Origin of the sequence: Pseudomonas sp. Marseille-P9899, assembly GCF_903166565.1 — a bacterium.
GTDB classification, from domain to species: Bacteria; Pseudomonadota; Gammaproteobacteria; order Pseudomonadales; family Pseudomonadaceae; genus Aquipseudomonas; species Aquipseudomonas huaxiensis.
This window is the reverse complement of the sequence record NZ_CAESCG010000003.1, coordinates 341621-456224: the sequence shown is the minus strand read 5'-3', so window position 1 is coordinate 456224 and position 114604 is coordinate 341621. Positions and strand designations below refer to the sequence as shown.

104 protein-coding genes and 1 other RNA gene (2 of these 105 cut by a window edge) are annotated in these 114604 nt (G+C 62.0%); 34 read left to right on the top strand and 71 right to left on the bottom strand.

What is annotated here, in order from left to right; translation table 11 throughout:
• Window positions 1–339 carry the 3' portion of a histone-like nucleoid-structuring protein MvaT gene (mvaT, locus tag HWV67_RS17900; RefSeq protein WP_095154753.1) on the top strand. It extends 42 nt beyond the left edge of the window, so the window shows 339 of its 381 coding nt (coding positions 43–381); its start codon lies beyond the left edge, outside the window; the stop codon is at window positions 337–339.
• A 78-nt stretch (window positions 340–417) separates the two neighbouring features.
• Here the strand turns inward: mvaT and sbcB are convergent, their stop codons facing one another.
• The 3 genes from sbcB to HWV67_RS17885 form a co-directional block, all read right to left on the bottom strand.
• Window positions 418–1845: an exodeoxyribonuclease I gene (gene sbcB, locus HWV67_RS17895; RefSeq protein ID WP_175652189.1), complete on the bottom strand. Its 1428-nt coding sequence runs from the start codon at window positions 1843–1845 to the stop codon at window positions 418–420.
• Window positions 1846–1886: 41 nt separating this feature from the next.
• Complete coding sequence (locus HWV67_RS17890) at window positions 1887–2246, bottom strand: PilZ domain-containing protein (protein WP_110971726.1); 360 nt, start codon at window positions 2244–2246, stop codon at window positions 1887–1889.
• 147 nt (window positions 2247–2393) lie between these two features.
• The gene (locus HWV67_RS17885) at window positions 2394–2780 is read right to left on the bottom strand and encodes a tetratricopeptide repeat protein (protein WP_175652188.1); all 387 of its coding nucleotides are present in this window, start codon (window positions 2778–2780) and stop codon (window positions 2394–2396) included.
• Window positions 2781–2983: 203 nt separating this feature from the next.
• On the opposite strand from HWV67_RS17885, the gene pyk reads away from it, so the two are divergent.
• Window positions 2984–4435 (top strand): pyruvate kinase, encoded by a 1452-nt coding sequence (gene pyk, locus HWV67_RS17880; RefSeq protein WP_095154749.1) that lies wholly within the window; start codon window positions 2984–2986, stop codon window positions 4433–4435.
• Between the two features lie 72 nt (window positions 4436–4507).
• Here the strand turns inward: pyk and HWV67_RS17875 are convergent, their stop codons facing one another.
• Entirely contained in the window at window positions 4508–5446 is a 939-nt protein-coding gene (locus HWV67_RS17875; protein ID WP_175652187.1) for an iron-sulfur-binding ferredoxin reductase, read from the bottom strand.
• Between the two features lie 278 nt (window positions 5447–5724).
• Between HWV67_RS17875 and HWV67_RS17870 the strand changes: the two genes are divergently transcribed.
• Complete coding sequence (locus tag HWV67_RS17870) at window positions 5725–7248, top strand: fumarate hydratase (RefSeq protein WP_095154747.1); 1524 nt, start codon at window positions 5725–5727, stop codon at window positions 7246–7248.
• 81 nt (window positions 7249–7329) lie between these two features.
• On the opposite strand, the gene HWV67_RS17865 is transcribed toward HWV67_RS17870, so the two are convergent.
• From HWV67_RS17865 to HWV67_RS17835, 7 genes are all read right to left on the bottom strand, one after another.
• On the bottom strand, window positions 7330–7629 hold the full coding sequence (locus HWV67_RS17865; protein ID WP_175652186.1) for a ribbon-helix-helix domain-containing protein: 300 nt from the start codon (window positions 7627–7629) through the stop codon (window positions 7330–7332).
• A gap of 10 nt (window positions 7630–7639) precedes the next feature.
• Complete coding sequence (locus HWV67_RS17860) at window positions 7640–8221, bottom strand: DJ-1/PfpI family protein (RefSeq protein ID WP_175652185.1); 582 nt, start codon at window positions 8219–8221, stop codon at window positions 7640–7642.
• Between the two features lie 91 nt (window positions 8222–8312).
• On the bottom strand, window positions 8313–9470 hold the full coding sequence (locus HWV67_RS17855; RefSeq protein WP_175652184.1) for a phospholipase D-like domain-containing protein: 1158 nt from the start codon (window positions 9468–9470) through the stop codon (window positions 8313–8315).
• A gap of 1 nt (window position 9471) precedes the next feature.
• Window positions 9472–10053, bottom strand: a complete 582-nt coding sequence (locus HWV67_RS17850) for a YceI family protein (protein ID WP_095154743.1) — start codon at window positions 10051–10053, stop codon at window positions 9472–9474.
• Between the two features lie 45 nt (window positions 10054–10098).
• A complete protein-coding gene (locus HWV67_RS17845; RefSeq protein ID WP_175652183.1) occupies window positions 10099–10395 on the bottom strand; it encodes an amidase in 297 nt (98 codons plus the stop codon).
• Window positions 10392–11444, bottom strand: coding sequence for a serine hydrolase domain-containing protein (locus tag HWV67_RS17840; RefSeq protein WP_175652182.1), 1053 nt, complete (start codon window positions 11442–11444; stop codon window positions 10392–10394). Before HWV67_RS17840 ends, HWV67_RS17845 begins: the two co-directional genes overlap by 4 nt.
• A gap of 335 nt (window positions 11445–11779) precedes the next feature.
• Window positions 11780–12673 carry an acyl-CoA dehydrogenase gene (locus HWV67_RS17835; protein ID WP_175652181.1) on the bottom strand — a complete coding sequence of 298 codons (894 nt, stop codon included), beginning with the start codon at window positions 12671–12673 and terminating at the stop codon, window positions 11780–11782.
• A 133-nt stretch (window positions 12674–12806) separates the two neighbouring features.
• Between HWV67_RS17835 and olsB the strand changes: the two genes are divergently transcribed.
• Together olsB and HWV67_RS17825 are read left to right on the top strand one after the other, a co-directional pair.
• Window positions 12807–13562 carry an L-ornithine N(alpha)-acyltransferase gene (gene olsB / locus HWV67_RS17830; RefSeq protein ID WP_095154739.1) on the top strand — a complete coding sequence of 252 codons (756 nt, stop codon included), beginning with the start codon at window positions 12807–12809 and terminating at the stop codon, window positions 13560–13562.
• Entirely contained in the window at window positions 13562–14347 is a 786-nt protein-coding gene (locus HWV67_RS17825; protein ID WP_175652180.1) for a lysophospholipid acyltransferase family protein, read from the top strand. The genes olsB and HWV67_RS17825 overlap by 1 nt, the downstream gene beginning before the upstream one ends.
• On the opposite strand, the gene HWV67_RS17820 is transcribed toward HWV67_RS17825, so the two are convergent.
• A complete protein-coding gene (locus tag HWV67_RS17820; protein ID WP_175652179.1) occupies window positions 14323–14925 on the bottom strand; it encodes an acyl carrier protein phosphodiesterase in 603 nt (200 codons plus the stop codon). The two genes, HWV67_RS17825 and HWV67_RS17820, sit on opposite strands and share 25 nt — an antisense overlap.
• Before the next feature lie 191 nt (window positions 14926–15116).
• Between HWV67_RS17820 and HWV67_RS17815 the strand changes: the two genes are divergently transcribed.
• From HWV67_RS17815 to HWV67_RS17805, 3 genes are read left to right on the top strand one after another with little or no spacing between them, the layout of a single operon-like run.
• Window positions 15117–15419, top strand: a complete 303-nt coding sequence (locus HWV67_RS17815; protein WP_095154736.1) for an ArsR/SmtB family transcription factor — start codon at window positions 15117–15119, stop codon at window positions 15417–15419.
• Window positions 15420–15433: 14 nt separating this feature from the next.
• On the top strand, window positions 15434–16603 hold the full coding sequence (locus HWV67_RS17810; RefSeq protein WP_110973112.1) for an MFS transporter: 1170 nt from the start codon (window positions 15434–15436) through the stop codon (window positions 16601–16603).
• A gap of 19 nt (window positions 16604–16622) precedes the next feature.
• Window positions 16623–17672, top strand: a complete 1050-nt coding sequence (locus HWV67_RS17805) for an alkene reductase (protein ID WP_175652178.1) — start codon at window positions 16623–16625, stop codon at window positions 17670–17672.
• A 62-nt stretch (window positions 17673–17734) separates the two neighbouring features.
• Here the strand turns inward: HWV67_RS17805 and HWV67_RS17800 are convergent, their stop codons facing one another.
• The 3 genes from HWV67_RS17800 to HWV67_RS17790 all read right to left on the bottom strand — a co-directional run bounded on the left by HWV67_RS17800 (window position 17735) and on the right by HWV67_RS17790 (window position 20635).
• Window positions 17735–18607 (bottom strand): ATPase, encoded by an 873-nt coding sequence (locus HWV67_RS17800; protein WP_175652177.1) that lies wholly within the window; start codon window positions 18605–18607, stop codon window positions 17735–17737.
• Between the two features lie 90 nt (window positions 18608–18697).
• Window positions 18698–19693 (bottom strand): NAD-dependent epimerase/dehydratase family protein, encoded by a 996-nt coding sequence (locus HWV67_RS17795; RefSeq protein WP_095154732.1) that lies wholly within the window; start codon window positions 19691–19693, stop codon window positions 18698–18700.
• 15 nt (window positions 19694–19708) lie between these two features.
• Entirely contained in the window at window positions 19709–20635 is a 927-nt protein-coding gene (locus tag HWV67_RS17790) for a LysR family transcriptional regulator ArgP (protein ID WP_175652176.1), read from the bottom strand.
• Between the two features lie 200 nt (window positions 20636–20835).
• Here HWV67_RS17790 and HWV67_RS17785 point away from each other — a divergent pair, with 200 nt between their 5' ends.
• The 9 genes from HWV67_RS17785 to HWV67_RS17745 all read left to right on the top strand — a co-directional run bounded on the left by HWV67_RS17785 (window position 20836) and on the right by HWV67_RS17745 (window position 34170).
• On the top strand, window positions 20836–21435 hold the full coding sequence (locus tag HWV67_RS17785) for a LysE/ArgO family amino acid transporter (RefSeq protein ID WP_110973117.1): 600 nt from the start codon (window positions 20836–20838) through the stop codon (window positions 21433–21435).
• A gap of 191 nt (window positions 21436–21626) precedes the next feature.
• Window positions 21627–22223 carry a superoxide dismutase gene (locus HWV67_RS17780; RefSeq protein ID WP_095154728.1) on the top strand — a complete coding sequence of 199 codons (597 nt, stop codon included), beginning with the start codon at window positions 21627–21629 and terminating at the stop codon, window positions 22221–22223.
• Between the two features lie 297 nt (window positions 22224–22520).
• Window positions 22521–24572: a putative bifunctional diguanylate cyclase/phosphodiesterase gene (locus HWV67_RS17775; protein WP_175652175.1), complete on the top strand. Its 2052-nt coding sequence runs from the start codon at window positions 22521–22523 to the stop codon at window positions 24570–24572.
• A 144-nt stretch (window positions 24573–24716) separates the two neighbouring features.
• Entirely contained in the window at window positions 24717–26057 is a 1341-nt protein-coding gene (locus HWV67_RS17770) for an imelysin family protein (protein WP_175652174.1), read from the top strand.
• Between the two features lie 227 nt (window positions 26058–26284).
• Window positions 26285–27712 carry a di-heme oxidoreductase family protein gene (locus tag HWV67_RS17765; protein WP_175652173.1) on the top strand — a complete coding sequence of 476 codons (1428 nt, stop codon included), beginning with the start codon at window positions 26285–26287 and terminating at the stop codon, window positions 27710–27712.
• A gap of 14 nt (window positions 27713–27726) precedes the next feature.
• Window positions 27727–28791, top strand: coding sequence for an imelysin family protein (locus HWV67_RS17760; protein ID WP_175652172.1), 1065 nt, complete (start codon window positions 27727–27729; stop codon window positions 28789–28791).
• 2 nt (window positions 28792–28793) lie between these two features.
• Window positions 28794–29891, top strand: a complete 1098-nt coding sequence (locus tag HWV67_RS17755) for a DUF1513 domain-containing protein (protein WP_175652171.1) — start codon at window positions 28794–28796, stop codon at window positions 29889–29891.
• Window positions 29892–29957: 66 nt separating this feature from the next.
• Window positions 29958–31109: an efflux RND transporter periplasmic adaptor subunit gene (locus HWV67_RS17750; RefSeq protein WP_175652170.1), complete on the top strand. Its 1152-nt coding sequence runs from the start codon at window positions 29958–29960 to the stop codon at window positions 31107–31109.
• A gap of 13 nt (window positions 31110–31122) precedes the next feature.
• Window positions 31123–34170, top strand: coding sequence for a multidrug efflux RND transporter permease subunit (locus HWV67_RS17745; protein WP_175652169.1), 3048 nt, complete (start codon window positions 31123–31125; stop codon window positions 34168–34170).
• A 53-nt stretch (window positions 34171–34223) separates the two neighbouring features.
• Here the strand turns inward: HWV67_RS17745 and HWV67_RS31775 are convergent, their stop codons facing one another.
• The 5 genes from HWV67_RS31775 to colR form a co-directional block, all read right to left on the bottom strand.
• Complete coding sequence (locus HWV67_RS31775; RefSeq protein ID WP_256680147.1) at window positions 34224–34451, bottom strand: hypothetical protein; 228 nt, start codon at window positions 34449–34451, stop codon at window positions 34224–34226.
• A complete protein-coding gene (locus HWV67_RS17740) occupies window positions 34451–35161 on the bottom strand; it encodes a lipopolysaccharide kinase InaA family protein (RefSeq protein WP_175652168.1) in 711 nt (236 codons plus the stop codon). Before HWV67_RS17740 ends, HWV67_RS31775 begins: the two co-directional genes overlap by 1 nt.
• 5 nt (window positions 35162–35166) lie before the next feature.
• The gene (locus HWV67_RS17735) at window positions 35167–35847 is read right to left on the bottom strand and encodes a class I SAM-dependent methyltransferase (protein ID WP_110973128.1); all 681 of its coding nucleotides are present in this window, start codon (window positions 35845–35847) and stop codon (window positions 35167–35169) included.
• Between the two features lie 129 nt (window positions 35848–35976).
• Window positions 35977–37269 (bottom strand): sensor histidine kinase, encoded by a 1293-nt coding sequence (locus HWV67_RS17730; protein WP_175652167.1) that lies wholly within the window; start codon window positions 37267–37269, stop codon window positions 35977–35979.
• Window positions 37259–37942 (bottom strand): two-component system response regulator ColR, encoded by a 684-nt coding sequence (gene colR / locus HWV67_RS17725; protein ID WP_175652166.1) that lies wholly within the window; start codon window positions 37940–37942, stop codon window positions 37259–37261. The genes HWV67_RS17730 and colR overlap by 11 nt, the downstream gene beginning before the upstream one ends.
• Window positions 37943–38125: 183 nt before the next feature.
• Here colR and HWV67_RS17720 point away from each other — a divergent pair, with 183 nt between their 5' ends.
• Window positions 38126–38866: a phosphatase PAP2 family protein gene (locus HWV67_RS17720; RefSeq protein WP_175652165.1), complete on the top strand. Its 741-nt coding sequence runs from the start codon at window positions 38126–38128 to the stop codon at window positions 38864–38866.
• A gap of 71 nt (window positions 38867–38937) precedes the next feature.
• Here the strand turns inward: HWV67_RS17720 and groL are convergent, their stop codons facing one another.
• From groL to HWV67_RS17695, 5 genes are all read right to left on the bottom strand, one after another.
• Window positions 38938–40590: a chaperonin GroEL gene (gene groL / locus HWV67_RS17715; RefSeq protein WP_110969753.1), complete on the bottom strand. Its 1653-nt coding sequence runs from the start codon at window positions 40588–40590 to the stop codon at window positions 38938–38940.
• A 47-nt stretch (window positions 40591–40637) separates the two neighbouring features.
• Window positions 40638–40931 (bottom strand): co-chaperone GroES, encoded by a 294-nt coding sequence (locus tag HWV67_RS17710; protein ID WP_095154713.1) that lies wholly within the window; start codon window positions 40929–40931, stop codon window positions 40638–40640.
• Window positions 40932–41189: 258 nt separating this feature from the next.
• Entirely contained in the window at window positions 41190–41663 is a 474-nt protein-coding gene (locus HWV67_RS17705; protein ID WP_095154712.1) for an FxsA family protein, read from the bottom strand.
• A gap of 65 nt (window positions 41664–41728) precedes the next feature.
• Window positions 41729–42460, bottom strand: a complete 732-nt coding sequence (locus HWV67_RS17700) for a HugZ family pyridoxamine 5'-phosphate oxidase (protein WP_175652164.1) — start codon at window positions 42458–42460, stop codon at window positions 41729–41731.
• Between the two features lie 100 nt (window positions 42461–42560).
• Window positions 42561–43568, bottom strand: coding sequence for a DUF481 domain-containing protein (locus tag HWV67_RS17695; protein WP_175652163.1), 1008 nt, complete (start codon window positions 43566–43568; stop codon window positions 42561–42563).
• Window positions 43569–43712: 144 nt separating this feature from the next.
• On the opposite strand from HWV67_RS17695, the gene HWV67_RS17690 reads away from it, so the two are divergent.
• Window positions 43713–44066: an MGMT family protein gene (locus HWV67_RS17690; protein WP_095154706.1), complete on the top strand. Its 354-nt coding sequence runs from the start codon at window positions 43713–43715 to the stop codon at window positions 44064–44066.
• A 43-nt stretch (window positions 44067–44109) separates the two neighbouring features.
• The gene (locus tag HWV67_RS17685) at window positions 44110–45672 is read left to right on the top strand and encodes an AmpG family muropeptide MFS transporter (RefSeq protein ID WP_110969748.1); all 1563 of its coding nucleotides are present in this window, start codon (window positions 44110–44112) and stop codon (window positions 45670–45672) included.
• A 1-nt stretch (window position 45673) separates the two neighbouring features.
• On the opposite strand, the gene HWV67_RS17680 is transcribed toward HWV67_RS17685, so the two are convergent.
• The 3 genes from HWV67_RS17680 to HWV67_RS17670 form a co-directional block, all read right to left on the bottom strand.
• Entirely contained in the window at window positions 45674–46918 is a 1245-nt protein-coding gene (locus HWV67_RS17680; RefSeq protein ID WP_095154701.1) for an MFS transporter, read from the bottom strand.
• Between the two features lie 158 nt (window positions 46919–47076).
• Window positions 47077–47922, bottom strand: a complete 846-nt coding sequence (locus tag HWV67_RS17675) for a mechanosensitive ion channel family protein (RefSeq protein WP_175652162.1) — start codon at window positions 47920–47922, stop codon at window positions 47077–47079.
• Between the two features lie 111 nt (window positions 47923–48033).
• The gene (locus tag HWV67_RS17670; protein WP_175652161.1) at window positions 48034–48519 is read right to left on the bottom strand and encodes a YajQ family cyclic di-GMP-binding protein; all 486 of its coding nucleotides are present in this window, start codon (window positions 48517–48519) and stop codon (window positions 48034–48036) included.
• Between the two features lie 113 nt (window positions 48520–48632).
• On the opposite strand from HWV67_RS17670, the gene HWV67_RS17665 reads away from it, so the two are divergent.
• Genes HWV67_RS17665 through HWV67_RS17655 form a run of 3 tightly spaced genes read left to right on the top strand, consistent with a single transcriptional unit; the run spans window position 48633 to window position 52197 of the window.
• Window positions 48633–49550, top strand: a complete 918-nt coding sequence (locus HWV67_RS17665; RefSeq protein WP_175652160.1) for a putative 2-dehydropantoate 2-reductase — start codon at window positions 48633–48635, stop codon at window positions 49548–49550.
• A 46-nt stretch (window positions 49551–49596) separates the two neighbouring features.
• Window positions 49597–51633, top strand: a complete 2037-nt coding sequence (locus HWV67_RS17660) for a sensor histidine kinase (protein WP_175652159.1) — start codon at window positions 49597–49599, stop codon at window positions 51631–51633.
• A 3-nt stretch (window positions 51634–51636) separates the two neighbouring features.
• On the top strand, window positions 51637–52197 hold the full coding sequence (locus HWV67_RS17655; RefSeq protein WP_095154689.1) for a cob(I)yrinic acid a,c-diamide adenosyltransferase: 561 nt from the start codon (window positions 51637–51639) through the stop codon (window positions 52195–52197).
• Between the two features lie 100 nt (window positions 52198–52297).
• On the opposite strand, the gene HWV67_RS17650 is transcribed toward HWV67_RS17655, so the two are convergent.
• The 3 genes from HWV67_RS17650 to secA all read right to left on the bottom strand — a co-directional run bounded on the left by HWV67_RS17650 (window position 52298) and on the right by secA (window position 57416).
• Window positions 52298–53242 carry a Nudix family hydrolase gene (locus tag HWV67_RS17650; protein ID WP_175652158.1) on the bottom strand — a complete coding sequence of 315 codons (945 nt, stop codon included), beginning with the start codon at window positions 53240–53242 and terminating at the stop codon, window positions 52298–52300.
• Between the two features lie 94 nt (window positions 53243–53336).
• On the bottom strand, window positions 53337–54554 hold the full coding sequence (argJ, locus tag HWV67_RS17645; protein WP_175652157.1) for a bifunctional glutamate N-acetyltransferase/amino-acid acetyltransferase ArgJ: 1218 nt from the start codon (window positions 54552–54554) through the stop codon (window positions 53337–53339).
• A 126-nt stretch (window positions 54555–54680) separates the two neighbouring features.
• On the bottom strand, window positions 54681–57416 hold the full coding sequence (gene secA, locus HWV67_RS17640) for a preprotein translocase subunit SecA (RefSeq protein WP_095154683.1): 2736 nt from the start codon (window positions 57414–57416) through the stop codon (window positions 54681–54683).
• Between the two features lie 281 nt (window positions 57417–57697).
• Between secA and HWV67_RS17635 the strand changes: the two genes are divergently transcribed.
• Window positions 57698–58168, top strand: coding sequence for a DUF721 domain-containing protein (locus tag HWV67_RS17635; RefSeq protein ID WP_095154681.1), 471 nt, complete (start codon window positions 57698–57700; stop codon window positions 58166–58168).
• A gap of 61 nt (window positions 58169–58229) precedes the next feature.
• Here the strand turns inward: HWV67_RS17635 and lpxC are convergent, their stop codons facing one another.
• The 18 genes from lpxC to rsmI form a co-directional block, all read right to left on the bottom strand.
• A complete protein-coding gene (gene lpxC / locus HWV67_RS17630) occupies window positions 58230–59141 on the bottom strand; it encodes a UDP-3-O-acyl-N-acetylglucosamine deacetylase (RefSeq protein WP_095154679.1) in 912 nt (303 codons plus the stop codon).
• Between the two features lie 112 nt (window positions 59142–59253).
• Window positions 59254–60450: a cell division protein FtsZ gene (gene ftsZ / locus HWV67_RS17625; protein WP_095154677.1), complete on the bottom strand. Its 1197-nt coding sequence runs from the start codon at window positions 60448–60450 to the stop codon at window positions 59254–59256.
• 57 nt (window positions 60451–60507) lie between these two features.
• Window positions 60508–61761, bottom strand: a complete 1254-nt coding sequence (ftsA, locus tag HWV67_RS17620; RefSeq protein ID WP_095154675.1) for a cell division protein FtsA — start codon at window positions 61759–61761, stop codon at window positions 60508–60510.
• A gap of 14 nt (window positions 61762–61775) precedes the next feature.
• Entirely contained in the window at window positions 61776–62642 is an 867-nt protein-coding gene (locus tag HWV67_RS17615) for a cell division protein FtsQ/DivIB (protein WP_095154673.1), read from the bottom strand.
• 4 nt (window positions 62643–62646) lie between these two features.
• Entirely contained in the window at window positions 62647–63603 is a 957-nt protein-coding gene (locus HWV67_RS17610) for a D-alanine--D-alanine ligase (RefSeq protein WP_095154672.1), read from the bottom strand.
• Window positions 63600–65054: a UDP-N-acetylmuramate--L-alanine ligase gene (gene murC / locus HWV67_RS17605; RefSeq protein WP_095154670.1), complete on the bottom strand. Its 1455-nt coding sequence runs from the start codon at window positions 65052–65054 to the stop codon at window positions 63600–63602. The genes HWV67_RS17610 and murC overlap by 4 nt, the downstream gene beginning before the upstream one ends.
• A complete protein-coding gene (murG, locus tag HWV67_RS17600; RefSeq protein ID WP_175652156.1) occupies window positions 65047–66126 on the bottom strand; it encodes an undecaprenyldiphospho-muramoylpentapeptide beta-N-acetylglucosaminyltransferase in 1080 nt (359 codons plus the stop codon). The genes murC and murG overlap by 8 nt, the downstream gene beginning before the upstream one ends.
• Complete coding sequence (ftsW, locus tag HWV67_RS17595; protein WP_095154666.1) at window positions 66116–67333, bottom strand: putative lipid II flippase FtsW; 1218 nt, start codon at window positions 67331–67333, stop codon at window positions 66116–66118. Before ftsW ends, murG begins: the two co-directional genes overlap by 11 nt.
• Window positions 67330–68676, bottom strand: a complete 1347-nt coding sequence (gene murD, locus HWV67_RS17590) for a UDP-N-acetylmuramoyl-L-alanine--D-glutamate ligase (RefSeq protein WP_175652155.1) — start codon at window positions 68674–68676, stop codon at window positions 67330–67332. The genes ftsW and murD overlap by 4 nt, the downstream gene beginning before the upstream one ends.
• Before the next feature lie 5 nt (window positions 68677–68681).
• Window positions 68682–69764 (bottom strand): phospho-N-acetylmuramoyl-pentapeptide-transferase, encoded by a 1083-nt coding sequence (gene mraY, locus HWV67_RS17585; RefSeq protein ID WP_095154662.1) that lies wholly within the window; start codon window positions 69762–69764, stop codon window positions 68682–68684.
• The gene (locus tag HWV67_RS17580) at window positions 69764–71131 is read right to left on the bottom strand and encodes a UDP-N-acetylmuramoyl-tripeptide--D-alanyl-D-alanine ligase (RefSeq protein WP_175652154.1); all 1368 of its coding nucleotides are present in this window, start codon (window positions 71129–71131) and stop codon (window positions 69764–69766) included. Before HWV67_RS17580 ends, mraY begins: the two co-directional genes overlap by 1 nt.
• Window positions 71124–72587 (bottom strand): UDP-N-acetylmuramoyl-L-alanyl-D-glutamate--2,6-diaminopimelate ligase, encoded by a 1464-nt coding sequence (locus HWV67_RS17575; RefSeq protein ID WP_175652153.1) that lies wholly within the window; start codon window positions 72585–72587, stop codon window positions 71124–71126. The genes HWV67_RS17580 and HWV67_RS17575 overlap by 8 nt, the downstream gene beginning before the upstream one ends.
• Entirely contained in the window at window positions 72587–74320 is a 1734-nt protein-coding gene (locus tag HWV67_RS17570) for a peptidoglycan D,D-transpeptidase FtsI family protein (protein ID WP_175652473.1), read from the bottom strand. The genes HWV67_RS17575 and HWV67_RS17570 overlap by 1 nt, the downstream gene beginning before the upstream one ends.
• On the bottom strand, window positions 74320–74613 hold the full coding sequence (gene ftsL / locus HWV67_RS17565; RefSeq protein WP_095154655.1) for a cell division protein FtsL: 294 nt from the start codon (window positions 74611–74613) through the stop codon (window positions 74320–74322). The genes HWV67_RS17570 and ftsL overlap by 1 nt, the downstream gene beginning before the upstream one ends.
• Window positions 74610–75557 (bottom strand): 16S rRNA (cytosine(1402)-N(4))-methyltransferase RsmH, encoded by a 948-nt coding sequence (rsmH, locus tag HWV67_RS17560; protein ID WP_371864270.1) that lies wholly within the window; start codon window positions 75555–75557, stop codon window positions 74610–74612. The genes ftsL and rsmH overlap by 4 nt, the downstream gene beginning before the upstream one ends.
• On the bottom strand, window positions 75554–76009 hold the full coding sequence (mraZ, locus tag HWV67_RS17555) for a division/cell wall cluster transcriptional repressor MraZ (protein ID WP_095154653.1): 456 nt from the start codon (window positions 76007–76009) through the stop codon (window positions 75554–75556). Before mraZ ends, rsmH begins: the two co-directional genes overlap by 4 nt.
• Before the next feature lie 309 nt (window positions 76010–76318).
• An RNA gene (gene rnpB, locus HWV67_RS17550) (RNase P RNA component class A) lies at window positions 76319–76678 on the bottom strand.
• A 68-nt stretch (window positions 76679–76746) separates the two neighbouring features.
• Window positions 76747–77622, bottom strand: coding sequence for a 16S rRNA (cytidine(1402)-2'-O)-methyltransferase (gene rsmI, locus HWV67_RS17545; protein ID WP_175652152.1), 876 nt, complete (start codon window positions 77620–77622; stop codon window positions 76747–76749).
• A 184-nt stretch (window positions 77623–77806) separates the two neighbouring features.
• Between rsmI and HWV67_RS17540 the strand changes: the two genes are divergently transcribed.
• From HWV67_RS17540 to HWV67_RS17525, 4 genes are all read left to right on the top strand, one after another.
• Window positions 77807–79621, top strand: coding sequence for a penicillin-binding protein activator (locus HWV67_RS17540; protein ID WP_175652151.1), 1815 nt, complete (start codon window positions 77807–77809; stop codon window positions 79619–79621).
• Entirely contained in the window at window positions 79621–79992 is a 372-nt protein-coding gene (locus HWV67_RS17535) for a YraN family protein (protein WP_175652150.1), read from the top strand. Before HWV67_RS17540 ends, HWV67_RS17535 begins: the two co-directional genes overlap by 1 nt.
• Before the next feature lie 122 nt (window positions 79993–80114).
• Complete coding sequence (locus HWV67_RS17530; RefSeq protein WP_095154645.1) at window positions 80115–80708, top strand: phosphoheptose isomerase; 594 nt, start codon at window positions 80115–80117, stop codon at window positions 80706–80708.
• On the top strand, window positions 80705–81283 hold the full coding sequence (locus HWV67_RS17525) for a BON domain-containing protein (protein WP_095154643.1): 579 nt from the start codon (window positions 80705–80707) through the stop codon (window positions 81281–81283). Before HWV67_RS17530 ends, HWV67_RS17525 begins: the two co-directional genes overlap by 4 nt.
• Before the next feature lie 47 nt (window positions 81284–81330).
• On the opposite strand, the gene HWV67_RS17520 is transcribed toward HWV67_RS17525, so the two are convergent.
• The 7 genes from HWV67_RS17520 to rplM all read right to left on the bottom strand — a co-directional run bounded on the left by HWV67_RS17520 (window position 81331) and on the right by rplM (window position 86185).
• Window positions 81331–81747 (bottom strand): ClpXP protease specificity-enhancing factor, encoded by a 417-nt coding sequence (locus HWV67_RS17520; protein ID WP_095154641.1) that lies wholly within the window; start codon window positions 81745–81747, stop codon window positions 81331–81333.
• Window positions 81748–81757: 10 nt separating this feature from the next.
• Entirely contained in the window at window positions 81758–82381 is a 624-nt protein-coding gene (locus tag HWV67_RS17515; protein WP_175652149.1) for a glutathione S-transferase N-terminal domain-containing protein, read from the bottom strand.
• A gap of 119 nt (window positions 82382–82500) precedes the next feature.
• The gene (locus tag HWV67_RS17510; RefSeq protein WP_175652148.1) at window positions 82501–83283 is read right to left on the bottom strand and encodes a cytochrome c1; all 783 of its coding nucleotides are present in this window, start codon (window positions 83281–83283) and stop codon (window positions 82501–82503) included.
• On the bottom strand, window positions 83283–84494 hold the full coding sequence (locus HWV67_RS17505; RefSeq protein WP_175652147.1) for a cytochrome b: 1212 nt from the start codon (window positions 84492–84494) through the stop codon (window positions 83283–83285). Before HWV67_RS17505 ends, HWV67_RS17510 begins: the two co-directional genes overlap by 1 nt.
• Window positions 84494–85087 (bottom strand): ubiquinol-cytochrome c reductase iron-sulfur subunit, encoded by a 594-nt coding sequence (gene petA, locus HWV67_RS17500; protein WP_175652146.1) that lies wholly within the window; start codon window positions 85085–85087, stop codon window positions 84494–84496. Before petA ends, HWV67_RS17505 begins: the two co-directional genes overlap by 1 nt.
• A gap of 262 nt (window positions 85088–85349) precedes the next feature.
• Window positions 85350–85742 carry a 30S ribosomal protein S9 gene (rpsI, locus tag HWV67_RS17495; RefSeq protein ID WP_095154631.1) on the bottom strand — a complete coding sequence of 131 codons (393 nt, stop codon included), beginning with the start codon at window positions 85740–85742 and terminating at the stop codon, window positions 85350–85352.
• 14 nt (window positions 85743–85756) lie between these two features.
• Window positions 85757–86185, bottom strand: coding sequence for a 50S ribosomal protein L13 (gene rplM, locus HWV67_RS17490; protein WP_095154629.1), 429 nt, complete (start codon window positions 86183–86185; stop codon window positions 85757–85759).
• Window positions 86186–86676: 491 nt separating this feature from the next.
• Between rplM and HWV67_RS17485 the strand changes: the two genes are divergently transcribed.
• The gene (locus HWV67_RS17485; protein WP_175652472.1) at window positions 86677–87573 is read left to right on the top strand and encodes a GlxA family transcriptional regulator; all 897 of its coding nucleotides are present in this window, start codon (window positions 86677–86679) and stop codon (window positions 87571–87573) included.
• Between the two features lie 77 nt (window positions 87574–87650).
• Here the strand turns inward: HWV67_RS17485 and zapE are convergent, their stop codons facing one another.
• From zapE to HWV67_RS17470, 3 genes are all read right to left on the bottom strand, one after another.
• Window positions 87651–88745 (bottom strand): cell division protein ZapE, encoded by a 1095-nt coding sequence (zapE, locus tag HWV67_RS17480; protein ID WP_095154627.1) that lies wholly within the window; start codon window positions 88743–88745, stop codon window positions 87651–87653.
• Between the two features lie 81 nt (window positions 88746–88826).
• Complete coding sequence (locus tag HWV67_RS17475) at window positions 88827–90176, bottom strand: tryptophan--tRNA ligase (RefSeq protein ID WP_175652145.1); 1350 nt, start codon at window positions 90174–90176, stop codon at window positions 88827–88829.
• Between the two features lie 25 nt (window positions 90177–90201).
• A complete protein-coding gene (locus HWV67_RS17470; protein ID WP_175652144.1) occupies window positions 90202–90837 on the bottom strand; it encodes an alpha/beta hydrolase in 636 nt (211 codons plus the stop codon).
• Window positions 90838–90978: 141 nt separating this feature from the next.
• Between HWV67_RS17470 and HWV67_RS17465 the strand changes: the two genes are divergently transcribed.
• The gene (locus HWV67_RS17465; protein ID WP_095154622.1) at window positions 90979–91416 is read left to right on the top strand and encodes a YhcB family protein; all 438 of its coding nucleotides are present in this window, start codon (window positions 90979–90981) and stop codon (window positions 91414–91416) included.
• 56 nt (window positions 91417–91472) lie between these two features.
• Here the strand turns inward: HWV67_RS17465 and HWV67_RS17460 are convergent, their stop codons facing one another.
• From HWV67_RS17460 to HWV67_RS17440, 5 genes are all read right to left on the bottom strand, one after another.
• Entirely contained in the window at window positions 91473–96824 is a 5352-nt protein-coding gene (locus tag HWV67_RS17460; protein ID WP_256680146.1) for a S8 family serine peptidase, read from the bottom strand.
• 26 nt (window positions 96825–96850) lie between these two features.
• A complete protein-coding gene (locus tag HWV67_RS17455) occupies window positions 96851–97300 on the bottom strand; it encodes a hypothetical protein (RefSeq protein ID WP_175652143.1) in 450 nt (149 codons plus the stop codon).
• A 170-nt stretch (window positions 97301–97470) separates the two neighbouring features.
• Entirely contained in the window at window positions 97471–98871 is a 1401-nt protein-coding gene (locus HWV67_RS17450) for an HlyD family type I secretion periplasmic adaptor subunit (RefSeq protein ID WP_175652470.1), read from the bottom strand.
• Between the two features lie 11 nt (window positions 98872–98882).
• Window positions 98883–100967 (bottom strand): type I secretion system permease/ATPase, encoded by a 2085-nt coding sequence (locus HWV67_RS17445; RefSeq protein ID WP_371929314.1) that lies wholly within the window; start codon window positions 100965–100967, stop codon window positions 98883–98885.
• Between the two features lie 229 nt (window positions 100968–101196).
• Window positions 101197–102393, bottom strand: coding sequence for a methionine gamma-lyase (locus tag HWV67_RS17440; protein WP_175652141.1), 1197 nt, complete (start codon window positions 102391–102393; stop codon window positions 101197–101199).
• A 127-nt stretch (window positions 102394–102520) separates the two neighbouring features.
• On the opposite strand from HWV67_RS17440, the gene HWV67_RS17435 reads away from it, so the two are divergent.
• Window positions 102521–103000, top strand: a complete 480-nt coding sequence (locus tag HWV67_RS17435) for an Lrp/AsnC family transcriptional regulator (RefSeq protein ID WP_175652469.1) — start codon at window positions 102521–102523, stop codon at window positions 102998–103000.
• A 78-nt stretch (window positions 103001–103078) separates the two neighbouring features.
• On the opposite strand, the gene cysN is transcribed toward HWV67_RS17435, so the two are convergent.
• From cysN to HWV67_RS17420, 3 genes are all read right to left on the bottom strand, one after another.
• On the bottom strand, window positions 103079–104980 hold the full coding sequence (gene cysN / locus HWV67_RS17430; protein WP_095154613.1) for a sulfate adenylyltransferase subunit CysN: 1902 nt from the start codon (window positions 104978–104980) through the stop codon (window positions 103079–103081).
• A gap of 15 nt (window positions 104981–104995) precedes the next feature.
• Complete coding sequence (cysD, locus tag HWV67_RS17425) at window positions 104996–105913, bottom strand: sulfate adenylyltransferase subunit CysD (protein WP_095154611.1); 918 nt, start codon at window positions 105911–105913, stop codon at window positions 104996–104998.
• 138 nt (window positions 105914–106051) lie between these two features.
• The gene (locus HWV67_RS17420; RefSeq protein WP_175652140.1) at window positions 106052–106810 is read right to left on the bottom strand and encodes a Nif3-like dinuclear metal center hexameric protein; all 759 of its coding nucleotides are present in this window, start codon (window positions 106808–106810) and stop codon (window positions 106052–106054) included.
• 239 nt (window positions 106811–107049) lie between these two features.
• Between HWV67_RS17420 and algW the strand changes: the two genes are divergently transcribed.
• Window positions 107050–108207 carry a Do family serine endopeptidase AlgW gene (gene algW / locus HWV67_RS17415; RefSeq protein ID WP_095154607.1) on the top strand — a complete coding sequence of 386 codons (1158 nt, stop codon included), beginning with the start codon at window positions 107050–107052 and terminating at the stop codon, window positions 108205–108207.
• Between the two features lie 205 nt (window positions 108208–108412).
• Here the strand turns inward: algW and HWV67_RS17410 are convergent, their stop codons facing one another.
• From HWV67_RS17410 to HWV67_RS17395, 4 genes are all read right to left on the bottom strand, one after another.
• Complete coding sequence (locus tag HWV67_RS17410; protein WP_095154605.1) at window positions 108413–109177, bottom strand: amino acid ABC transporter ATP-binding protein; 765 nt, start codon at window positions 109175–109177, stop codon at window positions 108413–108415.
• An 11-nt stretch (window positions 109178–109188) separates the two neighbouring features.
• Window positions 109189–110286: an amino acid ABC transporter permease gene (locus HWV67_RS17405; RefSeq protein ID WP_095154603.1), complete on the bottom strand. Its 1098-nt coding sequence runs from the start codon at window positions 110284–110286 to the stop codon at window positions 109189–109191.
• A 10-nt stretch (window positions 110287–110296) separates the two neighbouring features.
• Window positions 110297–111466: an amino acid ABC transporter permease gene (locus HWV67_RS17400; protein WP_175652139.1), complete on the bottom strand. Its 1170-nt coding sequence runs from the start codon at window positions 111464–111466 to the stop codon at window positions 110297–110299.
• A gap of 67 nt (window positions 111467–111533) precedes the next feature.
• Window positions 111534–112562, bottom strand: a complete 1029-nt coding sequence (locus tag HWV67_RS17395) for an amino acid ABC transporter substrate-binding protein (protein ID WP_110969719.1) — start codon at window positions 112560–112562, stop codon at window positions 111534–111536.
• 334 nt (window positions 112563–112896) lie between these two features.
• Between HWV67_RS17395 and HWV67_RS17390 the strand changes: the two genes are divergently transcribed.
• Both HWV67_RS17390 and rhlB read left to right on the top strand, forming a co-directional pair.
• Window positions 112897–113553 (top strand): alpha/beta hydrolase, encoded by a 657-nt coding sequence (locus HWV67_RS17390; RefSeq protein ID WP_175652138.1) that lies wholly within the window; start codon window positions 112897–112899, stop codon window positions 113551–113553.
• Between the two features lie 102 nt (window positions 113554–113655).
• Window positions 113656–114604, top strand: partial view of an ATP-dependent RNA helicase RhlB gene (rhlB, locus tag HWV67_RS17385; protein WP_175652137.1) — the 5' portion only. Its footprint extends 479 nt past the window's final position; the window shows 949 of its 1428 coding nt (coding positions 1–949); it begins with the start codon at window positions 113656–113658; its stop codon lies off the right edge, out of view.

Here is a 114604-nt window from a genome sequence, read left to right as displayed (position 1 = left end):
AAAGAACTGCAAGCCCGCCTGAAGAATCTGTCTGAAGACGACAAGCTGCAGAAAGAACTGGAATTCGAAAAGGACCTGCGCAACCTGATGGGGGCCCACGGCAAATCCCTGCGTGACATCATTGCCCTGCTGGATCCGGAAGCCAAACTGAACAAGGCACCTCGCGGCGCTGCGGCAAAACCAGCCGGCACCAAGCGCGCGCGCAAGGTCAAGCAATACAAGAACCCGCACAACGGCGAAGTCATCGAAACCAAAGGCGGCAACCACAAAACGCTGAAAGAGTGGAAAGCCAAATGGGGTGGTGATGTTGTTGAAGGCTGGGCAACCCTGCTGGGTTAATTCCCGCGTCCTGCCTTGCGGATTCATGAAAAACGCCAGCATTGCTGGCGTTTTTTATTTACCTATTCTTTACAAATCTTATAGCGCCAATCGTTGTTTCAACTCTAGCGCGTGGCTGCGCCACTCCTCCAGCAACACTCGTTTCGCCCCGTCAGCATCCCCTAACGCCTGCGCCAAAGCGGATTCGAACGCCGCCAGCGTGTGCGGTGCGCCCATCGCTTCATTCGTCAGGCGCTGCCGGCAGAATTCACGCCACTGCAACTGCTCTTGTTCACTAAGGGTCGACGGAAAGTTCCTAGCCCTATATCGGAACAACAACTCGGACAACCGCGAGTCATCGAACATCCAGCGCTCACCCGCCAATTGTTGTGGGTCGACACTGCGCACCTGCTCGCACAAACGTCGATCACGGTCACCAAAGAATCCGTCATATAGCTGTTGTTCCGGGTCTTCACTGGCGGCGAACTCAGTAGCGGAATAAATTGACGCCAATTTATTCTCCCACTGCGCCTTCGCGGCAATCAGCTGTTCACTCCGCTGTAGCAAGTCAGACATATCCAGCCCTAAACGCTGCTGATCTTCAGCGCGCAATACCTTCAATGGCGCCAGCACCGGGCAACGATTGACGTGCACCAACTTGAGGGGAACTGACAGTTGTCCGTCAGGCATTTCCTCACGCCGCGTGTATAAACGCTGACGCAATACTTCGGAATCCTCCGTCAGCAGCGGCTCAATGCTCTGATGAAGATCACAAACAATCAGCGCGTTGCGATTAGCCGGATGCCAGCCCAGCGGCAGCACCACCCCCAGATAATTACGCGCGGCCGAGAAGCGCCCGGAAATATGTACCAGGGGCTGCAACAGGCGAATCTGGTCGAGAACTTTCTGTTTACTGCGCAGGGCAAACAACCAGTCGTAGAGGCGCGGTTGTTTCTGTCGGATCAAACGGGCCAGGGCGATGGTGGCACGCACATCAGAGAGCGCTTCGTGCGCCTGGCCATGTTCGATGCCATTGGCCGCGCTGAGCAGCTCCAGGCGCAGGCTGACCTTGCCGTCCACCTCGGGCCATTGAAAACCTTCCGGGCGCAGGGCATAGGCGGTGCGCACGGTATCGATGAGATCCCAGCGGGTATTGCCGCCCTGCCACTCACGGGCGTAGGGGTCGAAGAAGTTGCGATAAAGGCTGTAGCGCGTCACTTCATCGTCAAAGCGGAGGGTGTTGTAGCCCGCGCCACAGGTACCTGGCCGGGACAGCTCGGCATGCACCCGGGTCATGAAATCAGCTTCGGCCAAACCGTCCCTGGCCAGTTGCGCCGGACTGATACCGGTGATCAGGCACGCGGCCGGGTGCGGCAGGATATCGTCGCTGGGCTGGCAGAAGAGATTGACCGGAGCCTCGATCTCGTTGAGGTCCAGATCGGTACGCACGCCTGCGACCTGCAAGGGCCGGTCGCAGCGTGGATTGATGCCGGTGGTTTCGTAGTCGTGCCAGAAAATGGAGCTCACGGCGGGCCTCGTCCTGAACGGGGAAATCGCCGAAGTCTAACTCAAGCCGACGCGCTCAACGGGCGGAAACTGAAGTAGCCGCGCAGGGCTTCCACCAACTGTTCGTACTCCCGCGGGGCCTGCAACAACATGAAACCGGAATCGTAGAAGCCAGGACTTTCGTCTTCGTGGCACCACAGACAACTGGCCGTGAGGTTGACCCGCTGGACCCCGTCGGTGCGGCTCGGGATCCTGAGTTGAAGTTCGAAGTCCGGGCCAACCAGCAGTGGCAGGTTGCTGATCAGCATCAGGCCGTCTTCCGAAGCATTGCCCAGGTAACCAATGGGCTGATCCGTGAAGCGGTTGAATACCTTGAGGAAACAGGGGAGCAGGTGACGCTCTATTCGGCGCTCTGTATGCATGGCGAGGATCGCAATGGATGACCCTTTGAGCAGGGTCGCGCTAGTGCCGCTCTTGTACAGGTGTGAACGCTTTGTACACAGTCTGTTTCAATCAGAGTAGCGCAGACTGGTACAAAGGTTCCACAGCAAAAATGCCCCGGCGCGTTATCAGCGAAGAGGCGTCACGCCCACCGGATGGGTCACCGCCGCTTCATCGGCGCGGTAGTGTCCCAACTGCTCCAGGGTCTCCAGACGCGCGCGGGCGCGGTAGGCGTATTCGTTCCGCGGGTACTGCTGAATGATGAACTGGTAGGTCTGCGCCGCGTCGACGAACAGCTTTTGTCGCTCCAGGCACTGGCCGCGCAGCATCGAGGCTTCGGGGTGAATGAACGGACGCGCGCGACTGGTCCGGTCGACCTGCGACAGCTCCAGCATGACGCGCTCGCAATCGCCCCGGTCGTAAGCCCGGTAGGCGTTGTTCAGATGATGGTCCATGGACCAGCGGGTGCAACCGACGACGCTGGTCGCCAGCGCCAGGATGATCAGGGCTCGCATGGGGGTTCTCCTTTGCTGAGCACTATATCGGCGTTTTCCTACAAATCTATAGCCGTTGTCAGGTTTGACTGCAGTGGCCCGACAACGCCCGCGATGGCCGTTCAAACGCCACCCACACCCCTCCCAAGGTAGTGCAAAGGAACAATGACTACAGCGTTTTTCAGGAGTAGCCTTTCGCTGCGCTTCACTACAGGAGTCTGTGCATGACCATCCGCCGTACCAAAATCGTCGCCACCCTTGGCCCCGCCAGCAATTCACCGGAAGTGATCGAACAGCTGATCCTTGCCGGCCTGGATGTCGCCCGCCTGAACTTCTCTCACGGCACCCCGGACGAGCACAAGGCTCGCGCCGTGCTGATCCGTGAAATCGCCGCTCGCCACGGCCGCCATGTGGCGCTGCTGGGCGACCTGCAAGGTCCGAAGATCCGTATCGCCAAGTTCGCCAACAAGCGTATCGAACTGAAGGTCGGTGACCGCTTCACCTTCTCCACCGCACACCCGCTGACTGCCGGTACCCAGGAAATCGTCGGCATCGACTATCCGGATCTGGTCAAGGACTGCGGCGTCGGCGACGAACTGCTGCTCGATGACGGCCGCGTGGTCATGCGCGTCGAGACCGCCACCGAAGATTCGCTGCACTGCGTGGTACTGATCGGCGGCCCGCTGTCGGACCACAAAGGCATCAACCGCAAGGGTGGCGGCCTGACCGCGCCGGCCCTGACCGAGAAAGACAAGGCCGACATCAAGCTGGCTGCGGAAATGGACGTGGACTACCTGGCCGTTTCCTTCCCGCGCGATGCGTCCGACATGGAATACGCCCGTCGCCTGCGTGACGAGTCCGGCGGTACCGCCTGGCTGGTGGCCAAGATCGAACGCGCCGAAGCCGTGGCCGACGACGAGACCCTCGACGGCCTGATCCGCGCCAGTGACGCGGTGATGGTTGCCCGTGGTGACCTGGGTGTGGAAATCGGCGACGCCGAGCTGGTGGGCATCCAGAAGAAAATCATTCTGCACTCGCGCCGCCACAACAAGGCTGTGATCGTAGCGACCCAGATGATGGAGTCGATGATCCAGAACCCGATGCCGACCCGCGCGGAAGTGTCCGACGTCTCCAACGCCGTGCTGGACTACACCGACGCCGTCATGCTGTCCGCGGAAAGTGCTGCCGGCCTCTACCCGCTGGAAGCGGTGCAGGCCATGGCGCGGATCTGCCTCGGCGCTGAAAAGCACCCGACCAGCAAGACCTCCAGCCACCGCATGGGTACCCAGTTCAGCCGCTGCGACGAAAGCATCGCGCTGGCCGCCATGTACACCGCCAACCACTTCCCGGGCGTGAAGGCGATCATCGCCTTGACCGAGAGTGGCTACACCCCGCTGATCATGTCGCGGATCCGTTCCTCGATCCCGATCTTCGCCTTCTCACCGCACCGCGAGACCCAGGCCCGCGTGGCGATGTTCCGTGGCGTCTACACCGTGCCGTTCGACCCGGCCGCACTGGCGCCGGAGCAGGTCAGCCAAGCGGCGGTGGACGAGCTGCTGAAGCGTGGCGTGGTCAAGCAGGGTGACTGGGTGATCCTGACCAAGGGCGACAGCTACCACACCATCGGTGGCACCAACGGCATGAAGATCCTGCACGTCGGTGACCCGCTGGTTTGATCTGGCTGCTGTAAATGAAAACGCCCGGCCTTGAGCCGGGCGTTTTTGTTTATGGCCAGCGGGGCTCGAAAATCACGCATGCCCCACAAACAGATCCGAATACACCTGATTCCTCGGCACCCCCGCCAGAAACAACCGCCGCGAAAACTGCTCCACACTCCCCGGCGACCCGCACACCAGCGCCACGGTCTGCCGCGACTGCACCTTCAATGAGGCCAGGGCCGCCGGCAGTTCATCCGGCGTCACCAGTTCCACCTGCACCTGCGGGTGCTGCTCCGCCCTCTCCTGCAATGCCGACGCCAAATAATGGCTGTCCCGGTCCCGCGCCAGGTGAAGCAGGCGAATCGGCCCACGGTGCTCCTGACGCAACGCCTCGCGCAAAATGCCCCACAACGGCGCCAGCCCGGTGCCCGCGGCCAACAGCCAGAGCGGCCGCTCCTGCCAGTCCGGGTCGTAATGCAGCGCGCCGGCACGCAGTTCACCCAGGCGCAGTTCCATGCCCACCGAAAACGCCCGCGCCGAGCTACAGAACGCTCCGGGATGACGACAATCGATATGAAACTCCAGGTACGGATCCTCGCCCGGAACGCTGGCCAGCGAATAAGGCCGGGCCACACCCTCGGCGTTCCACAGCAGCAAGTGCTGGCCCGCCTGATAACGCAGGCCGCTCAACGGTTGAAGACGCAAGCGCAGCACCTCGCCGCCCAGCCAGTCGGCGGCCAGCACCCGCGCTGGCTGACCGTCGCGGTGCGGATCGAACAGCGCCACGCGCAGGTCCGCCTCGACCCGGCACTGGCAGGACAACCGCCAGCCCGCGTCCCGCTGCGCCAGGCTCAGCGCCTCGGGGCTCGCGTCCGCCGGCTCACCGTCGAGACAGCGCACCAGACAAGCATGGCAACTGCCAGCGCGGCAGCTATAAGGCACGGCACAACCCGCCTCATTGAGGGCGTCGAGCAGGTTGCTGCCGGCCGCCACCGACCAGTGGCGCTCGCCTACACGCAGTTCGGGCATTGCTGTTCTTCTCCTGGGAATATTCTTCGGCCAATCTAGGCCTGTTACTCAAGACAGGCCAGCGCTCGCAGCAAAACCAGCAAGATCGATGCCGGGCGATAACCGACCATGGTTGGACCACTGGCGCGTGTACCAAAAGCCGAGCCGCGCTATACTGCCGCGCCTTTTTTGCGTCGGACACCCCGTTCTGGCGCGTCTGAAAGGTCGTTTCGACAACTCGGCCTGTCCGCGTCGGAATACCTTATTGAATGTTCCCGTGTTTAAGAGGAGCGCGCTGCATGACCGTGATCAAGCAAGACGACCTGATTCAGAGCGTCGCCGATGCCCTGCAATTCATTTCGTACTACCACCCCGTTGATTTCATCCAGGCGATGCACGAAGCCTATCTGCGTGAAGAGTCGCCCGCTGCGCGCGATTCCATTGCCCAGATCCTGATTAACTCGCGCATGTGCGCCACCGGCCACCGCCCGATCTGCCAGGACACCGGTATCGTCACCGTGTTCGTCCGCGTCGGCATGGATGTGAGCTGGAACGGCGCCACCATGAGCGTCGACGACATGATCAACGAAGGCGTGCGCCGCGCCTACAACCTGCCGGAAAACGTCCTGCGCGCCTCGATCCTGGCCGACCCGGCCGGTGCCCGCAAGAACACCAAGGACAACACCCCGGCAGTCATCCACTACTCCATCGTCCCGGGTAACACCGTGGAAGTGGACGTGGCGGCCAAAGGCGGCGGCTCCGAGAACAAGTCGAAAATGGCCATGCTCAACCCGTCCGACTCGATCGTCGACTGGGTGCTGAAGACCGTTCCGACCATGGGTGCCGGCTGGTGCCCACCTGGCATGCTCGGCATCGGCATCGGCGGCACCGCCGAGAAAGCTGCGGTCATGGCCAAGGAAGTGTTGATGGAATCCATCGACATCCACGAACTGAAAGCCCGTGGCCCGCAGAACCGCATCGAGGAAATCCGCCTCGAGCTGTTCGACAAGGTCAACCAGCTGGGTATCGGTGCCCAGGGCCTCGGCGGCCTGACCACCGTGCTCGACGTGAAGATCATGGACTACCCGACCCACGCAGCGTCCCTGCCGGTCTGCATGATCCCGAACTGCGCCGCCACCCGTCACGCCCACTTCGTCCTCGACGGTTCGGGCCCTGCCGAGCTGGAAGCGCCGTCGCTGGACGCCTACCCGGAAATCGTCTGGGAAGCGGGTCCGTCGGCCCGTCGCGTCAACCTCGACACCCTGACCCCGGAAGACGTGCAGAGCTGGAAGCCGGGCGAGACCGTCCTGCTCAACGGCAAGATGCTCACCGGCCGCGACGCTGCGCACAAGCGCATGGTCGAGATGCTCAACCGTGGCGAAGAGCTGCCGGTCGATCTGAAAGGTCGCTTCATCTATTACGTCGGCCCGGTCGATCCAGTGCGTGAAGAAGTCGTCGGCCCAGCCGGTCCGACCACCGCGACCCGTATGGACAAGTTCACTCGCCAGATCCTCGAGCAGACCGGTCTGCTGGGCATGATCGGCAAGTCCGAGCGTGGTCCGACCGCGATCGACGCGATCAAGGACAACAAGGCCGTTTACCTGATGGCCGTCGGCGGCGCTGCGTACCTCGTGGCTCAAGCGATCAAGAAATCCCAGGTGCTGGCGTTCGCCGAACTGGGCATGGAAGCGATCTACGAGTTCGAGGTCAAGGACATGCCGGTGACTGTCGCGGTCGACAGCAAAGGTGAGTCGGTGCACATCACCGGCCCTGCGATCTGGCAGAGCAAGATCGCCGAAAGCCTGGCGGTAGAAGTGAAGTAAAGCTGCGAGCTTGAAGCTGAAAGTTTCAAGTGAAAGGCAAAAGCGGTGGGGTCTTCCCCGCCGCTTTTTTTTGCCCGGATCTCAGCGACCCACAGCCTTGAGCGGTATCGGCTCGACGCTGCGCCGCTGACTCAGGTACCGGATGCAGCTCACCCGCAGAAACGAGGCAAAGTTGACCACCTCGCCGCGGTACTCCATTACTTCGTCATAGAGCTTGGTAATCAGTTGGTTGGTGGTCATCCCGTCGACCTCGGCGATTTCCCGCAATACATCCCAGAACTGGTTTTCCAGGCGCAGCGTGGTCACCACCCCGCGAATGCGCAGCGAGCGGCTGCGCGATTCATAGAGGATCGGATCGGCTTTGACGTAGAGCTCGCACATGGGCCCTCCTTCACAGGGTGATGCGGGTGCCGAGCAGGCCGAGGAACGCCGCCAGCCACGCTGGATGCGCAGGCCATGCCGGCGCGGTCGCGAGGTTGCCCTCGACGTGGGCCTGCGTCACTTCAATATCGATATAGCGCCCGCCCGCCAGCTTCACTTCCGGGGCGCACGCCGGGTAGGCGCTGCATTCGCGGCCCTCCAGCACGCCCGCCGCAGCCAGCAGTTGCGCGCCGTGACATACCGCCGCGATCGGCTTGCCGGACTGGTCGATGGTTTTCACCAGCGCCAGCACGTCTTCGTTCAGGCGCAGGTATTCCGGGGCACGGCCGCCGGGGATCACCAGCGCGTCGTAATCCTCGGCCTTCACCTTGGCGAAGTCGAAGTTGAGGCCGAAGTTGTGCCCCGGCTTTTCGCTGTAGGTCTGGTCGCCTTCAAAGTCATGGATCGCGGTACGCACCGACTGCCCCGCCTGCTTGCCCGGACACACCGCATGCACGGTGTGACCGATCATCTGCAGGGCCTGGAACGGCACCATGACCTCGTAGTCTTCGACGTAGTCGCCCACCAACATCAGAATCTTCTTGGCCGCCATTTCTCGATCTCCTTCGTGTGCAAGGGAAAAGGTACCCAGACACGTTAGACCCAGCCGGACACTCGCGGGTAATAGGTCGCTACTACGTCTGTCAGTCGCGGCGATCCAGCAGATTGACCACCACCCGATCCAGCCAGCCCCATACCCGCTGTTGCAGGCGACGCCACAGGGGCCGGGCGCGCCAGTCATCGAGGTCGATCTGCACACTCTGGCTGAAATCGCGGATAAAGCTTTCGGCCACCGCTGCGGTCAGCGCCGGGTCGATCGCTTCGACGTTGGCCTCAAGGTTGAAGCGCAGATTCCAGTGGTCGAAGTTGCATGAGCCGATGCTCACCCAGTCGTCCACCAGCACCATTTTCAGGTGCAGGAAACACGGCTGGAATTCGAAGATTTTCACCCCGGCGCGCAGCAGGCGCGGGTAATAGCGATGGCCGGCATAGCGCACCGACGGATGATCGGTGCGCGGCCCGGTGAGCAGCAGGCGCACGTCGACGCCCAGCGAGGCGGCGCGGCGCAGGGAACGGCGGACTTTCCAGGTTGGCAGGAAATACGGGGTAGCCAGCCAGATCCGGCGCTTGCCGCTGTTCAACGCACGCACCAGCGATTGCAGGATGTCGCGGTGTTGCCGGGCGTCGGCGTAGGCAACCCGGCCCATGCCCTCGCCGCTGACCGGTATTCGCGGCAAACGCGGCAGGCCGAAGTGGGTCGGCGGGCGCCAGGCGACGCGACGTGGGTTGGCTCGCCACTGGCGGTCGAAGAGCATCTGCCAGTCGGTCACCAGCGGTCCCCGTATTTCCACCATCACCTCATGCCATTCGCTGACATCGTTGCCGGGATGCCAGAATTCATCGGTGACGCCGGTGCCGCCGACCCAGGCGATGCTCTGGTCGACCAGCAGAATCTTGCGGTGATCGCGATAGAGGTTTCGCACGCCACGGCGCCAGCGCAGGCGGTTGTACCAGCGCAACTCGACGCCCGCCGCTTGCAAACGCTGGCGCAAACCCAGGGTGAAGGCCATGGAGCCATAGTCATCGAACAGGCAACGCACCTGCCCGCCGCGCTCGGCGGCGCTGACCAGGGCCTGAACCATGGCGTCCGCGCAAGCGCCCGCCTCCACCAGGTACAGCTCCAGATCTACCTGGAGTTCGGCCCGGGCGATGGCGGTGAGCATGTTCGGGAAAAAGGCCGGACCGTCGATCAGCAGTTCGAACTGGTTGTCCGAACGCCAGGGAAAGATCGGCCCGGCCATATCAGCGGGCCGTGAAGATCAGCACCGCACCCACCGGCACCGACAGGTTGATCGACTTGAGCCCGGCCGTCTTGCGCAAGGTTTCCAGCCCCGGGGCCAGGTCGAAATGCTCGGCGCGCAGCACCAGCGGTTCAAGCGTCACCACCTGAAAGCGCCGCTCGTCCAGCCGGGTCGCCAGCAACTGGGCGTTGTAGCTGTGGCTTTTGCCATGCAGGGTGACGGTCAGCGGCAGGCGCAGTTCGAGCTGCGCGCCGTTGGCCAGGTCGTTGATCGGGCGCAGGTTCAACTGGGCGTTGATGATCGCGTCGGGGAAGGTCTCGACATTGAACAGTTCCTTGCGCATGCGCTCGTCACGCAGCGGGATGCCGCTGCTGACGGACTCCATCTCGACCTCCAGCTCGGCCGCGCCCTTGCGGTCGACCTTGCCGTGCAGGACCAGGAACCGGTGCACTTCCGACACGTCGCCGTTTTTGCTGGTGATGAAGGAAAGGCGGGATGACTCGTTGTCCAGGTACCAATTGGCCTGGGCGGGAAGGCAGACGATCGCCAACAAGGCGAGAGCGAGACGAAGCGGGCTGGGCATGCGAAATCCTGAAACACTTTGGTCGTCAACCTTACCCGGCTGCCCTCATGGCAGCAAGCGACAGCCCTCGCGCGGGCCCAGCCACATCGCGCTGCTGCGACGGCCAAGGCCCGCGGCCTCGACCCGGCGACTCGACGGGTCGTCGCGCAGCTCGCTCAATGGCAGGTACTGCTTCACATAGCCCCGGCAGTAACCGGTATCGAAACCCATGACATAGCGGCACGAACAGTACTCCTTCGCCGAGTAGGCACTGAGAATGCCGGGGAACGCCGTCAGCGCGTCACGCTCGGACCAGCCCCAGACCAGCAAGCCGAGGACCACCACCAGCAACAGGCGCTTCATGGCCGCTCTCCGCCGAACGCCGCCAGCACATGACGCAGCAGCGTGTTGTGCTGGAAGCTGCCGTCGCGGTCATCGGCGTAGCGCACCACCACCAGCTTTTGCTCCGGCAGCACGTAGAGCGCCTGCCCCCAGTGGCCGAGGGCGGCGAAGGTCTGCGCCGGGGCATCCGGCCAGGGCACTGGCTGGCCCGGCGCAGCGCGGTTGAGCCACCAGTGCCCACCCGGCATCGCCTCGCCAGGTGAGGCGGCAGCCTTGTCGAAGGGCTCGCGATTGAAGGCCACCCAGCTCGCCGGCAACAGTTGCCGGCCCTGCCAGCGACCGTCGTCCAGCATCAGCTGACCGATCCGCGCCAGCTCGCGAGCGGTCATGTAGAGGTAGGAAGAGCCCACGAAAGTGCCCTGCGCGTCGCGCTCCCACACCGCCTGCCGAATGCCCAGTGGCTCGAAGAGCGCCTGCCACGGATAATCGGCGTACGCCTCGGGGCCGACCATCTGCCGCAGCGCCGCGGCCAGCAGGTTGCTGTCGCCACTGGAATAAAGAAAGCGCTCGCCCGGCGCCGCGGCCATGCCGTGCGCGGCGGTAAAGCCGGCCATGTCGCTGCGGCCACGGGTATAGAGCATCGCCACCACCGAGGATTTCAGCGGCGCGTATTCATAGTCTTCCTGCCAGTCCAGGCCGCTGGCCCAGTGCAGCAGGTCGGCGATACGCACATTCGGGTGGGCCTGCATTGGCGGGTAGAACCGGGCGACCGGGTCATCCAGTGTGAAACGCCCCTCGCCCTGCGCGACACCGAGCACCGTCGCCAGCACGCTCTTGCTGATCGACCAGGTCAGGTGCGGGGTGTCTGCCGTGTTGGGGGTGGCATACCGCTCGAAGACCACCTGACCATCGCGGATCACCAGCAGCGCGTCGGTGCGCACGCCGTCGCGGGTCTGATCGTTGCGTGGGGGGAAGGTGTAGGACTGCAAGGTCGCTAGTGCCGGCGCGTCGCTGGCGCTGGCGACGGTGCAGATCGTCCACAACAGAAACCCGATGAGCGCGGTGCGCATGGCCGTTACCCGGAGAGCGTGATCGGGCAAGGCTAGCAGGGGTTCATGACAGGATGGTTGGGGGTGCCGTTTGTTAGCCGGTGGATTTTCAGTGTCCCTGAGATTGAGCGCCGCTCGCGCGGCGCATCGCGAGCTAGCTCGCTCCTACAATAAGTTGTGGGGAGGCAGTTAGGGTCGACTCAATACCACGTCGTACAAACAAGGCGGTTAACTATGGCCTGACAGGCATAGGCACGTTGCAACCACTGTAGGAGCGAGCTAGCTCGCGATGCGCCGCGCGGGCGGCGCTCGATCTTGAGAGCGCTGAAAATCTCTCGGCTAGCAAATGGCTGCCCTCACGAAAACCCCGCCAACCTCCAAGCCTTCTCCAAACGCTTCGCCCGCGCAGCGCTGGCGATATCGAGGATGCCCTGATCGCGCATCCACACATTCGCCCATTCGCCTTCGGTATCGGCCAGCGCCTTGTTGAGTTCGTCGCGCAGGTCGCTGAACTGGGCGAACAGCCCGCCCAGCAACAAATGGCTGGCGGAGACTTCCGGGCTCTGCCGACTGCCTTCCGCGCAACCGGCAAGCAGCGCCAACAAACGCAACAGCAGACTCTGCGACCAGCCGTTGGCCCGGCCAATGCCATACATCCACGCCGTCAACGCACTGAGCACATACAGGTCTTCGAGGGAGCGGAAGGGTTTGACGTAGGCGTCCCAGCCATCACCGGCCAGGCGTTCGCACAGCGCCTGATCCAGATGCAGCCGGGCATGCCCCACCTCGGGCATCAGCGGCAGGGCCGGCAATAGATCCAGGCGCACGCCCGGCTCACCGGGATAGACCACCGCCAGGCTCAGCCGCGGGTCTTCGGAAATGCTTTCGCAACGCGCCGCCACCAGCAACCAGTCAGCGTCCATGCCGCCGGTGACGAAGTCTTTATCACCGCTCAGGCGCAGCGCGTCCACGTCGAGGCGCATGTGCATGTCAGCCGGGCGCACGCTGCGTTTTTCACTGGCGCAGAGTGCGCCAAGGCTGGCCGGCGCGCTGGGCCAGAGCACCCGCAGCGCCGCCTGATAGCCGGTGAGAAACGCCAGCCCCGGCGTCGGCATGGCCTGGCCGCCGAGTACCGCCAGTTCGAACGGTGACACCGGCCCGAGGCGTTCCAACAAGCTGGCCCAGGTGTCGCCGAGGTTCTCCAGCAGGGGTTGCGAATGCGCGTGATTGAGTCGTTCCAGCCAGGCCATCGAAGTACTCCTTGGGGGCTGTCATACAAGCATCACCAAACATTCATGGGGGTGACACCGCCGCTACCTAGCCTGAGCTTGCACAACAAAGTCGACCGGCCGCAACCCCATGGCTGGCTTATGGAGACTCGCAATGACTCAGATCGCTCGCTCTGGCGACAACAGCACTGAACGCCGTCTGCAAGCCGAACGCCTGGTGGGCCCGGCTGCATTGCGCGAGGCACAGGCCCTGCGTTTCAGTGTCTTCAGTGGTGAATTCAAGGCCAAGCTCAAAGGCGCCGAACTGGGCCTGGACATGGACGATTACGACGATCACTGCATGCACATCGGCGTGCGCGACCTCAACAGCGGTCGGCTGGTCGCCACCACCCGTCTGCTCGATCATCACGCCGCCAGCAGCCTGGGGCGTTTCTACAGTGAAGAAGAATTCAGCCTGCATGGCCTCGGCCACCTGAAAGGCCCGATCCTGGAACTGGGTCGCACCTGCGTCGATGCCGCCTACCGCAACGGCGGCACCATCGCCGTGCTCTGGAGCGAACTGGCGGAAATCCTCAACGAAGGCCGCTACAGCTACCTGATGGGCTGCGCCAGCATCCCGATGCAGGACGGCGGCGTGCAGGCCCACGCGATCATGCAGCGCCTGCGCGACCAGCACCTGTGCACCGAACACCTGCGCGCCGAACCGAAGAACCCGCTGCCCAACCTGGCCCTGCCGAGTAACGTGATCGCGCAGATGCCACCGCTGCTCAAGGCCTACATGCGCCTGGGCGCGAAGATCTGCGGCGAGCCGTGCTGGGACGAGGATTTCCAGGTTGCCGACGTGTTCATCCTGCTCAAGCGCGACGAGCTCTGCCCGCGTTACGCCCGCCACTTCAAGGCGGCCGTCTGATGCAGCGCCTGCGTGTGTACGCACGCATCGTCCGGGTGCTGCTGGTGGTGGCGTTCGGCTTGGGCATGGCGACCCTGTTCGGCGTGTTCGAGCGTCTGGGCATCAACGCCTCGGCGCAGCGGCGCCAGCGCTGGTCGCAGGTATTCATGAAGCGCTTGGCCCACGCCCTGCCCTTCCGCGTCCGAGTCATCGGCGAGTTGCCGACGCGGCCGATGCTCTGGGTCAGTAACCATGTGTCATGGACCGACATCCCGCTGCTGGGCATGCTGGCGCCGCTGTCATTCCTGTCCAAGGCCGAAGTGCGCACCTGGCCGGTGGCCGGCTGGCTGGCGCACAAGGCCGGCACCCTGTTCATCCGTCGCGGCGGCGGCGATAGCCAGTTGCTGCGCCGGCAGATCAGCCAGCACCTGCAACAGGACTGCGCCTTGCTGATCTTCCCGGAAGGCACCACCACCGATGGCCGCAACCTGCGCACCTTTCACGGCCGCCTGCTGGCCAGCGCCATCGACACCGAAGTGCCGCTGCAGCCGATCGCCCTGCGCTACCTGCGCAACGGCCAGGCGGATACGATCGCGCCGTTCATTGGCGACGACGACCTGCTGTCGCATTTGATGCGTCTGTTCGGGCAGCCGTGTGGCGAGGTGGAAATCCATCTGTTGGCGCCGATTGCCAGCCAAGATGAGGAACGCGCCGCGCTGGCCTTCAAGGCTCAGCAGGCGATCAGCCTGACGCTGTTCGGCAGCGAAGCCGAAAACCTGCCTCAGCGCCGCGCCAAGGCGGCCTGATCCTGCGCCAGTTGCTGCCCGGCGAACGTCTGTAATTGCGGGTAGAACTGGCGGAAGTCTTCCAGCAACAACGGGTACAACGCCTCCACTTCCGCCATCGCCCCAGCCATGCCCTCCGGGCGTGACAAGCGCCGGGCGATGCCGCGGAACACCTGCTCCAGCACCGCGAACTCGCGGTAGGAACCCAACCAGTCATTCGCCGCCATCATCGGCGCGATCCCGGCCAGGCGCCCCGGCAACTGCGGTTGCTGGGCCAGCACCTGATAGACCCGCATGGTGAAATCATCCAGCGACTGCTCGGCGTAGTCGGTCCAGTGCAGGGCCAGGCAATGATCGAAAAACACATCGAGAATGATCCCGGCATAGCGCCGCCGCGCGGACGGAAAACGCGCCAGCGACGCCAGCACCAGCGGATGGCTGTCGGTGAACACATCGATGCGCCGGTGCAGGCGGATCGCCCCTTCGAGGGGCTGGGGATAGTGACCCTGCAGCGGTCCCTTGACGAAATCGCCGTAGAGACTGCCGAGCAATTGTTCGGGCTGGTCGCCGCCCAGATGGAGATGTGCGAGGTAGTTCATGGGGATTGAGTCTAAAGCCTGTGGGAAAAGTCGGCGAGATTTGGCTGAAAAACCTTCAGCCCCTATATCGATATAACCCGATATACCGATTCATGCTTGACCCCAAACCTTTTCATATTTGTATATCGCGAAATACCGATTTATATTTCGCTCCATCGCGATATACCGCTACACATCCCACGAGCCCGACCATGCCTCTTGATCTCGACGAAATAATAAAAGCCCTGGCCCACCCGGTACGACGAGAAATCCTCAACTGGTTGAAAGACCCGCAGGCGCACTTCCCCGAGCAGCATCACAGCCTGGAAAACGGCGTGTGCGCCGGGCAGATCGACCAGCGCTGCGGCCTGTCGCAGTCCACCGTCTCGGCGCACCTGGCGACCCTGCAACGGGCAGGCCTGATCAGCAGCCAGAAGGTCGGGCAGTGGAGCTTCTTCAAACGCAACGAGGACACCATCAAGGCGTTCCTCCAGCAACTGAGCCGCGAGCTCTGACAAAGGACACCGCAATGCCCCTTTCACTTCTGATACTGGCGCTCAGCGCCTTCGCCATCGGCACCACCGAGTTCGTCATCATGGGCCTGCTGCCGGAAGTGGCGCAGGACCTCGGTGTGTCGATACCCGGTGCCGGCTGGCTGGTGACCGGCTACGCCCTGGGCGTGGCCATCGGCGCGCCGTTCATGGCCATGGCCACCTCGCGGCTGCCACGCAAGCTGGCGCTGGTGACGCTGATGGGCGTGTTCATCATCGGCAACCTGCTCTGCGCGGTCGCCAGCGACTACAACCTGCTGATGTTCGCCCGCGTCGTCACGGCGCTGTGCCACGGCGCCTTCTTCGGTATCGGCTCGGTGGTCGCCGCCAGCCTGGTGCCGGCCAACCGCCGCGCGTCGGCGGTCGCCCTGATGTTCACCGGCCTGACCCTGGCCAACGTCCTCGGCGTGCCACTGGGCACCGCGCTGGGCCAGGTTGCCGGCTGGCGCTCGACGTTCTGGGCGGTGACGGTGATTGGCGTGATTGCGCTGATCGGTCTGATTCGCTTCCTGCCACTGCGCCACGACGAGGAAAAACTCGACATGCGCGCCGAACTGGCCGCGCTCAAAGGCGCCGGGATCTGGCTGTCGCTGTCGATGACCGTGCTGTTTTCGGCGTCGATGTTCGCCCTGTTCACCTACGTCGCGCCACTGCTGGGCGATGTCACCGGTGTTTCGCCGCGCGGCGTGACCTGGACCCTGCTGCTGATCGGCCTCGGCCTGACCGTGGGCAACGTCCTCGGCGGCAAACTCGCCGACCGGCGCCTGGGCGCCACTCTGGTGGGCGTGTTCGCCAGTATGGCGGTGGTCTCCACCGTACTGAGCTGGACCAGCACCGCGCTGATCCCGGCCGAAATCACCCTGTTCCTCTGGGCCACCGCCGCCTTCGCTGCCGTTCCCGCGTTGCAGATCAACGTGGTGAACTTCGGCAAGGCCGCACCGAACCTGGTGTCGACCCTCAACATCGGCGCCTTCAACCTGGGCAACGCCCTGGGTGCCTGGACCGGTGGCGTGGTCATCGAACAAGGCCTGGGCCTGACCCGCGTGCCGCTGGCCGCCGCGGCCCTGGCCGTGCTGGCGCTGATCGTCACCCTTATCACTTTCAGCCAGGGCGGCAACAAAGCCGAACTGGCGCCCGCTACCCACTGATGGATACGAGGTCCGTGCAATGACAACTCTGTTTGATCCGCTCACCCTCGGCGATCTCGAACTGCCGAACCGCATCATCATGGCGCCGCTGACTCGCTGCCGCGCCGACGCCGGCCGCGTGCCCAACGCGCTGATGGCCGAGTACTACGTGCAGCGCGCCAGCGCCGGCCTGATCCTCAGCGAAGCCACCTCGGTGATGCCGATGGGCGTCGGCTACCCGGATACTCCGGGCATCTGGTCCAACGACCAGGTTCGCGGCTGGACCAACATCACCAAGTCGGTGCACGCCGCAGGCGGACGGATCTTCGTCCAGCTCTGGCACGTGGGCCGCATTTCGCATCCGAGCTACCTGAACGGCGAACTGCCGGTGGCGCCCAGCGCGATCCAGCCCAAGGGCCATGTCAGCCTGGTGCGCCCGATCACCGAGTTCCCGACCCCGCGGGCGCTGGAAACCGCCGAGCTGGCCGATATCGTCGATGCCTACCGCACCGCCGCCGAGAACGCCAAGGCGGCCGGTTTCGACGGCGTTGAAGTGCATGCCGCGAACGGCTACCTGATCGACCAGTTCCTGCAAACCAGCACCAACCAGCGCACCGACTGCTACGGCGGCTCGCTGGAAAACCGTGCCCGCCTGCTGCTGGAAGTGACCGATGCGGTCATCGAAGTGTGGGGCGCCAACCGCGTGGGTGTGCACCTGGCGCCACGCGCCGATGCCCATGACATGGGCGACGCCAATCGCGTCGAGACCTTTACCTATGTCGCCCGGGAACTGGGCAAGCGCGGAATCGCCTTCATCTGCTCGCGGGAGAAGGAAGCCGACGACAGCCTCGGCCGGCAGATCAAGGAAGCCTTCGGCGGCCTGTACATCGCCAACGAGAAGTTCGACAAGCAGAGCGCCAACGCCGCTCTGGCTGATGGCAGGGCCGATGCCGTGGCCTTCGGCGTGCCGTTCATCGCCAACCCGGACTTGCCGGCTCGTCTTGCGGCGGATGCACCACTGAATGATCCGCGCCCGGAGAGTTTCCATGGCGGCGGACCGGTGGGTTACATCGACTATCCGCGGATGTAAAAGGAGGTGATGGCCTTATCGCTGTGGTTTGGCGATAAGGCCATCAGCCTTTTCAGAATGAATCAGTTACGCGCATTGATCTGCTGTTGCAGATTCTGCACCTGACTCTGCAGCGTATTGAGGTTGCGGGTCACCTGCCCGCGAAACGCATCGAACTCGGCTGTCGATGCTCCGCCAGCCGCCGCACCCGCAGGGGCCGCCGGGCGGTTTTCCTGCTCGCTCTTGAGCACCAGCAGGTCCTGCTCCAATCGCTGGGTCGCGGCAGCCTGGCTTTTCAACTGGGCATCGATCTTGCCGCCATCCACCCGCGCAGCCTTCAGGCTCGCCACTTCGTCCGACACGCTCTTGAGCTGAGCATCGATCTTGCCGCCGTCCAGTTGAGCCGCCTTGAGCGCCGCCAATTCGGTCGCCACGGTCTTCAACTGGGTCTGCAATTCACTCTGCAACTGGGCATTGGCCGCCTGCTGCTGGCTGACCTGGGCCATCGCCGCTTCCAGGCGCTTGCTCAGGTCGCCCGCCTGTCCGGCAACGCCTTCCTGTTGCTTGCCCTGTTCAACGAGGCTGCTCTGCAACTGCCGTACTTGCAGCTTCAGCGCTTCGTTCTCGGTGCTGACCGACGTCTCGGTTGCGCTGACCTTGCCGGAAATTGCCTGCAAACGCCCCGCCGCCTCTTCGCTGATACGCGCGAAGCTCTCCTGGGTCGCCACCAGTTGCTGTTCCATCAGGGAAATCTGCTGGAAGCTCCACCAGGCAACCCCACCCAAGGCGATGAACGATGCGCCGAGCAACGCCCACAGCGGCCCGGTCAGCGGGGCCTTGGGGGGGGTCGCACGCACCGCACGCGGATGGGCCGGCGGGGCGAATTCGTCGTCATCGCGCTCCACCGCCTTGAGGGTGGGCACGTTATCAAAGTCGTCTCGAGCATCGTTGCGCATGGATAGTTTTCAACCACGGTGATAGCAAAATGGGCGCCAGTATAAACCGCTTGCGCGGCGCCCTCATCGACCATAAGTAGCGGTTCTGGTTCAGTGACCGCCGTGTTGCGCCTGCCACCAACTGCAGAATTCATCCAGCGCGGCCCAGACACTGACCTGCGGGCGGTAGTCCAGGTAGTGCCGGGCGCGGCTGATGTCCAGGGTGAAGTCCTTGCTCATCACCTGGGTGCCGAGGCGGGTCAGCGTCGGTTGCGGGCGTCCCGGCCAGAGCATGCAGAAGCCTTCGTTCAGCGCGGCGGCGGTGTACGCAAGGCCCACGGAGCGATAACGGGTGACCTGCGGCAGCGACATCCGCCGCATCACGTAATTGACCACGTCCCACACCGGCACGGGCTGGCCGTTACTGATGTTGTAAGCCTGGCCGAGCGCCTCGGGGCCGGCGTTGATCGCACTGAACAGCGCCTCGTTGAGGTTCTGCACGCTGGTGAAATCCACCTTGTTCAGGCCATTGCCGATGATCGCCAGGCGGCGCTTGGCCTGCATCTTCATCAGCCGCGGAAAAATACTCATGTCGCCGGCGCCGGTGACAAAGCGCGGGCGCAGGGCCAGCACCTCCAGACCGAACTCCTGGGCGCCGAAGACTTTCTGCTCGGCCAGGTGCTTGGTGCTGCCGTAATGGTCGTAGAAACGCTTGGGCACCTGATCTTCGGTAATCCCGGTGCGCGAGCGGCCATTGAAGTAGATCGACGGCGACGACAGGTGCACCAGCCGGCGCACATGTTCTTTCAGGCAAGCCTCGACCACGTTTTCGGTGAGCACCACATTGCCTTGATAGAAGTCCTGATAACGCCCCCAATTGCCCACCGCGCCGGCGCAATGGACCACGGTGTCGATGCCCTGGCACAGGCGCCGGGCCACTTCCGGGTCGGCCAGGTCGCCGGGAATGAACTGCGCCCCGCGCCGCACCAGATGCTCGACGCCCTCGGGGCGCCGGCCATTGACCCGCACCTCCAGGCCCTGCTCCAGCGCAAAGCGTGCGAAGCGCCCGCCGATGAAGCCGCTTGCGCCGGTGACCAGAATTCCCATGAAGCTCTCCGCCTACTATTTTTTTCCAGATGTTGCAGACGCCGCCGACTCGCTCCACGGCACCAGCCAGTGGCTGGCACTGCGCAGCAGATGATCGGTGAGTTGGCCAAGCAGTTGCCCGCCATTGCGCCAATGATGCCAGTACAGTGGCACGTCGATGGGACGGTCAGGGAGAATTTCCACCAGCCGCCCGCTCGCCAGTTGTTCCCGTGCCTGCAACTCCGGCACCAGCCCCCAGCCCAGCCCCGCCTCGGTCAGGCGCAGAAAGCCTTCGGACGAGGGGCACAGATGATGCAGGAATCCGTCACTGATGCCTAATGAAGCCATGTAGCGGTGTTGCAGGACGTCGTCCGGGCCGAACACGATCGCCGGGGTCCGCGCCAGCCGGCGTGGCTCGACGCCTTCGGCAAAATGCCGGGTCATGAACGCCGGGCTGGCCAACGCCCGGTAACGCATGGCGCCCAGCAGCACGCTGCGCGCGCCGGCCACCGGGCGTTCGCTGGCGCACAGGCAACCGGCCACTTCACCGGCGCGCATGCGCTTGAGGCCAACTTCCTGGTCTTCCACCACCAGGTCCAGCAGCACCTGGGTACGGGCACAGAAATCCCCCGCCGCTTCCGCCCACCAGGTCGCCAGGCTGTCGGCGTTGAGCGCCACCCGCAGGCGTTCCGGCAAGCCTTCTTCATCCAGCGCCGGGACCTGGCCCTGGAGATCCCGTTCGAGCAGGCGCACCTGTTGCACATGGTTGAGCAGACGCCGGCCGATCTCGGTCGGCGTTGGCGGCGTCGCACGCACCAGCACCGGCTGGCCGACCCGCGCTTCGAGGAGTTTGATCCGCTGGGAGATGGCCGATTGCGACAGACCGAGCATTTGCGCGGCCCGCTCGAAACCGGCCTGTTCGATGACCGCGGCCAAGGCTGAGAGCAGCTTGTAGTCGAACATCACTTTTCCTAATGCGGGATGAGGTTTATTGGTTTTTCTTATAGCGCAGGAATCGCCAGAATTGCCAGCATGTGGTGCAGCCAGGCTGCCCCATCGCGAGCAAGCTCGCTCCTACAACACCAATCCCTGTAGGAGCGAGCTTGCTCGCGAGTAGACCTCAAAGCAGGCCCCTGAACCCTGCAACCCGGAGTCAATTCCCCATGTGGCAAAGCTACCTCAACGGCCTCCTCGTCGCCTTCGGCCTGATCATGGCCATCGGCACCCAGAACGCCTTCGTCCTCGCCCAGAGCCTGCGCCGCGAGCATCACCTGCCGGTGGCGGCCTTGTGTGTGTTCTGCGATGCGGTGCTGGTGGCGCTCGGCGTGTTCGGCCTGGCCACGGTGCTGGCGCAGAACCCGACATTGCTCGCGGTGGCCCGCTGGGGTGGCGCGATCTTCCTGATCTGGTACGGCGCCAAGGCGCTGAAGCGCGCCTGCTCGAAGCAGAGCCTGGAACAAGGTGAAGGCCAGGGCCTGCGCTCGCGCCGCGCGGTGTTGCTCAGCGCCCTGGCGGTGACCCTGCTCAACCCGCACGTCTACCTCGACACCGTGCTGCTGATCGGCTCGCTCGGTGCTCAGCAAACCGTGCCGGGCGCCTATGTGGCCGGCGCCGCCAGCGCTTCGCTGCTGTGGTTTTTCACCCTCGCACTCGGTGCCGCCTGGCTCGCACCATGGCTGGCGCGTCCAAGCACCTGGCGGCTGCTCGACCTGATGGTCGCGGTGATGATGTTCGCGGTGGCGGCGCAACTGATCTTCAACTGAAACAGCCACTTGTCCGCCGGCTGAAACAGCTCTGGAACCTCTTGTCCATACACTTGTTGCGTGGTTTAGACGTGGGCCCGGTGCTATGATCCCGGGTCTGCGTCGCAAAGAGTACAAACTCGCCGACGCTCTTCCGGCCGCCCGTGATCGGCCTTGCGTTCACCGCACCAGACCTGATTAGGAGATTCACCATGGCTTTTGAATTGCCGCCGCTGCCTTACGCACACGATGCTCTGCAGCCGCACATTTCCAAGGAAACCCTGGAATTCCACCACGACAAGCACCACAACACCTACGTCGTGAACCTGAACAACCTGGTGCCAGGCACCGAGTTCGAAGGCAAAACCCTGGAAGAAATCGTCAAGACCTCCTCCGGCGGCATCTTCAACAACGCCGCTCAGGTCTGGAACCACACCTTCTACTGGAACTGCCTGGCGCCAAACGCCGGCGGCCAACCAACCGGCGCCCTGGCTGAAGCCATCAACGCTGCGTTCGGTTCTTTCGACAAGTTCAAAGAAGAGTTCACCAAGACTTCCGTCGGCACCTTCGGCTCCGGCTGGGGCTGGCTGGTCAAGAAAGCTGACGGTTCCCTGGCCCTGGCCAGCACCATCGGCGCCGGCAACCCGCTGACCAACGGCGACACTCCGCTGCTGACCTGCGACGTCTGGGAACACGCTTATTACATCGACTACCGCAACGTCCGTCCTAAATACGTCGAGGCGTTCTGGAACCTGGTCAACTGGAAGTTCGTTGCCGAGCAGTTCGAAGGCAAGACCTTCACTGCCTGAGTCACGCGCTCCTGAAAAAACCCGGCCTCGCCGGGTTTTTTTTCGTCTCTTCAACGCCGCCTTGCTCTTGCCGCTTGCGCAAGGCGCGCTAACATCAAGACCTTGGAAACTTTCATCTTCCGGCACTCAAGTCGAAAGGCAGGTCAACCGATACAGTGCCTAAACGACCGTCGCAACGGTCGGACCGGTAGCAGGAACACTGCAAAACCACCACGCACGGCCTGCTGCAAAGGCCGATAGTGGAATGCCACGTTTGATGGCAAAATGATGCCATGCGCATGGATTAAGGAAACCCCATTGAAGCTGGAACTCAAGAACAGCTTATCGGTCAAGTTGCTCAGGGTTGTCCTGCTCTCGGCGCTGATCGTCGGAGTGGTGCTCAGCTGTGCGCAGATCGTGTTCGACGCCTACAAGACCCGTCAGGCTGTCGCCAATGATGCCCAGCGCATCCTCGACATGTTCCGCGACCCGTCGACCCAGGCCGTCTACAGCCTCGACCGGGAAATGGGCATGCAGGTCATCGAAGGCCTGTTCCAGGACCGCTCGGTGCGCATGGCGTCCATCGGCCATCCCAACGAAACCATGCTCGCGGAGAAATCCCGCCCGCTGCAGGAGACCAGCACCCGCTGGATCACCGACCCGATCCTCGGCCAGGAGCGTGCTTTCAGCACCCAATTGGTCGGACGCGGCTCGTACAGCGAGTATTACGGCGACCTGAACATCACCCTCGACACCGCGTCCTACGGTGAAGGGTTCCTGTTCAGTTCGGTGATCATCTTCATTTCCGGGGTACTGCGCGCCCTGGCCATGGGCCTGGTGCTGTACCTGGTCTATCACTGGCTGCTGACCAAGCCGCTTTCGCGGATCATCGAACACCTTACCCAGATCAATCCCGACCGCCCCAGCCAGCACCAGTTGCCGCTGCTCAAGGGCCACGAGAAGAACGAGCTGGGTCTGTGGGTCAATACCGCCAACCAGTTGCTGGCCTCGATCGAGCGCAATACCCATTTGCGCCACGAGGCGGAAAACAGCCTGCTGCGCATGGCCCAGTACGACTTCCTCACCGGCCTGCCGAATCGCCAGCAACTGCAACAGCAACTGGACAAGATCCTCGTTGATGCCGGCCGCCTGCAACGCCGGGTGGCGGTGATCTGCGTCGGCCTCGATGATTTCAAAAGCATCAACGAACAATTCAGCTACCAGGCCGGCGACCAGTTGCTGCTGGCCCTGGCCGATCGCCTGCGCGCCCACAGCGGCCGGCTCGGCGCCCTGGCGCGGTTGGGCGGTGACCAGTTCGCGCTGGTCCAGGCCGATATCGAACAACCTTACGAGGCGGCCGAACTGGCCCAGAGCATTCTCGACGACCTGGAGGCGCCCTTCGCCCTCGATCATCAGGAAATCCGTCTGCGCGCCACCATCGGCATCACCCTGTTCCCGGAAGATGGCGACAGCACCGAGAAGCTGCTGCAGAAAGCCGAGCAGACCATGACCTTGGCCAAGTCTCGCTCGCGCAACCGCTATCAGTTCTATATCGCCAGCGTCGACAGCGAAATGCGGCGCCGCCGCGAGCTGGAGAAAGACCTGCGCGAAGCCCTGTCGCGCAACCAGTTGTTCCTCGTCTACCAGCCGCAGATCAGCTACCGCGACCAACGCGTGGTCGGTGTCGAGGCGCTGTTGCGCTGGCAGCATCCGGAGCTGGGCATGGTCCCGCCGGACCAGTTCATTCCGCTGGCGGAGCAGAACGGCAACATCGTCTCCATCGGCGAATGGGTGCTCGACCAGGCCTGCCGGCAACTGCGCGAATGGCACGACCAGGGCTTCAGCGATCTGCGCATGGCGGTCAACCTGTCCACCGTGCAACTGCACCACAGCGAGTTGCCGCGGGTGGTCAACAACCTGCTGCAGATCTATCGACTGCCGCCGCGCAGCCTGGAACTGGAAGTCACCGAAACCGGCCTGATGGAAGACATCAGCACCGCCGCCCAGCAATTGCTGAGCCTGCGCCGCTCCGGCGCGCTGATCGCCATCGATGACTTCGGTACCGGTTACTCGTCGCTCAGCTACCTGAAATCGCTGCCGCTGGACAAGATCAAGATCGACAAGAGCTTCGTCCAGGACCTGCTGGAAGACGACGATGACGCCACCATCGTGCGCGCCATCATCCAGCTGGGCAAAAGCCTCGGCATGCAGGTCATTGCCGAGGGTGTGGAAACCGCCGAGCAAGAGTCCTACATCGTCGCCCAGGGCTGCCACGAAGGTCAGGGCTATCACTACAGCAAACCGTTGCCGGCCCGGGAACTGGTGGCGTTCCTCAAACAGTCCCAGCGCAATCACGTGTCGATACTCTGAGACGACCTGAAAATTGCCCACGGACGACAGCGCACTAATATTTACGCGGTTCCCCCTTTACACAAAATGCAAATCTTTCGCATTATGTCGCCACTTTTGCGTGCCCCGGCACGCCTGTTCAACCCTTCGACGCAGGAATTCGCCATGATTCGTATGCCTCTGGCCACCGCCAGTTTGCTGGCCATTGCCATCTCTCTCGCCGGCTGCGGCGACAGCAAGGACAAGGCTGCCGCACCGCAAGCCCAGGCGCCTGCAGCGGCCGCCACGCCAGCCGCACCTGCCGCCGCTGGCGCAGTGGACGAAGCTGCCGCCCAGGCCGTGGTCAAGCACTACTCCGAGATCGTCTATGCCGTCTACAGCGACTCGCTGAGCACCGCGAAAACCCTGCAAACCGCGATCGACGCCTTCCTGGCAAAACCGGACGCCGACACCCTGAGCGCCGCCAGGGCCGCCTGGGTCGCTGCGCGCGTTCCGTATCTGCAAAGCGAAGTGTTCCGCTTCGGCAACACGATCATTGACGATTGGGAAGGTCAGGTTAACGCCTGGCCGCTGGACGAAGGCCTGATCGACTACGTCGACAAGAGCTACGAGCACGCCCTGGGCAACCCTGCCGCCAGCGCCAACATCATCGCCAACACCGAGATCCAGGTCGGCGAAGACAAGATTGACGTCAAAGACATCACCCCTGAGAAACTGGCCAGCCTGAACGAGCTGGGCGGTTCCGAGGCCAACGTCGCCACCGGCTACCACGCCATCGAATTCCTGCTCTGGGGCCAGGACCTGAACGGCACCGGCCCAGGCGCCGGCAACCGTCCTGCGTCGGACTACCTGGAAGGCCAGGGCGCCACTGGCGGCCACAACGACCGTCGTCGCGCTTACCTGAAATCGGTCACCGACCTGCTGGTCAGCGACCTCGAAGAAATGGTCAAGAACTGGGCGCCGGGCGTTGCCGACAACTACCGCGCCTCGCTGGAAGCGGAGCCGGTGGCCAACGGCCTGCGCAAAATGCTGTTCGGCATGGGCAGCCTGTCGCTGGGTGAACTGGCGGGCGAGCGCATGAAGGTGTCCCTGGAAGCCAACTCGCCAGAAGACGAGCATGATTGCTTCAGCGACAACACTCACTACTCGCACTTCTACGACGCCAAGGGCATCCGCAACGTCTACCTGGGTGAATACGCCCGTCCGGACGGCACCAAGCTGACCGGCCCGAGCCTGTCCTCGCTGGTTGCCAAGATCGACCCGGCCACCGACGCCACCCTGAAGGCCGACCTGGAAGCCACCGAAGCCAAGATCCAGGTGATCGTCGACCACGCACTGAAAGGCGAGCACTACGACCAACTGATCGCCGCCGACAACGCTGCCGGCAACCAGATCGTGCGTGACGCCATCGCGTCGCTGGTCAAACAGACCGGCGCCATCGAACAGGCCGCGACCAAACTGGGCATCACCGACCTGAACCCGGACACCGCTGATCACGAATTCTGATTCGGCGCCGGAGACGGACAAGAGAGGCGACCTTCGGGTCGCCTTTTTTATGGCTTGCCAGCGATGAGGCCTCAAAAAACAGCACATTCGTCACCCCCTTGTCCTCAATCAAAACTCCCGCATAACTGACAACGATTTCATCCAGCAAACGCAAACTCCTCTTATTCACGCCGTCCTGTCCTGTTAAGCTTGCGGGCTGTTTTTTCGAACACCGTCCGGGATCTTTCATGCCCTCGCTGCTTCGCCTCTGCCTGCCATTGTTTCTGGCCCTGCCGCTGGTCGCCTGCGACGAAGCCCCGCGCTTCACCCAGGCCGAGCCCGGCGAAGCCCGTGCCGGCGGCGATACCACGGTGAACCGCGGCGATCAGAACGCCTATTCGATGCCGTCGGCCAACCTGAGCCCGGCGCGGCGCCTGGACTTTCATGTCGGCAACAGCTTCTTTCGCAATCCGTGGGTGATCGCCCCCTCGACCACCACCGCCCGCGATGGCCTCGGCCCGCTGTTCAACACCAACGCCTGCCAGAACTGCCACATCCGCGATGGCCGCGGCCATCCGCCAGAGCCCGGTGACAGCAATGCCGTGTCGATGCTGGTGCGCCTGTCGATCCCCAACCAGCCCGAATTCGTCAAGGTCATCGAGCAACTGGGCATCGTCCCCGAACCGGTCTACGGCGGGCAGCTGCAAGACATGGCGATCCCCGGCGTGGCGCCGGAAGGCAAGGTCCGGGTCGATTACACGATGCACACGGTGACGTTCAAGGACGGCACCCAGGTCGAGCTGCGCACGCCGCAACTCAATATCACCCAGCTCGGCTATGGCCCGATGCACCCCGACACGTTGTTCTCTGCGCGCATCGCCCCGCCGATGATCGGCCTCGGCCTGCTCGAAGCGATCCCGGAGGAAGCCATCCTGGCCAACGCCGACCCGGACGACCGCAACGGCGACGGCATTCGCGGCCGGCCCAATCGGGTCTGGGACGACGCCCGCCACGAAACCGTGATGGGCCGTTTCGGCTGGAAAGCCGGGCAACCGAACCTCAACCAGCAGAATGTCCACGCCCTTTCCGGCGACATGGGCCTGACCAGCAGCCTGCGCCCGATGGACGACTGCACCCCGGCGCAGACCGCCTGCAAGCAAGCGCCCAACGGCAATGGCGCCAACGGCGAACAGGAAGTCAGCGACAACATCCTGCGGCTGATCCTCTACTACACCCGCAACCTCGCGGTGCCGGCGCGCAAGGACGTCGATTCGGCGCAGGTGCTGGCCGGCAAGAACCTGTTCTTCCAGGCCGGCTGCCAGGGCTGCCACACCCCGCAGTTCACCACTGCGGCCACGGCCGCCGAGCCGGAACTGGCCAATCAGGTGATTCGCCCCTACAGCGACCTGCTGCTCCATGACATGGGCCCGGGCCTCGCCGACCAGCGCAGCGAATTCGCCGCCAGCGGCCAGGACTGGCGCACCGCGCCACTGTGGGGCATCGGCCTGAACCAGACCGTCAGCGGCCACACCCAGTTTCTCCACGACGGCCGGGCGCGCAACCTGCTTGAAGCCGTGCTTTGGCACGGCGGCGAAGCACAAGCCGCCCAGCGTCACGTCTTGACCTTCAATGCCGAGCAACGCGCTGCGTTGCTGGCGTTCCTGAACTCACTCTAGAGAAGGAGCCGGACATGTTCCGTCCCAAGCTGTTGTTCACCAGCCTCGCCGCCCTCGCGCTGGGCGCCTGCTCGCCACAAGACCCGCAGGCCGTGACCTCCGCCGCCATCGCCAAGCAGGTGATCATGCCGACCTACAGCCGCTGGGTCGAAGCCGACCGCCAGTTGGCCGTCAGCGCCCTCGCCTACTGCGAAGGCAAGGCAAGCCTGGACACCGCCCGCGCCGATTTCCTCCACGCGCAAAAAGCCTGGGCCGAGCTGCAACCGCTGTTGATCGGCCCGCTGGCCGAAGGCAACCGCGCCTGGCAGGTACAGTTCTGGCCAGACAAGAAAAACCTTGTCGGCCGTCAGGTCGAGCAACTGGTCAGCGGTGACAAGCCGGTAGATGCCGAGACCGTGTCCAAGTCCAGCGTCGTGGTCCGCGGCCTCTCGGCCTACGAGTACATCCTCTTCGACAGCAAGCCGGACGCCGCCAATCCAGAGCAGAAAGCGCGCTACTGCCCGCTGCTGGTGGCCATCGCCGCTTACCAGAAGACCCTGGCCGAAGACATCCTGAAGAACTGGAACAGCAACGACGGCATGCTCGCGCAGCTGACCAAGTTCCCCAACCAGCGCTACGCCGACTCCCACGAGGCCATCGCCGATCTGCTGCGCGCCCAGGTCACCGCCCTGGACACCCTGAAGAAAAAGCTCGGCACGCCGATGGGTCGCCTGAGCAAGGGCATCCCGCAGCCGCTGCAAGCCGAAGCCTGGCGCAGCCAGTCGTCGCTCAAGAGCATCGCCGCCAGCCTCGCCGCGGCGCAGACCGTCTGGGTCGGCGTCGACAATCAGGGCCTGCGCGGTCTGCTGGGCAAGGACCAGAAAGCTCTGGCCGACAAGATCGACGCCGCCTACGCCGAATCGATCAAGCTGCTGGACGCCAACACGCACACCCTGGACGAACTGCTGCAGGACGAAGCCGGTCGCCAGCAGCTCAACGCGATCTATGACAGCCTGAACGTGGTTCACCGCCTGCACGAAGGCGAGCTGGCCAAAGCGCTGAACATCCAACTCGGCTTCAACGCCAACGACGGTGACTGATCATGCTGCGACGCCAGGCCCTGAAACTCGGTAGTGTTCTGCTCAGCGCCCTCACCCTGGGCGGCTGGACCCTGCTGCGGCAAAAGGAACGGCCGCCGCTGTTGTTGTCTGCCCGCGATGACGCGGACGGCCAGCACTACGCGGTCGGCTATCGCCTGGACGGCACCCAGGTGTTCGCCACCCGGGTCGCCCAGCGTTGCCACGACATCATCAATCACCCCGAACTGCCCATCGCCCTGTTCGTCGCACGTCGCCCGGGTACCGAAAGCTACCTGATCGACCTGCGTGACGGCACCTTGCTGCAGACCATCGCCTCGCAACCGAACCGGCATTTCTACGGTCACGCGGTGATCCACAAAGGCGGCGAGTGGCTGTATGCCACTGAGAACGACACCACCGATCCGGGACGTGGCGTGCTCGGCGTGTACCGCTTCGAAGGCGAGCGTCTGGTATACACCGGCGAGATTTCCACCCACGGCGTCGGCCCGCATCAAGTGTCGTGGATGCCGGACGGCGAGACCCTGGTGGTGGCCAACGGTGGTATACGCACCGAGGCCGAAAGCCGGGTCGAGATGAACCTGAACGCCATGGAGCCGAGCCTGGTGCTGATGCACCGCGATGGCAGCCTGATCAGCAAGGAAACCCTCGGCCAACAGATGAACAGCGTGCGTCACCTGGCCATCGGCAACGATGGCACGGTGGTCGCCTGCCAGCAGTTCATGGGAGATGCCCACGAGACTGCCGAGCTGTTGGCGATCAAGCGTCCGGGCCAGCCGTTCGCGGCGTTCCCGGTGCCGGAGCATCAGTTGCAGTCCATGGCCCAGTACACCGCCAGCGTCGCCGTGCACAGCGAGCTGCGCCTGGTGGCGATGACCGCGCCACGGGCCAATCGCCTGTTCATCTGGAACCTCGACGACGCCAGCGTGCGCCTGGATGCGCCCATGCCGGATTGCGCCGGCGTTGGCGCGGTGGCCGATGGCTTCGTGGTCACCTCCGGACAGGGTCGCTGCCGCTTGTATGACTGTCGCAAGGACGAGCTAATCGGACAGCCGCTGCAATTGCCGTCAGGCCTGTGGGACAACCACTTGCATCTGGTCTGAAGCGTGGTCGCCGGGCGTAGGGCAAGCGAGTAGACTTCGCCAATATCGCATCCAAGGAACTGGAATATGCTGCGCCGTCGCATGCTGATCATGTTGGGCATCGTGCTGCTGATCGTGTTGATTCTGGGGGGCTACAAAGCCTTCTCCATTTATCAGCAGATCCAGATGTTCTCCGCGCCAAAACCGCCCGTCAGCGTGGCGGCGACAGAGGCGCGGGAACTCGCCTGGCAAAGCCGATTGCCCGCCGTGGGCAGCCTGAAGGCGCTGCAAGGGGTCGATCTGAGCCTGGAAACCGAAGGCACGGTGAAAACCCTGCTGTTCGAGTCCGGGCAACAGGTCAAGCGCGGCCAGCCGCTGCTCGAACTGGACAGCGAAGTGGAAAACGCCCTGCTCGGCACCGCCCAGGCCGACCTCGGCCTGGCCAAGGTGGACTACAACCGCGGCGGCCAACTGGTGGGCAGCCAGGCCATCTCCAAAGGTGAATACGACCGCCTGACCGCGCAGTACCTGCGCAACAAGGCCGTGGTCGATCAACTCAAGGCCTCGCTCGCCAAGAAAAGCATCGCCGCGCCGTTCAGCGGCACCATCGGCATCCGCCAGGTGGATGTTGGCGAATACCTGCCCAGCGGCACAGTGATCGCCACGCTGCAGGACTTGAGCAGCCTCTACGTCGACTTCTCGGTGCCCGAGCAGGCCTTGCCGAAGCTCAGCCTGCAACAGCAAGCGCTGATCAGTGTCGCCGCCTTCCCCAACGAGACCTTCACGGCCGCCATTAGCGCCCTCAACCCCAAGGTCGACGACGCCACCCGCAACGTGCAGATCCGCGCCACCCTGGCCAATCCCGACGGCAAGCTGCTGCCAGGCATGTTCGCCAACGTGCAGGTGCTGCTGCCCAATCCGCGCAATGAAGTGGTAGTGCCGCAGAGCGCGATCACCTACACCCTGTACGGCAACTCGGTGTATGTCGCAGTGCCGAAAAAGGCCGAGAATGGTGAGCAGGAGAACGCTGCCGACGGCAAGCCCGCGCTGATCGCCGAACGGCGCTTCGTCACCACTGGCGAGCACCGCGACGGCCTGGTCGTCGTCAGCAAAGGGCTCAAGGTCGGTGAACAGGTTGTCACGGCCGGTCAGCTCAAGCTGACCCAGGGCGCGTCGATTGCCGTCAGCCCCGACAAGACCCAGAAAGCCGACTCGAACAGCCAGCCTGGCACCGACTGAACAAGGAGCCGTCATGGCTTTTACCGATCCGTTCATCCGCCGTCCGGTGCTGGCAACCGTGGTCAGCCTGCTGATCGTGTTGCTCGGCTTCCAGGCCTGGAGCAAGTTGCCCATCCGCCAGTACCCGCAGATGGAAAACGCCCTGATCACGGTGACCACCGCCTACCCCGGGGCCAACGCCGAAACCATCCAGGGCTACATCACCCAGCCCATGCAACAGAGCCTGGCGAGCGCCGAAGGCATCGATTACATGACTTCGGTGAGCCGGCAGAATTTCTCGGTGATCTCGATCTACGCGCGCATCGGCTCGGACAGCGACCGCCTGTTCACCGAGCTGCTGGCCAAGGCCAACGAGGTCAAGAACAAGCTGCCGCAAGACGCCGAAGACCCGGTGCTGAGCAAGGAAGCGGCCGACGCTTCGGCGCTGATGTACATCAGTTTCTACAGCAGCGAACTGAGCAACCCGCAGATCACCGACTACCTGTCGCGGGTCATCCAGCCCAAGCTGGCGACGCTGCCGGGCATGGCCGAAGCGGAAATCCTCGGCAACCAGTTGTTCGCCATGCGCCTGTGGATCGACCCGGTACGCCTTGCCGGCTACGGCCTGAGCGCCAGCGACGTCACCGAGGCGGTGCGCCGCTACAACTTCCTGTCCGCCGCTGGTGAGGTGAAGGGCGAGTACGTTGTCACCAGCATCAACGCCAGCACCGAACTGAAGTCCGCCGAAGCCTTCGCCAACATCCCGCTCAAAACCAGCGGCGACAGCCGGGTGCTGCTCGGCGATGTGGCGCGGGTGGAGATGGGCGCGGAAAACTACGACACGGTCAGCTCTTTCGACGGCACGCCGTCGGTGTACATCGGCATCAAGGCCACGCCAGGCGCCAACCCGCTGGACGTGATCAAGGAAGTGCGCAAGCTGATGCCGGAGCTGGAAAGCCAGTTGCCGCCCAACCTCAAGGCCTCCATCGCCTACGACGCCACCCTGTTCATCCAGGCCTCCATCGACGAAGTGGTCAAGACCCTGATCGAAGCCGTGCTCATCGTCATCGTGGTCGTGTTCCTGTTCCTCGGCGCCCTCCGCTCGGTGCTGATCCCGGTCATCACCATTCCGCTGTCGATGATCGGCGTGCTGTTCTTCATGCAGTTGATGGGCTATTCGCTGAACCTGCTGACCTTGCTGGCCATGGTGCTGGCCATCGGCCTGGTGGTGGACGACGCCATCGTCGTGGTGGAAAACATCCACCGCCATATCGAAGAGGGCAAGACCCCGTTCGACGCGGCGCTGGAAGGTGCGCGGGAAATCGCCATGCCGGTGGTGTCGATGACCATCACCCTGGCGGCGGTCTACGCCCCGATCGGTTTCCTTGAAGGACTCACCGGCGCGCTGTTCAAGGAGTTCGCCCTGACCCTCGCCGGCGCGGTGGTCATCTCCGGCGTCGTGGCCCTGACGCTGTCGCCGATGATGTGCGCCATGCTCCTGCGCCACGAGGAAAACCCGTCTGGCCTGGCGCACCGCCTCGACAAACTCTTCGAACGGCTCAAGCAGCGCTACCAGCGGCTGCTCCACGCCACCCTCGATACCCGCCCGGTGGTGCTGGTGTTCGGCGTCATCGTGCTGTGCCTGATTCCGGTATTCCTCAAGTTCAGCACCTCGGAACTGGCCCCGAACGAGGACCAGGGCATCATCTTCATGATGGCCACTGCACCGCAACCGACCAACCTCGACTACCTGAACAGCTACACCGACGAGTTCACCAAGATCTTCAAGGAGTTTCCGGAGTACTACTCGTCGTTCCAGATCAACGGCTTCAATGGCGTGCAATCGGGGATCGGCGGCTTCCTGCTCAAGCCGTGGGACGACCGCAAGCGCTCGCAGATGGCGTTGTTGCCGGAAGTCCAGGCCAAGCTCAATGGCATCGCCGGCCTGCAGATCTTCGGCTTCAACCTGCCGTCGCTGCCGGGTACGGGCGAGGGCCTGCCTTTCGCCTTCGTGATCAACACGCCGAACGACTATGAATCGCTGCTGGACGTGGCCCAGCGGATCAAGGAGCGCGCCGAGGCCTCAGGCAAGTTCGCCTTCCTCGATATCGACCTGGCCTTCGACAAGCCGGAGGTGGTGGTCGATATCGACCGTGCCAAGGCGGCGCAGATGGGCGTGTCCATGGATGTGCTGGGCAGCACCCTGGCGACATTACTGGGCGAGGCGGAAATCAACCGCTTCACCATCGACGGACGTAGCTACAAGGTGATCGCCCAGGTCGAACGGGCCTACCGCGACAATCCGGACTGGCTGAACAACTACTATGTGAAGAACCAGGCCGGGCAGATGCTGCCGCTGTCGACCCTGATCACCGTCAGCGACCGTGCGCGACCGCGCCAGCTCAACCAGTTCCAGCAACTCAACTCGGCGATTATCCAGGGATTCCCGATGGTCAGCATGGGCGAAGCGCTGGACACCGTGCGCACCATCGCCCAGGAAGAAGCTCCGGCAGGCTTCGCCTTCGACTACAGCGGCGCGGCACGCCAGTTCGTGCAGGAAGGCAGCGCGTTGTGGGTGACCTTCGGCCTGGCGCTGGCGATCATCTTCCTGGTGCTGGCGGCGCAGTTCGAGAGCTTCCGCGATCCACTGGTGATTCTGGTGACCGTGCCGATGTCGATCTGCGGGGCGCTGATTCCGCTGTTCCTGGGGCTGTCGAGCCTGAACATTTACACCCAGGTAGGGCTGGTGACGCTGATCGGGCTGATCAGCAAGCACGGGATCCTGATCGTCGAGTTCGCCAACCAGCTACGCGAACAGAAAGGCCTGACGGCCCGCGAGGCGATCGAGGAAGCAGCGGCGATTCGTTTGCGTCCGGTATTGATGACCACGGCGGCGATGGTCTTCGGCATGGTCCCGCTGATCCTCGCCAGCGGCGCGGGAGCGGTCAGCCGGTTCGATATCGGGACGGTGATTGCGACGGGGATGTCGGTGGGGACGCTGTTTACCCTGTTCGTACTGCCTTGCGTCTACACGCTGCTGGCGCGTAAGGATGAGCCGCGTACCGTCGAGCAGACGGCGTAAATAATAAAGGCCTCATCGCTAGCGATGAGGCCCTCGATATCAACAGGCTTATATCAGCCCTGCCCTCTGAGCCCCTGGCTCATACCAAACAGAAACAGCAGCAGATCATGGTCGGGCTGGGCCTGGACCTGCGGTTTCACCACACGCGGCAATGGACAGTGCTCCGAGACGGAGGAAGCACTGATCACACCCGGGCGAGGCTGCTCCCATGCCGCTACCGCAACGGTCGCGGTAGCCAGGGCAGCCAGGAGAAACAAACTTCGAGCTATTTCTAGTTTCATCACTCTAAACCTTTGACTGCGCTGCCAAACGCCATCTGGTAAAAATAGAGCAGCTTTTGCCAATCGGCATCGTTCCACGACGAATGGCGCCGCAACTGGCGAAGGTCATTGGCAGCGGCCCTGTGCCGGCTGAGACGCCGACGGCATTTTTCCAGGTCCAGCAGTGCGATCTCGGCACGGGCATCAGCGCCCTCGCCCACGACCTTGACGAAGATGTGCTTGGCATACAGACAGCCGTGCTGCCAATGCCCCAGGTGCATGCGCGCCAGGTTGCGCGCCAGGTCTTCCAGTACGCGGTCGTGGAGCTCTTCACCGTAGCGCTCGCGGCCACCACCGGCGTACCAGTTATCGATCTCCTCGAAGCCGTCCAGGGCCTCGCTGACCAGCAGCGCACGCCATTGGCGATCGGCATCGCGCTCGACACCGCAATAGACGATATTCGGTACACGCACGCCCAGTTGCTCGAAACTGTGCAGCGCTTCGTACTCGCGCAACACCGTGGGGCGGCCAAAGGGGTGCAACAGACTGCGGTAGATATGGCCAATCTGGCGTTTGGCATACAGCATGTGCCCGCGGTCATCGTGCAAGCGCTGCACACCGCTCTCGCCGCCACGCCGCTGGTTGGGCTCTTCCACCCACTCGCCCTGCTGTTTCCAGAAATAATCGAACCGATCAGTGCCGGAAGCCCGGCCCGCGTCTGTCACATCCATATTTTTCAACCCTTGCGCAATACATAAACTCGCCACATGGCGTAGAACGGCAGAAAGTCCATTTGTTCTTGAATCCGGAAGCCGGCAGCCTTGAACTCCTCCTCGACCGTAGCAGCAGGTAACACAAAGCGATTCTGGTAACTTCCAGTCTCACCTGTGGCCCCGCGACGCGCTTCGAGTTTTTTTCGACGCCATGCCTTGATATTGCCGTCCACCCATAGCGAAACAATCACGCTATCACGGCTAACTCTTTGAAATTCCTTGAGAATTGTCATCCTGTGAGCAGCTTCACCAATGTGGTGGAACAGCCGCATGCAGAAAATACTGTCTACCGCGTTGTCGGGCAGATCGATTGCGAAAGCTGAGGTCTGCAAGGGTCGTACCCGTTTAACCACTTCAGCCGGTTGCGAGCGACACGCGGTCTCCAGCATGGCCGCGGAATTGTCGGCCCCGATGATCACGCGGTTGGCCTTTTCTGCCAGCAGCGGCCAGAAGCGTCCGGCACCAGAGGGCAGGTCCAGCACCAGTCCCGGCTCTCCCGCCAGCATCAGGGCGCGTCGGGCCAGTTGCTCATCACGCTGGTGCGACAGGCGACGGGCAAAGCTGGCCTGGTGCTTCTCGTAGTATTGCTGGGCGTGGGTCTGATCGTACTTTTCGGAAAAATCGAGCTTGATAGGACTGGACATGGCACATCTCCTGACTGCAATGAGCGCCACGTTACGCGGGGCAACGTTGCCGTCAGGTCATGTGCGTGTGAAAAAAATGTCAGGTAAATCCTCAAGCTTTACAAAGTATTACCTGGATCCAAAACGGACTCAGGCGTCAGGTGCCACTCCCCTGTCACCCAGGTTCACATGGAAACGGCAGCCGTGGGGCTGGGTTGCGCTAAGGCTGACCACCCAGCCCTGATCGTCACAAATACGCTGAACCAGTGACAAACCCAGGCCAAGACCATCGCCACGCTTCTCGCCGCCGCGCACGAACGGCTGGAACATCGCCTCGCGCTGCTCCTCGGGAATCCCCACGCCGCTGTCCTCGACCATGAAGCTGTCCACGTCCAGTGTCAGGCGGATAAAACCTGAGTCGGTGTAATGCGCAGCATTGCGCAGCAGGTTGCCCATCACCGATTGCAGGAACGTCGCGTTGTAGAGCTGCGGCGAGACCGCATTGACCACAAGGCTCAGCGAGAGGCCCTTCTGCTCGATGGTGTCGCGCCACACGCCAATCAGTTCATCGCCGACTTCCTTGAGGGTCGTCCGCGAAGCGACAGCGCCTTCATCGCGCTGGGCGCGGGCGAGCATCAGGAAGGTCTTGACCAGTTCCTGCATCTCTTCGGTGGCGCGGGCAATCCGCTCTACCTGAGAGCGAGCACGGTCATTGAGACCGGGGTATTCCATCAACAGTTCGCAGGAGCTGGCCAGGACCATCAACGGCGTACGCAGTTCATGGCTGACGTCGCTGGTAAACAGCCGCTCGCGGGTCAGCGCATCGCGCAAGCGACCCAGCGTGGCATCGAAGGCCACGGCCAACTGCCCCACTTCGTCGGCGGCATAATCCGGTGCCAAGGGCGGCGCCAGGCCGAGCAACTGGTCACGATGGCGAACCTGCCGCGCCAGACGAATAACCGGCGCCATCACCCGCCGCGCCAGCACCCAACCGAGGAACACCGCCAGCGCCAGACTGAGGACAAACCCCACTACCACCACGGCGAACAGCACCCGCTCGCGCTCTTCGAAATCGCTCTGGTCCTGCAACAGCACATAGCGCCGGCCATCCACCACCTCGACCATGGCGTGGTACGACAGGTGCTCGCGGAACACTTCGTGGAAACCGGGATTCAGGTGCTTCAGGTCCGGCGGCAGGGCGAAGTCATCGCGCCCGCCACTGTAATAGAACAACTGGTCGGGCCGCGGCCGGTGGCTCCACTCACTGACGTTGTCCATCAGCAGCAAGCGCTGCAAGTCGCCCCCCAGCACGGTGGAGATCAGGCGCTCTTCCACCAAGTGTACTGTCGCGACAATACCGAACGCGAACGCGCCCGCCACCAGCGCGCTCATCAACGCGAAGGCGATGATGATCCGCTGGGCAAGGCTTTGCTTAAACTCCATCACGGCCCTCGGCCAGCCGGTAGCCGACGCCGTGGACGGTGTGCAGCAGCGGTTTGTCGAACGGTTTGTCGATGACCTGACGCAATTGGTGGACGTGGCTGCGCAGGCTGTCGCTGTCCGGGCAATCATCGCCCCACAGGGCCTCTTCCAGCACCTCGCGACGCAGCACATGCGGGCTCTTCTGCATCAGCACCGCCAGCAACTTCAAGCCTACCGGGTTGAGTTTGAGCAGGCGGCCCTGGCGGGTAACCTCCAGGGTGTCGAGGTCATAGCTCAGCTCGCCCACCTGCAGACTGCGCCGTCCGCCGCCCTGGGCACGGCGCAGCACCGCTTCGATGCGCGCGGCCAGCTCGGAAAGGGCGAAAGGCTTGAGCAGGTAATCGTCGGCGCCGGAGCGGAAGCCTTGCAGGCGGTCGTCGAGTTGGTCGCGGGCGGTGAGCATGATCACCGGCGTGTCGCGGCGGGCATCCTCGCGCAGGCGTTTGCACAAGGTGTAGCCGTCGATGCCGGGGAGCATGATGTCCAGCACGATCAAGTCGTAGTGTTCGGTCGCGGCCAGGTGCAGGCCCGACAGTCCATCCTGTGCGCAATCGACCGTATAGCCCTTGAGGCCCAGGTAATCGGCCAGGTTGGCCAGGATATCGCGGTTATCTTCAACCAGTAGTATGCGCATGGCGTCCTCTCGTTTCTGTTGCTGTGGCCGTCTGGCTGGCGCAGCTTACGGTCATAGTAGACAAGCCGCTAGGCCAACCGGCCGATATTGTCACCTGACGTTTTTTTCACGGTGGATTCACAAACAAGGCATGCGCCGGGATGGAGAATCGCCGGTCGTCTTCCCTCACCGCCTGGACTCGTCATGCCCCCACAACCCGATTTCGTTCCCTCGCGCCCACTCAATCCCTGGCTGGCCCTGGGCATTCCACTGCTGGTCGCGGTGGTGCTCGTCCTGCTCGAACTGACCGATGTCGACATGGTGCTGGCCCGGATGGCGTTCGATCCAGCCGCTGGCCAGTTCATTGGCAGGCACAGTTACTTTCTCGAAGACATCCTGCATGACCGCGCCAAACAGTTGGTCATCGTCTTTGGCGTACTGGCGATCGCCGGGTTTGCCGCCAGTTTCGCGGTTGAACGGCTGAAACCTGTGCGCCGGGAGTTGGGCTGCCTGGTCCTGGCCATGGGCCTTTCGACGGCCTTCGTCACGCCGCTCAAAGCGGTGACTGCCGTGCAGTGCCCGTGGAGCCTGAGCCAGTTCGGCGGTAATGAAACCTACAGCAAGTTGCTCGAAGCCCGGCCTGAAACCAACAAACCAGGGCGTTGCTGGCCCGGCGGTCATGCGGCGACCGGTTTTACCCTGTTCGCGCTGTTCTTCGTCCTGCGTGATCGTCGCCCGCGCCTGGCGAAAGTGGCTCTGGGGGTGGCCTTTGGTCTCGGCACGCTGTTCTCCATCGGGCGGATGTTGCAGGGAGCGCACTTCTTTTCGCACAACATCTGGACTGCAGTGTTTTGCTGGTTGATTGCGCTGGGTTGTTATTACCTGGTGCTGTATCGCCGGCATGCCCCGGCCAGGGCCAGCGATGCTGTGGTGCAGGCCAACTGATTCATTTACGGCAGGTATAAAAAAGCCCCGCACTAGGCGGGGCTCTTTTGGATGCAGCGGGTGAGGCTGGCTTACATCATGCCGCCCATACCACCCATACCGCCCATGCCACCCATGTCAGGCATGCCGCCGCCAGCACCGGCTTCAACTGGAGCGTCAGCAATCATGGCTTCGGTGGTGATCATCAGGCCGCCGATCGAAGCTGCAGCTTGCAGCGCCGAGCGAGTGACCTTGGCTGGGTCAAGGATGCCCATCTCGATCATGTCGCCGTATTCGCCGGTAGCAGCGTTGTAACCGAAGTTACCCGAACCCTGCTTGACCTTGTCGGCCACAACGCTTGGCTCGTCGCCGGCGTTGGCAGTGATCTGACGCAGCGGCGCTTCAACAGCGCGACGCAGCAGAGCGATACCGACGTTCTGGTCTTCGTTGTCGCCCTTCAGGTCGACAATGGCGGACAGGGCACGTACCAAGGCAACACCACCGCCAGGTACAACGCCTTCTTCGACGGCTGCACGGGTAGCGTGCAGGGCGTCTTCAACGCGGGCTTTCTTCTCTTTCATTTCAACTTCGGTGCCGGCACCGACCTTGATCACGGCAACACCGCCAGCCAGTTTGGCCAGACGCTCTTGCAGCTTCTCACGGTCGTAGTCCGAGGAAGTCTCTTCGATCTGGGCGCGGATCTGCTTAACGCGAGCCTGGATGTCGTCTTCAACGCCAGCACCGTCGATGATGGTGGTGTTTTCTTTCGACAGGGTGACGCGCTTGGCGTTGCCCAGGTGCTCGAGGGTAGCGGATTCCAGGCTCAGGCCGATTTCTTCGGAGATCACGGTACCGCCGGTCAGGACAGCGATGTCCTGCAGCATGGCTTTGCGGCGGTCGCCGAAGCCAGGTGCCTTGACAGCCGCAACCTTGACGATGCCGCGCATGTTGTTGACTACCAGGGTAGCCAGCGCTTCGCCTTCGACGTCTTCAGCCACGATCAGCAGCGGACGGCCGGATTTGGCAACGGCTTCCAGAACTGGCAGCAGTTCGCGGATGTTGGAGATCTTCTTGTCGACCAGCAGCAGCAGCGGGCCTTCCAGCTCGGCAACCATGGTGTCCGGCTTGTTGATGAAGTACGGGGACAGGTAGCCACGGTCGAACTGCATGCCTTCTACGACAGACAGTTCGTTTTCCAGGCCCGAGCCTTCTTCAACGGTGATGACGCCTTCTTTACCGACCTTTTCCATGGCTTCGGCGATGATGTCACCGATGGAGTTGTCGGAGTTGGCGGAGATGGTGCCTACCTGGGCGATGGCCTTGGAATCGGCGCATGGCTTGGCCAGGTTTTTCAGCTCGGCGACGACAGCGGCGGTGGCCTTGTCGATACCGCGCTTCAGGTCCATCGGGTTCATGCCGGCAGCGACGGCTTTCAGGCCTTCGTTGACGATGGCTTGAGCCAGAACGGTAGCGGTGGTGGTGCCGTCACCGGCAGCATCGTTGGCCTTGGAAGCAACTTCCTTGACCAACTGGGCGCCCATGTTCTCGAAGGCGTCTTTCAGCTCGATTTCTTTGGCGACGGAAACGCCGTCCTTGGTGATGGTCGGAGCGCCGAAGCTCTTGGCCAGAACCACGTTACGGCCTTTCGGGCCCAGGGTCGCTTTTACTGCGTCAGCCAGAACGTTGACACCAACAAGCATTTTCTTGCGGGCGGAATCGCCGAATTTTACTTCTTTAGCAGCCATGATCGTTTAATCCTTGAATACTTTGGAGTAACGGAAAACCAGCGGAATCAAGCTTCGATAACAGCGAGGATTTCGTTCTCGCTCATTACCAGCAGGTCTTCGCCGTCAACTTTCACAGTGTTGCTGCCCGAGTAAGGGCCGAAAACCACTTTGTCACCCACTTTCACGGCCAGCGCACGCACTTCACCGTTGTCCAGGATGCGACCGGTGCCGACGGCGACGATTTCGCCGCGGTTTGGCTTTTCAGCAGCCGAGCCTGGCAGAACGATACCGCCAGCGGTTTTCGATTCTTCTTCGCTGCGGCGGATAACGACGCGGTCATGCAGAGGACGAAGCTTCATTGTCGATCTCTCCTGATAGTGGTTTTCATCGGCCGGTATCAATACCGGCGGGTTGATGCTTCCGGCGTTGCCGGTCGTGACTCGCGGGGCGGGTCACGGTTGTCTTTGTCTGGTGCGGATGCCCAGAAACCTTGCGGTGACCCATACATAAGGTCGGCCAAGGCGATTACAAGGCTCACAAAGGAATTTTTTTGCTATGAGCCGGGCGGAATGAAAAACGGCCCACTCGGGGCCGTTTCTTTTGCGCGCAAGCGTGAATCACTTGTCGCGGTGTTCGTACTCGCCTTCGATCACGTTCGGCTCGCGCGGCACACGGCCTTGTGGACCGGGCCGGGCACCCTCGAACGGATCATCGGCGAACGCTCGCTGGCGCATCGCCTGGGCTTCTGCACGGCTGCGCAGTTTGCTGACGAACAAGCGACGAACGAACGGCAGCATCAGGAGCAGGCCGACCACATCGGAGATGAACCCCGGGATCAACAGCAGGCCGCCGGCCAGGGCCAGCATCAAGCCATGAAACATGTCCTCGGCGGGCAGTTCGCCGCGCTGCAGGCTTTCACGCGCACGCAACGCCGTGGCCAGCCCGGCCACGCGCACCACCAGCACACCCAGCGCAGAACCTGCGAAGATCAGCAGCAGCGCCGGGAAGAAGCCGATGGAGCTGCTCACCTTGAAAAAGACGTACAGCTCAAGGATCGGGAAAATCAGGAAAAGCAGTAGAAAAGCACGCATCGAGGGTTCCTCTGCGGAAGACATCCTTCCAATAAGACCTCAAATGGTAACTTCAGCTCGAAATTTCAAGCCTCGGCCTGCTGCACCTGTGGCCACTGCTCGGCGTGAGCCAGTGAAACCAAGGCTTCGCGCACTTGTGTCGGATTGTTGCAAGGCTCCGCAAAGGCCAGCCAGTGAAGGCCCTGACCGATGCGCAGGTGCATCCCCTCGCTGTCGATACCGGCCAACTGCGCAGGCACGGTGTCCGGCAAACCGCTCAGGGCAACGTAGTGGGCGATAGCGTTAGTGTGGTCGCTGTTCATGTGTTCGACCATGCTCAGTTCCGCCTTGCCGGCGAACGGATTGGCGAGCGTGAGCTGATCGATCCAGTGAATGGCGCCGAAACCGCCGATATAGCGATGGCGCACCGGCTGCAGCACCCAGAAATCGAAATCGTGGGCACTGTGGTAATTGCGCGATTCTGGGAAGTAGCGGTAATAGCGCTCGGCTGCGGCCTCGATGGCCTCCGGCTGTTCCAGCTTGTGCGCCTCGGCCAGCACGGTCAGACGACCTACCGCCTGCACGTCTTCAGCACCGCGCTCACCCACCAGCAGCGAACACTTGGGATCTTTCTGCAGGTTGTGAGTGTGCTGGGCGATCCGGCTGATCAGGATCAGCGGGTTGCCGTCGGCGTCCAGGCAATACGGCACCACGGAGCCGAAAGGAAAGCCGGGCATCGACTTGGAATGGGTCGAGAGCACCCCACGGTACTCTTTGAGCAGCAGTTCTCGGGCTTGCCTTGCAGCGTTGGCGCTCACGTCTGGACTCCTGGGTAAAACGGGCCGCCCGGCACGGGCGGTGATGGCGACAAGCTAATCATTATCACCGCGCAATGCCAAGGGGCCAGCTTGGTCGGGTTTACCAGGTCACGCCGAAGCCTGCGGTGTAGCGGGTCTTGTCCAGGTCGCTGTCATTGGTGCCGCTGATGATGTCTTTCTCGGCCTTGAGGTTGAGCGATGCCCACTCGGTGACCTTGTAGCGCAGGCCCACTTCGGCATCCAGGCTGTAGTCGGCGACGTTGCCCAGTGGTTTGCCCACTTCGCCGTTGGTGAACACCTCGATGGTCTTGCCGATCAGGTAGCGGTTGTAATCCCACTTCACGCCGACGGAATAGAAGTTGTCCTTGCCGCCGTCGGAGTATTCGTAATCGGTGCGGTTGAGCAGCGAGCCGAGGGAGAAGGCGCCCAGTTCGTCATCCCAGAACTGGTAGCCCGGACCGGTACCGACGGTGCGCTGACGGGTGAGGTCTTCGACATGGTCGCGCTTGTAGTTCAGGCGGCCTTGCCAGAACCACTTGTCGGTGATGAAGCGGTCGAGTGCGTACTCGGCGCTCCAGTTGTTGGTGGTGGTGACGTCGTCCTTGCTGTCGCGGTTGTATTCGCCTTCGGCATTGTGCCGCCAGCGGCCGTGACGCGCGGTGGTCTTGAAGTCGACGTCGTAGTCGTCGGTGTTGGACTCGGCGCGTTTGTAATCCAGCGCCAGGTCGACATTGCCCTTCCATACCAGGTCTTCGACCACGGGCTTGGGCTTCATGATCTGCTGGATGCTCGCCAGTTCCACGGTCTTCGGCGCCTCGCCGTTGGCCAGGATCACCTTGCCCGCATCGGCTGCTTGCAGCGACTTGGCGCGCTCACCGTTGTACTCGTCCTGCTTGACCAGCAGCTCCTGGTCACTTTCCAGGGTCTTGACCTGCTTCCAGTCCAGCGGGATCGAGCCACCATAAGGTGTTTCCAGCAACAGCTTGCCGCCGTCGAACACCTTGATCTTGCCGCTCAGGCGGTCACCGTTCTTCATCCAGACGGTATCGGCTACAGCCGGCGCGCAAACGCCGACCAATGCAAGGCACAACAAGGTTCTAGAATACATAGGCAATACGGACATTAAGGTTCGCGAAAAAAGTGGGGCATTATCCAGATGCTCAGCCCCCGAGCAAGGACAGACCTGACCAATGCCAATGAGTTCAATTGCCAAGTGTTTCCACCACCCCCGTGCCAGGCAGGTTCGTGCACGATGAAAGCCTCAGCCGACGTGACCCAGCAGCGCGCCGAAGACCGACGGACGGCGCTCTATATGGTGTTGGGCCAGGTGCCAGAGGGCAAAGTCGTCAGCTATGGCGAGCTGGCTGATCTGGCGGGTCTGGGCCGCGCTGCACGTTGGGTTGGCCGCACCCTGAGCCAGTTGCCCCCCGACACCCGCCTGCCCTGGCATCGGGTGCTGGGCGCCGGTGGTCGCTTGAGCCTGGCCCAGGGCACCCCCTCCGGGGATGAACAACGGGCGCGATTGCGCGCCGAAGGTGTCAGCCTGCGCAATAATCGCGTCGATATGTCGCGCCATGGCTGGCGTCCGATGGATCACAACAGTTAGAGTGCGCGCTTTGTGTTCGTAATCTTGAGGCAGATGTTGGCCCATGCCCCGTAAAACCTGGCGCGCTGCGCTTGCTGCCTATGCCAGCCCGTCGACCGTGGTGCTCCTGCTGCTCGGCTTCGCCGCCGGCCTGCCTTATATGCTGGTGTTCTCGACGCTGTCGGTCTGGTTGCGCGAAGCCGGAGTCGCTCGCGAAACCATTGGCTACGCCAGCCTGATCGGCCTGGCCTACGCATTCAAATGGGTGTGGTCCCCGCTGCTCGACCAATGGCGCCTGCCATTGCTCGGCAAGTTGGGCCGACGCCGCTCCTGGCTGGTCCTGTCGCAGATACTGGTGGTGATCGGCCTGGTCGGCATGGGCTTCTGCGATCCGCAAAAACACCTGTCCTGGTTGATCGCCCTCGCGGTGCTGGTGGCGTTCGCCTCGGCCACCCAGGACATCGCCGTCGACGCCTACCGCCTGGAGATCGCCGACGACCAGCGCCAGGCCGCCCTCGCTGCCAGCTACATGGCCGGCTACCGGGTCGCCGCCCTGCTCGCCACCGCCGGCGCGCTGTTCTTCGCCGAGTGGTTTGGCTCCACCGGTTTCAGCTACATGCACAAGGCCTGGACCGGCACCTACGTGCTGTTCGGCGTGATGATGCTGCCGGCGTTGCTCACCTCGCTGTTGATGCGCGAACCCCCGGTATCGCTGCGCACCCAGTTGCAGGCGGCCCGCTACGGTTTCAGCCATCAATTGATTTCGGTATTCGTGCTGATCGTGCTGCTGGTGTCCGTGCCGGCCATGTTCACCCAGCTCTACAACACCGACTTCGCCAGCGTGCTGTTCGAAGGCGTCAGCCTGCTCGACCTGCTGCTGGAAGACCGCGCCTTCCTGCGCGCCATCCTCTACATCACCCTCACCTGCCTGTGCCTCTCGGCCATGGGCCGCCGCGGCCTGGCACCGGTGCTGACCCCGGTCAACGACTTCATCCAGCGCTACCGCTGGCAGGCCCTGCTGCTGCTCGGGCTGATCGCGACCTACCGGATGTCCGACACGGTGATGGGCGTGATGGCCAACGTGTTCTACATCGACCAGGGCTTCACCAAGGACCAGATCGCCAGCGTCAGCAAGATCTTCGGTTTGATCATGACCCTGGTCGGCGCTGGTTTCGGCGGGCTGTTGATCGTGCGCTTCGGCATCCTGCCGATCCTGTTCATCGGCGGCGCGGCCTCGGCGGCGACCAACATCCTGTTCCTGATGCTGGCCGACATGGGCCCCAACCTGCAGATGCTGGTGGTGACCATTTCCCTCGACAACTTCAGCTCGGGCCTGGCCACGTCGGCGTTCGTCGCCTACCTGTCGAGCCTGACCAACCTGAAGTTCTCCGCCACCCAGTACGCGCTGCTCAGTTCCATCATGCTGCTGCTGCCGCGTCTGATTGGTGGCTACTCAGGCGTGATGGTGGAGAAGTACGGCTATCACGACTTCTTCCTGATTACCGCGCTGCTGGGCGTACCGACGCTGATCCTGATCGCCCTGCACTGGCATCAGGAGCTGCGCCGCGGCAAGCAGGAGCCGGAGCAACCCGGCAATGGCCAGGTCGGCGAGCAACAGCAGCCCTGAATCAGGGCTGCACCGCCAGCGTCCCGCGTCCTTCCCTCAGCACCACCCACAATGGCCATAGCGCCAGCACCCCTGACAGCCCCGCTGCCAGGGCGAATGCCAGCAGGCCGGCACCGGCCCCGAGCATCGCCATCAACGCCCCGCCAAAGCCGAGCAGAGCGATGGTGATCATCCCCAGCATGGCCGACACCAGCCCCTTGCTCTGTTCGCTGCTGAACAGGGTCATGCGGTACAGCACCGCATTGGCCACGCCCAGCCCCAACGCGTAGACGGACAGCCCGACCACCAGGCTCGGCACGCTCGGATAAATCCAGGTCGCCAGCACCGCCGCCAGCAGCCCCGCCAGGAACGGCCACAGCGCGCCGCGCACCAGGGTGGTCAGCGGATAGCGATCGGCGATCCGATTGATGATCAGGTTCCCGAGGATCAGCCCGCCGAACACCGGCAGTTGCCACAGTGCGTACTGCATCGTGCTGAGGCCCTCGTCGTGGATCAGCAACACCGGCGACAAGCCGATCCAGCCAATCAGCGGCAGGCCGATCAGGCCCAGCGCCGCGCTGCCGGCGACGAAGCGTCGGTTACCGAGCAACTGGCCATAGCCGGCCAGGAGCGGTAACAGGTGAATGGGCTGGAACTCCAGGCGGGTGCCGTCGCGGCGCTCCACCCCCAGGGTTTCCGGCATGAAGCGGTACAGGGCGAACCAGGCCAGTACGGCAGCGCCGCCAAACAGCACGAACAGCCAGCGCCAGGACACCCACTCCAGCATCAGCGTGCCCACCAACGGCCCGAGCAACGGCGACAACAGGGCGATGTTCGCCAGCAACGCCATCATCCGTACCGCGTCGGCTTCGCTGAACGCTTCGTTCAAGGCCGGATAGCTGACGGTGACCACGAAGCCCAGGCCAATGCCCTGCAACAGGCGCAGCAGGTTGAACACTTCGATCCCGTCGACCCAGAAGGTCGCCAGGCACGCGAGGCAGAAGAACGCGCAGCCGCCCAACAACAACGGACGCCGGCCATAGCGGTCGGCCAGCGGGCCGATCAGCCATTGCAACAGCACGCCACCAAGCAGGTACAGGTTCAGCGCATGGGGGATGAATTCGGGGCTGGCCTGCAGGTCTGTCACCACCTGCGGCATGGCCGGCATCACTACGTCACTGGCGAGGTAGGTGAGGAGTTCGAACAGCGCCAGGGTCATGGCGAAGCAGAAGGCCCTGAACGGGGTGATCTTGAGAAGCGGTGTCATGATTCGGCCAGCATTGGATATCAGACCGGCCTGTATGCCAGAAAAGCCCGGGCGCCGGTAGCGAGAAGAGGTGAAGAAGTGTAATACCCGGCCACAAACGACATCGCCGGCACATGCCCCGGAGAGGCATGTGCCGGCGATGGCTGCAACGGCTGCGCTTACGGCGTTGCGACTTCCTGCACCACGCGGATCACGCGTTGCGGAAAGGGAATGTCGATACCCTCGCTTTTCAGACGATCACGCGCACGTTCGTTGAGCATGAACATCACATCCCAGTAGTCGCCGGTGTTGACCCAGATACGCAGGGAAATGGTGATGGCGCTGTCGCCGAGGGTCGCGACCACCGCCTGCGGCGCCGGATCCGCATGCACCCGCGGGTCGTTCTTGGCCAGGTCGAGCAGGACGTTGCGGGCCTTTTGCAGGTCCGCCTCGTAGTCGACACCGACATCGAACACCACCTTGCGGGTTGGCTGGCGGTTGTAGTTGGTGATGATGCCGTTGGACAGATTGCCGTTGGGCACGATCACCGTCTTGTTGTCGCCAGTACGCAGCACGGTGTGGAAGATCTGGATGCTGTCGACGGTACCGCTGACACCCTGCGCCTCGATCCAGTCGCCCAGGCGGAACGGACGGAACAGCAGAATCAGCACACCGCCGGCGAAGTTCGCCAGGCTGCCTTGCAGGGCCAGGCCGATAGCCAGGCCGGCAGCACCGATGGCGGCGACGAAGGACGTGGTCTCAACGCCGATCATCGAGGCAACGCTGATGAACAGCAGCACCTTGAGGATGATGTTGGCCAGGGTGCTGATAAAGCCTTGCAGCGCCTGGTCACCATTGCGGATCGCCACCAGGCGACCCAGCTTCGCGGTCACCTTGTTGATCAGCCACCAACCCACCGCCAAAGTGATCAACGCCAGCAGCAAACGGCTGCCGTATTCCATGATCAACGGGACCCAGGTTTGCGAAGTCCTGACCAGTTGATCGACCTCAGCGTTCAAATCCATTCTTTTCTCCTAGCCGTGCGGCAAAAATCTGAAAATATCGCGCCGCAAACGTTTCAGCGCTACAGGAACCTCGGACGCCATCAAAATGCCAAGGTTCCCGCAAGCAGGCTGTCAGTCGCGGAAATTGTTGAACTGCAGCGGCATGCCGAACTCTTTGGCACGCAGGGCCGCGATGGCTTCCTGCAGGTCGTCGCGCTTCTTGCCGGTCACGCGGATCTGCTCGCCCTGGATGGCGGCCTGAACCTTGAGTTTGGCGTCCTTGATATGCGCAACGATTTTCTTCGCCAGCTCTTTATCGATGCCCTCTTTGAACACCGCGTCCTGCTTGGTCACCTTGCCCGACGCGTAGAGTTCCTTGATTTCCAGGCATTGCACGTCGATCTTGCGCTTGACCAGGGCCATGCGCAGGATTTCGACCATTGCCTCGAGCTGGAACTCGGCTTCGGCGGTCAGGGTGACGGTCTGGTCCTTTTCCTTGAACTCGAAGCTGCCCTTGCCCTTGAGGTCGTAGCGGCGATCCAGTTCCTTGACGGCGTTTTCCACGGCGTTGGTGACTTCGTGCTTGTCCAGTTCCGATACCACGTCGAACGACGGCATATCTTTCTCCAAAAAATAAAGGCGCGCTGGCGCCCCTGTGAGGGGAGCGCGATGGAGCGCACCGGGTTTGACGGTTAAAATGCGGGCTCATTATAAACGCTTGGGAAACGCTGATGAGCAGCACCTGGCATATTCTCGGCGCCGGCAGCCTCGGTAGCCTCTGGGCTTGCCGCCTGGCGCGGGCGGGCAAACCGGTCCGGTTGATTCTGCGCGACGCACAACGGCTGCACGCCTACGAGGCGACAGGCGGCCTGACGCTGGTCGAGCAAGGACAACCGCGGACCTTCCCCATCCCAGCGGAAATCACCACCGCCCCCGGGCCGATGAGCCGACTGCTGGTGGCCTGCAAGGCCTACGACGCGGAAAAGGCCGTCGCCAGCATCGCCCATCGTCTGACGGCGGATGCCGAAATCATCCTGCTGCAAAACGGCCTGGGCAGCCAGGACGAAGTCGCCGCCCGCGTGCCGCTTGCCCGCTGCATCTTCGCCTCCAGCACCGAAGGCGCCTTTCGCGAGCACGACTGGCAGGTGAATTTTGCCGGGCATGGCTTCAACTGGTTGGGCGACCCGGCCAACCCGTTGCCGCCAAACTGGCTTGATGACTTGAGCGACGCTGGCATCCCCCACCAGTGGACGCCCGATATCCTCACCCGGCTGTGGCGCAAGCTGGCGCTCAATTGCGCGATCAACCCGCTGACCGTGCTCCACGATTGCCGCAACGGTGGCCTGACCGAGCACCACTGCGAGGTCGCGACGCTGTGCGCGGAGCTGACCGAGCTGTTGCAGGTCTGCGGTCAGCCGCAGGCTGCCGAAAACCTGGCTACGGAAGTCGAACGGGTCATCCAGGCCACCGCCGCCAACTACTCTTCGATGTACCAGGACGTTCGAAACCGGCGCCGCACCGAGATCCACTACCTGCTCGGCCACGCCTGCCGCACCGCCACCCGCCACGGACACACCCTGGCGCACCTGGAACGGCTCTACCGGCGCCTGGTCGAACACCTGAACAACCACGGATTGCCCAGCGACTGAGGGCAGCGTTACCCTGCCCTTCCCACCACAGGACCACGCCTTCCCCATGCCCTTGCGCGAACGCCTGGAAAACCTGCCGGTCGGCCAGAAACTGCTGGCCGCCCTGCTGGTGTTGCTGATCACCATCCTGCTGGTGGCCAACCTGACCTTTATCAGCGCCGCCTACTGGATCTCCCAGGAAGCCATGGCGCCACAGGCCCTGCAAACGATCGGCCGACTAGTCTCCACTCCACAGATCGCCCAGCAGGCCACCGACTCTCCCGAAGCCGCCAACAAGCTGCTGCAGGAGCTCGACACCTACTCGCCACTGCGCGCCGCGGCGCTGTACGGTTCCGATGGCAAGCTGCTGGCGCAGTTGCAGCACGGCGAGCCGATCGCCCTGCCCAAGCGCTACCGCAATATCGAAGGCTGGCGCCTGACCGAATTCCGCAGCACCCAACTGGTCAGCCTGGGCCGCCCCGGCAGTCCGCCGGGCCATTTATTGCTGGTAGCCAGCAGCGAACTGCCGATGGCCTTCTATACCGGGACCCTCACCGCCAGCCTGGGCATCCTCGTCTTCAGCGTGCTGCTATGGATGATCATCGCCCGGCAGATCAAGCGCCTGATCACCCAGCCGATCTATCAACTCGAACAGCTCTCGCGCCAGGTGACCCGGGAAGAGAACTACGCCCTGCGCGCCAGCCCTGGCAACCACGATGAAATCGGCAGCCTGGCCGAAGCGTTCAACACCATGCTGTCGCGCATCGAAGCACGCGAGCAGCAACTCAAGCGCGCCCGCGACGAGTTCCAGCACGCCTTCGACCAGGCTCAAGGGCTGGCCGAGGAAACCCGCCACACCAACCGCAAGCTGGAGCTGGAAGTCCAGGTGCGCAGCAAGATCGAACGCAAGCTCACCGGCTTCCAGAACTACCTCAACAGCATCATCGACTCCATGCCCTCGGCGCTGATCGCCCTCGATGAACAGCTCTACGTCACCCAATGGAACCAGGAGGCCAGCGCCCTTTCCGGGACGCCGCTGGACGAAGCCCTGAACCAGCCGATCTTCCTTGCCTTCGAACCGCTCAAGCCGTTTCTGCCGCAGCTCAAGGAGAGCGTCGAGAAGCACCGGGTGGCGAAGATCGAGCGCGTGACCTGGACCAAAGACGACGACGCTCGCCACTACGCCCTGACCTTCTATCCGCTGATGGGCGGCGGTGGCCGTGGCGTGGTGATCCGTATCGACGACATCACCCAGCGCCTGTCACTGGAAGAAATGATGGTGCAGTCGGAAAAAATGCTCTCGGTCGGCGGCCTCGCGGCGGGCATGGCCCACGAAATCAACAACCCGCTGGGCGCCATCTTGCACAATGTGCAGAACATTCGCCGGCGCCTGTCCCCGGAACTGCCGAAAAACCTCGAACAGGCCAACGAGACCGGCATCGACCTGGCCACCGTCACCCGTTACCTGGAAGGTCGCCAAGTGCCGCAACTGCTCGACGGCATCCAGCAGGCCGGTGCCCGCGCGGCGAAGATCGTCACCCACATGCTCAGCTTCAGTCGGCGTAGCAACCGTCAAATGGCGCCCTGCGACCTGCCGGCCTTGATCGACCAGGCCGTGGAGATCGCCGGAAACGACTTCGACCTGACCATCGGCTTCGACTTCAAGGGCCAGGCCATCGTCCGCCAGTTCGACCCCGACCTCGGCCCGGTGCCCGGCACCGCCAACGAACTGGAACAGGTGCTGCTCAACCTGCTGAAAAACGCCGCCCAGGCCATTCACCTGCGCGAAGACGACCGCGAGCCCGGACGGATTACCCTGCGCACCCGGCTGAACCCGCCGTGGGCGGAAATCCAGGTCGAGGACAACGGCGTCGGCATGCCCGAAGCGGTGCGCAAACGCACCTTCGAGCCATTCTTCACCACCAAGGAAATCGGCCAGGGCACGGGCCTCGGCCTGTCGGTGTCGTATTTCATCATCACCAACAACCACAAGGGCCAGATGGAAGTGCAGTCGGCGCCGGGCCAAGGCACCTGCTTCACCCTGCGCCTGCCGCTGGCCGCCAGCCTCGCGCCGCTCCCGGCGCCTAACAAACTGGAGTCATGAACCATGGGCTTTCGCCTGTCGAAGATCTACACCCGCACCGGCGACAAGGGCGAAACCGGCCTCGGTGACGGCCGCCGCGTGCCCAAGGACCATCCGCGCATCGAAGCCATCGGCGAAGTCGATACTCTGAACAGTCAACTGGGGCTGCTGTTGGCCGGTCTGGCGGAACAGGGACTGGAAGAAGTGATCGAGGTGCTGGCGCCCTGTCAGCATCGCTTGTTCGACCTTGGCGGCGAATTGGCGATGCCCAGCTATCAGGCGCTGAACGCCGTTGAAGTGGAGCGGCTGGAAGCGGCCATTGATCGCTGGAACGAAGAACTGGGTCCGCTGGAAAACTTCATCCTGCCCGGCGGCTCGGCGCTGGTGGCCCAGGCCCATGTCTGCCGCAGTCTGGCCCGCAGCGCCGAGCGGCGCTGCCAGCAGCTCAATGCGATCGAGCCGCTGGCGGGTGTCGGGCTGGCTTACATCAATCGGTTGTCCGATCTGCTGTTTGTCGCGGCACGCCTGATCGGGCGGCGTCAGGGTATCGGCGAAGTGCTTTGGCAGGCCTCGGCGAAACCCTGAGCCAAGGCCCATCGCGAGCAAGCTCGCTCCTACGGTTGCGCCGATTGCCGGGGCACTGGACCGTCGCGAAGGGCTGCAAAGCAGCCCCAATGGATTCGACTCAGACCTCGGGCCAGAACGCCCGGATCCCCGCCACACCTTGTGCACCAACCCGCCAGGCGCGCTCGCGCTCGGCGGCGCCCACGCCACCCAGCAGGAAGACCGGCCGGTTGAAGCCTTCGATCAGTTGCTGTGCTGCATCCCAACCCAATGGCTGTGCCTCTGGATGAGTCTGGGTGGCCTGCACCGGTGACAAGGTGACGAAATCCACGCCCATCTGCTCAGCCAGGGCCAGTTCTTCGGCGTTATGGCAGGACGCGGCCAGCCAGCGCTCCTTGGGGAACGGACGGCCATTGGCGGCGTACTTGCGCAACTGCTCGGAGGTCAGGTGCCAGCCGGCCGACGGGAAATCGCCCAGCCATTCCAGGGGGCCCTTGAGCATCAGTTGCGCCTTGCCCGCACAGAGTCCGGCCGCGTCCACCGCAACATCGCGGTACTTGGGGTCGTACATGTTCGGCGCACGCAGTTGCACCAGCTTGATCCCGCCGGCGATGGCCTTCTGGATACCGCGCAGCATCTGCGGGACTTCCAGGTCATCCGGCGTGATCAGGTACTCGCCAGGCAAACGCGCAGCGGCGACGATCGGCCGGTTGGCCTCGGGGAATTCGTATTGCGCTAGTTCCTTCGGCGACACCCAGGCCAGCGGTTGGCCTTCGGCGCCATGGGGTTCACCCGTGAAACCGCTGACGTCCCAGACATCCAGCAAGATCTGTTTATCCGGGTAGTCATGCTTGATCTTGATCAGTGGCCGCGCTGCGGTCACTTCGATGCCCAGCTCTTCGCGCAGCTCGCGCGCCAGGGCCGCATCCACGGTTTCGCCGTCTTCAACCTTGCCTCCGGGGAACTCCCAGAGACCGCCTTGATGCTGGGTCTTGTCGCGACGGGCGATGAGGAGTTGCCCGTCCGCACCGCGGATGACCGCGGCTGCTACATGAATTCGTTTCAACGTTCACTCTCCGCCAGAAATCCACACTTGGGTACATAACCCGAACCGGCAAGCCCGCCCGCGGTTGGCGGGCTTGCCGGAGACGCGTGTTCGATCAGGTCCGGTATTCGGCGTTGATCTTCACGTACTCGTGAGAAAGGTCGGTGGTCCAGATGGTTTCACTGCAATCACCACGGCCGAGCTCGATACGGATGGTGATCTCTTCCTGAGCCATGACCGCGGAGCCCTGGTCTTCGGTGTAGGTCGCGCTGCGGCCGCCTTTGCTGGCGATGCAGACGCTGCCCAGGTACACGTCGATCAGGCTGACGTCGAGGTTCGGCACGCCGGCACGACCAACGGCCGCCAGGATGCGGCCCCAGTTCGGGTCGGAGGCGAACAGTGCGGTCTTGATCAGCGGCGAGTGGGCAACGGCGTAGCCGACGTCCAGGCACTCCTGATGATTGCCACCACCGTTGACCTCAACGGTCACGAACTTGGTCGCGCCTTCGCCGTCACGGACGATGGCCTGGGCCACTTCCATGCAGACTTCGAACACGGCCTTTTTCAGCGCTTCGAACAGCGGACCGCTGGCTTCAGTGACTTCGGCGACATCGGCCTTGCCGGTGGCGATCAGCATGCAGCAATCGTTGGTCGAGGTGTCGCCATCGATGGTGATGCGGTTGAACGACTTGTTGGCGCCGTCCAGCATCAGGTCTTTCAGTACCGCCGGCGCAACTTTGGCGTCGGTGGCGATGTAGCCGAGCATGGTGGCCATGTTCGGACGGATCATCCCGGCGCCTTTGCTGATGCCAGTCACGGTGATGGTCACACCCTCGTGCTGGAACTGGCGGCTGGCGCCCTTGGGCAGGGTGTCGGTGGTCATGATGCCAGTAGCGGCTTCAGCCCAGTGGTTCTCGGACAGGTTGTCCAGGGCGGCCTGCAGTGCGCCTTCGATCTTCTCGACCGGCAGCGGCTCACCGATCACGCCGGTGGAGAACGGCAGCACGGCGCTGGCGTCGACGCCAGTCAGCTCGGCCAGCTTGGCGCAGGTGCGCTCGGCGGCGGCGAGACCTTGAGCGCCGGTACCGGCGTTGGCGTTACCGGTGTTGGTCAGCAGGTAGCGTACGGTGCCTTGCACGCGCTGCTTGGCCAGGATCACTGGTGCAGCGCAGAACGCGTTCAGGGTGAAAACGCCAGCGACGCTGGAGCCTTCGGCACAGCGCATCACCACCACATCCTTGCGCCCAGGACGCTTGATGCCCGCCGAGGCGATACCGAGTTCGAAACCGGGGACCGGGTGCAACGTTGGCAAAGGACCAAGACCAACAGCCATGAAAGCGCTCCTAGAACATTGAGATGCCGCCGTTGATCGACGGCGCTTGAGATGGAACAACGCCGCGACGGGTCAGGCCTGTCGCGGCGTGGTGTTCATGTTTCAGCGTGACACTGGCGGGTCAGATCAGTCGATCTGGCCATGGCAGTGCTTGAACTTCTTGCCCGAACCACACCAGCACGGCTCGTTACGGCCCAGCTTGATGTCGTTGCGTACCGGCGCGGCGGCAACGGCGACTTCAGCACCGTCCTCCTGCAACTCAGCAGCTTCCAGACCAGGCGCGGCGGCATGCTGGAACTGCATGCGCTGGGCCAGTTCTTCGGCTTCGCGGCGCAGACGGGCTTCTTCTTCGATCGGGTCCTCGCGGCGAACCTGGACATGGGACAGAACGCGGATGGTGTCGCGCTTGATCGAGTCCAGCAGTTCCTGGAACAGGGTGAACGACTCGCGCTTGTACTCCTGTTTCGGGTTCTTCTGAGCGTAGCCACGCAGGTGAATGCCGTGTCGCAGGTGGTCCATCATCGACAGGTGGTCTTTCCACAGGTCGTCGAGGACGCGCAGCAGGATCTGCTTCTCGAAGGTACGCAGGGCTTCGGCACCGGCGCTGTCTTCTTTCTCGTTGTAGGCGGTCAGCAGCTCGTTCAGCAGCTTCTCGCGCAGGGTTTCTTCGTACAGGTGATCGTCTTCGTCGAGCCACTGCTGGATCGGCAGCTTCACGCCGAAGTCGCTGGCCAGGGCCGCTTCCAGACCGGTCACATCCCACTGCTCGGGTAGCGATTGTGGCGGAATGTGCTGGCTGATGGTCGCGTCGAGGGCTTCCTGACGGAACTCGGCGATGGTGTCGCCAACGTTCTCGGCGGCCAGCAGGCTGTTGCGCATGTGGTAGATCACCTTGCGCTGCTCGTTGGCCACGTCGTCGAATTCGAGCAGTTGCTTACGGATGTCGAAGTTGCGACCTTCGACCTTGCGCTGCGCCTTCTCGATGGCGTTGGTCACCATGCGGTGTTCGATCGCCTCGCCGGACTGCATGCCCAGGGCTTTCATGAAGTTCTTCACCCGGTCAGAGGCGAAGATGCGCATCAGGCTGTCTTCCAGCGACAGGTAGAAGCGGCTAGAGCCCGGGTCGCCCTGACGACCGGAACGACCACGCAACTGGTTGTCGATACGGCGGGATTCATGGCGCTCGGAAGCGATTACGTGCAGGCCACCGGACTCGATCACCTGCTGGTGACGCTTCTGCCAGTCAGCCTTGATCTGGGCGATCTGCTCAGGAGTCGGGTTTTCCATGGAAGCCACTTCGACTTCCCAGTTACCGCCCAGCAGGATGTCGGTACCGCGACCGGCCATGTTGGTGGCGATGGTCAGCGCACCCGGGCGACCGGCCTGGGCGATGATCTCGGCTTCTTTTTCGTGGTACTTGGCGTTGAGGACCTTGTGATCGATACCCTCTTTCTTGAGCAGATTGGACATGTGCTCGGAGGTTTCGATGGTCGCAGTACCAACCAGGACAGGACGGCCGGAAGCCATGCTTTCCTTGATGTCGGTGATGATCGCCGCGTACTTCTCCTCGGCGGTCAGGTACACGAGGTCGTTGAAGTCTTTACGCGCCAACGGCTTGTTCGGCGGAATCACCATCACGTTGAGGGCGTAGATCTGGGCGAACTCGAACGCCTCGGTGTCAGCGGTACCGGTCATGCCGGACAGCTTGTTGTACAGGCGGAAGTAGTTCTGGAAGGTGGTCGACGCCAGGGTCTGGCTTTCGGCCTGGATATTCAGGTTTTCCTTGGCTTCGATGGCCTGGTGCAGGCCTTCGGACAGACGACGACCCGGCATGGTACGGCCGGTGTGTTCGTCGATCAGCAGAACCTGACCGTCCTGGACGATGTACTCGACGTTGCGGTGGAACAGCTTGTGCGCACGCAGACCGGCATAGACGTGGGTCAGCAGGCCCAGGTTGTGCGCGGAATACAGGCTCTCGCCCTCGGCCAGCAGGCCGACCTGGGTGAGCATCTCTTCGATGAACTGGTGACCGGCTTCGTTGAGTTCGACCTGACGGGTCTTCTCGTCAACCTTGAAGTGACCTTCCTGGGTGACTTCGCCTTCGACTTCTTCGATGTGCTGCTTCAGGCGCGGGATCAGCTTGTTGATCTCGATGTACAGCTTGGAGCTGTCTTCAGCCTGACCGGAAATGATCAGCGGGGTACGGGCTTCGTCGATCAGGATGGAGTCGACTTCGTCGATCACGGCGAAATTCAGCTCGCGCTGGAATTTCTCTTCCATGCTGAACGCCATGTTGTCGCGCAGGTAGTCGAAACCGAATTCGTTGTTGGTGCCGTAGGTGATGTCGGCAGCGTAGGCAATACGCTTCTCTTCCGGCGGCTGGAACGGTGTGACGACACCGACGGTCAAGCCGAGGAATTCATACAGAGGACGCATCCAGTTGGCGTCGCGGCGGGCCAGGTAGTCGTTGACCGTGACCACGTGCACGCCCTTGCCGGACAGTGCGTTGAGGTAGACGCCCAGGGTTGCTACCAGGGTCTTGCCCTCACCGGTGCGCATTTCCGCGATCATGCCTTCGTGCAAGGTCATGCCGCCGATCAGCTGCACATCGAAGTGACGCATGCCCATGATCCGCTTGCCCGCTTCGCGCGTGACGGCGAAGGCTTCAGGCAGGAGCTGGTCGAGGGTCTCGCCTTTGGCCAGGCGCTCTTTGAACTCGGCGGTCTTGGCCCGCAACTGTTCATCAGAGAGGGCCACCATCTGCTCTTCGAAGGCATTGACGATCTGTACCGTCTTGAGCATGCGTTTGACTTCACGCTCGTTCTTGCTTCCAAAAAGTTTTTTTAACAAAGGCGCAAACATATCGGCAGGATCTTCCACACATAGGGATGGAGGGCGGCCCCGTGAGTCGCCCGTGCAGCCCTTATTGGCCGCATGCGAACGAGCATTCTACCCGGAAACGATGGTGAGGAAAGTGGTGGAATTCCACGATGCTGGCACAGCGCTTTGACGGGGCTTTTTTACAATAAGGGCTTTTTCGCCAACTTCAACCCGTCAGCCGCAAGATTGCTGCCAATCGCATCCGTCCGGTGTGCGACGAGGGATCTGATAAGATTGCCAGCACTGTCATTGCAGGTGTCTTCATGGCCTACCGCCCCTCTCCCGCTCGCGCCCCCGCCGTACTCCTGCGCGAAGCCCGTCCCCTCAAGGCATTGTTCAGCCATGCACAGCGTCTGGCGCAATTGCAGCGCCTGGTAGAAAGCCAGTTGCAGCCCGCAGCCCGCGAGCACTGCCATGTCGCTTCGTGGCGCGAGGGTACGTTGTTGCTGGTGGTCACCGATGGCCACTGGGCAACGCGTCTGCGCTACCAGCAGAAACGCCTGCAACGCGCCCTGCAACAACTCGACGTGTTCGTCAGCCTCAACCGCATCCAGTTCAAGGTCCAGCCGACCGCCAGCAGCCCGCGGCCCGGTGGTCATGTAATGGATATTTCGAGCAAGTCGGCGGAGAACATCCAGGCCACCGCGGAAGGTATCAGCGACCCGAACTTGCGCGCGGCGCTGGAGCGCCTGGCCAGCCATGGCAAGGGCAACAAGAATCCGCCGACCGAGTGAATTTCGCGCAATAAAAAAGGCCACCCGGAGGTGGCCTTCAAACTAGAGAGAGAGTTCGGACTTATACAGCTGCTACCGGACGCATATACGAGATCGGTGCGGTGCTGGCATCTTCGAAGATCACCACTTCCCAGGCGTCTTTCTCCTCGATCAGCTTGCGCAACAGCTGGTTGTTCAGCGCGTGACCGGACTTGAAGCCACGGAATTCGCCAATCAGGCTGTTGCCCAGCAGGTAGAGGTCACCGATGGCGTCGAGGATCTTGTGTTTGACGAATTCGTCTTCATAGCGAAGGCCGTCTTCGTTCAACACGCCGTCCTTGTCCACCACGATGGCGTTTTCCACGCTACCGCCGAGTGCGAGGTTATGCTTGCGCAGGTACTCGATGTCGCTCATGAACCCGAAGGTACGGGCGCGGCTGACTTCCTTCACGAACGAGGTGCTGGAAAAGTCCACGCTGGCACTTTGAGTCCGGTTGCGGAACACCGGGTGGTCGAAATCGATCTCGAAACTCACCTTGAACCCGTCGAAAGGCAGGAAGGTGGCGCGCTTGTCGCCGTCCTCGACTGACACTTCGCGCAGGATGCGGATGAATTTCTTCGGCGCGTCCTGTTCTTCCAGGCCGGCAGATTGAATCAGGAATACAAAGGGACCAGCGCTACCATCCATGATCGGAACTTCCGACGCGGAGAGCTCGACGTAGGCATTATCGATGCCCAGGCCAGCCATGGCCGAGAGCAGGTGCTCTACCGTGTCGACCTTGGTATCGCCATTGACCAGTGTCGTGGACATGGTCGTCTCACCGACGTTTTCCGCACGGGCAGGGATCTGCACCACCGGATCGAGGTCGGCTCGGCAAAATACGATGCCGGTGTCCACAGGTGCAGGTTTGAGGGTCAGGTAAACCTTTTCCCCGGAGTGCAGGCCGACACCTGTGGCACGGATAATATTTTTCAGGGTGCGTTGTTTAATCATGGCATTGGCCGCTTCAGCACAGATTGCGAACTGGTATCAACAAAGGCTGGGGATAATAGCAGACCCGGCCTTTGCTGAACACCAATCACCCTAATACCCCTGATAAATTTCATTAATCGGCCTGGCGACGCAGGAAAGCCGGGATGTCCAGGTAATCCAGGTCGTCTTGCGGATTGAGCTTGGCAGCCGCTGCAGCACCGGCGTGCGTCTGGTTGCGCATCACGGTAGGACGCTCCAGGTCGCGGTAGTTCACTGCCGGTTGCTCGTGGCGCACAGGCGCTGGAGCCGGGGTCGAAGCCTGGGCCGCGGCGGATTGCAGGGTGTTGTCGATGACCTTCACAGGCTTCTCGATTTTCGCACCCAGGCCGGTGGCCACGACGGTTACATGCAGCTCGTCGCGCATGTCCGGATCGATCACGGTACCCACCTTGACCATGGCGTGATCCGACGCGAACGCCTCGATGATGCTACCCACGTCGGAGTACTCACCCAGCGACAGGTCAGGACCGGCGGTGATGTTCACCAGGATGCCACGCGCGCCCTGCAGGTTGACGTCTTCCAGCAGCGGGTTGCGAATGGCCGCTTCAGTGGCTTCACGAGCACGGTTCGGACCGCTGGCGCAGCCGGTACCCATCATCGCCATGCCCATTTCGCTCATCACGGTACGCACGTCGGCGAAGTCGACGTTGATCATGCCCGGACGCTTGATGATGTCGGAGATACCGCGAACGGCACCCGCCAGCACGTCGTCAGCCTTGGCGAACGCGGACAGCAGGCTCGCGTCCTTGCCCAGGATGGTCAGCAGCTTTTCGTTCGGGATGGTGATCAACGAGTCAACGCTTTCAGCCAGCGCGCGGATGCCCTCATCGGCGATCTGCATGCGCTTGCGACCTTCGAACGGGAACGGACGGGTCACCACCGCAACGGTGAGGATGCCCATTTCCTTGGCCACTTCGGCGATGATCGGTGCAGCACCGGTACCGGTACCGCCGCCCATGCCAGTGGTGATGAACACCATGTTGGTGCCCTGCAGCACTTCGGCGATGCGCTCACGGTCTTCCAGAGCCGCCTGACGGCCGACTTCCGGATTGGCGCCAGCACCCAGGCCCTTGGTCACACCGGTACCCAGTTGCAGGATGGTACGTGCGCCGATGTTTTTCAGCGCCTGAGCATCAGTGTTGGCGCAGATGAATTCGACGCCTTCGATGTTGCTCTTCACCATGTGATTGACGGCGTTGCCACCGCCGCCACCGACGCCGATCACTTTGATGACCGGACTTTGCGGGACGTTGTCTACGAGCTCGAACATTTTCCCTCTCCTTTCATTTTTCTCTAGTTTTTGCGCCTACCACTACTGCTTTGAAACTTAAAAGTTGCCCTGGACCCAACGCTTGAAACGCTCAAGCACAGGAGCCTTTGGTTCATCGCCATAGCTGTCGTTTCTAATACCTGGCACGGGCACGCCATCGGACTGCTTCAGCAGGCCGTAGGTCAGCAGACCCACACCAGTGGAGTAAATCGGGTTGCGCACTACATCACTCAGGCCGCGAACGCTGTGCGGCACGCCCAGGCGTACTGGCATGTGGAAGATTTCCTCGGCCAGCTCGACCGCGCCTTCCATCTTCGAAGTGCCACCGGTCAGCACGATGCCGGCCGGAACCAGGTCCTCGTAGCCGCTGCGACGCAGCTCGGCCTGGATCAGGGTGAACAGTTCGTCGTAACGCGGCTCGACCACTTCGGCCAGGGCCTGGCGCGACAGTTCGCGCGGCGGGCGGTCGCCCACGCTTGGCACCTTGATGGTCTCGCCGGCACCCGCCAGCTTGGCCAGGGCGCAGGCGTAGCGGATCTTGATTTCTTCGGCGTACTGGGTCGGTGTACGCAGCGCCATGGCGATGTCGTTGGTCACCTGATCGCCAGCGATCGGGATCACCGCGGTGTGGCGGATTGCGCCTTCGGTGAAGATCGCGATGTCGGTGGTGCCGCCACCGATGTCCACCAGGCACACGCCCAGCTCTTTCTCGTCATCGGTCAGCACGGAATAGGCCGACGCCAATTGCTCGAGAATGATGTCGTCGATTTCCAGACCGCAGCGGCGCACGCACTTCTCGATGTTCTGCGCGGCATTCACGGCGCAGGTCACGACGTGCACCTTGGCTTCCAGACGCACGCCGGACATGCCCAGTGGCTCACGCACGCCTTCCTGGTTATCGATGACGTAGTCTTGTGGCAGGGTGTGCAGCACGCGCTGGTCAGCAGGAATGGCAACGGCCTGGGCGGCATCCAGTACCCGCTCGAGGTCCGCGGCGCTGACTTCACGGTCGCGGATCGCGACGATACCGTGGGAGTTCAGGCTGCGGATGTGGTTGCCGGCCACACCGACGAATGCCGAGTGGATGCGGCAGCCGGCCATCAACTGGGCCTCTTCGACGGCGCGCTGGATCGACTGCACGGTGGATTCGATGTTGACCACCACGCCTTTCTTCAACCCGCGCGACGGGTGGGTGCCGATACCGACGATTTCCAGTGTGCCGTCGGCAGCGACTTCGCCCACCAGTGCAACCACCTTGGACGTGCCGATATCCAGTCCGACGATCATTTTGCCGCTATGCGCGTTTGCCATGGTCCTGCCTCTCTCTAATTCTTCGCCACGGCGGATTGGGCCGCAGGCGGTGCAATCGGTTCCCGCCAGCCAACGGCAAGGCCATTGGCGTAACGCAGATCGATGCGGGCGATGTTCGTGATCTGTTCTTTGAGCGTCTTGTTATAAATGGCAATGAAGCGGCGCATCTTTTCCACCAGATGGTCACGCCCCAGCAGCAGTTCGATACCCGGCCCGGCGCTTCCGGCGCCGGTGGTCAGGAACCAACTGCCACGCTCGCGCAGTTCCAGACGTGCGATCGAAAAGCCCAGGGGACGCAGCATCTGGTTCAGTACCTGATATTGCTGCATCACTTGTTGCTGAGCCCGCTGCGGCCCGAACAACTGCGGCAGGTGCTCATAATTGGCCAGCTCGCGCGGCGTGAAGGCCTGGCCCTGGTTGTTGAGCAAGGCATCATCACCCCAGCGCGCCACCGGCAACTGCTCCTCGAGACGGATCACCACCTCGTCCGGCCATACACGGCGTACTTCGGCATGGGCGATCCAGGGCATCTGCTCCAGCTCGGCGCGCATGCTCGCCAGATCGACGGTGAAGAAGCTCGCCGCGACATAAGGCGCGATCCGCTGCTGCACCGCTTGCTGGCTGATGTAGCTGAGGTCGCCCTGCACGGCGATCTTGGTGATCGGCCGGTCGGCATACGGCATCAACCGCTGCGCGCCTTCATAGGCGCCAAAGCCTGCGGCCACCAGCAGGATCGGCCACAACAGTCGCTTGAAAACACTGAAGCCAGGCTTGGGCAGGCGCGCCGACAGTGGCTCTTTCGCCACCATCCGGCTGGCACCACGCGGCACCGGCTTGCGGCCGGGAGCGGGTTGCTGATGACGTACCATCGCGCCTTGCATGGGCTTAACCTCGCGCCTCGACACTCGCCGCCAGAATCGCCAGCACCAACTGCTGGAAATCGAGTCCGGCCGCACGCGCCGCCATTGGCACCAGGCTATGGTCAGTCATGCCTGGCGCGGTGTTGACTTCGAGCAGCCAGAACCGGCCCTGCTCGTCCTGCATCACATCCACACGGCCCCAACCGGCGATGCCAATGGCGTCGCAGGCGCGGGCGGTGAGGTCGATCAATTCCTGTTCCTTGGCGCTGTCCAGGCCACACGGAATCCGGTACTGGGTATCGGAAGCCAGGTACTTGGCGTCGTAGTCGTAGAACGTATGCGGGGTGCCCAACGCGATCGGCGGCAGCACCTGGTCACGCAGCACCGCAACGGTGAACTCCGGACCATGAATCCACTGCTCGACCAACACTTGCGAATCGTAGGTGGCGGCGTCTTTCCAGGCGGCGACCAATTCATCGACGCTGGTCACTTTCGCCATACCGATACTGGAACCTTCATGGGCCGGTTTGACGATCAAAGGGAAGCCCAGTTCCGCGCCCGCAGAAATACAGTCGGCTTCGCTGGCCAGCACGGCATGACGCGGGGTCGGAATGCCCAGGCTCTGCCAGACCTGCTTGGTCCGCAGCTTGTCCATGGCCAGTGCCGAGGCGAGGATGCCGCTGCCGGTGTAAGGAATGCCGAGGCACTCCAGCAGGCCCTGCATGCTGCCGTCTTCGCCGCCACGACCGTGGAGGATGATGAAGGCGCGGTCGATCTTCTCGCTCTGCAGGCGGGTCAGCAGGTCGTCACCGACGTCGATGGCAACCACGTCGACACCGCCGCTGCGAAGCGCGTCGATCACCGCAGCACCGGACTTGAGCGACACTTCGCGCTCGGCGCTCTTGCCGCCGTAAAGCACGGCGACGCGACCGAAGTCTTTCGGCGCAATGGTGGAATGCAGTTTGGCGTAGGCTTCAGTCATTTCGATTTCTCCTGACTGGCAACCGCACCAGCGAACAACGGGCTCTTCAACAGTTGTGGCGCCAGCCCGCCGATATCACCGGCACCCTGGCAGAGCAGAATGTCGCCGGCGCGCAGCAGCGGCTTGACCAGTGGCGCCAGCTCGATGCCGCGCTCGATGTAGATCGGGTCGAGCTGACCGCGCTGACGAATGCTGCGGCACAGCTGGCGGCTGTCGGCACCCGGGATTGGCTCTTCGCCGGCCGGGTAGACCTCCATCAACAGCAGTACGTTGGCGTCGGCCAGCACCTGGACGAAATCGTCGTACAGGTCGCGGGTCCGGCTGTAGCGGTGTGGCTGATAGACCATCACCAGGCGGCGCTCCGGCCAACCACCGCGGACCGCCTTGATCACCGCAGCGACCTCGGTCGGATGGTGTCCGTAGTCGTCCACCAGCATCACGCTGCCGTCTTCGACCGGCAGTTCGCCATAGACCTGGAAGCGACGGCCCACGCCCTGGAAGCCCGAAAGGCCCTGGACGATCGCTTCGTCGCTGATGCCTTCGTCGGTGGCGATGGCGATGGTCGCCAGCGCATTGAGCACGTTGTGGTTGCCCGGCATGTTCACCGACACGTTCAGCGGCTCGCGGTCGCGACGCAGCACGGTGAAGTGGGTCTGCATGCCCGACTGACGCACATTGATCGCACGCACGTCAGCTTCTTCGCAGAAGCCGTAGGTGACTGCCGGACGCTTGACCAGCGGCAGGATTTCACGCACGACCGGGTCATCCAGGCAAACCACGGCCAGGCCGTAGAACGGCAGGTTGTGGAGGAACTCGACGAAGGTTTTCTTCAGTTTGTTGAAGTCGCCTTCGTAGGTCGCCATGTGGTCGGCGTCGATGTTGGTGACGACCGCCACCAGCGGCTGCAGGTGCAGGAAGCTGGCGTCGCTTTCGTCAGCTTCGGCGATCAGGTAGCGGCTGGTGCCGAGCTGGGCGTTGGTGCCCGCAGCATTCAGACGACCGCCAATCACGAAGGTCGGATCGAGGCCGCCCGCGGCGAACACCGAGGCCAGCAGGCTGGTGGTGGTGGTCTTGCCGTGGGTGCCGGCGACCGCGATGCCGTGGCGATAGCGCATCAGCTCGGCGAGCATCTCGGCGCGCGGCACGACAGGAATACGACGTTCCAGCGCGGTGGCAACTTCCGGGTTGGCGGTGTTGATCGCGCTGGAAACCACCAGCACATCAGCGGTGGCGGCGTTCTCGGCACGGTGGCCAATGAAGATTTCAGCACCGAAGGACTCCAGGCGCTCGGTCACTGCCGAGGCCTTGAGGTCCGAGCCGGACACCTGGTAGCCCAGGTTCAGCAGCACTTCGGCGATACCACACATACCCACGCCGCCGATACCGACGAAGTGAATGCGGCGGATGCGGCGCATCTCGGGCTGAGGCATGGCTTTCTGGTTCTCAACCATGGGCCACCTCCAGGCAGATGTCGACCACGGTGCGGGTAGCAGCAGGTTTAGCCAGGCGGCGCGCGGTGGCGGCCATGGTGTCGAGTTTTTCCGGTTGCATCAGTACCTCGTTCAGGCGTTCAGCGAGCTGCGCTGCGCCAGTTGTCGCTTGTGGCATCAGGAAGGCAGCACCTTCGCGGACCAGATAATGGGCGTTGTGGGTCTGGTGGTCGTCGATCGCATGGGGCAAGGGCACCAGCATCGAAGGCAGGCCTGCCGCCGCCAGCTCACTGACGGTCAGCGCGCCGGCACGGCACACCACCAGGTCGGCCCAGCCATAGGCTTGGGCCATATCCTTGATAAACGGCTCTACCTGAGCCTCGATCCCGGCTTCGCGATAACGCTCGGCGGTGATCTGGTCGTGATTCTTCCCGGCCTGGTGGAACACCTCGGGACGAATGGTCTCCGGCACCAGCGCCAGGGCCTGGGGCAACAGCTTGTTCAACGGCTCGGCACCGAGGCTGCCGCCCAGCACCAGTAGCCGCGCACGGCGCCCCGGCAGGGCTTCACGCACAGGCTCCAGAAACAGTTCACTGCGCACCGGATTACCGGTGGTGCGACGTTTTTCGCTAGCGTCGAACGTGTTCGGGAACGCTTCACAGACACGGCCAGCCAGCGGCACCAGCAGCCGATTGGCGGTACCAGCCCGGGCGTTCTGCTCGTGGATTACCACGGGCACGCCCGCCAGCCTCGCGGCAACGCCGCCGGGGCCGGTCACGTAACCGCCGAAGCCGACCACGCAGACCGGCTTGAGCTGGCGGATGATCCGGCGAGCCTGCAGCACGGCCTTGATCAGGGTGAATGGCGCCTTGAGCAGCGACAGCTTGCCCTTGCCGCGCAGGCCGGTGACGTTGATCAGGTGCAACTGCAGGCCAGCCTGCGGCACCAGTTCGTTTTCAATGCCGCGTGGCGTTCCCAGCCAGTGCACGGTGAAGCCGCGCGCCTGGAATTCCCGGGCACAGGCGAGTGCCGGGAACACATGGCCGCCGGTTCCGCCGGCCATGATCAATACGTTCTTGCCGTCAGCGGCCATGATGATTCGGCTCCTCGGCAAAGTCGTCTTCGTCGAACTCGTGTTCCTCGCTGCCCAGGTGCGTGCGGCTCTCCCATTCGATACGCAGCAGCAACCCCACGCAGGCACAGCAGATGACCAGCGAACTGCCCCCGTAACTGAGGAAAGGCAGGGTCAGCCCTTTGGTTGGTAGCAGGCCGATGTTCACACCGATATTGATGAGGAACTGGCCGATCCACAGGAACGCCAGCCCGAACGCCACGTAGGCGGCGAAGAATTGCTTGGCTTTCTCGGCCCACAGACCGATGTACAAGGCGCGGACGGTGACGAAGACGAACAGCGCCAGCGTCGCCAGTGAGCCCACTACGCCCAGCTCCTCGGCCAGCACCGAGAACACGAAGTCGGTATGTGCTTCCGGCAGGTAGAACTGCTTCTGCACGCTGTTACCCAGACCGACGCCGAACCACTCGCCGCGACCGAAGGCGATCAACGCCTGGGTCAACTGATAGCCGGAACCGAACTGGTCCGCCCACGGGTCGGTGAAGGTTGTCAGACGGGCCATCCGGTAGGGCTGCGCCTGAACCAGGACGAACACCGCGCCCACTGCCAGCGCCACCATCAGGCCGAAGCGGAACAAGCCGACCCCGCCGAGGAACAGCATGGCCGCAGCCGAGCCCATCATTACAACGGTGGCGCCGAAGTCCGGCTCCATGAGCAGCAGGCCCGCCATCGGCAGCAGCACGATGAAGGGCTTGAAGAAGCCCATCCAGCTCTCGCGCACTTCCTGCTGCCGACGCACCAGGTAGCCCGCGAGGTAGATGACCACGAAGACCTTGGCGATTTCCGATGGCTGCACGTTGAAGAAGCTGAAACCGATCCAGCGCCACGAACCGTTCACTTCACGACCGATGCCAGGGACCAGCACCAGTATCAGCAAGCCGAAGGCACCGATCAGCATCAGGTAACCCATGCGCTGCCAGGTCGAGATCGGCACCATCATGGTGACGATGCATGCGCCGAGCCCCAGGGTCACGTACACCAGGTGACGAATCATGTGGTACAGCGGGTTACCCGACTGGGCCGCAGCCACTTCCGAGGACGCCGAGGTGATCATCACCAGGCCCAGCCCGAGCAATGCCAGGCAACCGACCAGGAACGGGAAGTCCAGGTCGATGCCACGGCCGCTGATCAGCGGCGACGGGTAGGGCTTGATGGCGCCGAAGATCATGCCAGCCCTCCCACGGCCTGGGCGAACAGGCGCCCACGCTCTTCAAAGTTCTTGAACATGTCGAGGCTGGCACAGGCCGGCGACAGCAACACCGCATCGCCCGGCTGAGCCAGTTCGGCACACTGCTGCACCGCCTCATCGAGTGTCTTCACGCGCACCAGCGGCACGCTGTCGCTCAGCGTTTCAGCCAGCCGTTCGGCATCACGACCCAGCAGCACCACCGCGCGGCAATGCTCGGCAACCGGCGCGCGCAGGCCAGAGAAATCGGCACCTTTGCCATCTCCACCAGCGATCAGTACCAGTTTGCCGTCGATATCCGCGCCCAGCCCTTCGATGGCAGCCAGAGCGGCGCCAACGTTGGTGGCTTTGGAATCGTCGTACCAGTTGACCTCGTTACGCTCGCGTACCCACTGGCAGCGATGGGCGAGGCCACCGAAATTGCGCAGGCTTTCCAGCATGGCGTCGAACGGCAGGCCGACCGCATGGCCCAGTGCCAACGCCGCCAGGGCATTGGACTGGTTATGTGCACCGCGGATCTTCAACTCGCGTACCGGCATGAGGTTCTGGAACTCGAACGCCAGGTACTTCTCGCCACCCTCTTCGCGCAGGCCGAAGGCCTTGAAATCAGGTTTGTTCAGGCCGAAGGTCCAGCACGGCTGGCCTTCGGTCAGCAACGGACGGCTCAGGGCATCCTGACGGTTGACCACCACTTGTCGCGCACCACGGAAGATCCGGTGCTTGGCCAGGTGATAAGCCGGCAGGCCACTGTAGCGATCCATATGGTCTTCGCTGACATTGAGCACGGTCGCCACTTCAGCGTTGAGCTGATCGGTGGTTTCCAACTGGAAGCTCGACAGCTCCATCACGTACAGCTCGACATCATCGCTGAGCAGGTCCAGCGCGGGAGTGCCGAGGTTGCCGCCGACTGCCACACGTTTGCCCGCCGCTGCGGCCATCTCGCCGACCAGGGTGGTCACAGTGCTCTTGGCGTTGGAACCACTGATGGCAATGATCGGAGCCTTGGCATTGCGGGCGAACAGTTCGATATCACCCGATAGCTTCACGCCGCGAGCGGCGGCCTGCTGCAAGGCCGGCGTAGCGAGTGCCAGGCCAGGGCTGACGTAGAGCTCGTCGGCGCGGCAGAGGAAGTCCACATCCAGCTCGCCACAGCGCACTTCGATCTGTGGGTAGTCGCGTCGCAGCGTCGCCAGCTCCGGTGGGTTCTCCCGGGTATCGGCCACCGCAAACGCAACGCCCCGGTTCGCCAGGAAGCGAACCAGGGACATGCCGCTCTTGCCGAGGCCGACAACGATGCGGAAGTGGTCAGATGCGATCAGTGACACGCGCTCTACCTCAGTTTCAGGGTGGCAAGGCCAATCAGCACCAGCACCACGGTGATGATCCAGAAGCGGACGATCACGCGCGGCTCGGGCCAGCCCTTGAGTTCAAAGTGGTGGTGAATCGGCGCCATGCGGAACACCCGCTTGCCGGTCAGCTTGAACGAAGCGACCTGGATGACGACCGACAGGGTTTCCATGACGAACACGCCGCCCATGATGAACAGGACGATTTCCTGGCGAACGATCACGGCGATGGTGCCCAGCGCCGCACCCAGTGCCAGCGCGCCGACGTCGCCCATGAAGACTTGTGCCGGATAGGTGTTGAACCAGAGGAAGCCGAGGCCGGCACCGATCAGCGCGCCGCAGAACACGATCAGCTCGCCCGCGCCCGGCACGTAAGGAATCAGCAGGTATTCGGCGAATTTCACGTTACCCGACAGGTAGCAGAAGATACCCAGGGCGCCGCCCACCAGTACCGTCGGCAGGATGGCCAGGCCGTCGAGGCCGTCAGTCAGGTTGACCGCGTTGCTCGAACCGACGATCACGAAGTAGGTCAGGACCACGAAGCCGACGCCCAGCGGAATGGTGACATCCTTGAGCATCGGCACGATCAGGGTGGTTTCCACGCTGGTCGGAGCGGTCATATAGAGGAAGATCGCGGCGCCGAGACCGAACACCGACTGCCAGAAATACTTCCAGCGACTCGGCAGACCACGGGAGTTCTTCTCGATGACCTTGCGGTAGTCGTCGACCCAGCCGATGGCGCCGAACAACAGCGTGACGATCAGCACGACCCAGACGTAGCGGTTGCTCAGGTCAGCCCAGAGCAGCGTGCTGACGCCGATGGCGGAAAGAATCAGCGCGCCACCCATGGTCGGCGTGCCGGACTTGGACAGGTGCGATTGCGGACCGTCGTTACGGACCGACTGACCGATCTGGCGGATCTGCAGGGTGCGGATCATCCACGGGCCCAGCCAAAGGGCCAGCGACAGCGCAGTCAGTACCCCCAGAATCCCGCGCAGGGACAGGTACTGAAAGACCGCGAAGCCTTTGTAGAACTGTTGCAGGTACTCGGCCAACAGCAGCAGCATTAATGTTTCTCCCCGCTGGAACCGCACAAAGCCGCCACGACGTTCTCCATCGCAGCGCTGCGCGAACCCTTGATCAAAATAGTGGTGTTAGTGGCCTGCTCGCCGCGAATGGCGTCGATCAGGTCAGCTTGACTTGCGAAATGGCGGGCATTCTTGCCAAACGCCTTGACCGCGTGGGCCATCATCGGACCTACGGCATACAGCGCGGAAACCTTGTCTTTGGCGTATTCCCCAACCTGACGATGGCCCTCTTCTGCCCACTGGCCCAACTCGCCGATATCCCCGAGCACCAGGACGGTGCGACCGGAAAAGCCGGCAAGTATATCAACGGCCGCGCACATCGAGGTGGGGTTTGCGTTGTAAGTGTCATCGATGACCCGGGCACCTGCGTCGGTCATCTGCACCACCGTGCGCCCTTTGACTGGCTGCACCGTGTTCAAGCCCTGCGCGATACCGCCCAGCGTCACACCGAAGGCATGAGCGGCTGCCGCAGCGGCGAGTGCGTTGCTGATGTTGTGAGTCCCCAGCAGGTTGAGCTGGATCGACACATGGCCTTGCGGACCGTGCAGCACGAAGGCCGGGCAACCGCGCTCGTCGTTGCCGATATCGCTGGCATGGAAATCGGCAGCCGGGTTGTTCAGCGCAAAACTCAATACCGCATGTTTACCTGTGCGCTGTTTCCATATGCCAAAGGCTTTGTCGTCGAGGTTCAATACCGCGACGCCGTCCTCTCCAAGCCCTTCGAGAATCTCGCCCTTGGCTTCGACAATCTTCTCCGGCCCACCGAACTCACCGACATGAGCAGTGCCCGCGTTGTTGATCAACGCCACGCTCGGACGGGTCAGGCCCACGGTGTAGGCGATTTCGCCGATACGCGAAGCGCCAAGCTCGATCACCGCTGCGGTGTGTTCCGGCGCCAGTTCGAGCAAAGTCAGCGGCGCGCCGAGATCGTTATTCAGGTTGCCGCGGGTCGCCAGGACGGGGCCACGAGTGCGCAGGATACTGGCAAGCATTTCCTTGACCGTGGTCTTGCCGCTGGAACCGGTGATTGCGGCTACAGGCTGCTTGAATGCACGGCGGTTCAGCGCAGCCAGCTGGCCCAGCGCCAGGCGGGTATCGGCCACAACCAGTTGCGGCAGGCTCGCGCCGGCGACTTCCCGCTCGACCAGCGCCGCGACGGCGCCTCTGGCGGCGACTTCATTCAGATAGTCATGCCCGTCGAAGCGCGGCCCCGCCAGCGCGACGAACAGTTGTCCCGCGTCGATCTTGCGGCTGTCGATGCTGACACCGTCGAAACGCGCATCAGCGCCTACCAGGCGCCCCTTCAGCGGTTCGATCAACTGGGTGAGGGAAAGTGGCTCAAGCATGAGAGGCCTCCCAGACTGCCAGCGCTTTTTCGGCTTCAACCAGATCGGAGAAGTCATGCCGCTGGCCGTTGATTTCCTGATAGTCCTCATGCCCCTTGCCAGCCAGGACGATGACGTCGTCCGCAGCAGCCGATGCGATGGCACCAGCAATTGCTTCACCGCGACCGGAGATAAAGGTGGCGGACTCAGGGTTGGTCAAGCCAGGACGAATGTCGTCGAAAATCACCAGCGGATCTTCAGTGCGCGGATTGTCGTCAGTGACGATCACCCGGTCCGCCAGGCGCTCGGCCATCTCGGCCATCAGCGGGCGTTTGCCGCGATCACGATCACCGCCGCAACCGAACAGGCAGGTCAACTTGCCTTGAGCGTGAGGACGCAGGGCCTCGAGCACTTTTTCCAGGGCATCGGGCGTGTGTGCGTAATCGACCACGACCAGCGGTTTGCTGCCGCCGCCGAGGCGCTGCATCCGGCCGATCGGGCCTTCCAGCTTGGCGGTGACCTTGAGAATCTCGTCGAGCGGATGCTCCATCGCCAGCAAGGTGCCGACAGCGGCCAGCATATTGCTCAGGTTGAAGCGACCGAGCAGGCGGCTGCGCAGCATGTGCTCGCCTTGTGGCGTCACCAGCACCGCACGTACGCCGTCGTCATCGAAGGTGGCTTCGCGGCAATACAAGGTTGCGGCGGGATCCTTGAGGCTGTAGCTGATCAGACGGGACTCGCCTTGCTGGCTGGCCAGTTCGCGACCGAAATCGTCATCCAGATTGACCACCCGGCAGCGCAGATTCGGCCAGGAGAACAAGCGCGCCTTGGCGGCTTTGTAGGCTTCCATAGTGCCGTGATAATCGAGGTGATCGCGGGACAGGTTGGTCATCACGACGATATCGAATGCCAGCGCGGCGACACGCCCCTGCTCCAGCGCGTGAGACGAAACTTCCATGGCCACGGCGCGAGCGCCGGCCTTTTTCAGGTTATTCAGGGTTGCCTGCACGGCCAGCGGATCAGGCGTGGTCAGACGGCCACTTTCCAGTGCGCCGTAGAAGCCAGTGCCCAACGTACCGATCAAGCCACAGTGCTGCCCCAGCAGGTCCAGCGCCTGGGCGACCAGTTGCGTGACGCTGGTCTTGCCGTTGGTGCCGGTGACACCGACCAGATCCAGCAAACGGCTTGGCTCACCATAGAAACGACCGGCGATTTCCGACAACTGAGCAATCAGGCCCTTTACCGGGATAAGCGGCACGCTGGTGATCGGCAGGACCGTAGCGCCCTGCACTTCATAAGCCACGGCGGCTGCGCCGCGCTTCAACGCATCGGCGATATGGTCACGACCATCGACCTTGGCCCCGGGCACCGCCAGGAACAGATCACCTGCCCGCACGTTGCGGCTGTCCAGGGTCAGCTCGCGAATCAGGGGATCGCTGCTGGCGTTGGCGAACAATTTACTCAATGGCATCGTCATCAACCACGCCCTCCTTTGGCGGACGCAGCATCGGCTTGCTGCTGAGGTGTCGGGGCGGGCAGGTTATCTGGCGGCACGTTCATCAGACGCAGGGTGCCAGACATGACCTTGCTGAAGACCGGCGCGGATACAAGGCCACCGAAGTAACCGCCTTTGCTTGGTTCGTCGATCACCACGACCACGGCGTAACGCGGGTCACTCATCGGGCCGAAGCCTGCGAACAGCGAGCGGTAGGCGTTTTCGGTGTAGCCCTTCGAACCGATGGTCGCCTTACGCGCAGTACCACTCTTGCCGGCAACGTGGTACGACGGCACCTGAGCGCGGAAAACGCCTCGCGGCGCCTCGATAACCTGTTGCAACATTTGCTGAATGGTCTCGGCTGTCTCTTTCGGCACCACCTGGGTTTCTTCCGGCGCCTTGTCCGTTTTCAGGATGCTCAGCGGAACCATCTTGCCGTCGTTGGCCAGGGCCGCGTAGGCATGCACCAGTTGCAGCGCAGTAACCGACAGGCCGTAGCCGTAGGACAGGGTCGCGGTTTCGGCCTTGCGCCACTCGCGGTGGTTTGGCAGGTTGCCGACTCGCTCACCCGGGAAACCAAGTCCGGTGTACTGACCCAGACCGAGTTGCGACATGACGCGGTAGATCGCTTCGCCACCGATATCGAAGGCGACTTTGGACATGCCCACGTTACTGGAGTTGATCAGGATGCCGGTCAGGTCGAGGACCGGGCCTTCCGTCTTGGAAACGTCACGAATGGTGTAACGCCCCAGCTGCAGGGTGCCCGGATAGACTTCAACCTTGTCGGTCGGCTTCCAGCGGCCGCTTTGCAGCGCGGCGCTCATCGACAGCGGCTTCACTGTCGAACCCGGCTCGAACACGTCGATGATGGCGCGGTTACGCATCGCCGCCGGGAACATGCTGCGACGGTTGTTCGGGTTGTAAGTGGGTTGGTTGACCATGGCCAGCACTTCGCCGGTTTTCACGTCCATGATCACCAGGCTGCCGGCCTTGGCCTCCTGCTCGGCAATCGCGTTGCGCAGTTCGCGGGTGGCCAGGTATTGCAGGCGCAGGTCGATCGACAACGCCAAGGTCTTTCCGGCCTTGGCGTTTTTGGTGACCTGGACATCCTTGATCAAGCGACCGCGTCGGTCCTTGATGACTTGCCGCTTGCCGGGCACGCCGGCCAGCCACTCATCGTAGGCCAGCTCGACCCCTTCGCGACCATGGTCGTCGAGGTCGGTAAAGCCAACCATGTGAGCCGCGACATCCCCTGCGGGGTAGAAACGACGAAATTCCTCGATGCCATAGACACCAGGAACCTTCAGGTCGAGCACAACCTGACCCTGCTCCGGGGTCAGGCCGCGGACCAGGTAGATGAATTCTTTACTGGCCTGCTGCTCAAGACGTTCGGTCAGTTGCTTGGGGTTCTGGTTGATGGCGACAGCCAGCGCCGGCCAGCGATCCTTGGCGGCCTGCATTTCCTTGGGGTTGGCCCACAGGGTGGTCACCGGGGTACTCACCGCCAGAGGCTCGCCATTGCGATCGGTGATCAGACCACGGTGTGCGGGAATCGGGATGTGCCGCATGCTGCGGGCATCGCCCTGGCTTTTCAGGAAGTCACGGTCGACTACCTGCAGGTCGATGATCTGCCAGGCGATGGCACCGACCATCAGTGCCAGCAAACCGAGCACTACCCGGAAGCGCCAGGGGTAGAGGGCGCCTTCGAGCTTCATCATGGCGCCACCATCCGCACTTCATCTGCGGCAGGGATGCGCATTTTCAGCTGCTCACTGGCCAGGGTTTCGATACGGCTATGGGCGGTCCAGGTGCTTTGCTCAAGAATCAGACGGCCCCACTCGGCCTGTGCTTTGTCGCGCTCGTTGAGCTCGCCGTACAGGGTATTGAGCAGTTGCCGGTTCCAGTGGGCGCTGTAGGACACCGCGACCGAGGAAACGAGCACGCCAATGAACAGCAGGAGCATCAGGAAGCTCCCGCCGGGCAAAGGCTTGGCATAGAGCCTGCTCACCGCAGCTTCTCCGCCACACGCATGACGGCGCTGCGCGACCGCGGGTTGGCCTTGAGTTCAGCGTCGGAAGCGAACTGTGCCTTGCCGATGGTCCTGATCTTCGGCTCGAACGGTTTGTGCTGGACTGGCAAGTTGCGCGGCAGGTTGTCCGCCTCGCCCTTGGCCAGCTTGCGCATGAACAGTTTGACGATGCGGTCTTCCAGGGAGTGGAAGCTGATCACCACCAGGCGGCCACCGATTTCCAGGGCATCGAGTGCAGCCTGCAAACCGACTTCAAGGTCGCCCAGTTCATTGTTTACATGGATGCGTAGCCCCTGGAACGCCCGAGTTGCGGGGTTCTTGCCTTTCTCCCAGGCAGGGTTGGCGACCTTGAGCACTTCGGCCAGGTCGGCGGTGCGGGTGAAGGGTTGCTCCGCACGGCGCAGGACTACGGCGCGGGCCATACGCCTGGCGAAACGCTCTTCGCCGTATTCCTTGAATACCCGGGCAATTTCTTCTTCAGGCGCGGAGGCGATGAAGTCGGCAGCGCTGACGCCCCGGGACGGGTCCATACGCATGTCCAGCGGGCCATCGTTGAGGAAACTGAAGCCGCGCTCCGGGTCATCCAGTTGCGGCGAGGACACGCCCAGGTCGAACAGCACACCGCTGACCTTGTCCGACAGGCCGCGCTCGGCGACTTCCGAACCCAGCTCGGCAAAGCTGCGCTGCACAATGACAAAGCGGCCGTCTTCGGCCGCCAGCGCTTGCCCGGTGGCAATCGCTTGAGGGTCCTTGTCGAAACCCAGCAAACGGCCATCAGGCCCAAGGTGTTTGAGAATCAGTCGGCTGTGACCGCCACGTCCGAAGGTACCATCGAGATAGCAACCATCGGCGCGCACGGCGAGAGCCTCTACGGCTTCGTCCAGTAGCACAGTGATGTGGTTAAAGCCGCTATCTATAGTCACAGGATCAAATCACGCAGTTCATCAGGCATGGCGCCCGGTTGTTGAATGGCTGCCAGATCCGCTGCGGAAACAGCGTTCCAGGCATCCTCGTCCCACAGTTGGAATTTGTTCAGTTGCCCCACCAGCATCGCTCGCTTGTCGAGCTTGGCGTATTCGCGCAAACGCGGCGGAACGAGAAAACGGCCGCTGCCGTCGAGCTCCAGATCCACCGCATTGCCAATCAGCAAACGCTGCAGGCGACGGTTCTCTTCGCGTAACGACGGCAAGGCGCGCAACTTGGCTTCTATCAGCTCCCACTCATCGAGCGGATACACACACAAGCAGGGATCAACCGCATCGATCGTCACAATCAACTGCCCCGAGCTACGCGATTCAAGCTCGTCACGGTACCGGCTCGGCATCGCGAGACGGCCCTTGGCGTCGAGGTTGATGGCGTTTGCTCCGCGGAACACGGCTGCGATTCCCTAATTGTTAGCTTTTTGGTGTCTGAAAACCCACTTCATGCCACTTTCTGCCACTTGCGCACACTATAGGAATCCGCCTACCGCACCGTCAAGGCGCGCATATAAGGAAAACCCTTACAGATCGGCGATTTAGCGTAACAAGGACAGACAACAGGGTAATTCAGAGGGGTTTTCGAGGACGAAATGCAAATTCACTCAAATGAATAGAGTGCGAAGTTAAAGTGATTTATTACGAGTAAGACTTTTTCGGTATTACCAGAGCGCGTCTGCTATCGAATCAAGCAGGGAGGGAAAGAGGTGGAGAGTCGATCTGTAAGCCGGGTTCTGTCGAGGACAGTCATTCCTCTACGACGGCCATCACTGGACGTCTTTAGCAACCTACCCGGTTCCAACGCGGGCCGCGCCATATGGAACCCTATTTGGTCTTGCTCCGAGTGGGGTTTACCTAGCCACGAACTGTTACCAGACGTGCGGTGCGCTCTTACCGCACCTTTTCACCCTTACCGGCACCGAAGTGCTTAGGCGGTTATTTTCTGTGGCACTTTCCGTAGGCTCGCGCCCCCCAGGCATTACCTGGCACTCTGCCCTATGGAGCCCGGACTTTCCTCCCCCCTCTTTTGCGGAACAAAAGAAGGCAGCGACTGTCCAATCGACTCTCCGCCGCAAAGAGTAACGGGAGAGCGATCCGAGAACAAGTGAACAATACAAATAATGTCACAGTGACATCACTTGTTTTTCTGTTTTTCCAGTGCGACTTGATACAAAACATTCTTGCGCACACCGGTAATTTCCGCAGCCAATGCAGCAGCTCGCTTGAGCGGCATCTCGGCCAACAACAAATCAAGTACGCGCAATACTTCACTACTGACGGCCTCTTCGTCTTCCGGAGCCGTCCAGCCCGCAACCAGTACTACGCACTCGCCACGCTGCTGATTGCTGTCGCCCTCGACAAACGCTCGCAACTGCGCCAAAGGCAGCCCCTTGAGGGTCTCGAATGTCTTGGTCAACTCACGCCCCAGCACCGCCGGGCGCTCTGCACCGAAAATCGCTTCCATGTCCTGCAGGCATTCGAGGATCCGATGCGGCGCCTCATAGAAAATCAGTGTGCGCGGCTCTTCCTTGAGCAAGTTCAGGCGAGCCTGTCGCCCAACGGCCTTGGCAGGCAGGAAACCTTCGAAGATGAAGCGGTCCGAGGGCAGGCCGGCCGCGGAAAGTGCGGCGATCAATGCGCAGGCACCGGGCACCGGCACCACACCGACACCGGCCGCACGCGCCTGGCGCACCAGGTGATAACCCGGATCGGAGATCAGTGGCGTTCCCGCATCGGAGATCAGCGCAACGTTGTCTCCCGCCAGTAGCCGGGTCAGGAAGCGACTGCCCTCATCACGCTCGTTATGCTCGTGGCAGGCCGCGAGAGGCGTATTGATACCGAAATGTTGCAGCAGGCGGATCGAGTGCCGGGTGTCCTCGGCAGCGATCAGCGCGACCTCGCCCAGCACCTTCAGCGCACGGGCACTGATGTCATCCAGGTTTCCGATTGGCGTGGCCACCACATAAAGGGTTCCGGCGGCGGGATTGGAAACACCTGGAGCATCGGTCACAGCACATACCTGTCATCTGGATAAAGCCGCCATTGTAGCGTGATCGCCGAAAACAATGCCTCCCCACACTGCCGACAACCCCGTGCTACGACTTGTATCGAAGGATTCACGCCAGCAAGATCGCGCCGGGGCCAGCGCTTGGGTACAATCGCAGGTTAATTTGATCGAGTAACAGGACCCTTACATGATCGCATGCCTGCGGCTGTTCTCAGCCCTCTGCCTCGCTACCCTGCTGGCAGCCTGCGCCAGTTCGCCTTCGTCCAGCCTGGGCGACCTGCCGCGCACTCCGGACGCCAGCATCGAGCAACTGCTCGAGCAGGCCGCCGCCAGCAAGACGCCAGAGAAAGCTGCGCTGCTGCGACTGAGCGCCGCCGATCAGGCTTACCGGCAAAAAGACACTGCGCGTGCCGCCCGGATTCTCGAGCAGGTCCAACTGGATTCGCTGAAACCAGCCCAGCAGGTTTTCGCCAGCACCCTGGCCGCCGAACTGGCACTGAGCCGCAACCAACCCAAGGCCGCGCTGACCGCCCTGAGCCACCCGAGCCTGGCGCGCCTGAACGAACTGCCGCAAGACCAGCAGGCCCGCACCCGCAGCGTGCACGCCGCGGCGTTCGAAGCCGACGGCCAGCCCCTTGCCGCCGCGCAGGAACGCATTGCCCTGGCGCCCCTGTTGAGTGGCGATGCCGCCAACGCCAACAATGACGCCATCTGGAGCCTGGTCTCGGCACTGCCCGCAGAGCAGTTGCAGAGCGCGGGCAGCGACACCCTTGCCGGCTGGACCAGCCTGGCCCTGGCAGTCAAAAGCGCAGGCACGCTTGAACAACAGCAAGCCGCCATCGACACCTGGAAAGCACAACACCCCGATCATCCAGCCGCACTGCAACTGCCATCGCCACTGGTCAAACTCAAGAGCCTGACCAGCCAGCCGCTGACCAAGATCGCCCTGCTGCTGCCACAGGAAGGCCAGCTGGCCGGTGTTGCCCGAGCCCTGCGCGACGGCTTCATGGCCGCACATTTCCAGGCCCAGCAGGCAGGACAGAACCCGCCCGCCATCCAGGTATTCGACAGTTCCCGCCTGACCTCCCTCGACGATTTCTACCGTCAGGCACAGGCCGCTGGCGTGCAACTGGTGGTCGGTCCGCTGGAAAAACCGCTGGTCAAGCAACTCGCCAGCTACCCGCAACTGCCGATCACCACGCTGGCGCTGAACTACAGCGACTCCGGCCAGGGCACCCCGCCACAGCTGTTCCAGTTCGGCCTCGCCGCCGAAGACGAAGCGCGCGAAGTGTCCCGTCGCGCCTACGCCGACGGCATGCGCCGTGCCGTAGCACTGGTCCCAAGCGGCGAATGGGGTGATCGCGTACTCAAGGCATTCCGCCAGGACTGGGAAGCCAAAGGCGGCACCCTGCTGGCTGCCGAACGCGTCGCACAACCGGTCGCGCTGGCCCAGCAGATCGCTGATCTGTTCCAACTGCGCCAGAGCGAAGGCCGCGCCAAGAGCCTGCAGAGCACCGTTGGCGGCAACATTTCCGCACAACCGTCGCGTCGCCAGGACATCGACTTCATCTTCCTCGCCGCAACCCCGCAGCAGGCCCAGCAGATCAAGCCGACGCTGAACTTCCAATACGCCGGCGACGTGCCGGTCTATGCGACCTCCAACGTCTACAGCGCCAGTGGCGACGTCAACCAGTACAACGACATGACCGGCATTCGCTTCTGCGAAACGCCATGGCTGCTCGACAGCAGCAACGGTCTGCGTCAGCAGGTGGTGCGTCAGTGGCCACAAGCGGCTGGCAGCCTGGGTCGGCTGTACGCCATGGGTGTCGACGCCTACAGCCTGGCCCCACGCCTCACCCAGCTGAAGGCCCTGCCGGACAACCGTATCGAAGGCCTCTCCGGCAGCTTGAGCATGAACCCGTCACAGCGCATCGAGCGGCAACTGCCGTGGGCCGAGTTCTCCGGCGGCCAGGTCAAACGCCTGCCTGATACGCCTCGTTGATGACCACACCTTCGCGCCAGGCCGCCGGAATGGCGGCCGAGCAACAGGCCCTGGATTACCTTCTGACCCAGGGCCTTTCGCTTCTGACGCGAAACTGGCGGTGCAAACGCGGCGAGCTTGATCTGGTCATGCTCGACCGCGATACAGTAGTATTCGTCGAAGTTCGTTATCGCCTGCACGCAGGCTTTGGCGGCGCCCTCGGCAGCATCGATGCCCGCAAGCAGGAAAAACTGACGCTCGCCGCGCAGCATTTCCTGCAAGAGGAATCACGCTGGGCCAGTCACCCCTGCCGTTTCGATGTGATCGCCCTGCAAGGGAGCGGTCATTCAGGACAACCGCTCGACTGGCTGCAAAATGCCTTCGACAGCTGACCCCACTGCGACGAACGCGCCTTTACCTATTCAACTTTTTGCTCTTTGCTTCGCGGGCTGCACAGTCATGTGCCGGGAGCCTTTCAATCCCCGCCCGGCCAGCCCCATTTAAGGTCACACTGATGGACATGCAATCCCGAATTCGCCAGCTCTTCCAGGCCAGCATCAACACCAAGCAACAGGCCATGGAAGTCCTTGCACCCCACATCGAGCAAGCCAGCCAGATCATGGTCAATGCCTTGCTGAACGAGGGCAAGATGCTCGCTTGCGGCAATGGCGGATCGGCCGGCGACGCACAGCACTTTTCCTCCGAGCTGCTCAACCGTTTCGAGCGCGAGCGCCCGAGCCTGCCGGCCATTGCCTTGACCACCGACAGCTCGACCATCACCTCGATCGCAAACGACTACAGCTACAACGAAATATTCTCCAAGCAGATCCGCGCGCTCGGGCAGCCGGGTGACGTACTGCTGGCTATTTCCACCAGCGGCAACTCGGCGAACATAATTCAGGCGATCCAGGCCGCACATGATCGCGAAATGATTGTCGTAGCTTTGACCGGACGCGATGGCGGTGGAATGGCTTCGCTATTGCTGCCTGAAGACGTCGAAATCCGCGTACCGGCCAACGTCACCGCACGTATCCAGGAAGTCCACCTGCTGGCGATCCACTGCCTCTGCGACCTGATCGACAGCCAACTGTTCGGGAGTGAAGAATGACCCCAAATCGCCTCGGCCTGATGGCCCTGACCCTGTGCCTGAGCCTGACCGGCTGCAGCTCGGTGATCAATGCCAGCCGCGAGTCTCCGATCGAGGACGACCGCGGCACCCGCACCCTCGGCAGCAAAATCGACGACTCACTGATCGAAACCAAGGTGGCGGTCAACGTCGCCAAGGCCAGCCCTGACCTGGACCAGAACTCACACATCGTCGTCAGCAGCTTCAACGGCGTCGTCCTGCTCGCCGGCCAGACACCCCGTGCCGACCTGAAGAGCCTGGCCGAACAGGCCGCGAGCCAGGTGCAGAAGGTCAAGAAGGTGCACAACGAGCTGCAGGTGCTACAGCCCTCCTCCCTGCTGGCCCGCAACAACGACGCCTGGCTGACCACCAAGATCAAGACCCAGATGCTTACCGACGCCAGCATTCCCGGCTCGCGGATCAAGATCATCACCGAGAACGGCATCGTTTACCTGCTGGGCCTGCTGACCCAGGCGGAAGCCGGCCGCGCCACCAACCTGGTCCAGGGTGTGTCCGGCGTGCAGAAGATCGTCAAGCTGTTCGAATACATCGACTGAACAACGAACGCTCTGCAGCAAAAAGGCGACCCTGAGGTCGCCTTTTTTCATTTCACTACTTTCAGACTTGGCCGACCACTCGGGCGAGGCGGCTGCCCACCGTCCGGCGGACCGTCGTCATCCGGCTCGACATCATCTTCATCATCGATCACCGGCGGCTCCAGCTCGAAGACCATGCCTTGGCCGTTCTCACGAGCATAGATTCCGAGAATGGCACTGATGGGCACGAACAAGCTGTGCGCAACACCACCAAACCGACCTTCGAAACTCACCGCGTCATTGTCCATGTGCAAACTGCGCACAGCACTGGGCGATACGTTCAGAACAATCTGACCGTCGCTGGCGAAACCTTGGGGAACCTGGACAGCCGGGTATTCGGCATTCACCAGGATGTGAGGCGTGCAATCGTTGTCCACGATCCACTCATACAGTGCACGCACCAGGTAGGGGCGACTGGAGTTCATCAACAGCTCCTTAAAGCTTGCGCATTTCTCGTTCTGTAGAGGACAGGCTTGCCTGGAAAGCTTCGCGGGCAAACTGCCGCTCCATATAGTCCAGCAACGGCTTGGCCTGCCGTGGCAGCTCGATACCCAGTATCGGCAAACGCCACAGTATGGGCAGTAGACAGCAATCCACCAGACTTTGATCCTCACTCAGGAAACATGGCTTGTCACCGAATAGTGGGGACACACCCGTGAGGCTCTCGCGCAACTCCTTGCGCGCCTGGGCGCGGGCCGCATCCTTGCTGCGAGCATCGAGGATCAGGTCCACCAGTGAACACCAGTCACGCTGGATACGGTGAATCAACAACCGACTGTTCGCCCTCGCCACCGGGTATACCGGCAGCAGCGGCGGATGGGGATAACGCTCATCGAGGTATTCCATTACGACCGTCGATTCGTACAACGCCAGATCGCGATCGACCAGGGTCGGCAGCGTGCCGTACGGATTGGCCTCAAGCAGTTTGGCCGGCTGGTTTCCCGCCGCGACGTTGATGATTTCGACGCTGACACCCTTCTCGGCGAGAACGATGCGCACCCGATGAGAATAGTGATCAGCGGGGTCGGAGTAGCAGGCTAACCGGTTGGTCACGCCCATATGGGTCCTCCTCGCGTGTTGGAATAATAAAGATACAAATGCAAACGCGCCCTGCGGCCACCTCCGTATTCCGGAGGCGCCCCAGGGCGCGCGTTCAACTACCAGAAATTACTGCGTGATCAGTGCACGTCCTTCCAGTATTCGCGCTTGAGCAGGTAGGCGAATACGAAGAAGAAGGCCAGGTACAGCAGCACATAAGTACCGATGCGCTGACTTTCCAGTTTGACCGGGTTGGCCGAATAGGCCAGGAAGGTCACCAGGTTCTTGACCTTCTCGTCGAACTGCTCGTCGGTCAGGGTACCGGATTTCGGCACGATGGTCAGCTGATCACATGCTTCATGGGTCAGAGGAGCACCGGTCAGAGGGTCGAATTGCTTCTTGCCTTCGACGACGGTCTGGATCTGCTTGCAACCCACGACCTGACGACCCTGCAGACCAACCAGCACGTTCGGCATGCCGACGTTCGGGAAGATCTTGTTGTTCACGCCCCATGGACGCGACGGATCTTCATAGAACCCCCGCAGGTAGCTGTACAGCCAGTCAGCACCGCGGACACGGGCAACCAGGGTCAGGTCGGGCGGCGCCGCACCGAACCAGGTCTTCGCGTCGTTCGGCTGCATGCCGACCTTCATGTGATCACCGATCTTGGCACCGGTGAAGACCAGCTTCTCGAGCATGATCTCATGCGGAATGCCGAGGTCATCAGCAACACGCTCATAGCGCTGGAACTTGGCGCTGTGGCAACCCATGCAATAGTTGGCAAAGGTCCGGGCGCCGTCCTGCATGGCGGCCTTGTCGGTCAGGTCGATATCGACCTTGTCCAGTTCGACTTCATGCCCACCGGCAGCGAAGGTCAGGGTCGGCATCACTGCCAGCATCAATACTGCAAATAGCTTTTTCATCAGCCAGTCACCCTTTCCGGAACCGGTTTGGTCTTCTCAAGCCTGGTGTAGAACGGCATCAGAATGAAGTAGGCGAAATACAGGAAGGTACATACCTGCGACAACAGCGTACGGCCCGGGGTTGGTGCCAGCACACCCAGCACACCCAGGATCACGAAGGAGATGCAGAACACCAGCAGCCACACTTTGCTCAGCCAGCCCTTGTAGCGCATGGAGCGAACGGGGCTGCGGTCCAGCCAAGGCAGGACGAACAGCACAGCGATCGCAGCACCCATGGCGATGACACCCAAGAGCTTGTCTGGAATCGCCCGCAAAATTGCGTAGAACGGCGTGAAGTACCAAACAGGGGCAATGTGCTCAGGCGTCTTAAAGGCGTTGGCTTGCTCGAAGTTCGGTTTCTCCAGGAAGTAACCGCCCATTTCCGGGAAGAAGAACACCACAGCACAGAACACGAACAGGAAGACCACGACACCGGCGATGTCTTTCACGGTGTAGTAAGGGTGGAATGGAATGCCGTCCAGCGGAATGCCGTTCTCGTCCTTTTTCTTCTTGATGTCGACACCATCAGGGTTGTTCGAACCCACTTCGTGCAACGCCAGGATGTGCAGAACCACCAGGCCGAGGATCACGATCGGCAGTGCGATCACGTGCAAGGCGAAGAAGCGGTTCAGGGTGATGCCCGAGATCAGGTAGTCACCGCGGATCCACTGGGTCAGGTCAGCGCCGATCACAGGGATGGCACCGAACAGCGAGATGATCACCTGGGCACCCCAGTAGGACATCTGGCCCCAAGGCAGCAGGTAACCCATGAAGGCTTCTGCCATCAGCGCCAGGTAGATCAGCATGCCGAAGATCCACACCAGCTCGCGTGGCTTCTGGTACGAACCGTAGAGCAGGCCGCGGAACATGTGCAGATAGACGACGATGAAGAATGCCGACGCACCGGTGGAGTGCAGGTAGCGCAGGATCCAGCCGTACTCGACGTCACGCATGATGTATTCGACCGAGGCGAACGCCTCTTCGGCCGAAGGGGTGAAGCTCATGGTCAGCCAGACACCGGTAACGATCTGGTTGACCAGCACCAGCAGTGCCAGGGAGCCGAAGAAATACAGGAAGTTGAAGTTCTTCGGAGCGTAATACTTGCTCAGATGGTCTTCCCACATCTTGGTGGCGGGGAAGCGGGCGTCAACCCATTCCATGAACTTACTCATCACGCTTTCTCCTGATCGATGCCGACGATGATGATCTCATCCGACTCGTACGAATGCGGTGGCACCGGTAGATTGAGCGGCGCAGGCTGGGACTTGTAGACGCGGCCGGCGAGGTCGTAGTGAGAACCGTGGCATGGGCAGAAATAGCCCCCCACCCATTTTGGCCCGAGGTCGACGGGCGCCACTTCCGGACGGAAAGTCGGCGAGCAGCCCAAGTGGGTGCACAGGCCAACCAGCACGAGGATCTCCGGCTTGATCGAGCGGTTCGATGGGTCAACGTAAGTCGGCTGGTCCGACGCCTTGGACTCCGGATCGGAAAGGTCGCCAGTGATCTTCTTGAGGTTACCGAGGATCTCTTCAGTGCGACGGACAATGAAAACCGGCTGGCCACGCCATTCGGCCACCAACTGCTGCCCAGGCTCCACCTTGGCAATATTGACCTTCACCGGTGCACCGGCAGCTTTCGCCTTGGCACTGGGGAACCATGACCCTACGAACGGGACCGCAGCCCCCACCGCTCCTGCTGCACCCACTACAGACGTGGCTGCTACCAGGAAGCGACGCCGGCCTGCGTTGACGCCGTCATTGCTCATTCAGTCCTCTCCCATCAGCTTTGTGGCCTGTTGAAACAGGCATCTACTAAGTAACTTCCGAACCGCTAAAAATTTGCCGCATGGTAAAGAAAAGACCCATGGCTGACAAGGTTATTACCCTGGCCAAAGGCCTGCATCCCGCGCTGGCCTTGACCTGCGTCTATGCGGCAAGTTGTCACACGGATGATCAACCCCCATTATTCAAGACATAAAAAAAGCCCGGTTCCACCTGGAACCGGGCTTTTTTTGAAACTCGGGCGAATTAACGCTTCGAGTACTGTGGACGCTTACGTGCTTTACGCAGACCCACTTTCTTACGCTCGACTTCACGAGCGTCGCGGGTAACGAAGCCAGCACGGCGCAGAGCGCCACGCAGGGACTCGTCGTAGTCCATCAGAGCGCGAGTGATACCGTGACGGATAGCACCGGCTTGACCGCTGACACCACCACCGATAACGGTGACGTAGATGTCGAATTTCTGGGTGGTTTCAGTCAGTTCCAGCGGCTGGCGAACGACCATGCGCGCGGTTTCACGACCGAAGAACACGTCCAGAGAACGGTTGTTGATGGAGATGTTGCCAGTGCCCGGACGCAGGAAAACGCGTGCGGTTGCAGTCTTGCGACGGCCAGTGCCGTAATTTTGAGTCGCCGACATAATGAACTATTCCGTTAAATCTTCAGTTCTTGGGGCTGCTGAGCAGTATGAGGGTGAGCAGCGCCCGCATAGACTTTCAGCTTACGGTACATGTCACGACCCAGCGGGTTCTTAGGCAGCATGCCTTTGACCGCGGTCTCGATCACACGCTCAGGGGCCTTGGCGATCAGCTTCTCGAAGCTGATTTCCTTGATGCCGCCCGGGAAACCGGAGTGGGAGTAGTACATTTTGTCCGAACTCTTGGCACCAGTAACACGTACCTGCTCGGCGTTGATTACGACGATGTAGTCGCCGGTGTCAACGTGAGGGGTGTATTCAGGTTTGTGCTTGCCACGCAGACGGCTCGCGATTTCAGTGGCCAGACGACCCAGGGTCTGACCAGCAGCATCAACGACGAACCACTCGCGTTTTACTGTTTCCGGTTTAGCAGTAAAAGTTTTCATTCTTTATAAGCCTCAGGGGCCGCCCTGCGAAAATAAGACGGCAAATCTTACTGAATAGTGCTTACTTTGACAAGGTCAAAGGCAGCCGCATACGAACGCTATCGGGGGCTCGGGTCAGCGCGTCCAATATACGGCAGGGATTCCGTTCGACGGCGGGGCATCACTTCCACCGAAGAAAGAGCAGCAGGATTATCCAGATTACCGGGAAAATATCAACCTGATTTTGCGGAAACCGCGCTCTGGCGAGCGATTCCCAGGCCTTTGCCTGCACCCTGGGCAATGTTTGAAAAACGTGTACACAACACAGGGACGCGAGACTGGACACAATCGCCAAAAAATAAGACGATCCAGCCGGTGATTGACCACTCTCCCCTATAAGAATAAAGAACATGATGTTTACCCAACCCAACGCGCCCCTGCGCCGCGTCAGCATCCTGGCCATCGACAAAGTCTTCGCTTCGACCCTGATGCAGGCCAAGGACTTCTTCCACCTGGCCAGCCTGCGCTACGCCAAGCAACTGGGCCTGAGTCTCCAACCCATGTTCGAGACCCGCCTGGTGAGCCCCGACGGCGAGCCGGTCAACAGCTTCAGCGACGTTCAGGTGCCGGTCGACGGCGGCCTGGAAGAAGCCGACGTGATCATCCTTCCCGCCTTCTGGGAGGACTTCTCCTCGCTCTGCGAGCGCTACCCCCAGATTCTGCCCTGGCTACGCGAGCAGCATGCCCGTGGCGCGGTGCTCTGTGGCGAGGCCAGCGGCGTGTTCTGGCTGGCCGAGGCCGGCCTGCTGGACGGCAAGGAAGCAACCACCTACTGGCGCTTCTTCAACCAGTTCGCCGAGCGCTTCCCCAAGGTCCAGCTGAATCAGGACAAGCACCTGACCGACGCTGACAACCTCTATTGCGCCGCCGGCACCACATCGGCCTGCGACCTCTATATCTACCTGATCGAGCGTTTCTGCGGCGCCAATGTCGCCCAGGCCGTTGCCCGCGACATCCTCTATGAAGTGCAACGCAACTACACCCCGGGCCGCATGGGCTTCGGTGGGCAGAAGCTGCATCAGGACGTGATCATCCTGCAGATCCAGCACTGGCTCGAAGAGCACTTCGCCGACAAGTTCCGCTTTGAGGATGTGGCCCGCAACCACGGCATGAGCATCCGCAACTTCATGCGTCGCTTCCAGAGCGCCACAGGCGACAAGCCGCTGCATTACCTGCAACGGCTGCGGATCGAAACGGCAAAAGGGTTGTTGTCCGGCACGCGCAAGAGCATCAAGACCATCAGCTACGAAGTCGGCTACGACGATGCCAGCTTCTTCGCACGACTCTTCAGGCAGCACACCGCGCTGTCGCCGAATCAGTATCGGCAGCAGTTCATGCAGGAAGCTTGACGGCAGTTGAAAGCGGCAAGCGGCAAGCTACAAGAAGAGCACGCGCTCGACTTGTCGCTTACCGCTTGTAGCTGCTTTTAAGGCTTGTGCGCGCGAGCCAGGAATTCGTGGGATTGCATTTCCAGCAGGCGGCTCAGGGTGCGCTGGAATTCGAACGTCAGGCGTCCGCCGGTGTACAGGTCCTTCAATTCCACTTCCGCCGAGATGATCAGCTTGACGTTGCGGTCATAGAATTCGTCGACCATGTTGATGAAGCGCCGCGCGATATCGTCGGTCGCCACACCCATCTGCTCCACACCGCTCAACAACACCGCATGGAAGATCTTGCCCAGTTCGATGTAGTCATTCTGGCTGCGCGGGCCGTCGCACAGTTCGCGGAATTCGAACCAGGCCACGTCGTCGCAGGTGCGCAGAGCGCGGATTTCGCGGTTTTCGATGATCAGCACATCGTTTTCCACTGCCTGGGTGCATTCCGGCGTCAGCGCGCGGAAGCTCTTGCGCAGGCTTTCGTGGGCAGCTTCGTCCAGCGGGAAGTGGAACAGTTCGGCCTGTTCCAGGTGGCGCAGACGATAGTCCACGCCGCTGTCGACGTTGACGATCTCGGTGTTCTGCTTGATCAGGGCGATAGCCGGGAGGAAGCGCGCCCGCTGCAGGCCATCCTTGTACAGACCGTCCGGAACGATGTTGGAGGTGGCCACCAGGGTTACGCCGTTCTTGAACAGCTCTTCCATCAGGGTGCCGAGGATCATGGCGTCGGTGATGTCGGAGACGAAGAATTCATCGAAGCAGATCACCCGCGCTTCGTCGGAGAAACGCTTGGCAATCAGGGTCAGCGGGTTCTTCTCGCCCTTGAGCCCCTTCATTTCTTCGTGGACCCGCTTCATGAAGCGGTGGAAGTGCGTGCGGGACTTTTCCTTGAATGGCAGCGCTTCAAAGAAGGTGTCGACAAGATAAGTCTTGCCCCGGCCAACGCCACCCCAGAAGTACAAGCCCTTGACCGGCACCTGCTCTTTCTTGCCGAACAGTTTGCCGAACACGCCCGGCTTGCTGTTCTGCGCCGCGATCAGATCGTCGTACAGGCGCTGCAAATGGCGCACTGCCGTTTCCTGGGCCGCGTCATGGAAGAAATCGGGACGTTTCAGATCTGCTTGATATCGTTCTAGGGGCGTCATAATTCGTTAGCAAGGCAACAAAAGCGGGCCGTCACTGTAGCGACGGCCCCGGGTAATGGCAATCAGACTTCCGATAAGCCGTCAGTCCTGTTGAGGCGCCAGCGCCGCGCGCAGAGCTTCGACGGCGCTGTCACGGGCTGCGGCATCGTCGAACTGCGGGCCATCGGCCACGCTCTCGCCTTCCAGCCACAGGCTGAAGCCCAGACCATCCTCACGGACGTCCAGCGCCTGACCTTGCTGCAGTTGCTTGGTCACGGCACCGGCGGTCTTGCCATCGGCGAAGCTGCGGGAAAGCAGCAGTTGCTCGCCATCAGCGCCCAGCAGGCGGAAGCGGAAGCTGCCGTCTTCATCACGGAAGCTGACGAAACGCGCGGCTTTCGCGACCTTTTTCTTCACTTCGGCCGGGCCCTGATCGAGGGCGCGGAACGAGCGCAGGCCCACCGCTTCACGCAGTTGCTCGAGGAACGGTGTCGCGACCTTGCGGGCTTTCTGCGCGCCGGCCAGGAGGATGTCCTCCAGGTCCGCCGGGCGGGTAATCAGTTGGTGGTAACGCTCGCGGGCTTCGCCCAGTTGGCCGTCGAGCAACTGGAACAGTTGCTGCTTGGCATCGCCCCAGCCCAGGCCCTGCAGCAGCTCGCCGCGGAAGGCGTCGGCCTGCGCTGGCGTGGAGAAGGCTTGATAGAGGGTGAACAGGTGCGAATTGTCCGGATCCTTCGCCTCACCCGGTGCGCGGGAGTCGGTGACGATGCGGGAGATCGCGTCCTTCATGTCCTTCGCGCTGCTGAACAGCGGAATGGTGTTGTCGTAGCTCTTGGACATCTTGCGACCGTCCAGGCCCGGCAGGGTTGCCACGCTTTCCTCGATCGCCGCTTCCGGCAGGACGAAGAAGTCCTTGCCCTGGCCGAACAAGTGGTTGAAGCGCTGGCCGATATCCCGGGCCATTTCCACGTGCTGGATCTGGTCACGGCCCACCGGCACCTTGTGCGCGTTGAACATCAGGATGTCCGCAGCCATCAGCACCGGATAGCTATACAGGCCCATGCTCACGCCGGCATCCGGGTCTTCGCCGTTTTCCAGGTTCTTGTCCACCGACGCCTTGTAGGCATGCGCGCGGTTGAGCAGGCCCTTGGCCGCGACACAAGTCAGCAGCCAGGTCAGCTCGGGAATCTCGGGAATGTCGGACTGGCGATAGAAGGTCACCTTCTCGGGATCCAGGCCACCGGCCAGCCAGGTCGCGGCGATTTCCAGACGCGAGCGCTGGATGCGCTGCGGGTCATCGCATTTGATCAGGGCGTGGTAGTCGGCGAGGAAATAGAACGAGTCGGCACCCGGCTGCTGGCTGGCGAGAATCGCCGGGCGGATGGCACCGGCATAGTTGCCCAGGTGCGGGGTGCCGGTGGTGGTGATACCGGTGAGAATGCGCGTAGTCATGGGTTATCGCTTATTCAGGCTTGGCTCAGTTCGAAAGACGCGGCAGCACCAGATCCTTGAGGTCGGTCAGCTTGCCATGAAAAAAGTGTCCGCATTCTGCCACTTTCAGCAGCTCATGGGGACGCGGCAATGCAGCGGACCAGTCATAGACGGCGCGAGGCTCGATCACTTCGTCGGCATCGGGCTGGATAACCGTCAGCGGGCACTGCTGCGGGAGTGGATAGGTGTCACCCAGGCGCATCACCGCGGGCGCGATCATGAACAGTTGCTTCAACGCCGCGCCTTCGGCCTCCAGACGACCGCCGAGCGCAGCGGCGACGAAACCGCCGAAGGAGAAACCGAGCAGGGTCAACGGCAAGTCCGGGTGTTTTTCCCGCAGCCAGGCGGCGGCGGCCTGAGCATCATCCACTTCACCGCTGCTCATGTCGTGGCTACCCTCGCTGGCACCAACGCCACGGTAATTGAAGCGCAGGGTGATCAGCCCGGCGTCCCGCGCGGTACGCTGCAGCGTCGAAACCACCTTGTTCAACATGGTTCCGCCCTGGACCGGATTGGGGTGGCAGATCAGCACCGCGCCAGGGGCGTCGGCCGCCTCCTGATAAAGCGCTTCCAGTTGGCCGACCGGGCCGTCGATGAATACGGGGGTTTCGCGGGTAAGCAAGGAATTAAACTCCGTGACCCCGGCAAGGGTCGACTCGTCTAGCTGAATGATTCTGTTCTGAGATATTTGCGATGCTTCGCGGTATACAGCGCAGGTCCGAGCCGTTAACGTAAAGCAAAGCCGTTTATAGAGGAAGGACTCGTGGAACTCTCGCTCTTAGTTTGGTTGTTGCCGACCCTGGCCCTGGCAGTGGGTGTCGTCGTTGGTTTCCTGGTTGCCCGCCTTCTGCCCAATGCCGCACCGAGCAGCACCCAGCGGCAGCTGGACGATATCCAGGAACGCTTCGACAGCTACCAGAATGAAGTGGTGACCCACTTCAACAGCACCGCGGCTCTGGTCAAGAAACTCACCCAAAGCTATCAGGAAGTGCAGGATCACCTGGCCGATGGCGCCAACCGCCTGGCGCTGGATGAACTGACCCGTCAGCGCCTGCTGGCGGCCCTGCACTCCGACGCACCACAAGGCCCGCGTGATCGCCTGACCCCGCCAAAGGACACCGAAGTCCCGCGTGACTACGCGCCTAAAGCGCCGAATACACCGGGCATGCTCGACGAGCATTATGGACTCAAGCGCAACTGACCCCCGAAGCCCCGCACCCGCGGGGCTTTTATTAGGCCCGTTATTCGACACGCCCGTCAGGCACTGACCGCTAGCGTTGGTTGCCACGCCAACGCCTGATCCCCCCTTGGGAAGAACCCTGCCGAAGACGGCAGCGCAAATGCTGCCATCGAGTCGATCAGGCTACCAATGTCGGGCAATGCTCGCAGTTCCGCGCGGGCCACCAGCAACTGTGCTGTTTGCGCGCTATCACCCTCCGTGACAACCGGAACAGCAAGAGCCTGCCCGGCATCCGCAAAAATGAAGTCCTCTCGAGAGATCTGCGCGAGCTCTAGCGTATCCAGATAAAGCAACTCCACGGGCTTGGCTCCGTCTCCCAGGGCGGAGGTGCGCACCGATACGCCGTGAATCTGCGACAAACCATTGATGGTGGCCCGGTTGACCTTGCTCAGGTCGAGCGCATCAAAGCTGCTGATGCCGGTCTGGCTCAGGTCGATCTTGTCGATGCCATGCCTGAAACCACGCAACGCGTTGCGGTAGTTATCCACGCCCTCCTGCCTCACCACCACAAACACATCCTTCGCCCCGTTATCCCGGCTGTACACCGTGCCCGACAACGATGCCACGAACTGGCCGGTCGCATCAGTGGAGTAACTCACGCCACCTCCGCCGCCATTGAGCAAGACAACGCCCGGCGCATCTGCCGGCTGCTCGACTATGCTGCTGTCGACATAATGCGCCGGGGCAACGAAGGTATCCCTGAAGCGAATATCCGACTCGCCCACTGCCGACGCAATCTGCCCCGGAAACATCAGGTATTGCCCATTCCCCAGGCCGAGTTTGAAACCGCTCTCGCCAGACTCGGGCAGCAGGTCGCCAAACTGCTTGCCGCTGAACCCGATCAGTTCGACGACATCGCGGCCCGCCTCGAAATGCTCCAGCGCATCCTGACCACCCGCACGCCGGTGCACTACAAACACGTCCTTGCCCGTCCCACCCACCAGGCGGTTCTGGCCACGCCCGGCGTCGAGCAGCGCATCCTCGCCAGCGGCCACCAATGTGTCGTTACCATCGCCGCTGATCAGGTTTTGAATGCCGCCGTTGGCCAGCGTCAATCCCGTACCGCTAATACTGGCGACGCCCGTACCCAGATCGACCAGAACATCTCCGCTCACTGCCGCCGCATTCAGGGTATTGCGCCCACCCGCCTGGCCATTGACCGCGTCATCCAGAACACCACGCTCGGCTTGGCCGCTCACGACGAGGGCGTACTCGTCGGTATAGAAGTAGGTGTCGTCGTGGGTAACGGGTTTACCGGACACACGCAGCCCCCAACTGTTCAACGCCACGGGCAAGCCATTGCCCGCATTGCTGACTTCCAGCGTCCAGTCTCCGCCTGAGGCCTCGCCCCGATCATGAGTGGACATGAAGGTGTACCTGAACTCGCCCTCCCGCGCGCTGCCAAGGTCGTTATCGCCACTGCCCGGCGCCTTGCCAGAGCGTGCGAGCAGCAAGCTCGGTGTGCCCGATGGAGAGATCAGTTTAAGGGTCAGGTCGCCCAGGCGCGCTACCTGCGCATCGATGTCGATCTCGACATGCTCGATCTGAACGCCCGACGCCATTGGCAATGACAATCGCACGATTTCGTTGGGTCCAACCGACTGTCCGAGTACCGCGCTTGAAGCAGCCAGCACTTTTTCGTTCGCGGCGGTCGCCTGCCCGATCCACGACTCGGCCAACCGCACCGCCGCCCGTGCATCCACGAGGCCGAAACCGTAGTCATCGCTGACATGCTGACCACCGCCATTCCAGTTACGGCTGCCGTTGAAACGCCACTCGGTGTTCGGGTCATCGACCCTGCGTGCAGACAGGGCGAGGATTTGCTGCACATCCCGATAACCCAGGTTGGGATTGGCCTGAAGCATCAATGCCACCACACCGGACACGATCGGGGCCGCAAAGCTGGTGCCCTGGGTCGCACTGTACGCATTGCCGACCCTGGCACCGCGTTCGGCCTCCAGTGAATGGCTGCTGGAAAACACATGGCTGCCCGGCGCCGAAACCAGCAGGCTGGTGCCGGGATTGGAAAACGGCGCGGAGGCGACCTGCAACGTCGACAAATCCGCCTTGGCATTGATCGCCCCGACTTCAATGGTGAAGCGGTTGTTATTGGTCAGGGAACCCTGTGCACTGCCGCCCTTCTCCCGAGCGTTACCTCCTGCGGCCACGATGATGGTGCCGAGCCCTCCGCGCCCGTTTCCGGCGGCGTAGCGCGCATTGGCCGCCAGTGCCGTTGAAGTGTTGATCAGCCCTCCCTGCAGGCTGGTACGGGCAAAGTCGTTGGTGAAACCCCAACTGTTGTTGGCAATGTCGTAGTTGATCATCTGCCCGAGGCTGGTCAGGTCTTCACCGCTGTTTGCCAGATAATAGCCGCCCAGCGTCGCCTCGTAAGCGATGCCAACACCGCCTTCGGTGTTGCGCGCCGCCACCATCACGCCCGCCACCTGGGTCGCATGGTTCGACACCACCGTGGGCAATGCGCCACTGGCGCGCTGCGTCTGCAACCAGGCCGGGTCGACGTTGGTCTGTAGATCAGGATGATGGATATCGAAGATTTCCGGGCTCACCGCAAACCTGCCGCCCGGTTCGAACTGCCCAATGCGCACGCCCTTGCCGCTGTAGTCGCCCCAGACCGGGAGCACATTGACGTCTTCCAGGTACCACTGCCGGGCGGCCAGAGGGTCCACCGGTGCGCCGGCCTCGCGCAATGTCACCATGGCTCGCATCGGTGCCGACGCCCCCGTGTCGAGTGACACGACGGATGCCGAAGGATTGCCCTGAGCGTCGACCAGGTCATATTTGAAACTGATAACGCCGGTATGGCCCGCCACCGGCAACACCAGCACATCACCCTGCTCGTTGAGGCTGACCGTCGCCCCTCGCGCGTCGCTGAGCGTGGAAATGCGCAATGCACCGGAGCTGTTCAGCGGCTGATCGTTACCCACAAGCGCGGCAGCCGGGATAAGTTGTCCCGCCGCGTGAAGGTTCGGCGCAGCGTCAACGATATCGGCAATGGGCAATGCATTAGGCAGGTCGAGATCAACCGACGACAGATCGGAAAAACCGAGCTTCTGGATATTCGTCAGCGTGAGCTTGCCATCACGACCGGCCACCTTGTCGGTCACCTCATAACCGCTACCGGTGCGACCAATCAGGTACTGGTCGTGGCTGCCGTGCAACGACACCAGATTGATGCCTCCCGCGCCATCGATCTGTGCATCACCACGTCCGGCTTCGATGACATCGTCGGCCGGCCCGCCCTGGATTCGATCAGCGCCGCCACCGGCGTAAATGATGCTGCCGGCATCGGACGCAATAATGGTGTCTCCCTGGGGCCCCGCGTAAATCACCGCCTTGCCGCTGCCGCCAATGATGGTATTGCGGCCGGCGCCACCCGCCAGCACATCGTTTCCCGCGCCGCCGATCAAGGTGGAATCACCCGACCCGCCTTTGATGAAAACACCGCGACCACCGCCACTGGCGATGATGTCCTTGCCGCGACCGCCCTGCGCGATGGTCAAACCCGCTTCGGCCATGTTCAACCCGACACCCTGATCGCCGACGATCAGCAGCGTGTCCCGTCCGCCGTTGCCCTTGATATTGCGCTGGTCATCGCTGGCGCTGATGACGAAGACATCGTCGCCCGCACCACCCACATAAGTATTGCTGCCCTGCCCACCCACCAGCCAACTACCCGCTACCGCAGCCTTGAGCACATCATCGCCGCTGCCGCCGTACAGGTTGTCCACACCCAGGGCCGAAGCATCCAGTGTTTCGCCCGTGCTGCTCTGCCCGACAAACGCTCGCCGGGTGATCCCTTGCGCCGTCGAGACCAGCGTGCTGCCGCCGTCTTGGGAAATGACCTGGTTGCTGACCGTATCGGAAAGAAAGTTGACCGCAAGCACCTCCCGCTCAACACCCTGAATGGAAAAGGTGCTCCGCGCGATCACCTGATTACCGTGACGCAGTTCTCCCACCGGGCTGACTTGATCGACCCTGATTGCGCTGATGCCCAACTCATCCGGTGTCTTGAGTTCGCCAGCGTCGGCGCGTCCATCCTGGCTGCTGTCCACCCAGACGCGCAGTTGGCTCCAAATCGGATCCTGTGAATTGATCGCGCCGTCCGCATTGCTGTCCTCACTGGCGAGCGCCGCGAAACCGTCCTTGTGCGGCCTCTCGCCTGGCGCGCCATCAGCGCCGGCCCGCCCCGCGTAATACTCGGAAAACAACTGGCTGATATTGCTAACGCCGCTGCCGTCATCGCGTACCAGCATGCCGGTTTGCGGGTCCGCCCAACCCGTACGCCGCAATAAGCCACTGTTGTCGGCATCGAACAGCACGCCATCACTGAGCGGTGTCATACCCGCGCCCAGGCCGGTGAGGTCTAGCAGCAATGGGTCGACGAACGTGTTGACCGTGGTCAGCGCCGCGAGCCCATTGAGCGATACCGCATTGCGCAGGCTGAAATCCGCAGGACCGTCTTCCTTGCCATCCTTGTAGAACCGGGAAAGATAAGCAGCCGGCTGCACATTGGGGTCTGGCTGCAACTCACCGGGACGAATACCGCCCGTGGCAAAGCTGCCCATCTGCACGGAAGTGAAATCGGTTTTATCCAGCGTGCCGTCGTTGAAGGCGATGCTGTGGGTCCCGCGTCTGTCGACGAAACCGCTGGAGACGTCGTCGCGGATGCGGTCTTCGTCGAGGATTTGTTGTTGGGGTTGAAGGGAGGGGGTGATCTCAATCGTCAGAATTTCTTCTAGCGCGGGATTGCCCGAGAAATCATTCCAATAATAATTCAAATTTCTATCGGACCGAACCAATCCTACGCCTGTTTTTATTGACACAACATTCTCTGGATTATTCCAAAACTCACCAGATGTATTGATATAGCTTCCGCCTTCTCGCAGGGAATTCCATAGGTTATACGCTCCTCCCCCCGCAATCAGCTCAGCCTGTGAAACACCTAAAACAGAACCAACCAAACCAAAATTGAAGGATGCTGAATTTGTGAAATCCCTTACAAATCTCTCACCATTCCCACCTACCACCTCATTATAGGAGCGCTGCAAGTCTCCCTCTCCCCCCTGCCTGAAAGCCTTGTAGGGGACATCATACACTTCAGCATATTTCGCGACTTCCTCTCCACTTGGGAAGCTCATGATGCGATCCCTGACCCCCTCGTACTTCTTTATGACAGCCGCAAGATCGTAGGAAGCAGGAACTTTGTATGGGAGCTCAGTATGGGGATCAACAATATAATTACCCATACCGTCCTCCAACCACTTAGCGGCCACCTCGGTTCCATCCCTGGCTTGAACAAAAAAATCATCCGGACCAAACTGGCCTTGTTTTACCAATGTACTTTTCATCGCCCACCCTCAAATCAAAAGGTCGTTTATTCCGAAACAATAAATTTCACATGCACTTCACCCGTGAAATCCATCACTCTTAAGGCCACATCATGAGAAACCAAGCGCGCTCCGTTGATAGCAAACTCAACTTCAATCCCTCTTGCCCCAATCCATCTAACCCTCGGAGAACGTGAACCGTCCGAAAAACCGTCACAACTCCCCGAATACACTTTGAATGCTGAATTACTAGCTCCTTCATCAACTGGAATAGCTGAAGAAAACACAAAAATGGAATCTTGGCAGTTGGAGACCAGCGCTCCCCCTTGAGTTACGCTGTACGATTTGACCAGCACAAACTTGTCATCGAGAGAGTGAACAACCTCGTATCTAAAACTCTCGACAACCCGTTCTTTCAAGATAAAAAACCCTAGCGCATGCCACACGCCGCCCAGCAAACCAAAAAGTGTAAAAAATGACAGAATCAATTTCAGCATCAGTTCCCTCCCACCACTTACCTGAAAAACACATGAGCACTGCCGATCATGAAACATATGAGTTGCGGCACAAACCACAGCAAAATGAAAACACCCGCGCAGATTCTAAGAAACTGCCAAACAACGATATAAAAAACCACCAAGAGTCTCTTCATCCAGTTTCTATGCATTCAGCGCTCCCCCAAACTCTCCCGCACATGCCGCTGCAACGGACTCAAGAAATAACTGATCACCTTGCGTCTATCCGTTATCACTTCCGCGCGCACGGCCATGCCCGCAGATAACGGAATATCCCGCTCATTCACTCGAATATGACTTTGTTCCAGTTTCACCCTGGCGCTGTACATCAACCCGCGCCGTTCATCCTCGATGGCGTCGCTGGAAATGCTTTGAACAACACCGGGAATCACGCCGTACTTGGTGAAGGTGAACGTCTCGATCTTTATTTCCACCGGCTGACCGGAAAAAACAAAGCCTATGTCCTTGTTCTCGAATTGCACTTCCACTTCAACGGGCTGCTCGACCGGAACAATCACCATCAGCGTCTGCGCTTCGGTAACGACGCCCCCGCGTGTGTGAATCGCCAACTGCTGGACGGTGCCATCGACGGGCGATGTCAGGGTCTTCAGGCGATGCCGTTGTTCGGCCTTGCTCACCTCGAGCGTCAGCGCTGCAACCCGCTGTCCGGCTTCGCCATAGAGGTCGAGCATTGCCCTTCGGGTTTGCGCGATGACACCGGCATGACGGTGGCTGGCGGCGTTCTTCGCGGCAGTCAGTTCCTCTACCCGCAAACGCTGCGTGGTCAGTTCCCGCTCCTGGTCGAGGCGAATCTGTTCCTTTTCCAGGTACAGGTGCTTGGCCATGGCCGACTCGCGCCACAGCAGTTTGTAGTCAGCGGCGAGTTGCCGGGTGATGACCAGCATCTGCTGCAGCGACCCGGCCCGGGCACTGGCGGAGCGGATCTCGGCGCTGCGCTGTTCGATTTCAGCCGCCACCTGATCGAGGGCCGTGCGCAATTCCAGATACTGCCCCTGCACCCAACGTTGCGCGGCCTGCTTCTGCATGGCGGGTGCGTCGGGGATAAGCGCAGCCAGCGGCTCCGGTTCGCGCTGTTGCTCGATCGCTGACAGCAGCGCCTGTGCCCTGGCCTTGTCGATACGCGCCGCCAGCAACTCACTGCCCAGTCGCTCGACCTCAGCGGCCGTTATCCGGTCCTCCAGTTCCACCAGCAGATCCCCAGCCTTGACGGCTTGCCCGTCGCTGACGTGGATAACGCGGACGACTGCCCCTTCACTGGCCTGGACCAACTTGCTCCGACCACTGGGAACGATCTTCCCTGCGGCACTGGCGACCACATCGATTTCGCCGATGCAGGCCCAGGCGAGGGTCAGGGCCGCGAAGAGCAGCAGCATCCGTTGCAAGTAACGCGGCGCGGGATGCACGGGGGTTTCCTGCAAGGCGAGCGCGGCAGGCAGGAACTCAAGTTCGTGTCGCGTTCTCTGCGGCCCGTCCATCGAGCGGCGCTGACGCCAGGCTTCACACCAAACCTCGCGGTAACGCTCCAGCAGCATCCTGAGGACGATCACTCGCCACCGCCTTGCTGCAGACGGTGCAGGTGGGCATAGACCCCATCAGGTTTGCTGAGCAACTGCTCATGAGGGCCTTGCTCGACAACCTGCCCGCGCTCCATCACCAGAATGCGGTGGGCATGGCGCACGGCAGACAACCGGTGAGCAATGATGATGACCGTGCGATCGCGGCAGATATGCGCCATGTTCTGCTGGATGATGTGCTCCGACTCGTAGTCGAGGGCACTGGTGGCCTCGTCGAGAATCAGGATCCGCGGATTGCCCAGCAAGGCCCGGGCAATGGCAAGGCGCTGCCGCTGCCCGCCCGACAACGAAGCACCATGCTCCCCCACCATGGTGTCGTAGCCCTCGGGCAGTTCGAGGATGAAATCATGGGCTCCGGCCAGCTTCGCCACGCGCATGATGTCCTCGATCGGCGCACCGGAGTCGCTGAGGGAGATGTTGTCGCGGACACTGCGGCGAAACAGCATGTTGTCCTGCAGCACGACACCGATCTGCCGGCGCAGGGAGGAGACATCCGCGATCGCCAGGTCCATGCCGTCGAGCAGCACCCGGCCGCGCTCCGGCGAATAGAGGCGCTGGATCAGTCGGGTCAGGGTGCTTTTGCCGGAGCCGGAGCGGCCCACGACGCCGATCAGCTCGCCAGCCTCGATCCGAAGGCTAACCGCACGCAATGCTTCACTGGCATCGGGCCGGTAGCGAAAGCTCACCTGGTCGAGTTCGATCCGCCCGGCCAGTTTCGGCAACACGCTGCCGTTGCCATGGTTCGCTTCGGTCCGGGTATTGAGAATGTCGCCAAGTCGCTGAATAGACAGCCCAACCTGCTGAAAATCGCTCCACAGTTGAGCGAGACGCATGATCGGTTGCGATACACGGCCAGCAAGCATGTTGAAGGCAATCAACTGGCCGACTGTCAGCTCTCCATCGATAACCAGCCGCGCGCCCAGCCACAGGGTGATGACGGTAACCAGCTTGCCAATCAGCGCGGCACTCTCATGGGCCAGGGTGGAAAGGTTCTGCGTCTTGAAACTGGCCGATACATAGGCCGCCAGTTGGTCGTCCCAGCGGCGCATGACCTGCGGCTCCACCGCCATCGACTTGAGGGTGTCGATGCCATTGATGGTCTCGACCAGAAATGCCTGGTTTTCGGCGCCGCGGTTGAAACTCTGCTCCAGCCGGGCACGCAGTATGGGGGTGAGCAGCAGGGAGATCAGGACATACAGCGGCAGCGACGCCACCACCACCAAGGTCAGCCAGCCGCTGTAGGCGAACATGACCGCGATGAACACGATGGAAAACAGCACGTCCAGCACCAGGGTGATGCTGTTACCAGTGAGAAAACTGCGGATGTTTTCCAGCTCTCTCACACGGGCGATGGAGTCTCCCACCCGGCGCGACCGAAAATACGCCAGTGGCAATTCCACCAGGTGTTGAAACAGCCGCTTTCCCAGTTCAACGTCCATGCGGCTGGCCGTGTGGGCGAAAACATAGGTGCGCAACAGGCTGAGCAGGCTTTCGAACAGGATAATCGCGAGCAACCCGACCACGATTACGTCAAGCGTGGTCAGCCCCCGGTGCACCAGAACCTTGTCCATGACCACCTGGAAGAACAGCGGTGTCACCAGGGCAAACAACTGCAGGACGAACGACACGAACAGCGTTTCAGCCAGTAGCTTTCGGTGCTTCACCACGGCGGGGATGAACCAGGTGAAATCGAATCGCGCCGCTACGCCGGGCAGGAGCGCCTGCGAACGCACAAGGATCACCTCGCCGCTCCAGCGTTTGCCCAGGGCGTCGAGCGTCAGTATTTGCGGGGTCGCTGTACGGGGATCCTGAACCAGCGCCTGATTGCCCTCGAGCCGGGCAAGGATGAAGTACTCACCGTCACGGTCAATGGCGATGGCCGGTAGCGGCAACCGGGGAAGGCGCTCAACCGTGCACGTGGACAGCGTGACCTTGAGGTCGAGCTGCTTGAACGCCTGAAGTAACTGAGGGGTGGAAAAGCGCGCCCTGCCGGCCGCGAAGCGGTGAACAAGTTGCTCTGCGCTAGCCACCGTATTGTGATAACGCGCCAGCATGACCAAGCATGCCAGACCAGAGTCCAGCAACTCGCCTTGTTGATTCCGATTGTCTGTCGCCACCGCGAGTGCCTCGTGTCCGGGAAAAGCATCCCCGAAAACTAGGCTCATTCACTGGTGAGAAAAATCATGCTGGATCCTGCAATGGCGACAGAAATTTCGGTAACAAAACCGAGGTCTTGTAAGGGGACTACAGGAAGTCAGGTAACTAGTTGTAATCCCCTTCTACTCAATCTCGCGCTCGCAACGCGTGTTTGATATCCGCCAACAAGTCCTCGACATCCTCCAGCCCGACCGACAACCGCACCAGCCCTTCGGAAATTCCGTAGCGGGCCCGCTCCTCCGGCGTGTAGCTGGAATGGGTCATGCTCGCCGGATGCTGCGCCAGCGACTCGGCATCCCCCAGGCTGACCGCCCGACTGAACAGTTGCAGGGCATTCATGAAGCGGCGGCCAGCGGTGATTCCGCCTTTGAGTTCGAACGCCAACATGCCACCCGGCAGCGCCATTTGGCGCTTCGCCAGGGCGTGCTGCGGGAAGGACGGCAAGCCGGGGTAATGCAGTAGCTCGACTTCCGGCTGTTGCTGGAGGAATTCGGCGACGGCCATTGCATTGGAGCAGTGGCGATCCATGCGCAGGTTGAGGGTCTTCAGGCCACGCATCAGCAACGACGCATCGTGCGGCGAGAGCACCGCGCCGGTCATGTCCTTGAGCCCTTCCAGGCGGATGCGGTCCACCAGCGCCTTGCGCCCGACCACCAGTCCCGCGGTGATGTCGCCATGACCGCTGAGGTACTTGGTCGCCGAATGCACCACCAGGTCCGCGCCCAGCTCCAGCGGGCGTTGCAGGTAAGGCGTGCAATAGGTGTTGTCCACGACCAGTGTCGCACCGTGGCGATGGGCGATCTTCGCGACACCGGCGATATCGGCCAGGTGCATGTTGGGGTTGGCCGGTGATTCGAAATAGATCAGCCGCGTTGCCGGTGTGATTGCAGCCTCGACCGCTTTCAGGTCGGCCATGTCGACATGCTTGAGCTTGACGCCGAACTCACCGATGCCGTGGTGCAGAAAGGCGAAGGTGCAACCATACAACGTACTGCCCAGCAGCACCTCGTCGCCGGGGCGCAGCAGCGTCCACAAGGTGGCGGTGATGGCGCCCATGCCGGAGGCCAGGGCCAGACCTGCCTCGCCACCTTCCAGCGACGCCATTCGCGCCTCCAGCAGCGCGAGGGTGGGGTTGGAGATACGGCTGTAGAAATGCCCGGCTTCTTCGCCGGCAAAACAGGCCGCGCCATATTCAACGGTGGGAAAAGCGAACGTGGCCGTCTGGTAGATCGGCGGCACCAGCGCCCCTCCGTGGGCCTGTGGGTCGTAGCCATGGTGAATGGCACGGGTAGCGAATCCTGGGTTTCTGGTCGAGCCGCTCATGACAACAGCCTCTTGTGGTTTGTAATAAGCTTATGCCACCGACCGACTAATATTTTTCCAAATGTGACTACCGCTTTGGGGTATTGCAGGCATGAAAGCTCATGATTCCATGAAGACGGGGCAAATTTTGCCCAACGCCATCGACCGCACCGACCGCGCCCTCCTCGCCGCCCTGCAGGACAACGCCCGACTGACCATTTCGGAATTGGCCGACAACGTCGCCCTGACCACCTCGCCCTGCTGGCGACGGGTCAAGTTGCTGGAGGAAAGCGGCTATATCACCGGTTACCAGGCGATCCTTTCGCCCAAGGCCCTGGGTTTTGGCGTCACCGCCTTCGTCAGCATCATGATGGACTCACACACCAAGGAGATGGCCCGCGCCTTCGAACAGCGGCTGATGGAAATCCCCGAAATCGTTGCCTGCCACAATATTTCCGGGCGCTATGACTTCCTGCTGGAAGTGCTGGCGCGGGACCTGGAGTCCTTCGGCGAATTCGCCCGCGAGGTGCTGCAATCGTTACCGGGTGTGAAAGAAATCTATTCGAGCTTTTCCTATAAGGCTGTGAAGGAGAAGCGAGTCATCCCGGTATCGGAAAAGCACATCTGAGGCGCCCTCTCCAGCGGGCACAAAAAAACCCGCGATGGTTTTCACCATCGCGGGTTTCTTGTTTTTCAGCGTCGACGCTTAGATCGCGCCACGCTCACGCAGCACGTCCAGCACCTGCTTGACACCCTCTTCCACGCTGGTGGATTGGGTGTCGATGACCAGATCGGCGTTCAGCGGCACATCGTACGGGAAGCTCTCGCCCGGGATGTTGTCGCCGCCAGCAGCGTACAGGCCTTGCGGGTCACGCTCGCGGCAGGCTTGCGGGGACGCCTGGACGTAAACGGTCACCAGACGCTCCTTGCCGATCAGCGCCTTGGCCTGTTCGCGGCCTTCGGCATCCGGTGCAACGAACGCGGCCAGGGTCAGCAGGCCGGCTTCGTTGAACTGACGCGCCACGTGGGCAGCACGACGCCAGTTCTCGGTGCGACCGGCGCGGTCCTGTGGCAGGCCCTTGTTCAGGTCATGACGCAGGTTCTGGCCGTCGAGGACGTAGACCGCACGACCCATGTCGAACAGCTTGCGCTCCACGGCATAGGCCAGGGTGCTCTTGCCAGCGCCGGACAGGCCGCTGAACAGCACGGTGGCCGGCTGCTGACCGAAGCGCAGAGCGCGCTCTTCGGTCGCGACGTGGGCCAGCTTGCCATGCTGACCGGTGCTGCCGTGTGGCAGGACCGGAGGCGCGATGATCATGCCCGCACCGACGGTGCCATTAGTCAGGCGGTCGATAACGATGAACGCGCCGGTGGTGCGGTTGCTGTCGTAACCGTCCAGGGCGATGGCGGTGTCGAGGCTGACCTTGACCCGGCCGATCTCGTTCAGTTGCAGTGCGCTGGCGGCGCCCTGCTCCAGGGTGTTCACATCGACCTTGTGGGTGATGCTGGCAACCGAGCCCGGCACATAGCTGGTGGCGCGCTTGATGTCGTATTTCTTGCCCGGCAGCAGCGGCTCTTCGGACATCCACACCAGCATGGCGTCGAACTGGTCGGTCACCGGCGGTACGTTGTCGGCGTGAACCAGCAGGTCGCCACGGGAGATGTCGATCTCGTCTTCCATGGTCAGGGTTACGGCCTGGCCTGGACCTGCGTTCTCCAGTTCACCTTCATAGGTGACGATGGATTTGACGCGGCTGCTCTTGCCCGACGGCAGCACGACCACGTCGTCACCCTTGTGCACCACGCCGCTGGCGATGGTGCCGGCGAAGCCGCGGAAGTTCAGGTTCGGACGGTTGACGTACTGCACCGGGAAGCGCAGGTCGGTGAAGTTGCGGTCAGCGGCGACTTCAACGGTCTCGAGGATTTCCATCAGCGCGGGGCCGGTGTACCACGGCGAACGCTCGCTGCGGTTGACCACGTTATCGCCCTTGAGCGCGGACATCGGCACGAAGTGCAGGCTGCTCGGCTGAAGGTTGATGCCCTCGGCGAACTTCAGGTAGTCGGCCTTGATCGACTCGAAGACCTGCTCATCAAAGCCCTTGAGGTCCATCTTGTTGATGGCGACAACGATGTGCTTGATGCCCAGCAACGACGCGATGTAGCTGTGGCGGCGGGTCTGGGTCTGCACGCCGTAACGGGCATCGACCAGGATAATCGCCAGGTCACAGGTGGATGCACCGGTGGCCATGTTGCGGGTGTACTGCTCATGGCCGGGGGTGTCGGCGATGATGAACTTGCGCTTGGCAGTGGAGAAATAGCGGTAGGCCACATCGATGGTGATGCCCTGCTCACGCTCGGCCTGCAGGCCGTCGACCAGCAGCGCCAGGTCGATGTCTTCGCCCGTGGTGCCGACTTTCTTCGAATCGCGGGTGATGGCCTCGAGGTGGTCCTCGTAGATCATCTTGGAGTCGTGCAGCAGGCGCCCGATCAGGGTGCTCTTGCCATCGTCGACGTTGCCGCAGGTCAGGAAACGCAGCAGTTCCTTGCGCTCGTGCTGGGCCAGGTAGGCGAGGATGTCCTCGCTGATCAGATCAGATTGGTGCGACATGGAGTAACCCTGAAATTAGAAGTAGCCTTGGCGTTTCTTGTCTTCCATGGAACCGGCGCCATCGTGGTCGATGACACGGCCCTGGCGTTCGGACGTTCTGGTCAGGAGCATTTCCTGAATGATGTCCGTCAGGGTCTCGGCCTCCGACTCGACGGCGCCCGTCAGCGGGTAGCAGCCGAGGGTACGGAAACGCACCTTCTTCTTGACGATACGGGCCTTTTCCTCGTCGCTGAGGTGCTCGAGGATGCGATCGTCGTCGATCATGATCAGGGTGCCGTTCTTCTCGATGACTTCACGCTCGGCGGCGAAGTACAGCGGGACGATCGGGATGCCTTCGAGGTAGATGTACTGCCAGATGTCCAGCTCGGTCCAGTTGGACAGCGGGAAGACGCGAATCGACTCGCCTTTGTTGACCTTGCCGTTGTAGACGTTCCACAGCTCGGGACGCTGGTTCTTCGGGTCCCAGCGGTGCTTGCTGTCGCGGAAGGAGTAGACGCGCTCCTTGGCGCGGGACTTCTCTTCGTCGCGGCGCGCGCCACCGAAGGCGGCGTCGAAACCATGCTTGTCCAGTGCCTGTTTCAGGCCCTGGGTCTTCATGATGTCGGTGTGCTTGGAGCTGCCATGGGTGAACGGGTTGATGCCCTGCGCCACACCTTCCGGGTTGACGTGGGTGATCAGTTCAAGGCCCATTTCCTCGACCATCTTGTCGCGGAAGCTGTACATCTCCTGGAATTTCCACTGGGTGTCGACATGCATCACTGGAAACGGCAGCTTGCCAGGGAAGAAGGCCTTGCGTGCCAGATGCAGCATCACGGCCGAATCCTTGCCAATGGAATACAGCATCACCGGGTTATCGAACTCGGCGGCCACCTCACGAATGATGTGGATGCTTTCCGCCTCCAACTGTTTCAAATGCGTCAGTTTGTCGACCATGGCTACTCACGGGAAAACGATCTTATGGACGGCCAAGCGGGCCGTGTTCGAGCGGGCAACTTTATCACAGCGCCCGATTCTATTTAGGAAGGCGGCTAGAACGAAACAGTATATGGATATGCCCAGTCGTTTTAGGATTCAGACCGGATTGGGGCAATCGATGAACAGATGCTCCAGGGCAAAACGCCGCGCCAGATAGTCGCCCAGCGCCTGTACGCCGTAACGCTCGGTGGCGTGATGACCGGCGGCGATGAAGCTGACGCCGTTTTCCCGGGCACTGTGGAATGTCTGCTCGGAGGCTTCGCCACTGATGAACAGATCGACGCCGGCGGCGATCGCCTGGTCGATGTAGCCCTGGCCACCGCCGGTGCACCAGCCAACCCGGCGAATAATTCCCTCGCCTTCGATCAGCAACGGCTCGCGGCCCATCACTTCACTGACGCGGCGGGCGAAATCCCGCGCCGACACGGGTTCGGCCAGTGACCCCACCAGCCCCACCACTCGCGGGTTGTTCGGGTCCAGCGGGCCTTCCACGGTAATGTCCAGTTGCCGCGCCAGTTGCACGTTGTTGCCCACTTCGGGGTGGACGTCCAGCGGCAGGTGGTACGACAGCAGGCTCAGGTCGTTCTTCAGCAGGGTTTTCAGGCGGCGCTGCTTCATGCCGGTGATGCAGGGGTTCTCGCCCTTCCAGAAATAACCGTGGTGCACCAGCACCAGATCCGCCCCGGCTTCGACGGCGGCATCCAGCAACGCCTGGCTGGCGGTCACGCCGCTGACAATCCGGGTGACCTGCGGCCGGCCTTCGACCTGCAGGCCGTTGGGGCAGTAATCCTGGATTTTCGCGCTACCGAGGTAGCGGTCGGCTTCCTCGACCAGGGTAGTCAGGGCAACAGCCATGGAAAGACTCCTCAATTCAGCAGTTCAGCGCGGCGCAAGGCCCCGTATAATGCCCGCCATTATGGGCCGTCGACTGTGTTGGGGAAACCGGCGGCAACAACCTGGGGGCATCTGGCCAACGTCGTCACACGCCGGATGATTTAGCTATTCCTGCACAGGTCTTGCCGAAGTATGATCGCGCGCGTTCATCACTTCCCCACTGCGTCATCGGCTCGGGCCAACCCCCCAGGATCCATTCAATGTTCAAGGCTTTGCGTTACTTCGGCTGGCCACTGTTTACCGGCGTGCTGATCGCGCTGCTGGTCATCCAGCGTTTTCCCCAATGGGTCGGCCTGCCCAGCCAGGACGTCAACCTGCAACAAGCGCCGCAGACCACCAGCATCGTCCAGGGCCCGGTGTCCTACGCCGATGCGGTCAGCCACGCGGCGCCCGCGGTGGCCAACCTGTACACCACCAAAGTGGTCAACAAGTCCGCGCACCCGCTGTTCGAAGACCCGCAGTTCCGTCGTTTCTTCGGTGACAACCTGCCCAAGCAGCGGCGTTGGGAGTCGAGCCTGGGTTCGGCGGTGATCATGAGCCCGGAAGGCTACCTGCTGACCAACAACCACGTGACCGCCGGCGCCGACCAGATCGTGGTGGCGCTCAAGGATGGCCGCGAAACACTGGCCCGGGTCATCGGCAGCGACCCGGAAACCGACCTCGCGGTCCTCAAGATCGACCTGAAAAACCTGCCGGCCATTACTATCGGCCGCTCCGACAATATCCATATCGGCGATGTTGCCCTGGCCATCGGCAACCCGTTCGGGGTCGGCCAGACCGTCACCATGGGCATCATCAGCGCCACCGGGCGCAATCAGTTGGGCCTGAACAACTACGAAGACTTCATCCAGACCGACGCAGCGATCAACCCCGGCAACTCCGGCGGCGCGCTGGTGGATGCCAGCGGCAACCTGACCGGTATCAACACGGCGATCTTCTCCAAGTCCGGCGGCTCGCAAGGGATCGGCTTCGCCATTCCGACCAAGCTGGCGCTGGAGGTGATGAAGTCGATCATCGAGCATGGCCAGGTGATTCGTGGCTGGCTGGGTATCGAGGTGCAGCCGCTGAGCCAGGAACTGGCCGAGTCGTTCGGCATGCAGGGCCGGCCAGGCATCGTGGTAGCGGGGATTTTCCGCGATGGCCCGGCACAGAAAGCCGGTCTGCAACTGGGTGACGTGATCCTCAGCATCAATGGCGAACCGGCCGGCGATGGCCGCCGCTCGATGAACCAGGTGGCGCGGATCAAGCCCAATGAGAAGGTTGCGATCGAGGTGGTGCGCAATGGCAAGCCGCTGAAACTGGTTGCCGAGGTGGGTCTGCGACCGCCGCCAGCGCCGGCGGTGCAGGAAGAGAACTGATTTCGGAGCCGCTTTCGGCTAATGCCTGTCAATTAGCGTTTCAGCACCTATATTGGGGCCGCTCTGCAGCCCTTCGCGAGCAAGCTCGCTCCCACAACTTGCACCTTGGCGAGGATCCTGTGGGAGCGAGCTTGCTCGCGAAGGGCCGCAAAGCGGCCCTAATTGATTTAACTGACTGACATTAGAAGCTTGCGGCCCCTTTTCATTAATGCAGGATCTGGCTCAGGAACAGTTTGGTCCGCTCGTTCTGCGGCCGGTCGAAGAAGTCATCCGGCGCGGCCTGCTCGACGATTTCCCCCTTGTCCATGAAGATCACCCGGTTCGCCACGGTGCGGGCAAAGCCCATTTCGTGGGTCACGCAGAGCATGGTCATGCCGTCTTCCGCCAGGCCGACCATGGTGTCCAGCACTTCCTTGACCATTTCCGGGTCGAGTGCCGAGGTCGGCTCGTCGAACAGCATGATCTTCGGCTTCATGCACAGCGCCCGGGCAATCGCCACACGCTGCTGCTGACCACCGGACAACTGACCGGGAAACTTGTTGGCCTGCTCCGGAATCCGCACCCGCTCCAGGTAGTGCATGGCGATTTCCTCGGCCTTGCGCTTGGGCATCTTGCGCACCCACATCGGCGCCAGGGTGCAGTTCTGCAGGATGGTCAGGTGTGGGAACAGGTTGAAATGCTGGAACACCATGCCGACTTCACGGCGGATCGCCTCGATCTGCTTGAGGTCGTTGGTCAGCTCAACGCCATCGACCACGATGCGGCCCTGCTGGTGTTCTTCCAGACGGTTGAGGCAGCGGATGGTGGTAGACTTGCCCGAACCCGACGGCCCGCACAGCACGATGCGCTCGCCTTGGCGCACATTCAGGTTGATGTCCTTGAGCACGTGGAACTGGCCGTACCACTTGTTCACGCCCTGCATCTGGATAATGCCTTCAGGGCCAACAGGCTGTTTGATCGCTTCGCTCATCAAAATCTCTCCTAACGCTTGTGGCCTGTGTCCAGCTTGCGCTCCAGATGCATGGAGTAGCGGGACATACCGAAACAGAAAATCCAGAACACCAGGGCCGCGAACACGTAGCCCTCGGTCGCCATGCCCAGCCAGGCCGGGTCGGCGGCCGCCTGCTTGACGCTGTTGAGCAGGTCGAACAGGCCGATGATGATCACCAGGCTGGTGTCCTTGAACAGGGCAATGAAGGTGTTGACGATGCCGGGAATCACCAGCTTGAGCGCTTGGGGCAGGATCACCAGCCCCATCGAGCGCCAGTAGCCCAGGCCCATGGCCGCGGCGGCTTCGTACTGCCCCTTGGGAATGGCCTGCAGACCACCGCGCACCACTTCGGCGATGTACGCCGACTGGAACAGGATGACGCCGATCATCGCCCGCAGCAGCTTGTCGAAGCTCATGCCTTCAGGCAGGAACAGCGGCAGCATCACCGAGGACATGAACAGCACGGTGATCAGCGGCACACCACGCCAGAACTCGATGAAGGTCACGCAGACCACTTTCACCGCCGGCATTTTCGAGCGCCGGCCCAGGGCTAGCAGGATGCCCAGCGGCAAGGCGCCGACGATGCCCACGGTGGCGATGACCAGGGTCAGCATCAGGCCGCCCCATTGGCTGGTCGGTACCGTGGCAAGACCCAAGGTGCCGCCGTGCAGCAGGGTGTAGGCGACGATCGGGTACGCAACGAGGAAGCACAGGCCGTAGATCGTCTTGCGCGGGAAGCGCGAAATGAACAACGGCGCGGCGCCAATCACTGCCAGCCAGACCGTCAGGTCGACCCGCCAGCGCAGCTCGGTGGGGTAATAGCCGTACATGAACTGGCCGAAGCGCTGCTGGATGAACACCCAGCAGGCGCCTTCCTTGGTGCAATCGGCGCGGGTGGTGCCGACCCAGTTGGCATCGAAGATCGACCACTGCAGCAGCGGCGGCACGATCAGCCAGACAAGATAGATGGCGAACAGCGTCAACAGGGTGTTCATCCAGCTGGAGAACAGGTTGGCGCGCATCCAGGCGAGTACGCCGACGGTTTTCACCGGTGGCGGCATATCGGGTTTGAAAACATGGGAAGTCATGCGCGTCTCCTTACCGCTCGATCAGCGCGATGCGCTTGTTGTACCAGTTCATCAACAGCGAAATGCTGATGCTGATGGCCAGGTAAACGCTCATGGTGATGGCAATGACCTCGATGGCCTGGCCGGTCTGGTTGAGCACGGTGCCGGCGAACAGCGAAACCATTTCCGGGTAACCGATACCGGCCGCCAGCGAGGAGTTTTTCGCCAGGTTCAGGTATTGGCTGGTCAGCGGCGGAATGATTACCCGCAGCGCCTGGGGAATGATCACCTTGCGCAGCGTCGGGCCTTCACGCAGGCCCAGCGAACGGGCCGCCTCGGTCTGGCCGTGGCTCACCGAGCGGATGCCGGAGCGCACGATCTCAGCGATGAACGCCGCGGTGTAGATGGTCAGTGCCAAGGTCAGCGCCAGCAGCTCGGGGATCAGTACCCAGCCACCGGTGAAGTTGAATCCTTTCAATTGCGGCATTTCCCAGCTCAGCGGGTTGCCGAACAACAGCACGCTCAGCCCCGGGATCACCAGCAACAGGGCCAATCCGGCCCAGAACTTGTGGAATGGCACGCCGGTCGCTTCGAAACGCCGGTTGGCCCAACGCACCATCAGCACAACGGCGACGATTGCCACCACCAGGCAGATCACGAACGGCCAGAAGCCGTCGGCCAGCGAAGCCCCGGGCATGTTCAGCCCACGGTTGCTGATGAAGAAGGTGTCGTTGAGGTTGATGCTGCCTCGCGGTCCCGGCAGGGTCAGGAACACCGCGAAGTACCAGAAGAGGATCTGCAGTAGCGGCGGGATGTTACGGAAAGTCTCGACATACACCGTGGCCAGCTTGTTGATCATCCAGTTCGGTGACAGTCGTGCCACGCCGATGATGAACCCCAGCAGGGTCGCCAGGATGATGCCGATAACAGTCACCAGCAGGGTGTTGAGCAGGCCGATGACGAAGACCCGGGCGTAGGTGTCGGATTCCGTGTACGGAATAAGGTGCTGGGCGATGCCGAAGCCGGCACTGCGCTCCAGGAAGTCGAAGCCCGAGGTGATGCCCCGGTGTTGCAGGTTAGTCTGGGTGTTGTGGAACAGGTACCAGCCCAGACCGACCACCACGACGATGGTGAGGATCTGGAACAGCCACGCACGCACACGTGGGTCGTTCAGGGACAAGCCCTTGGGTGGATTTTGCATGAAAAGCCCCGAAGAGAAGGAACGTAACGGCCCGCGGCGGCAACCTCGCCGCCGCGGGCCGACCCAATCAGCGCACCGGTGGCGCGTACTGGATGCCGCCGTTGTTCCACAGGGCGTTCAGACCGCGGTCGATCTGCAGCGGGGTAGCCTTGCCGAGGTTCTTCTCGAACACTTCGCCGTAGTTACCCACTTGCTTGACGATCTGCACCACCCAGTCCTTCGGCAGTTTCAGGTCCTTGCCGTATTCGCCGTCGGCGCCGAGCATGCGCGCCACGTCAGGGTTCTTGGTGGCTTTGGCTTCTGCCTCGACGTTCTTCGAGGTGATGCCCATTTCTTCGGCATTGAGCATGGCGAAGAGGGTCCACTTGACGATGCTGAACCACTCCTCGTCACCCTTGCGCACCACCGGGCCCAGCGGCTCCTTGGAGATGGTTTCCGGCAGAACCACGTAGTCGGTCGGCGCGGCCAGCTTGGAGCGCTGTGCGTAGAGTTGCGACTTGTCGGAGGTCAGCACGTCGCAACGACCGGATTCCAGCGACTTGGCGCTTTCATCGGAGGTGTCGAAGGTGATCGGGGTGTATTTCAGACCGTTGGCGCGGAAGTAGTCGGAGACGTTCAGCTCGGTGGTGGTACCGGCCTGGATGCAGATGGTTGCACCGTCCAGTTCCTTGGCGCTGGAAACGCCGAGCTTCTTGTTCACCAGGAAGCCGATGCCGTCGTAGTAGGTGACGCCGGCGAACACCAGGCCCATGCCGGAGTCACGCGAGCTGGTCCAAGTGGTGTTGCGCGACAGCACGTCGACTTCGCCGGACTGCAGCGCGGTGAAGCGCTCCTTGGCGTTGAGCTGGCTGAACTTGACCTTGGTCGCGTCACCGAATACCGCCGCTGCTACTGCGCGGCAGACATCGGCGTCGATCCCGACGATAGTGCCTTTGGCGTCCGGCACCGAGAAGCCCGGCAGACCGTCACTCACGCCACACTGCACGAAACCTTTCTTCTGCACCGCATCCAGGGTCGCACCCGCGTGGGCGAAGGAGCTCAGGCCCAGCGCAGCGGCAGCCGTCATGACTGCCAGGGTGGATTTCAACATCTTCATTCAAACCTCCAGATCGCTCTTGTTGTGTGAGCCGGTTTTGCACCGCACCCTTATGAGGCGCATCCGACCCGTTTCGGCTTGTTATTGGGTCAATTGGCGCAATACGCTGTTCTGTGACAGCCTTGGGTTACCCATGAGGGGTGTTACCGCGGAAACACGCCACCTCACGTCGTAGGTCAAGTAGCAAAGCGCGTACCAGATCTGGTGGCTAAAGCGTTTCAGTGTTCTACAACGAGCAAAGTTGCAGCAATGCGACACCTTCTTTCCGTATTGCCCCCTCGTGCCTTTTTTTCATGCACTCAATTGAGATCGCGTGCACTTTTTCGGAGCAGTCATGACCAAACCCTTGATTCTCGAACCACAAAAAACTGCGGACGCCTGTGTGATCTGGTTGCACGGCCTGGGCGCCGACCGTTATGACTTCATGCCGGTGGCCGAAACCCTGCAGGAGCAATTGCTCAGCACGCGTTTCGTAATGCCCCAGGCACCGAGTCGCCCGGTGACGATCAATGGTGGTTATGAAATGCCCAGCTGGTACGACATCAAGGCCATGAGCCCGGCCCGGGCGATCGACGAGGCGCAACTGGAAGAATCCGCCGCCCACGTCATCGAGCTGATCGAAGAACAGCGAGGCGCCGGCATCCACCCCAGCCGGATCATCCTGGCCGGTTTCTCCCAGGGCGGCGCGGTGGTGCTGCACACCGCTTATATAAAGTGGCAAGAAGCGCTCGGCGGGGTGATGGCCCTGTCCACCTACGCGCCGACCTTCAAGGACGACCTCCAACTCAGCGCCAGCCAGCAGCGCATCCCCGCACTTTGCCTGCACGGCATCTATGACCCGGTGGTGCTGCCGGTCATGGGCCGCACGGCCTTCGAGTACCTGAAAAAATGGGGCGTCAGCGCCCAATGGCAGGAATACCCGATGGAACACGCGGTGCTGCCGGAAGAAATCAACGACATTGGCGCTTGGCTGACACAGTGCTTGCGCTGACGGTCGTATTCCTTGTAGTTGTCAGTGCAATCCGCTACGCCGAGCCCGAATCTTGCATTACACTGCCCGGCGTACATTCCTTAATCAATTGACGAGAAGACCGTGCTCAAAGCACTCAAGAAGATGTTCGGCAAAGGCGAGGATGAGCCACTCGCCGCCGAAAGCGCTGCTCCCGCGATGCAGCCACCCACGCCGGCCACCGCTCCCGCACCGGTGGCCCCGCTCAAGGCCGAGGAACCCCAACCCGTTCGCGCCGAACCCGCCGCCGCTGCCAAACCTCGCCGCGAGCGCAAGCCAAAACCACAAGCTTCGACCTGGAAGCTGGAAGACTTCGCCGTCGAGCCACAGGAAGGCAAAACCCGTTTCCACGACTTCAAGCTCTCCCCCGAGCTGATGCACGCCATCCATGACCTCGGCTTTCCTTATTGCACGCCGATCCAGGCTCAGGTCCTGGGTTTCACCCTGCGTGGCCAGGACGCCATCGGTCGCGCCCAGACCGGCACCGGCAAGACCGCGGCCTTCCTGATCTCGATCATCACCCAGCTGCAACAGACTCCCCCGCCGAAAGAGCGCTACATGGGTGAGCCACGGGCGCTGATCATCGCCCCGACCCGCGAACTGGTGGTGCAGATCGCCAAGGACGCCGAGCTGCTGACCAAGTACACCGGCCTGAACGTGATGACCTTCGTCGGCGGCATGGACTACGACAAGCAGCTCAAGGCCCTCGAAGCCCGCCACTGCGACATCCTGGTTGCCACCCCTGGCCGTCTGCTGGACTTCAACCAGCGCGGTGAAGTGCACCTGGACATGGTCGAAGTGATGGTGCTGGACGAAGCCGACCGCATGCTCGACATGGGCTTCATCCCGCAGGTGCGTCAGATCATTCGCCAGACCCCGCCGAAGAGCGAGCGTCAGACCCTGCTGTTCTCGGCCACCTTCACCGAAGACGTGATGAACCTGGCCAAGCAGTGGACCACCGACCCGGCCATCGTCGAGATCGAGCCGGAGAACGTTGCCAGCGAAACCGTCGAACAGCACGTCTACGCCGTTG

Bases quoted from the DNA above. Each gene is read 5' to 3' on its own strand.
- HWV67_RS17675 (WP_175652162.1), bottom strand. From the start codon at position 47,922: ATGGATTTGAACGCTGAGGTCGATCAACTGGTCAGGACTTCGCAAACC.
- HWV67_RS17780 (WP_095154728.1), top strand. From the start codon at position 21,627: ATGGCTTTTGAATTGCCGCCGCTGCCTTACGCACACGATGCTCTGCAG.
- HWV67_RS17520 (WP_095154641.1), bottom strand. From the start codon at position 81,747: ATGAACTCCAGTCGCCCCTACCTGGTGCGTGCACTGTATGAGTGGATC.
- HWV67_RS17670 (WP_175652161.1), bottom strand. From the start codon at position 48,519: ATGCCGTCGTTCGACGTGGTATCGGAACTGGACAAGCACGAAGTCACC.
- ftsZ (WP_095154677.1), bottom strand. From the start codon at position 60,450: ATGTTCGAGCTCGTAGACAACGTCCCGCAAAGTCCGGTCATCAAAGTG.
- HWV67_RS17745 (WP_175652169.1), top strand. From the start codon at position 31,123: ATGGCTTTTACCGATCCGTTCATCCGCCGTCCGGTGCTGGCAACCGTG.
- HWV67_RS17790 (WP_175652176.1), bottom strand. From the start codon at position 20,635: ATGTTCGACTACAAGCTGCTCTCAGCCTTGGCCGCGGTCATCGAACAG.
- cysN (WP_095154613.1), bottom strand. From the start codon at position 104,980: ATGTCGCACCAATCTGATCTGATCAGCGAGGACATCCTCGCCTACCTG.
- HWV67_RS17825 (WP_175652180.1), top strand. From the start codon at position 13,562: ATGCAGCGCCTGCGTGTGTACGCACGCATCGTCCGGGTGCTGCTGGTG.
- HWV67_RS17885 (WP_175652188.1), bottom strand. From the start codon at position 2,780: ATGCGAGCCCTGATCATCCTGGCGCTGGCGACCAGCGTCGTCGGTTGC.
- petA (WP_175652146.1), bottom strand. From the start codon at position 85,087: ATGAGCAATGACGGCGTCAACGCAGGCCGGCGTCGCTTCCTGGTAGCA.
- algW (WP_095154607.1), top strand. From the start codon at position 107,050: ATGTTCAAGGCTTTGCGTTACTTCGGCTGGCCACTGTTTACCGGCGTG.
- HWV67_RS17680 (WP_095154701.1), bottom strand. From the start codon at position 46,918: ATGACACCGCTTCTCAAGATCACCCCGTTCAGGGCCTTCTGCTTCGCC.
- pyk (WP_095154749.1), top strand. From the start codon at position 2,984: ATGACCATCCGCCGTACCAAAATCGTCGCCACCCTTGGCCCCGCCAGC.
- zapE (WP_095154627.1), bottom strand. From the start codon at position 88,745: ATGACGCCCCTAGAACGATATCAAGCAGATCTGAAACGTCCCGATTTC.
- HWV67_RS17860 (WP_175652185.1), bottom strand. From the start codon at position 8,221: ATGGCGGCCAAGAAGATTCTGATGTTGGTGGGCGACTACGTCGAAGAC.
- argJ (WP_175652157.1), bottom strand. From the start codon at position 54,554: ATGGCTGTTGGTCTTGGTCCTTTGCCAACGTTGCACCCGGTCCCCGGT.
- HWV67_RS17810 (WP_110973112.1), top strand. From the start codon at position 15,434: ATGCCCCTTTCACTTCTGATACTGGCGCTCAGCGCCTTCGCCATCGGC.
- HWV67_RS17580 (WP_175652154.1), bottom strand. From the start codon at position 71,131: ATGCTTGAGCCACTTTCCCTCACCCAGTTGATCGAACCGCTGAAGGGG.
- HWV67_RS17815 (WP_095154736.1), top strand. From the start codon at position 15,117: ATGCCTCTTGATCTCGACGAAATAATAAAAGCCCTGGCCCACCCGGTA.
- HWV67_RS17615 (WP_095154673.1), bottom strand. From the start codon at position 62,642: ATGCAAGGCGCGATGGTACGTCATCAGCAACCCGCTCCCGGCCGCAAG.
- ftsA (WP_095154675.1), bottom strand. From the start codon at position 61,761: ATGGCAAACGCGCATAGCGGCAAAATGATCGTCGGACTGGATATCGGC.
- HWV67_RS17755 (WP_175652171.1), top strand. From the start codon at position 28,794: ATGCTGCGACGCCAGGCCCTGAAACTCGGTAGTGTTCTGCTCAGCGCC.
- ftsW (WP_095154666.1), bottom strand. From the start codon at position 67,333: ATGATCTTCGGCGCCATCAAGCCCTACCCGTCGCCGCTGATCAGCGGC.
- HWV67_RS17510 (WP_175652148.1), bottom strand. From the start codon at position 83,283: ATGAAAAAGCTATTTGCAGTATTGATGCTGGCAGTGATGCCGACCCTG.
- HWV67_RS17695 (WP_175652163.1), bottom strand. From the start codon at position 43,568: ATGTATTCTAGAACCTTGTTGTGCCTTGCATTGGTCGGCGTTTGCGCG.
- HWV67_RS17450 (WP_175652470.1), bottom strand. From the start codon at position 98,871: ATGCTGCTGGAGCGTTACCGCGAGGTTTGGTGTGAAGCCTGGCGTCAG.
- HWV67_RS17865 (WP_175652186.1), bottom strand. From the start codon at position 7,629: ATGTGCGAGCTCTACGTCAAAGCCGATCCGATCCTCTATGAATCGCGC.
- HWV67_RS17730 (WP_175652167.1), bottom strand. From the start codon at position 37,269: ATGGAGTTTAAGCAAAGCCTTGCCCAGCGGATCATCATCGCCTTCGCG.
- HWV67_RS17610 (WP_095154672.1), bottom strand. From the start codon at position 63,603: ATGACTGAAGCCTACGCCAAACTGCATTCCACCATTGCGCCGAAAGAC.
- HWV67_RS17770 (WP_175652174.1), top strand. From the start codon at position 24,717: ATGATTCGTATGCCTCTGGCCACCGCCAGTTTGCTGGCCATTGCCATC.
- HWV67_RS17750 (WP_175652170.1), top strand. From the start codon at position 29,958: ATGCTGCGCCGTCGCATGCTGATCATGTTGGGCATCGTGCTGCTGATC.
- rplM (WP_095154629.1), bottom strand. From the start codon at position 86,185: ATGAAAACTTTTACTGCTAAACCGGAAACAGTAAAACGCGAGTGGTTC.
- HWV67_RS17515 (WP_175652149.1), bottom strand. From the start codon at position 82,381: ATGGGCGTGACCAACCGGTTAGCCTGCTACTCCGACCCCGCTGATCAC.
- HWV67_RS17845 (WP_175652183.1), bottom strand. From the start codon at position 10,395: ATGAAGCGCCTGTTGCTGGTGGTGGTCCTCGGCTTGCTGGTCTGGGGC.
- HWV67_RS17690 (WP_095154706.1), top strand. From the start codon at position 43,713: ATGAAAGCCTCAGCCGACGTGACCCAGCAGCGCGCCGAAGACCGACGG.
- HWV67_RS31775 (WP_256680147.1), bottom strand. From the start codon at position 34,451: ATGAAACTAGAAATAGCTCGAAGTTTGTTTCTCCTGGCTGCCCTGGCT.
- rpsI (WP_095154631.1), bottom strand. From the start codon at position 85,742: ATGTCGGCGACTCAAAATTACGGCACTGGCCGTCGCAAGACTGCAACC.
- HWV67_RS17635 (WP_095154681.1), top strand. From the start codon at position 57,698: ATGGCCTACCGCCCCTCTCCCGCTCGCGCCCCCGCCGTACTCCTGCGC.
- HWV67_RS17405 (WP_095154603.1), bottom strand. From the start codon at position 110,286: ATGACTTCCCATGTTTTCAAACCCGATATGCCGCCACCGGTGAAAACC.
- HWV67_RS17660 (WP_175652159.1), top strand. From the start codon at position 49,597: ATGCCCTTGCGCGAACGCCTGGAAAACCTGCCGGTCGGCCAGAAACTG.
- olsB (WP_095154739.1), top strand. From the start codon at position 12,807: ATGACTCAGATCGCTCGCTCTGGCGACAACAGCACTGAACGCCGTCTG.
- HWV67_RS17850 (WP_095154743.1), bottom strand. From the start codon at position 10,053: ATGCCCAGCCCGCTTCGTCTCGCTCTCGCCTTGTTGGCGATCGTCTGC.
- HWV67_RS17870 (WP_095154747.1), top strand. From the start codon at position 5,725: ATGACCGTGATCAAGCAAGACGACCTGATTCAGAGCGTCGCCGATGCC.
- HWV67_RS17740 (WP_175652168.1), bottom strand. From the start codon at position 35,161: ATGGATGTGACAGACGCGGGCCGGGCTTCCGGCACTGATCGGTTCGAT.
- HWV67_RS17820 (WP_175652179.1), bottom strand. From the start codon at position 14,925: ATGAACTACCTCGCACATCTCCATCTGGGCGGCGACCAGCCCGAACAA.
- HWV67_RS17785 (WP_110973117.1), top strand. From the start codon at position 20,836: ATGTGGCAAAGCTACCTCAACGGCCTCCTCGTCGCCTTCGGCCTGATC.
- HWV67_RS17665 (WP_175652160.1), top strand. From the start codon at position 48,633: ATGAGCAGCACCTGGCATATTCTCGGCGCCGGCAGCCTCGGTAGCCTC.
- lpxC (WP_095154679.1), bottom strand. From the start codon at position 59,141: ATGATTAAACAACGCACCCTGAAAAATATTATCCGTGCCACAGGTGTC.
- HWV67_RS17855 (WP_175652184.1), bottom strand. From the start codon at position 9,470: ATGGCCGGGCCGATCTTTCCCTGGCGTTCGGACAACCAGTTCGAACTG.
- secA (WP_095154683.1), bottom strand. From the start codon at position 57,416: ATGTTTGCGCCTTTGTTAAAAAAACTTTTTGGAAGCAAGAACGAGCGT.
- HWV67_RS17795 (WP_095154732.1), bottom strand. From the start codon at position 19,693: ATGGGAATTCTGGTCACCGGCGCAAGCGGCTTCATCGGCGGGCGCTTC.
- HWV67_RS17400 (WP_175652139.1), bottom strand. From the start codon at position 111,466: ATGCAAAATCCACCCAAGGGCTTGTCCCTGAACGACCCACGTGTGCGT.
- HWV67_RS17685 (WP_110969748.1), top strand. From the start codon at position 44,110: ATGCCCCGTAAAACCTGGCGCGCTGCGCTTGCTGCCTATGCCAGCCCG.
- HWV67_RS17410 (WP_095154605.1), bottom strand. From the start codon at position 109,177: ATGAGCGAAGCGATCAAACAGCCTGTTGGCCCTGAAGGCATTATCCAG.
- HWV67_RS17575 (WP_175652153.1), bottom strand. From the start codon at position 72,587: ATGACGATGCCATTGAGTAAATTGTTCGCCAACGCCAGCAGCGATCCC.
- murG (WP_175652156.1), bottom strand. From the start codon at position 66,126: ATGGCCGCTGACGGCAAGAACGTATTGATCATGGCCGGCGGAACCGGC.
- mraY (WP_095154662.1), bottom strand. From the start codon at position 69,764: ATGCTGCTGCTGTTGGCCGAGTACCTGCAACAGTTCTACAAAGGCTTC.
- HWV67_RS17530 (WP_095154645.1), top strand. From the start codon at position 80,115: ATGGACATGCAATCCCGAATTCGCCAGCTCTTCCAGGCCAGCATCAAC.
- HWV67_RS17440 (WP_175652141.1), bottom strand. From the start codon at position 102,393: ATGAGCGGCTCGACCAGAAACCCAGGATTCGCTACCCGTGCCATTCAC.
- HWV67_RS17760 (WP_175652172.1), top strand. From the start codon at position 27,727: ATGTTCCGTCCCAAGCTGTTGTTCACCAGCCTCGCCGCCCTCGCGCTG.
- HWV67_RS17455 (WP_175652143.1), bottom strand. From the start codon at position 97,300: ATGCTGAAATTGATTCTGTCATTTTTTACACTTTTTGGTTTGCTGGGC.
- HWV67_RS17420 (WP_175652140.1), bottom strand. From the start codon at position 106,810: ATGGCTGTTGCCCTGACTACCCTGGTCGAGGAAGCCGACCGCTACCTC.
- HWV67_RS17835 (WP_175652181.1), bottom strand. From the start codon at position 12,673: ATGGCCTGGCTGGAACGACTCAATCACGCGCATTCGCAACCCCTGCTG.
- HWV67_RS17840 (WP_175652182.1), bottom strand. From the start codon at position 11,444: ATGCGCACCGCGCTCATCGGGTTTCTGTTGTGGACGATCTGCACCGTC.
- HWV67_RS17805 (WP_175652178.1), top strand. From the start codon at position 16,623: ATGACAACTCTGTTTGATCCGCTCACCCTCGGCGATCTCGAACTGCCG.
- HWV67_RS17655 (WP_095154689.1), top strand. From the start codon at position 51,637: ATGGGCTTTCGCCTGTCGAAGATCTACACCCGCACCGGCGACAAGGGC.
- HWV67_RS17460 (WP_256680146.1), bottom strand. From the start codon at position 96,824: ATGAAAAGTACATTGGTAAAACAAGGCCAGTTTGGTCCGGATGATTTT.
- HWV67_RS17720 (WP_175652165.1), top strand. From the start codon at position 38,126: ATGCCCCCACAACCCGATTTCGTTCCCTCGCGCCCACTCAATCCCTGG.
- groL (WP_110969753.1), bottom strand. From the start codon at position 40,590: ATGGCTGCTAAAGAAGTAAAATTCGGCGATTCCGCCCGCAAGAAAATG.
- HWV67_RS17570 (WP_175652473.1), bottom strand. From the start codon at position 74,320: ATGAAGCTCGAAGGCGCCCTCTACCCCTGGCGCTTCCGGGTAGTGCTC.
- HWV67_RS17890 (WP_110971726.1), bottom strand. From the start codon at position 2,246: ATGCATACAGAGCGCCGAATAGAGCGTCACCTGCTCCCCTGTTTCCTC.
- HWV67_RS17395 (WP_110969719.1), bottom strand. From the start codon at position 112,562: ATGAAGATGTTGAAATCCACCCTGGCAGTCATGACGGCTGCCGCTGCG.
- HWV67_RS17535 (WP_175652150.1), top strand. From the start codon at position 79,621: ATGACCACACCTTCGCGCCAGGCCGCCGGAATGGCGGCCGAGCAACAG.
- HWV67_RS17505 (WP_175652147.1), bottom strand. From the start codon at position 84,494: ATGAGTAAGTTCATGGAATGGGTTGACGCCCGCTTCCCCGCCACCAAG.
- HWV67_RS17475 (WP_175652145.1), bottom strand. From the start codon at position 90,176: ATGACTACGCGCATTCTCACCGGTATCACCACCACCGGCACCCCGCAC.
- HWV67_RS17525 (WP_095154643.1), top strand. From the start codon at position 80,705: ATGACCCCAAATCGCCTCGGCCTGATGGCCCTGACCCTGTGCCTGAGC.
- HWV67_RS17540 (WP_175652151.1), top strand. From the start codon at position 77,807: ATGATCGCATGCCTGCGGCTGTTCTCAGCCCTCTGCCTCGCTACCCTG.
- HWV67_RS17705 (WP_095154712.1), bottom strand. From the start codon at position 41,663: ATGCGTGCTTTTCTACTGCTTTTCCTGATTTTCCCGATCCTTGAGCTG.
- HWV67_RS17735 (WP_110973128.1), bottom strand. From the start codon at position 35,847: ATGTCCAGTCCTATCAAGCTCGATTTTTCCGAAAAGTACGATCAGACC.
- cysD (WP_095154611.1), bottom strand. From the start codon at position 105,913: ATGGTCGACAAACTGACGCATTTGAAACAGTTGGAGGCGGAAAGCATC.
- HWV67_RS17800 (WP_175652177.1), bottom strand. From the start codon at position 18,607: ATGCGCAACGATGCTCGAGACGACTTTGATAACGTGCCCACCCTCAAG.
- HWV67_RS17390 (WP_175652138.1), top strand. From the start codon at position 112,897: ATGACCAAACCCTTGATTCTCGAACCACAAAAAACTGCGGACGCCTGT.
- colR (WP_175652166.1), bottom strand. From the start codon at position 37,942: ATGCGCATACTACTGGTTGAAGATAACCGCGATATCCTGGCCAACCTG.
- HWV67_RS17710 (WP_095154713.1), bottom strand. From the start codon at position 40,931: ATGAAGCTTCGTCCTCTGCATGACCGCGTCGTTATCCGCCGCAGCGAA.
- HWV67_RS17765 (WP_175652173.1), top strand. From the start codon at position 26,285: ATGCCCTCGCTGCTTCGCCTCTGCCTGCCATTGTTTCTGGCCCTGCCG.
- HWV67_RS17445 (WP_371929314.1), bottom strand. From the start codon at position 100,967: ATGCTGGCGCGTTATCACAATACGGTGGCTAGCGCAGAGCAACTTGTT.
- murC (WP_095154670.1), bottom strand. From the start codon at position 65,054: ATGGTTGAGAACCAGAAAGCCATGCCTCAGCCCGAGATGCGCCGCATC.
- HWV67_RS17875 (WP_175652187.1), bottom strand. From the start codon at position 5,446: ATGCCCGAACTGCGTGTAGGCGAGCGCCACTGGTCGGTGGCGGCCGGC.